The 115,074-nt window shown below is 63.1% G+C and carries 102 protein-coding genes and 1 tRNA gene (2 of these 103 running past the window's edge); 64 read left to right on the forward strand and 39 right to left on the reverse strand.

The window, feature by feature from the left end; all coding sequences use genetic code 11:
* Nucleotides 1-2,853, forward strand: the 3' portion of a protein-coding gene (gene ileS / locus NP503_RS07990) for an isoleucine--tRNA ligase (RefSeq protein ID WP_127271507.1). Its footprint begins 108 nt before the window's first position; 2,853 of the gene's 2,961 nt are visible here — the last part of the coding sequence; the start codon falls outside the window, past its left edge; it ends in the stop codon at nt 2,851-2,853.
* A gap of 205 nt (nt 2,854-3,058) precedes the next feature.
* A complete protein-coding gene (locus NP503_RS07995) occupies nt 3,059-3,739 on the forward strand; it encodes a hypothetical protein (protein ID WP_127271160.1) in 681 nt (226 codons plus the stop codon).
* 36 nt (nt 3,740-3,775) lie between these two features.
* On the opposite strand, the gene NP503_RS08000 is transcribed toward NP503_RS07995, so the two are convergent.
* Entirely contained in the window at nt 3,776-4,225 is a 450-nt protein-coding gene (locus NP503_RS08000; RefSeq protein ID WP_127271509.1) for a nucleoside deaminase, read from the reverse strand.
* Between the two features lie 281 nt (nt 4,226-4,506).
* Here NP503_RS08000 and NP503_RS08005 point away from each other — a divergent pair, with 281 nt between their 5' ends.
* The 5 genes from NP503_RS08005 (at nt 4,507) to NP503_RS08025 (ending at nt 11,578) form a co-directional block, all read left to right on the forward strand.
* The gene (locus tag NP503_RS08005) at nt 4,507-6,786 is read left to right on the forward strand and encodes a pseudouridine synthase (RefSeq protein ID WP_236383411.1); all 2,280 of its coding nucleotides are present in this window, start codon (nt 4,507-4,509) and stop codon (nt 6,784-6,786) included.
* Nucleotides 6,783-7,337, forward strand: a complete 555-nt coding sequence (gene rsmD / locus NP503_RS08010; RefSeq protein WP_127266868.1) for a 16S rRNA (guanine(966)-N(2))-methyltransferase RsmD — start codon at nt 6,783-6,785, stop codon at nt 7,335-7,337. The genes NP503_RS08005 and rsmD overlap by 4 nt, the downstream gene beginning before the upstream one ends.
* 139 nt (nt 7,338-7,476) lie before the next feature.
* On the forward strand, nt 7,477-8,865 hold the full coding sequence (locus NP503_RS08015; RefSeq protein WP_127266867.1) for a pitrilysin family protein: 1,389 nt from the start codon (nt 7,477-7,479) through the stop codon (nt 8,863-8,865).
* A gap of 190 nt (nt 8,866-9,055) precedes the next feature.
* Complete coding sequence (locus NP503_RS08020; RefSeq protein ID WP_245465226.1) at nt 9,056-10,435, forward strand: pitrilysin family protein; 1,380 nt, start codon at nt 9,056-9,058, stop codon at nt 10,433-10,435.
* A 273-nt stretch (nt 10,436-10,708) separates the two neighbouring features.
* Nucleotides 10,709-11,578 carry a patatin-like phospholipase family protein gene (locus NP503_RS08025; RefSeq protein WP_127271511.1) on the forward strand — a complete coding sequence of 290 codons (870 nt, stop codon included), beginning with the start codon at nt 10,709-10,711 and terminating at the stop codon, nt 11,576-11,578.
* Between the two features lie 42 nt (nt 11,579-11,620).
* Here the strand turns inward: NP503_RS08025 and NP503_RS08030 are convergent, their stop codons facing one another.
* On the reverse strand, nt 11,621-12,163 hold the full coding sequence (locus NP503_RS08030; protein WP_127266865.1) for a dihydrofolate reductase family protein: 543 nt from the start codon (nt 12,161-12,163) through the stop codon (nt 11,621-11,623).
* Between the two features lie 221 nt (nt 12,164-12,384).
* Between NP503_RS08030 and NP503_RS08035 the strand changes: the two genes are divergently transcribed.
* Nucleotides 12,385-13,284 (forward strand): HNH endonuclease, encoded by a 900-nt coding sequence (locus tag NP503_RS08035; RefSeq protein ID WP_127266864.1) that lies wholly within the window; start codon nt 12,385-12,387, stop codon nt 13,282-13,284.
* A gap of 77 nt (nt 13,285-13,361) precedes the next feature.
* Here the strand turns inward: NP503_RS08035 and efp are convergent, their stop codons facing one another.
* Nucleotides 13,362-13,931: an elongation factor P gene (gene efp, locus NP503_RS08040; protein WP_027038615.1), complete on the reverse strand. Its 570-nt coding sequence runs from the start codon at nt 13,929-13,931 to the stop codon at nt 13,362-13,364.
* 117 nt (nt 13,932-14,048) lie between these two features.
* Between efp and epmA the strand changes: the two genes are divergently transcribed.
* Nucleotides 14,049-15,089: an EF-P lysine aminoacylase EpmA gene (gene epmA / locus NP503_RS08045; protein WP_127266863.1), complete on the forward strand. Its 1,041-nt coding sequence runs from the start codon at nt 14,049-14,051 to the stop codon at nt 15,087-15,089.
* 112 nt (nt 15,090-15,201) lie between these two features.
* Nucleotides 15,202-16,452, forward strand: coding sequence for an FAD-binding oxidoreductase (locus NP503_RS08050; RefSeq protein WP_127266862.1), 1,251 nt, complete (start codon nt 15,202-15,204; stop codon nt 16,450-16,452).
* A gap of 23 nt (nt 16,453-16,475) precedes the next feature.
* Here NP503_RS08050 and NP503_RS08055 read toward each other — a convergent pair whose 3' ends face one another.
* Complete coding sequence (locus tag NP503_RS08055; RefSeq protein WP_127266861.1) at nt 16,476-16,892, reverse strand: VOC family protein; 417 nt, start codon at nt 16,890-16,892, stop codon at nt 16,476-16,478.
* 167 nt (nt 16,893-17,059) lie between these two features.
* Here NP503_RS08055 and NP503_RS08060 point away from each other — a divergent pair, with 167 nt between their 5' ends.
* The 6 genes from NP503_RS08060 (at nt 17,060) to lpxK (ending at nt 22,679) form a co-directional block, all read left to right on the forward strand.
* Nucleotides 17,060-18,403, forward strand: coding sequence for a TldD/PmbA family protein (locus NP503_RS08060; RefSeq protein ID WP_127266860.1), 1,344 nt, complete (start codon nt 17,060-17,062; stop codon nt 18,401-18,403).
* A complete protein-coding gene (locus tag NP503_RS08065) occupies nt 18,390-19,193 on the forward strand; it encodes a 3'(2'),5'-bisphosphate nucleotidase CysQ (RefSeq protein WP_127266859.1) in 804 nt (267 codons plus the stop codon). Before NP503_RS08060 ends, NP503_RS08065 begins: the two co-directional genes overlap by 14 nt.
* A 103-nt stretch (nt 19,194-19,296) precedes the next feature.
* On the forward strand, nt 19,297-19,542 hold the full coding sequence (locus NP503_RS08070) for a DUF4170 domain-containing protein (protein WP_027038609.1): 246 nt from the start codon (nt 19,297-19,299) through the stop codon (nt 19,540-19,542).
* 5 nt (nt 19,543-19,547) lie between these two features.
* The gene (locus NP503_RS08075) at nt 19,548-20,339 is read left to right on the forward strand and encodes a lysophospholipid acyltransferase family protein (RefSeq protein ID WP_127266858.1); all 792 of its coding nucleotides are present in this window, start codon (nt 19,548-19,550) and stop codon (nt 20,337-20,339) included.
* A complete protein-coding gene (gene waaA, locus NP503_RS08080; RefSeq protein ID WP_027038607.1) occupies nt 20,336-21,652 on the forward strand; it encodes a lipid IV(A) 3-deoxy-D-manno-octulosonic acid transferase in 1,317 nt (438 codons plus the stop codon). Before NP503_RS08075 ends, waaA begins: the two co-directional genes overlap by 4 nt.
* Before the next feature lies 1 nt (nt 21,653).
* Nucleotides 21,654-22,679, forward strand: coding sequence for a tetraacyldisaccharide 4'-kinase (gene lpxK, locus NP503_RS08085; RefSeq protein WP_127271512.1), 1,026 nt, complete (start codon nt 21,654-21,656; stop codon nt 22,677-22,679).
* Here lpxK and NP503_RS08090 read toward each other — a convergent pair.
* Nucleotides 22,676-22,909: a DUF2093 domain-containing protein gene (locus tag NP503_RS08090; protein ID WP_031213688.1), complete on the reverse strand. Its 234-nt coding sequence runs from the start codon at nt 22,907-22,909 to the stop codon at nt 22,676-22,678. The genes lpxK and NP503_RS08090 overlap by 4 nt on opposite strands.
* Before the next feature lie 77 nt (nt 22,910-22,986).
* Between NP503_RS08090 and NP503_RS08095 the strand changes: the two genes are divergently transcribed.
* A complete protein-coding gene (locus NP503_RS08095) occupies nt 22,987-23,622 on the forward strand; it encodes a hypothetical protein (RefSeq protein WP_236383407.1) in 636 nt (211 codons plus the stop codon).
* A 42-nt stretch (nt 23,623-23,664) separates the two neighbouring features.
* Here NP503_RS08095 and NP503_RS08100 read toward each other — a convergent pair whose 3' ends face one another.
* Nucleotides 23,665-24,591, reverse strand: coding sequence for a LysR family transcriptional regulator (locus NP503_RS08100; protein WP_127271514.1), 927 nt, complete (start codon nt 24,589-24,591; stop codon nt 23,665-23,667).
* 91 nt (nt 24,592-24,682) lie between these two features.
* Between NP503_RS08100 and NP503_RS08105 the strand changes: the two genes are divergently transcribed.
* From NP503_RS08105 to NP503_RS08120, 4 genes are all read left to right on the forward strand, one after another.
* Nucleotides 24,683-25,576, forward strand: a complete 894-nt coding sequence (locus NP503_RS08105) for a DMT family transporter (RefSeq protein WP_127273280.1) — start codon at nt 24,683-24,685, stop codon at nt 25,574-25,576.
* 85 nt (nt 25,577-25,661) lie between these two features.
* Nucleotides 25,662-26,537 carry an alpha/beta fold hydrolase gene (locus tag NP503_RS08110; protein ID WP_127271241.1) on the forward strand — a complete coding sequence of 292 codons (876 nt, stop codon included), beginning with the start codon at nt 25,662-25,664 and terminating at the stop codon, nt 26,535-26,537.
* 56 nt (nt 26,538-26,593) lie between these two features.
* On the forward strand, nt 26,594-26,920 hold the full coding sequence (locus tag NP503_RS08115) for an antibiotic biosynthesis monooxygenase (protein ID WP_127271242.1): 327 nt from the start codon (nt 26,594-26,596) through the stop codon (nt 26,918-26,920).
* Nucleotides 26,921-26,932: 12 nt separating this feature from the next.
* Complete coding sequence (locus NP503_RS08120; protein WP_256748382.1) at nt 26,933-27,055, forward strand: hypothetical protein; 123 nt, start codon at nt 26,933-26,935, stop codon at nt 27,053-27,055.
* Between the two features lie 133 nt (nt 27,056-27,188).
* Here NP503_RS08120 and mutL read toward each other — a convergent pair whose 3' ends face one another.
* Nucleotides 27,189-29,063, reverse strand: a complete 1,875-nt coding sequence (gene mutL, locus NP503_RS08125; protein ID WP_127272144.1) for a DNA mismatch repair endonuclease MutL — start codon at nt 29,061-29,063, stop codon at nt 27,189-27,191.
* A 147-nt stretch (nt 29,064-29,210) separates the two neighbouring features.
* Nucleotides 29,211-30,113, reverse strand: coding sequence for a LysR substrate-binding domain-containing protein (locus NP503_RS08130; RefSeq protein ID WP_127269035.1), 903 nt, complete (start codon nt 30,111-30,113; stop codon nt 29,211-29,213).
* 90 nt (nt 30,114-30,203) lie between these two features.
* Here NP503_RS08130 and NP503_RS08135 point away from each other — a divergent pair, with 90 nt between their 5' ends.
* From NP503_RS08135 to NP503_RS08155, 5 genes are all read left to right on the forward strand, one after another.
* Nucleotides 30,204-31,754: a trimethylamine methyltransferase family protein gene (locus tag NP503_RS08135; protein ID WP_127269036.1), complete on the forward strand. Its 1,551-nt coding sequence runs from the start codon at nt 30,204-30,206 to the stop codon at nt 31,752-31,754.
* 42 nt (nt 31,755-31,796) lie between these two features.
* Nucleotides 31,797-33,446 (forward strand): ABC transporter substrate-binding protein, encoded by a 1,650-nt coding sequence (locus NP503_RS08140; protein ID WP_127269037.1) that lies wholly within the window; start codon nt 31,797-31,799, stop codon nt 33,444-33,446.
* A 96-nt stretch (nt 33,447-33,542) separates the two neighbouring features.
* Nucleotides 33,543-34,022, forward strand: coding sequence for a DUF3828 domain-containing protein (locus tag NP503_RS08145; RefSeq protein WP_127269038.1), 480 nt, complete (start codon nt 33,543-33,545; stop codon nt 34,020-34,022).
* Nucleotides 34,023-34,026: 4 nt separating this feature from the next.
* Nucleotides 34,027-34,638 carry a hypothetical protein gene (locus tag NP503_RS08150; protein ID WP_127272150.1) on the forward strand — a complete coding sequence of 204 codons (612 nt, stop codon included), beginning with the start codon at nt 34,027-34,029 and terminating at the stop codon, nt 34,636-34,638.
* Between the two features lie 7 nt (nt 34,639-34,645).
* Entirely contained in the window at nt 34,646-35,521 is an 876-nt protein-coding gene (locus tag NP503_RS08155; protein ID WP_127272152.1) for an alpha/beta hydrolase, read from the forward strand.
* Nucleotides 35,522-35,528: 7 nt separating this feature from the next.
* Here NP503_RS08155 and queF read toward each other — a convergent pair whose 3' ends face one another.
* Complete coding sequence (gene queF / locus NP503_RS08160; RefSeq protein ID WP_027042220.1) at nt 35,529-35,990, reverse strand: preQ(1) synthase; 462 nt, start codon at nt 35,988-35,990, stop codon at nt 35,529-35,531.
* A gap of 101 nt (nt 35,991-36,091) precedes the next feature.
* Between queF and NP503_RS08165 the strand changes: the two genes are divergently transcribed.
* Nucleotides 36,092-38,137, forward strand: coding sequence for an NADH:flavin oxidoreductase (locus NP503_RS08165; protein ID WP_127272154.1), 2,046 nt, complete (start codon nt 36,092-36,094; stop codon nt 38,135-38,137).
* Between the two features lie 211 nt (nt 38,138-38,348).
* Nucleotides 38,349-39,086 carry a hypothetical protein gene (locus NP503_RS08170; protein ID WP_127270107.1) on the forward strand — a complete coding sequence of 246 codons (738 nt, stop codon included), beginning with the start codon at nt 38,349-38,351 and terminating at the stop codon, nt 39,084-39,086.
* A gap of 71 nt (nt 39,087-39,157) precedes the next feature.
* Here NP503_RS08170 and NP503_RS08175 read toward each other — a convergent pair whose 3' ends face one another.
* The gene (locus NP503_RS08175; protein ID WP_127270105.1) at nt 39,158-39,898 is read right to left on the reverse strand and encodes a polysaccharide deacetylase family protein; all 741 of its coding nucleotides are present in this window, start codon (nt 39,896-39,898) and stop codon (nt 39,158-39,160) included.
* A 133-nt stretch (nt 39,899-40,031) separates the two neighbouring features.
* Nucleotides 40,032-42,098, reverse strand: a complete 2,067-nt coding sequence (locus NP503_RS08180) for a bifunctional diguanylate cyclase/phosphodiesterase (RefSeq protein ID WP_127272156.1) — start codon at nt 42,096-42,098, stop codon at nt 40,032-40,034.
* Nucleotides 42,099-42,429: 331 nt separating this feature from the next.
* Between NP503_RS08180 and NP503_RS08185 the strand changes: the two genes are divergently transcribed.
* Together NP503_RS08185 and tdh are read left to right on the forward strand one after the other, a co-directional pair.
* Nucleotides 42,430-43,617, forward strand: a complete 1,188-nt coding sequence (locus NP503_RS08185) for a glycine C-acetyltransferase (RefSeq protein ID WP_127268536.1) — start codon at nt 42,430-42,432, stop codon at nt 43,615-43,617.
* A gap of 52 nt (nt 43,618-43,669) precedes the next feature.
* Entirely contained in the window at nt 43,670-44,704 is a 1,035-nt protein-coding gene (gene tdh, locus NP503_RS08190) for an L-threonine 3-dehydrogenase (protein ID WP_127276777.1), read from the forward strand.
* Between the two features lie 7 nt (nt 44,705-44,711).
* Here tdh and NP503_RS08195 read toward each other — a convergent pair whose 3' ends face one another.
* Nucleotides 44,712-45,218, reverse strand: coding sequence for a DUF2380 domain-containing protein (locus tag NP503_RS08195; RefSeq protein ID WP_127269415.1), 507 nt, complete (start codon nt 45,216-45,218; stop codon nt 44,712-44,714).
* A gap of 154 nt (nt 45,219-45,372) precedes the next feature.
* Nucleotides 45,373-45,846 carry a MarR family winged helix-turn-helix transcriptional regulator gene (locus NP503_RS08200; RefSeq protein ID WP_127269414.1) on the reverse strand — a complete coding sequence of 158 codons (474 nt, stop codon included), beginning with the start codon at nt 45,844-45,846 and terminating at the stop codon, nt 45,373-45,375.
* Between the two features lie 88 nt (nt 45,847-45,934).
* Between NP503_RS08200 and hmgA the strand changes: the two genes are divergently transcribed.
* From hmgA to NP503_RS08225, 5 genes are read left to right on the forward strand one after another with little or no spacing between them, the layout of a single operon-like run.
* A complete protein-coding gene (gene hmgA / locus NP503_RS08205; RefSeq protein ID WP_127269413.1) occupies nt 45,935-47,248 on the forward strand; it encodes a homogentisate 1,2-dioxygenase in 1,314 nt (437 codons plus the stop codon).
* 11 nt (nt 47,249-47,259) lie between these two features.
* Nucleotides 47,260-48,147, forward strand: coding sequence for an MBL fold metallo-hydrolase (locus NP503_RS08210; protein ID WP_164749630.1), 888 nt, complete (start codon nt 47,260-47,262; stop codon nt 48,145-48,147).
* A complete protein-coding gene (locus tag NP503_RS08215) occupies nt 48,144-49,157 on the forward strand; it encodes a fumarylacetoacetate hydrolase family protein (protein WP_127272475.1) in 1,014 nt (337 codons plus the stop codon). The genes NP503_RS08210 and NP503_RS08215 overlap by 4 nt, the downstream gene beginning before the upstream one ends.
* A gap of 4 nt (nt 49,158-49,161) precedes the next feature.
* Nucleotides 49,162-49,449, forward strand: a complete 288-nt coding sequence (locus NP503_RS08220) for a hypothetical protein (protein WP_127270135.1) — start codon at nt 49,162-49,164, stop codon at nt 49,447-49,449.
* A gap of 4 nt (nt 49,450-49,453) precedes the next feature.
* Entirely contained in the window at nt 49,454-49,990 is a 537-nt protein-coding gene (locus tag NP503_RS08225; RefSeq protein WP_127270134.1) for a DinB family protein, read from the forward strand.
* Here NP503_RS08225 and NP503_RS08230 read toward each other — a convergent pair.
* On the reverse strand, nt 49,987-50,175 hold the full coding sequence (locus tag NP503_RS08230; protein ID WP_127270132.1) for a type II toxin-antitoxin system Phd/YefM family antitoxin: 189 nt from the start codon (nt 50,173-50,175) through the stop codon (nt 49,987-49,989). The genes NP503_RS08225 and NP503_RS08230 overlap by 4 nt on opposite strands.
* 57 nt (nt 50,176-50,232) lie before the next feature.
* Nucleotides 50,233-51,348, reverse strand: a complete 1,116-nt coding sequence (gene hppD, locus NP503_RS08235; RefSeq protein WP_127270130.1) for a 4-hydroxyphenylpyruvate dioxygenase — start codon at nt 51,346-51,348, stop codon at nt 50,233-50,235.
* Between the two features lie 138 nt (nt 51,349-51,486).
* On the opposite strand from hppD, the gene NP503_RS08240 reads away from it, so the two are divergent.
* On the forward strand, nt 51,487-51,954 hold the full coding sequence (locus NP503_RS08240) for an Lrp/AsnC family transcriptional regulator (protein ID WP_127270128.1): 468 nt from the start codon (nt 51,487-51,489) through the stop codon (nt 51,952-51,954).
* A gap of 11 nt (nt 51,955-51,965) precedes the next feature.
* Here NP503_RS08240 and NP503_RS08245 read toward each other — a convergent pair whose 3' ends face one another.
* The 4 genes from NP503_RS08245 to aztA all read right to left on the reverse strand — a co-directional run bounded on the left by NP503_RS08245 (nt 51,966) and on the right by aztA (nt 55,105).
* On the reverse strand, nt 51,966-52,304 hold the full coding sequence (locus tag NP503_RS08245) for a TIGR01244 family sulfur transferase (protein ID WP_127270126.1): 339 nt from the start codon (nt 52,302-52,304) through the stop codon (nt 51,966-51,968).
* Nucleotides 52,305-52,454: 150 nt separating this feature from the next.
* Complete coding sequence (gene aztC, locus NP503_RS08250; RefSeq protein ID WP_127272476.1) at nt 52,455-53,396, reverse strand: zinc ABC transporter substrate-binding protein AztC; 942 nt, start codon at nt 53,394-53,396, stop codon at nt 52,455-52,457.
* Between the two features lie 27 nt (nt 53,397-53,423).
* Nucleotides 53,424-54,299 (reverse strand): zinc ABC transporter permease AztB, encoded by an 876-nt coding sequence (gene aztB / locus NP503_RS08255; RefSeq protein WP_031212890.1) that lies wholly within the window; start codon nt 54,297-54,299, stop codon nt 53,424-53,426.
* A complete protein-coding gene (aztA, locus tag NP503_RS08260) occupies nt 54,299-55,105 on the reverse strand; it encodes a zinc ABC transporter ATP-binding protein AztA (RefSeq protein WP_127273264.1) in 807 nt (268 codons plus the stop codon). The genes aztB and aztA overlap by 1 nt, the downstream gene beginning before the upstream one ends.
* Before the next feature lie 226 nt (nt 55,106-55,331).
* On the opposite strand from aztA, the gene NP503_RS08265 reads away from it, so the two are divergent.
* Complete coding sequence (locus tag NP503_RS08265; protein ID WP_127271894.1) at nt 55,332-55,676, forward strand: RidA family protein; 345 nt, start codon at nt 55,332-55,334, stop codon at nt 55,674-55,676.
* Between the two features lie 170 nt (nt 55,677-55,846).
* Here NP503_RS08265 and hutC read toward each other — a convergent pair whose 3' ends face one another.
* A complete protein-coding gene (gene hutC, locus NP503_RS08270; RefSeq protein WP_127272059.1) occupies nt 55,847-56,584 on the reverse strand; it encodes a histidine utilization repressor in 738 nt (245 codons plus the stop codon).
* Nucleotides 56,581-57,933 carry a formimidoylglutamate deiminase gene (locus NP503_RS08275; protein WP_127270704.1) on the reverse strand — a complete coding sequence of 451 codons (1,353 nt, stop codon included), beginning with the start codon at nt 57,931-57,933 and terminating at the stop codon, nt 56,581-56,583. Before NP503_RS08275 ends, hutC begins: the two co-directional genes overlap by 4 nt.
* A 98-nt stretch (nt 57,934-58,031) precedes the next feature.
* Between NP503_RS08275 and hutI the strand changes: the two genes are divergently transcribed.
* The 10 genes from hutI (at nt 58,032) to NP503_RS08325 (ending at nt 78,508) form a co-directional block, all read left to right on the forward strand.
* Nucleotides 58,032-59,267, forward strand: coding sequence for an imidazolonepropionase (gene hutI / locus NP503_RS08280; protein ID WP_127270706.1), 1,236 nt, complete (start codon nt 58,032-58,034; stop codon nt 59,265-59,267).
* Nucleotides 59,264-60,805, forward strand: a complete 1,542-nt coding sequence (hutH, locus tag NP503_RS08285) for a histidine ammonia-lyase (protein ID WP_127272589.1) — start codon at nt 59,264-59,266, stop codon at nt 60,803-60,805. The genes hutI and hutH overlap by 4 nt, the downstream gene beginning before the upstream one ends.
* The gene (hutG, locus tag NP503_RS08290) at nt 60,805-61,623 is read left to right on the forward strand and encodes an N-formylglutamate deformylase (RefSeq protein WP_127270281.1); all 819 of its coding nucleotides are present in this window, start codon (nt 60,805-60,807) and stop codon (nt 61,621-61,623) included. The genes hutH and hutG overlap by 1 nt, the downstream gene beginning before the upstream one ends.
* A 26-nt stretch (nt 61,624-61,649) precedes the next feature.
* A complete protein-coding gene (hutU, locus tag NP503_RS08295) occupies nt 61,650-63,320 on the forward strand; it encodes a urocanate hydratase (RefSeq protein WP_127270282.1) in 1,671 nt (556 codons plus the stop codon).
* A 12-nt stretch (nt 63,321-63,332) separates the two neighbouring features.
* The gene (locus tag NP503_RS08300) at nt 63,333-63,920 is read left to right on the forward strand and encodes a HutD family protein (RefSeq protein WP_127270284.1); all 588 of its coding nucleotides are present in this window, start codon (nt 63,333-63,335) and stop codon (nt 63,918-63,920) included.
* Nucleotides 63,921-64,187: 267 nt separating this feature from the next.
* Nucleotides 64,188-72,770, forward strand: a complete 8,583-nt coding sequence (locus NP503_RS08305; RefSeq protein WP_127273139.1) for a GH36-type glycosyl hydrolase domain-containing protein — start codon at nt 64,188-64,190, stop codon at nt 72,768-72,770.
* A 511-nt stretch (nt 72,771-73,281) separates the two neighbouring features.
* Nucleotides 73,282-75,063, forward strand: coding sequence for a glucan ABC transporter ATP-binding protein/ permease (locus NP503_RS08310; protein WP_127267279.1), 1,782 nt, complete (start codon nt 73,282-73,284; stop codon nt 75,061-75,063).
* Between the two features lie 138 nt (nt 75,064-75,201).
* Entirely contained in the window at nt 75,202-75,963 is a 762-nt protein-coding gene (locus NP503_RS08315; RefSeq protein ID WP_127267278.1) for a heme ABC transporter permease, read from the forward strand.
* A 189-nt stretch (nt 75,964-76,152) separates the two neighbouring features.
* A complete protein-coding gene (locus NP503_RS08320) occupies nt 76,153-76,836 on the forward strand; it encodes an outer membrane protein (RefSeq protein WP_127267277.1) in 684 nt (227 codons plus the stop codon).
* An 85-nt stretch (nt 76,837-76,921) separates the two neighbouring features.
* Nucleotides 76,922-78,508 (forward strand): sulfotransferase, encoded by a 1,587-nt coding sequence (locus NP503_RS08325; RefSeq protein WP_236383329.1) that lies wholly within the window; start codon nt 76,922-76,924, stop codon nt 78,506-78,508.
* Nucleotides 78,509-78,535: 27 nt separating this feature from the next.
* On the opposite strand, the gene NP503_RS08330 is transcribed toward NP503_RS08325, so the two are convergent.
* On the reverse strand, nt 78,536-79,594 hold the full coding sequence (locus NP503_RS08330; protein WP_164749018.1) for a D-TA family PLP-dependent enzyme: 1,059 nt from the start codon (nt 79,592-79,594) through the stop codon (nt 78,536-78,538).
* A 190-nt stretch (nt 79,595-79,784) separates the two neighbouring features.
* On the opposite strand from NP503_RS08330, the gene NP503_RS08335 reads away from it, so the two are divergent.
* The gene (locus tag NP503_RS08335) at nt 79,785-80,471 is read left to right on the forward strand and encodes a D-lyxose/D-mannose family sugar isomerase (RefSeq protein ID WP_127258087.1); all 687 of its coding nucleotides are present in this window, start codon (nt 79,785-79,787) and stop codon (nt 80,469-80,471) included.
* Between the two features lie 64 nt (nt 80,472-80,535).
* Here NP503_RS08335 and NP503_RS08340 read toward each other — a convergent pair whose 3' ends face one another.
* Nucleotides 80,536-81,540: a L,D-transpeptidase gene (locus NP503_RS08340; RefSeq protein ID WP_127271881.1), complete on the reverse strand. Its 1,005-nt coding sequence runs from the start codon at nt 81,538-81,540 to the stop codon at nt 80,536-80,538.
* Nucleotides 81,541-81,786: 246 nt separating this feature from the next.
* On the opposite strand from NP503_RS08340, the gene NP503_RS08345 reads away from it, so the two are divergent.
* Nucleotides 81,787-81,993: a hypothetical protein gene (locus tag NP503_RS08345; RefSeq protein WP_164749017.1), complete on the forward strand. Its 207-nt coding sequence runs from the start codon at nt 81,787-81,789 to the stop codon at nt 81,991-81,993.
* 110 nt (nt 81,994-82,103) lie between these two features.
* On the opposite strand, the gene NP503_RS08350 is transcribed toward NP503_RS08345, so the two are convergent.
* Complete coding sequence (locus NP503_RS08350) at nt 82,104-83,783, reverse strand: tetratricopeptide repeat protein (protein ID WP_127270689.1); 1,680 nt, start codon at nt 83,781-83,783, stop codon at nt 82,104-82,106.
* A gap of 138 nt (nt 83,784-83,921) precedes the next feature.
* Nucleotides 83,922-84,554 (reverse strand): hypothetical protein, encoded by a 633-nt coding sequence (locus tag NP503_RS08355; protein ID WP_127271884.1) that lies wholly within the window; start codon nt 84,552-84,554, stop codon nt 83,922-83,924.
* A gap of 488 nt (nt 84,555-85,042) precedes the next feature.
* Here NP503_RS08355 and NP503_RS08360 point away from each other — a divergent pair, with 488 nt between their 5' ends.
* A complete protein-coding gene (locus NP503_RS08360; RefSeq protein ID WP_127271886.1) occupies nt 85,043-86,707 on the forward strand; it encodes a hypothetical protein in 1,665 nt (554 codons plus the stop codon).
* 385 nt (nt 86,708-87,092) lie between these two features.
* On the opposite strand, the gene NP503_RS08365 is transcribed toward NP503_RS08360, so the two are convergent.
* Nucleotides 87,093-87,166, reverse strand: a tRNA-Gln gene (locus NP503_RS08365).
* A gap of 177 nt (nt 87,167-87,343) precedes the next feature.
* Nucleotides 87,344-88,276 carry a lysylphosphatidylglycerol synthase domain-containing protein gene (locus NP503_RS08370; RefSeq protein WP_127269916.1) on the reverse strand — a complete coding sequence of 311 codons (933 nt, stop codon included), beginning with the start codon at nt 88,274-88,276 and terminating at the stop codon, nt 87,344-87,346.
* A 376-nt stretch (nt 88,277-88,652) separates the two neighbouring features.
* Here NP503_RS08370 and NP503_RS08375 point away from each other — a divergent pair, with 376 nt between their 5' ends.
* Together NP503_RS08375 and NP503_RS08380 are read left to right on the forward strand one after the other, a co-directional pair.
* Entirely contained in the window at nt 88,653-90,011 is a 1,359-nt protein-coding gene (locus NP503_RS08375) for a Ppx/GppA phosphatase family protein (RefSeq protein ID WP_127272689.1), read from the forward strand.
* Nucleotides 90,012-90,033: 22 nt separating this feature from the next.
* A complete protein-coding gene (locus NP503_RS08380) occupies nt 90,034-90,831 on the forward strand; it encodes an RlmE family RNA methyltransferase (RefSeq protein WP_127272688.1) in 798 nt (265 codons plus the stop codon).
* Between the two features lie 69 nt (nt 90,832-90,900).
* Here the strand turns inward: NP503_RS08380 and NP503_RS08385 are convergent, their stop codons facing one another.
* A complete protein-coding gene (locus NP503_RS08385) occupies nt 90,901-92,322 on the reverse strand; it encodes an MFS transporter (RefSeq protein ID WP_127272687.1) in 1,422 nt (473 codons plus the stop codon).
* Nucleotides 92,323-92,609: 287 nt separating this feature from the next.
* Between NP503_RS08385 and NP503_RS08390 the strand changes: the two genes are divergently transcribed.
* The 5 genes from NP503_RS08390 (at nt 92,610) to NP503_RS08410 (ending at nt 95,997) form a co-directional block, all read left to right on the forward strand.
* The gene (locus tag NP503_RS08390) at nt 92,610-92,855 is read left to right on the forward strand and encodes a type II toxin-antitoxin system prevent-host-death family antitoxin (RefSeq protein WP_127269485.1); all 246 of its coding nucleotides are present in this window, start codon (nt 92,610-92,612) and stop codon (nt 92,853-92,855) included.
* On the forward strand, nt 92,852-93,307 hold the full coding sequence (locus NP503_RS08395) for a PIN domain-containing protein (RefSeq protein ID WP_127269486.1): 456 nt from the start codon (nt 92,852-92,854) through the stop codon (nt 93,305-93,307). The genes NP503_RS08390 and NP503_RS08395 overlap by 4 nt, the downstream gene beginning before the upstream one ends.
* 156 nt (nt 93,308-93,463) lie before the next feature.
* Complete coding sequence (guaB, locus tag NP503_RS08400; RefSeq protein ID WP_127269487.1) at nt 93,464-94,966, forward strand: IMP dehydrogenase; 1,503 nt, start codon at nt 93,464-93,466, stop codon at nt 94,964-94,966.
* The gene (locus NP503_RS08405) at nt 94,917-95,540 is read left to right on the forward strand and encodes a hypothetical protein (RefSeq protein WP_127269488.1); all 624 of its coding nucleotides are present in this window, start codon (nt 94,917-94,919) and stop codon (nt 95,538-95,540) included. The genes guaB and NP503_RS08405 overlap by 50 nt, the downstream gene beginning before the upstream one ends.
* A gap of 37 nt (nt 95,541-95,577) precedes the next feature.
* Nucleotides 95,578-95,997 carry an MAPEG family protein gene (locus NP503_RS08410; RefSeq protein WP_127269489.1) on the forward strand — a complete coding sequence of 140 codons (420 nt, stop codon included), beginning with the start codon at nt 95,578-95,580 and terminating at the stop codon, nt 95,995-95,997.
* A 49-nt stretch (nt 95,998-96,046) separates the two neighbouring features.
* Here NP503_RS08410 and rnd read toward each other — a convergent pair whose 3' ends face one another.
* The 3 genes from rnd to NP503_RS08425 form a co-directional block, all read right to left on the reverse strand.
* Entirely contained in the window at nt 96,047-97,198 is a 1,152-nt protein-coding gene (gene rnd / locus NP503_RS08415) for a ribonuclease D (protein WP_127272735.1), read from the reverse strand.
* A 78-nt stretch (nt 97,199-97,276) separates the two neighbouring features.
* Nucleotides 97,277-98,518 (reverse strand): MFS transporter, encoded by a 1,242-nt coding sequence (locus NP503_RS08420; protein WP_127273376.1) that lies wholly within the window; start codon nt 98,516-98,518, stop codon nt 97,277-97,279.
* Between the two features lie 134 nt (nt 98,519-98,652).
* Nucleotides 98,653-99,570: a DMT family transporter gene (locus tag NP503_RS08425; protein WP_127272769.1), complete on the reverse strand. Its 918-nt coding sequence runs from the start codon at nt 99,568-99,570 to the stop codon at nt 98,653-98,655.
* Nucleotides 99,571-99,662: 92 nt separating this feature from the next.
* On the opposite strand from NP503_RS08425, the gene NP503_RS08430 reads away from it, so the two are divergent.
* Nucleotides 99,663-100,529, forward strand: coding sequence for a LysR substrate-binding domain-containing protein (locus tag NP503_RS08430; RefSeq protein WP_127272768.1), 867 nt, complete (start codon nt 99,663-99,665; stop codon nt 100,527-100,529).
* On the opposite strand, the gene NP503_RS33380 is transcribed toward NP503_RS08430, so the two are convergent.
* Together NP503_RS33380 and NP503_RS08440 are read right to left on the reverse strand one after the other, a co-directional pair.
* The gene (locus tag NP503_RS33380) at nt 100,524-100,757 is read right to left on the reverse strand and encodes a hypothetical protein (RefSeq protein WP_372958877.1); all 234 of its coding nucleotides are present in this window, start codon (nt 100,755-100,757) and stop codon (nt 100,524-100,526) included. The two genes, NP503_RS08430 and NP503_RS33380, sit on opposite strands and share 6 nt — an antisense overlap.
* 285 nt (nt 100,758-101,042) lie before the next feature.
* Entirely contained in the window at nt 101,043-101,411 is a 369-nt protein-coding gene (locus tag NP503_RS08440; RefSeq protein ID WP_127271415.1) for an antibiotic biosynthesis monooxygenase, read from the reverse strand.
* A 95-nt stretch (nt 101,412-101,506) separates the two neighbouring features.
* Here NP503_RS08440 and NP503_RS08445 point away from each other — a divergent pair, with 95 nt between their 5' ends.
* Both NP503_RS08445 and aspS read left to right on the forward strand, forming a co-directional pair.
* Nucleotides 101,507-101,983, forward strand: a complete 477-nt coding sequence (locus NP503_RS08445) for a MarR family winged helix-turn-helix transcriptional regulator (RefSeq protein ID WP_127271416.1) — start codon at nt 101,507-101,509, stop codon at nt 101,981-101,983.
* A gap of 214 nt (nt 101,984-102,197) precedes the next feature.
* On the forward strand, nt 102,198-103,985 hold the full coding sequence (gene aspS / locus NP503_RS08450; protein WP_164748989.1) for an aspartate--tRNA ligase: 1,788 nt from the start codon (nt 102,198-102,200) through the stop codon (nt 103,983-103,985).
* 232 nt (nt 103,986-104,217) lie between these two features.
* On the opposite strand, the gene NP503_RS08455 is transcribed toward aspS, so the two are convergent.
* Both NP503_RS08455 and NP503_RS08460 read right to left on the reverse strand, forming a co-directional pair.
* Complete coding sequence (locus NP503_RS08455) at nt 104,218-105,408, reverse strand: hypothetical protein (RefSeq protein WP_127267503.1); 1,191 nt, start codon at nt 105,406-105,408, stop codon at nt 104,218-104,220.
* Nucleotides 105,409-105,511: 103 nt separating this feature from the next.
* Nucleotides 105,512-105,781 (reverse strand): hypothetical protein, encoded by a 270-nt coding sequence (locus NP503_RS08460; RefSeq protein WP_127258120.1) that lies wholly within the window; start codon nt 105,779-105,781, stop codon nt 105,512-105,514.
* On the opposite strand from NP503_RS08460, the gene parC reads away from it, so the two are divergent.
* On the forward strand, nt 105,737-107,989 hold the full coding sequence (gene parC / locus NP503_RS08465) for a DNA topoisomerase IV subunit A (protein WP_127267504.1): 2,253 nt from the start codon (nt 105,737-105,739) through the stop codon (nt 107,987-107,989). The two genes, NP503_RS08460 and parC, sit on opposite strands and share 45 nt — an antisense overlap.
* 238 nt (nt 107,990-108,227) lie before the next feature.
* Complete coding sequence (locus tag NP503_RS08470; RefSeq protein ID WP_127267505.1) at nt 108,228-109,442, forward strand: AI-2E family transporter; 1,215 nt, start codon at nt 108,228-108,230, stop codon at nt 109,440-109,442.
* A gap of 12 nt (nt 109,443-109,454) precedes the next feature.
* Here the strand turns inward: NP503_RS08470 and NP503_RS08475 are convergent, their stop codons facing one another.
* From NP503_RS08475 to NP503_RS08485, 3 genes are all read right to left on the reverse strand, one after another.
* Nucleotides 109,455-110,351, reverse strand: coding sequence for a DMT family transporter (locus NP503_RS08475; protein ID WP_127267506.1), 897 nt, complete (start codon nt 110,349-110,351; stop codon nt 109,455-109,457).
* Between the two features lie 129 nt (nt 110,352-110,480).
* Complete coding sequence (locus NP503_RS08480; RefSeq protein ID WP_023810205.1) at nt 110,481-111,245, reverse strand: arginyltransferase; 765 nt, start codon at nt 111,243-111,245, stop codon at nt 110,481-110,483.
* A gap of 140 nt (nt 111,246-111,385) precedes the next feature.
* Nucleotides 111,386-111,856 carry an RDD family protein gene (locus NP503_RS08485; protein ID WP_127267507.1) on the reverse strand — a complete coding sequence of 157 codons (471 nt, stop codon included), beginning with the start codon at nt 111,854-111,856 and terminating at the stop codon, nt 111,386-111,388.
* Between the two features lie 208 nt (nt 111,857-112,064).
* Here NP503_RS08485 and sthA point away from each other — a divergent pair, with 208 nt between their 5' ends.
* Nucleotides 112,065-113,453: a Si-specific NAD(P)(+) transhydrogenase gene (sthA, locus tag NP503_RS08490; RefSeq protein WP_127267508.1), complete on the forward strand. Its 1,389-nt coding sequence runs from the start codon at nt 112,065-112,067 to the stop codon at nt 113,451-113,453.
* A 26-nt stretch (nt 113,454-113,479) separates the two neighbouring features.
* Here sthA and NP503_RS08495 read toward each other — a convergent pair whose 3' ends face one another.
* Nucleotides 113,480-114,148 (reverse strand): alpha/beta hydrolase, encoded by a 669-nt coding sequence (locus NP503_RS08495; RefSeq protein WP_127267509.1) that lies wholly within the window; start codon nt 114,146-114,148, stop codon nt 113,480-113,482.
* Between the two features lie 202 nt (nt 114,149-114,350).
* On the opposite strand from NP503_RS08495, the gene NP503_RS08500 reads away from it, so the two are divergent.
* Nucleotides 114,351-115,074: the 5' portion of an OpgC family protein gene (locus NP503_RS08500; protein WP_127273590.1), read on the forward strand. It continues 512 nt past the right edge of the window; 724 of the gene's 1,236 nt are visible here — the first part of the coding sequence; its start codon is at nt 114,351-114,353; its stop codon lies off the right edge, out of view.

The raw sequence follows: 115,074 nt of genomic DNA on the forward strand, positions 1-115,074 counted from the left end.
CGCTGGCAGGACATGGATCTCTACCGCAAGCTGCGCGAGAGCGCTGCCGGCCGCACGAAATACGTGCTGCATGACGGGCCGCCCTACGCCAACGGCAACATCCATATCGGCCACGCGCTGAACAAGATCCTCAAGGATGTCATCACCCGCTCGTTCCAGATGCGCGGCTACGACTCGAACTATGTGCCCGGCTGGGACTGCCACGGCCTGCCGATCGAGTGGAAGATCGAGGAGCAGTACCGCGCCAAGGGCAAGAACAAGGACGAGGTGCCGGTCAACGAATTCCGCAAGGAATGCCGTGAGTTCGCCGCGGGTTGGATCGCTGTGCAGGGGGCCGAGTTCCAGCGCCTCGGCGTCATCGGCGATTTCAAGAACCCCTATACGACGATGGCTTTCCATGCCGAGGCGCGCATCGCCGGCGAGCTCTTGAAATTCGCCATGTCGGGCCAGCTCTATCGCGGCTCCAAGCCGGTGATGTGGAGCGTGGTCGAGCGCACGGCGCTGGCCGAGGCCGAGATCGAGTACCACGACTATGAGAGCGACACGATCTGGGCGAAGTTTCCGGTCGCCAGCTTGGCCCGCCCTGTCGATGGCGAGACCAAGCTGACGGAGGGCGCACTCGATCTGCTGCAGGCACATGTCGTCATCTGGACGACGACGCCATGGACGATCCCCGGCAACCGTGCCGTCAACTATTCGCCGCGCATCAACTATGGCCTCTATGAGGTCACGGCAGCCGAGAACGCATTCGGCCCGCAGTCGGGTGAAAAACTGATCTTTGCCGATGCGCTGGCCGAAGACTCCTCGGTCAAGGCCAAGGTCACCTTGAATCGTCTCCGCAGCGTTTCGGCGCAAGAGCTTGGAAGCCTTACGCTTTCGCATCCGCTCAAGGGTTTTTGCGGCGGCTACGACTTTGCCGTTCCGATGCTCGCCGGCGACCACGTCACCGACGATGCCGGCACCGGCTTCGTCCACACCGCGCCCGGCCACGGCCGCGAGGACTTTGACGCCTGGATGGATGCGGCGGTGGATCTGCGCGCACGCGGCATCGATCCCGCCATCCCGTTCACCGTCGACGACGGCGGTTTCTTCACCAAGGACGCGCCGGGTTTCGGCCCCGACCGGGAGGGTGGACCGGCGCGTGTCATCGACGACAACGGCAAGAAGGGCAACGCCAACCAGGCCGTCATCGACGAGCTGATCAAGCGCAACGCGCTGTTCGCGCGCGGCCGGCTGAAGCACAGCTACCCTCACTCCTGGCGGTCCAAGAAACCGATCATCTTTCGCAACACGCCGCAGTGGTTCGTCTACATGGACAAGGACCTCGGCGACGGCTCGACACTGCGCAGCCGGGCGCTCAAGGCCATTGACGACACCCGCTTCGTGCCCGCCGCCGGCCAGAACCGCATCCGCGCCATGATCGAGGAGCGGCCGGACTGGGTGCTGTCGCGCCAACGCGCCTGGGGCGTGCCGATCGCTGTCTTCGCCGATGCCGACGGCAATGTGCTGAAGGACGAAGCGGTCAACCAGCGCATCATGGACGCCTTCGAGCAGGAGGGCGCCGACGCCTGGTTCGCTGCTGATGCCAAGGAGCGTTTCCTTGGCAATCACGACGCTTCGAAGTGGAAGCAGGTGATGGACATCCTCGACGTCTGGTTCGATTCGGGCTCGACGCACGCCTTCACGCTGGAAGATCGTCCTGACCTGAAATGGCCGGCCGACGTCTATCTCGAAGGCTCCGACCAGCATCGCGGCTGGTTCCATTCGTCGCTGCTGGAAAGCTGCGGCACCAGGGGCAGGGCGCCTTACGACACCGTCGTCACCCATGGTTTCACCATGGACGAGGATGGCCGCAAGATGTCGAAGTCGCTGGGCAACACCGTGGTGCCGCAGGACGTCATCAAGCAGTCGGGCGCCGATATACTGCGTCTGTGGGTGGTGACGACCGACTACTGGGAGGACCAGCGGCTCGGCAAGAACGTGCTGCAGACCAACATCGACGCCTACCGCAAGCTGCGCAACACCATCCGCTGGATGCTGGGTACGCTTGCCCATGACGATGGCGAAGAGGTGCCGCTGGAGAAAATGCCGGAGCTGGAGCGGCTGATGCTGCACCGGCTGGCCGAGCTCGATGAGGTCGTGCGCTCGGGCTACGACGCCTTCGAATTCAAGCGCATCACCCGCATGCTGCTCGATTTCATGGTGGTCGAGCTGTCGGCGTTCTATTTCGACATCCGCAAGGACGCGCTCTACTGCGACGCGCCGTCGAGCCTGAAGCGCAAGGCTTCGGTGCAGGTGGTGCGCCATCTCTTCGATTGCCTGGTGAAATGGCTGGCGCCGATGCTGCCTTTCACCATGGAGGAGGCCTGGCTTGACCGTCATCCCGACGCCGTCTCGGTGCATCTCGACCAGTTCCCGCAAATCCCGGCGGACTGGAAGAACGAGGCGCTGGCGGAAAAGTGGCGCCAGGTGCGGCAGGTGCGGCGCGTCGTTACCGGCGCGCTGGAGATCGCGCGCGCCCAGAAGGTGATCGGATCGTCGCTGGAAGCGGTGCCGGTCGTCACAATCAACGACGCAGCGCTCGAAGCGGCGATTTCAGATGTCGACATGGCCGAGATGGCGATCACCAGCGATCTGGTCATCGCTCATGGCGAGGCACCGGCTGGTGCCTTCGCGATCGACGACGTCAAGGGTGTCGCCGTGGTGGTCGAGAAGGCCGAGGATCGTGGCCTGTTAAAATGTGCACGCTCCTGGCGCTACACCGCCGATGTTGGCCAGGATCCGGAATTCCCGGATGTTTCGGCCAGGGATGCGGCGGTGCTGCATGAATTGAAAGCGCTTGGCCGACTTTAACGGTTAGTCGGCTGGATCGGTGCACAAATGCCACGCCGGGCGGGCGAAAACCGCCCGCGCGTTGCCCTTAACGAGTGGTTGAGGTAAACACGCGAAACTCCGGAAGACAAATTGTCGCCGGATTTCCGTCGCAAGTGCTTGGACGATGGGGACCGGCCACAAGCTGGTGGCAATCGAGAGGCTGTCTAGAGTGGGACTTTTTGGCATGACCGAGAGATATAATGCGCGCTTGGCGCTGCTGGCGCCGCTTGTCGCGTCGGGCCTCGCTTTGTCGGGCTGCATGGGCTCTCCGACCTACGGCACCGACAAGACCGCCGGCGAACAACTGGCCGGCGATATTTCGGGCGCTTTTTCATTCGCGCCGAAGCGCAAGGAACAGATCGACTACAAGCCGCGTCCGACGCTCGTGAAGCCGGCGCCAGGCCAGAAGGAAGCGCTGCCGGCCCCGCAGGACAGCATCGAGACGGCGAGCGCCGAATGGCCCGAATCGCCCGAGCAGCGCCGCGCCCGCTTGCGCGCCGACGCCACCGCCCATCAGAACGACCCGGCCTATCAGTCGGAGATCATCGACGACGTGCAGACGGACCCGGCCTCGGTCAAGAGGGCGATGGCGGAGTCAGGGTCGAGCCACCCGCCGGCATGGACACCGGCCGATTCCGACAAGGGCCGTGCCGCCGAGATCCAGCGCCGCCTTGCCGACAGCAAGCAGGGCGATCCGAACACCCGCAAATATCTGAGCGAGCCTCCAGTGCAGTATCGTGTCGCGGCCGGCACGGCGCCGCAAGATCAGCTTGGCGAGGACGAGTACAAGAAGGAACGCCGCCTCAAGAAAGAGGCGGAAGGCAAGAAGGGCAGCGGCTGGTTCGACTGGATGCCGTCTCTGTAAGAACACCACGTTGTGTCGCCGGGCGTTGCGCCCGGTTCAGCCGCGCCGTTCCCGGAAAAATTCCTTGAGCAATAGACCCGCTTCGGTCTCGCCCATGCCCGGATAGATGTCGGGCGCGTGGTGGCAGGTCGGCGAGGCGAAAAAACGTACGCCATTGACCACGGCACCACCCTTGTCGTCGGCGGCGCCGAAATAAAGCCGGCGCAGCCGGGCAAAGGAAATGGCGCCGGCGCACATGGCGCAAGGTTCCAGCGTCACATAGAGATCATGGCCGGTCAGCCGCTCGGCCGACAGTTTGCGGCAAGCTTCGCGGATGACCAGCATCTCGGCATGCGCGGTCGGGTCGGCAAGTTCGCGTGTGCGGTTGCCGGCGCTGGCGACAACACCAGCGCCATTGGCGATGACGGCGCCGACCGGCACTTCGCCTCGCAAGGCGGCAGCCTCGGCCTCCTTCAGTGCCAGCGCCATGAAATCGGGCCGCTTCACGCGATTTCCACTCCGATTATCTCCTCGCCACCTGACGGAGCAAGTTCGTTTCGAATGAACCGCACTTGCTCCAGGCTTTTGATTTTCGTTTGTCTTTTTGGAAAAACCGGTCTCCACTTTTCCCTGACAAACTCCAGTGATCCTGTTATTGAGCGCAGGACCTCGAAAATCGGGACTCGGTTTTCGAAAATGATCATGCGCCACATCAAAAGTGCTACAGCGTTCGTTGCGCGCCCGAAAGGATGCGCCACGCTGTAGCAGCGCAAACGGATAAAGGCCACATGGACGACAACGACAAGAAATTCCGACCCAGGAACGGTCCGGCCAAGAGTGGGCCGAAAGCCGCGGGACCGCGCAGCCGTGATGGCGCCGCGGGCAAGGGCGGCAAGCCGTCCTTTGGCGCCAAGAAACCTTACGCACCGCGTGGCGATCGGCCGATGGCTGCCGATGGCGAGCGGCCGAAGCGCGATTTCAAGGGCGGGGACAAGCCTTTCAGCAAAGGCCCGCGTCCCGAAGGCAAGCCTTTTGAGAAGCGCGAAGGGCCGCGCAAGCCCTACGCACCGCGCGGCGACCGCCCGATGGCCGCCGAGGGTGAGCGCAAACCGTATGAGAAGCGCGAAGGACCACGCAAGCCCTACGCACCGCGCGGCGATCGCCCGGTGGCCGCCGAAGGCGAGCGCAAGCCTTTTGAAAAGCGCGAGGGGCCGCGCAAGCCTTATGCACCGCGCGGCGATCGCCCGGTGGCCGCCGAAGGCGAGCGCAAGCCCTATGAAAAGCGCGAGGGGCCGCGCAAGCCTTATGCACCGCGCGGCGACCGGCTGATGGCCGCCGAAGGCGAGCGCAAGCCCTATGAAAAGCGCGAGGGGCCGCGCAAGCCTTATGCGCCCCGTGGCGATCGCCCGGTGGCCGCCGAAGGCGAGCGCAAGCCCTATGAAAAGCGCGAGGGGCCGCGCAAGCCCTATGCACCGCGGGGCGACCGGCCGGCTGCGGCGGCAGCGGGCGGCGAAAAGCGTTTCGACCGTCCTAAGCGTGATTTCAGTGACCGCGCGCCGCGCGACGCCAGCGATCGGCCGAAGCGTGACTTCGTCGACCGCCCCAAGCGCGATTTCGGCGATCGCCCGAAGCGGGATTTCAACGATCGGCCGCAAGGCGCGTCAGGCGGCAGCTTCAAGCCGCGCCCGCGTCCCGCCGAGGGCGCGGAAGAGGCAGGCGAGCGCATCGCCAAGCGGCTGGCCCGCGCCGGCCTGGCCTCGCGCCGCGATGCCGAGGAGCTGATCGCCGCCGGCCGCGTCAAGGTCAATGGCCGCGCCCTGACTTCGCCGGCCTTCAACGTCATGCCTGATGACATCATCCATCTCGACGGCATGGAAATCCCGCCGATCGAGCGCACCCGGCTGTTCCTGTTCCACAAGCCGGCCGGCGTCGTCACCACCAACCGCGATCCCGAGGGCCGCAAGACCGTCTTCGACGTGCTGCCGGCTGAATTGCCGCGGCTGATGACCATCGGCCGGCTCGACATCAACACCGAAGGCCTGCTGCTGCTCACCAATGATGGCGGCCTCTCGCGCGTGCTCGAACTGCCGGCCACCGGCTGGCTGCGCCGCTATCGCGTGCGCGTCCACGGCAAGGTCGAGGAAAGCGCGCTTGCCGGCCTGCGTGAAGGCATTGCCGTCGACGGCGTGTTCTACGGTGCCATCGAAGCGACGCTCGACCGTGAGCAAGGCACCAATGCCTGGCTGACGATCGGCCTGCGCGAGGGCAAGAACCGCGAAGTCAGAAACATTCTTGGCTCGCTCGGCCTCGACGTGACGCGGCTGATCCGCATCTCCTACGGGCCGTTCCAGCTCGATGACCTCGCCGAGGGCCATGTGCTCGAGATCAAGGGCAGGGTTCTGCGTGACCAACTCGGCGAGCGCCTGGTCGAGGAATCCGGCGCCAATTTCGACGCCGATGTCACCAAGCCGTTTTCCAACAAGCCGGTGCGGCGCACCGAAGTTCGCGAGCCGGAGCCGGAGCGGCCGAAATTCACCCGCGACGGTGAGCGCCGCCCGATCGGCGAGGGCGGTTTGATCAAGAACCGCAAGCGCCGCGAAGGCAGCCGCGACGAGGCGCTGGGCAAACTGTCGACAAGTCCCGACAGAAGCGCGGAGAAGAGTTTTGGCGAACGCGGCCCGCGCCCCGAACGCAGCTTTGGCGACAAGCCGCGCGGCAATTTTGGCGACAAACCGCGCGGTGGCTTCGGCGACAAGCCGCGTGGTGCTTTTGGCGGCAAGCCGGGCGGTGGCAAAAAGTCCGAGCGCGAGCAGCGGCCGATCGAGCCGCCCGGCCAGCGCAAGGCCAATGTCTGGATGGCACCGGGCGCGCGGCCGATCGGCAAGGGCAGGGCCGACGCCGATGCCGCCAAGGCGGCTGAAGCCAAGGCGCGCAAGGCATCGTTCAAGCCGTCTTATGGCAAACCCGCCGGTGCAAGACCGTTCGGCAAGCCGAGAGGCGAACGTCCGGGCGGGGCTGGCGGCGGTGAGCGTCCGCGCAATGGTCCCCGAGGCCCCAAAGCGAGATGAGAATCGTCGGTGGTGAGTTTCGCGGGCGTCCGCTGGCGACGCCGCGCTCGAGCGCCATTCGTCCGACGACCGATCGCACCCGCGAGGCGGTCTTCAACGTGCTGGCGCATCGCTTTGCCGCGCAATTGGACGGCGCGCGCGTGCTCGACCTGTTCGCCGGCACCGGTGCGCTGGGGCTCGAGGCGCTGTCGCGCGGTGCCTCCTACGGCGTCTTCATCGAGGAATCGGCCGAAGGCCGTGGCCTGATCCGCGACAATGTCGAAGCCTTCGGCCTGACCGGCCGCACCAAGATCTTCCGCCGCGATGCCACCGGCCTTGGCGAAGCGGGCACGCTGGCGCCGTTCGGCCTCGTCTTTGCCGACCCGCCCTATGGCAAGGGCCTTGGCGAGCGCGCCTTGCAGTCGGCGAAAGCCGGCGGCTGGCTTCGCCCTGGCGCGCTGTGCGTGGTCGAAGAGGCGGCAGTGGCGCCCTTCGAGCCGGGCCCCGGCTTTTCCGTGCTGGACGAGCGCAACTATGGCGAGACCGTCATCCGCTTTATCGAGGCGGCCTGATACGCCTTCGCGATTGGCGGTTCCTCTCCCCCGCTTCACGGGGGCGAGGAACCGAGCTCCGCCTCTAAAATGACCAACAATTAACTTTGCTTGTCGCCAGTACCTTGCCTATCGTCTGCAGACAGAACCGGAGCCGTTGATGACATCCACGATTGAATGGCTGCGCGGAACGCTGTTGGCGTCCTCTTTGGCTTTTGTCATGACCAGCCCGGTGCTGGCCGAGAGCCCCGTCTTGCCCAACACGGTTCCGGCCGAGTTCAAGGTCACGGATTTCCTGCTCGACAACGGCATGGAGGTGGTCGTCATTCCCGACCACCGTGCGCCGATCGTCACCCATATGGTCTGGTACAAGATCGGCAGCGCCGACGAGCCGCCCGGCAAATCCGGCATTGCGCATTTCTTCGAACATCTGATGTTCAAGGCGACGACCAACCATGCGGCGGGCGAGTTCGACCGCGCCATCTCCGATATCGGCGGCTCCAACAACGCCTTCACCTCTTACGACTACACCGCCTTCCACGAGACGGTGGCGCCGTCGGCGCTCGAGCTGATGATGAGCTTCGAGGCCGATCGCATGCGCAACCTCATCCTCACCGACGATGTCATCAAGACCGAGCGCGATGTCATCCTCGAGGAGCGCCGCTCGCGCATCGACAACAGCCCCGAGGCCGTGCTGGACGAGGAGGTCGATGCGACGCTGTGGCAGAACCAGCCCTATCGCATCCCGGTCATCGGCTGGATGCAGGAGATGCAGCAGCTGAACCGCGCCGACGCTGTCGCCTTCTATGACAAATATTACCGGCCCAACAACGCGGTGCTGATCGTTGCCGGCGATGTCGACCCGGACACGGTGCGGGCGCTGGCCGAAAAGACCTATGGCAAGGTGGCGCGCGGCCCCGATCTGCCGCCGCGCATCCGTCCGGTCGAGCCGGAGCAGAACACCAAGCGCACGGTGACGCTCGCCGATGCCCGCGTCAGCGTGCCGAGCTTTTCCACCCAATGGGTGGTGCCGTCCTATCACACAGGCAAGCCGGGCGAGGCGGAAGCGCTCGACCTCTTGGCGGAGATCCTCGGCGGCGGCAATCGCAGCCGGCTCTACCAGGCGCTCGTCGTCCAGCAAGGTATCGCATCCAGCGCCGGCGCCTTTTTCCAGGGCACCATGCTCGACGACACCAACTTCACCGTCTATGGCGCGCCGCGCGGCGATGCTAAAATCTCCGACGTCGAAGCGGCGGTCGATGCCGAAGTGGTGCGCATCGTCAAGGATGGCGTCACGCCATCGGAGCTGGAAAAGGCCAAGGACCGCTATGTCAGGTCGATGACCTTTGCCCGCGACAAGCAGGATTCCATGGCCAACATCTACGGCTCGACGCTGGCCACCGGCGGCAATGTGCAGGACGTCCAGCAGTGGACGGACCGCATCCGCAAGGTCACGACAGACGAGGTCAAGGCCGTCGCCGCGCACTATCTCGTGCTCGCCCGGTCGACCACCGGCTATCTCTTGCCGCAGCAACAGGCGGGGAATTGATTTGATGAAGAGATCGAGCGTTGGCGCTGCCCCCCACCTGCCTGCCGGCATCCTCTCCCCGTACAGTGACGGGGAGAGGGGCGCCGTCATCGCCGGTTTCGCCAATCACCATGGTTGCAAGACGGACGCCGAGGTTGCGGCCAGCCTCCTTCTCCCCGTCACTATACGGGGAGAAGTGCCCGGCAGGGCGATGAGGGGCGGCGCCGACTTCGACAATTGTTCGTTTGGAACGACCACCCCGAGCCGCGCCATCGCCCCGCTGATCACTTTACTTCTCTCCATCCTCTTCCTCATCCTGCCGGCACTCACCGCGCGGGCCATGGACATCCAGTCCGTCACCTCGCCAAAGGGCATCACCGCCTGGCTGGTCGAGGACTATTCCGTGCCGGTTGTCGCCATCCGCTTCGTCTTCGGCGGCGGCTCGACGCAGGATCCGGTCGGCAAGGAAGGGCTGGCCAATCTGATGACCGGCCTGTTCGACGAAGGCGCCGGCCCGCTCGACAGTGAAGACTTCCAGATCAAGCTCGACGATGCCGGCGCCGAAATGAGCTTCGACGAGAGCCGCGACGGCATCTACGGCTCGATGCGCATGCTGGCCGAGCAGCGCGACCAGGCATTCGACCTGTTGCGGCTGGCGGTCAACGAGCCGCGCTTCGACCAGCTGCCGATTGACCGCATCCGCTCCCAGATCCTGTCCGGCATCATCGCCGGCGAAAACGATCCCGACACGGTGGCGCAGAACAAATGGGCGCGAGCGCTTTATGGCGATCATCCCTATTCCCGCTCCGACCAGGGCACCAAGGAAAGCATCGCCACCATCACGCGCGATGATCTCAATGCCTCGCACAAAGCGGTGTTCGCGCGCGGCGGGCTGCGGGTCGCCGTTGTCGGCGCCATCGACGCGGAGACGCTGAAGAAGAAGCTCGACATGGTGTTCGGCGACCTGCCGCAAAACCAGGCGCTGAGGCCAGTGGCCGATATCGACCCGAAGCTGGCGCAGCATATCGAGGTCGACTACGACCTGCCGCAGACCTCCCTGCAGCTCGCTTTTCCCGGCGTGAAGCGCAAGGCGGCGGATTTCTTCCCCGCCGTGCTGATGAACGAGATTCTTGGCGGCGGCACCTTCACCTCGCGCCTGTTCCAGGAGGTGCGCGAGAAGCGCGGGCTGGCCTACAGCGTCAACTCCTCGCTCATCAACCAGGACCACGCCAGCGCGCTGATCGTCAGCACCGGCACCCGCTCCGACCGCGCGTCCGAAACGCTGGGCATCATCCGCGATGTGGTCAAGCGACTGGCCGAAGAAGGCCCGACCGAAGCGGAACTGGCGGCCACCAAGAAATACATGATCGGCGCCTACGCCATCAACAATCTGGACTCGTCCAGCGCCATCGCCGCGACACTGGTCGAACTGCAGCTCGACGATCTCGGCATCGACTACATGCAGCGCCGCGCCGGCTACATCAACGCGGTGACGCTCGACCAGGTCAAGGCGGCGGCGAAGAAGCTGCTGTCGACCGAGCCGACCATCATGGTCATCGGACCGAAACTGGCCGGGGCCGGCAAGGGATGAGCCCCGGCGCGCATTTCTCTTTTCCGAACGCCGGCGCTGCCTCTCATCGCCCTGCCGGGCACTTCTCCCCGTATAGTGACGGGGAGAAGGGGGCTGGCCGCAATCTCGGCGCCCATCTTGCAACGTTTGTGATTGGCGAAATCGGCGATGGCAGCACCCTTCTCCCCGTCACTATACGGGGAGAGGATGCCGGCAGGCAGGTGAGGGGCGGCGCCAACTTCAACAATTGGCGGTCTCCGTCGCCGGCCAGAAACGAGGCAGGAGCCGCGCACCATGGCGCCTAGCTTCGGTATAGCCTTCGGCGGCGGTGGCGCGCGCGGGCTGGCGCATATTCATGTCATCGAGGCGCTGGACGAGTTGGGCATCAAGCCGGTGGCGATTGCCGGCTCGTCGATCGGTGCCATCATGGGCGCCGGCATGGCATCGGGCATGACCGGCAAGGACATCCACGACTATGCCCGCTCGATCCTCGGCCGCCGCGCCCAAGTGGCGAGCCGCATGTGGCGGGCGCGGCCGGGCACCATCGCCGAAGCCATGCAGGGCGGCATCCGCGTCAGCCAGTTCAACGTCGAGCGCATCCTGAAAGCCTTTCTGCCCGAAGCCATTCCCGAGACCTTCGCCGAGCTGCAAATCCCGCTGAAGGTGACGGCGACCGACTATTTCGGCCACAAGCTGGCTGTCTTCGAAGACGGCGACCTGCACTCGGCGCTGGCGGCCTCGGCGGCCATCCCCGCCGTGTTCCGGCCGGTGACGCGCGACGGCAGGCTGCTGATCGACGGCGGCATTTACAACCCCGTGCCGTTCGACCTGATCGAAAACGACGCCGACATCATCATCGGCGTCGACGTGGTCGGCGCGCCGGAAGAGGCCGACCGCAAACAGCCGACCTCCGTCGACCTGATGTTCGGCGCCACCCAACTGATGATGCAGTCGATCACCGCCAACAAGCTGAAACAATGCCGCCCCGACATCCTGGTCCGCCCGGCAGTGTCGAGATACCGCGTCCTCGATTTCCTGAAGATCGACGCTTTGATGAACGAGACGGTCGATATCAAGGATGAGCTGAAGCGGCAGGTTGAGAAGGTGGTTGAGGCGAGGAATAGCGCCGCCATCAAGGGGAGGCGGGGGAAGCAGGTCGGGTGAAGTGCATCTTTCCTTCACCTGAGAGGAGAGAGCCCAACCGTCTTATGACTTAGCCGTCATCGGCGCATACTCTAGCGCCACCACGCCGTTGCTAAACGGCTTTGCGGAAATCAGGTCGAGCGCCACCGGCTCACCGATTGGGAATAGCGGCTTGCCCTGGCCGACGGTGCCTGGATAGCTGAGCAGCCTGACGCGGTCGACCAGGCCGTGGCGCAGCAATTCCTGCGCGACGCTGAGGCTGCCATGCACGTAGATGTTGCCGCCGCTGCCTTGCTTCAGCGTCCTGACCGCTTCCGGCAGAGGCCCTTTCAGCAATTCGGCCGGCTTCCAGTCGAGCGCCTTCAGGCTGTTTGAGGCGACATATTTCGGCAGCGCGTTGAACCGGTCGGCAAAATCTCCGGTTTCCGTTGGCCAGGAGCCGGCAAAGATCTCATAGGTCGTGCGCCCCAAAAGCATGGCGCCGCTGTCGGCAAGCTCGTCCTCCTTGAACCTGTTCATCTCGTCGTTCCAGGTCACGCTGGGCAGCTTCTCGACCTCGGCAATGCCATCGACGCTGATGAATTCGGTGACGATAAGTTTTGGCATAGCGCTCTCCTTCTTCTGTCAAAGGACGAACCGGGTGGGCGCTTTGTGACAGGCTTCGCGAAATATATTGCTGCGCTTCGTTGTAGTGTGGCGCTTCAGCGCGAGGCTGCGAAGGACCGATGCCATGGGGAAGTGCGACCGCGCCTGGACTAAACCCCAAAGTTCGGATTTTGATGCCACATCTGAGTAGTTATTCCCAAGAACGCATTGCAGGAAGATTCATGGGATTCGGGGTTTTCATTCATCGCTCGGATTCGCGATACAACGATCGCCCCGCAGAGCAATACCAGTTTCCTCGCCCGTATCTGCGCCGCGTTGAAGCGTGTGTCGGCAAGTGGATTATCTACTACGAGCCCAGCAAGGTAAACGATACACGGGGCTATTACGCTGTAGCGAAAGTCCAGCAGATCATCCCCGATCCGGTAACGCCTGACATGTATCTCGCGCTGATTGAGCCCGGAAGCTACCTCGATTTCGTCAATCCTGTTCCATTTAGCGGATCTGATGGTCCCGTCGAACGAGGCCTGCTCAATGATGAGGGACGGATTTCTGGCCGCGCCCAATCTGCCGTCCGCGCACTCAGCCCAAGTGACTTCAACCGGATCATCGATCTGGGCCTGGATACGAATGAGTTGTTGCTGCCGCGCGTTGATGAGGTCGGCATATCTGCCGGCTTTCAGGATGAGCAGGCGCCATTCGAATTCGAGCAGAGTCGTGATCGCGTAAGCTACATCGGATCGCGAATCGTGCGGGACCGCATTTTTCGTCGAGTCGTCTTACGTGCCTATGACGAGCGCTGCGCGATCACAGGTCTCAAGCTGATAAATGGCGGAGGCCGAGCAGAGGTTTCTGCCGCACATATTCGACCGGTTGAGGCGGACGGGCCTGATGTCGTCAACAATGGGATCGCACTGTCCGGCACTGCGCATTGGATGTTCGACCGTGGATTGATCAGCCTGTCGGACGATTTGGAAATCCTGATCTCCAGACAGGTCAATGACTTCGACAGCGTGCAGGGCTTCATAAACAGGACGCGCCGCGCGCTTCCGCCTCGCCGACAGCTCGAACGCCCGCATCCTCATTTCTTGCAATGGCATCGCGAGCACTGTTTCAAGCAATAGGCGGTGTCTCGAAGCTGCCCCGCCTGTCCATGGGAAGGCTTTGCTTACGGGCCTCCTTTAAGCGGGAAGAGCCCCCCTCAGTCCTTCGCCCGCTCCACATAAGCGCCATCGGCCGTCATCACCACCACGCGGGTGCCCGGCGCGATGTGCGGCGGCACCAGGGTGCGCACGCCGTTGGACAGCACGGCCGGCTTGTAGGATGACGAGGCCGTCTGGCCCTTGGTCGTCGGCTCGGTTTCCACCACTTCGAAGGTGGCGCGCTGCGGCAGCACCAGGGAAATGGCAATGCCGTTGAACTGCGACACCTGCACGGCCATGCCTTCCAGCAGGTAAGGCGCCATGTCGCCGACCACGGCTTCCGACACCGCGACCTGGTCGTAGCTTTCCGGGTTCATGAAATGAAAGCCTTCGCCGTCGCGATAGAGGAAGGTATGCTCGCGCTCTTCCACATAGGCGCGCTCCACCTGTTCGGTGGTGCGGTAGCGCTCCGAAACTTTCACCCCGTCGCCGATGCGGCGCATGTCGAGCTGCGTTACAGGCGTGCCCTTGCCTGGGTGGATGTTTTCGGCAAAGAGGATCACATAAAGCTTGCCGTCCTTGTCGACGACGTTGCCTTTGCGGAGCGAACTGGCGATGACTTTCACCACGGTTTTAAATCCTGCAAGAAGAGTTGACTGGCGTTTGCCGGCTTGTGCGGCGCTGGATGGGGGCCTACCGCATCTTGGCCGCCGCCGCCAGCCCCCTTCCACCATGATCCGAGCCGCATGACCGAAGCTTCGCCCTGGTGGACGCCTGACGTTCATGCCGACCGCCGCCCGCGGCTGATGCTGCGCAACGGCATCGCCGCCAGCTTGCGCGACTGGTTCGCCGCCCATGATTTCGTCGAGGTGCAGACGGCGGCCCTGCAGATTTCGCCCGGCAACGAGGCGCATCTGGCGGCTTTCGCCACCGAAGCGGTCGGGCCGGACGGCGCAAGGGCGCCGCTCTATCTCCACACCTCGCCGGAATTCGCCTGCAAGAAGCTGCTCGCCGCCGGTGAAGTCAGGATTTTCAGCTTCGGTCCGGTCTACCGCAACCGCGAGCGCGGCGCCTTGCACCATCCCGAATTCACCATGCTCGAATGGTATCGGGTGGGCGAAGCCTATGAGAGCCTGATGCTGGATTGCGCGGCCTTCCTGGCGCTGGCCGCTACAAGGGCAGGGGCGACTCTTTTCTCTTTCCGGGGCCGCGACTGCGATCCGTTCGCCGAGCCGGAACGGCTGACGGTGGCGGACGCCTTCACCCACTATTCCGGCATCGATCTGCTGGCCACGGTCGCCGCCGACGGGAGCACCGATCGCGACGCGCTATACGCCGCCTTGATCCGGGCCGGCATGCGTACCGCGCCCGACGACAGCTGGGCCGACCTGTTCAGCCGGGTGATGGTGGAAAAAATCGAGCCATTCCTCGGGCAGGGACGAACGACCATCCTGTGCGAATATCCGGTGGCCGAGGCGGCACTGGCACGGCCGAGCCCACGCGACCCGCGCGTGGCGGAGCGTTTCGAGCTCTATTGCTGCGGCGTCGAACTCGCCAACGGCTTTGGCGAACTGACCGACGCCGACGAGCAGCGCCGGCGCTTCGTCATCGAGATGGACGAGAAGCAGCGCATCTATGGCGAGCGCTATCCGCTGGACGAGGATTTCCTCGCCGCCCTTGCCATCATGCCGCCGGCCAGCGGCATCGCGCTCGGCTTCGACCGGCTGGCGATGCTGGCCACCGGCGCGCAAAAAATCGAGGACGTGATCTGGACGCCTGTTGCCTGAGGCGCGGAAAGATCTGGCCTATTCGATTCCAGGGATCAAGACTGGACCGTGACCCCGAACCAAGAGACCACATGATCGGTACTGGATTCACGGTCAATCGGGAAGATCTACAGTGGCTGCTTCTGAAACGGTCGAAATCGCCATTGTCGGCGCCGGAGTTGTCGGGCTGGCGACGGCACTTCGCCTTGTCGCGGACGGCCGCGAAGTCCTGCTCATCGATCCCCATGAGCCGGGCTCCGGCGCCTCATCAGGCAATGCCGGAACGATCGCCGAATACGCCTGTATGCCGGTCGGCAGTCCAGCCGTGCTGCGCGCGCTGCCAAAGTTGCTGCTTGATCCCGACAGTCCGTTTTCGCTGCGCTGGCCGGCACTGCTGCAACTGGCGCCCTGGCTGGTTCAATTCGTGCGGCAATCGCTGCCGGCGGCGACCCAGGCCAATGCGCTGGCGCTCGCCGGACTGCTGGCCGACGCCCTTCCGGCCTGGGAAGACATGATCGGGGAGGCCGGGCTGGAGGACCAGCTGCGCCGCAATGGCTGTCTTTACCTCTATCGCCGCGAGAGCGATTTTGCCGCTGGCGCCGGCGGCCGGGCAATGCGCGCTGGGTTTGGCATCCACCAAGAGGTGCTGACTCCCGAAGAGGTGGCGGCGCTTGAGCCGGGCCTGCCGGCGACAGCAGCGCATGGCGTGTATTTTCCCGACTCGATCAATGTCACCGATCCGGCAATGGTGATGCGGCGGTTGCTGGGCGCGGTGAGTGCCCGTGGTGCATCGGTGAAGCAGGCTGAGATCACCGGACTGCAGGTCGAGGCTGACGGTGTCCAGCTCAGCGGACCCGGCGTTCGCATCAAGGCTGGCACGGTGGTGATCGCCGCCGGTGCACGGTCGCGCGCACTGGCCGCGCAGGCCGGCGACAGGATTCCGCTCGAGACCGAGCGCGGCTATCATCTGGAATTCCAGACCGACGCGCCGCTGCTCAACCGACCTGTCTGTCCCGTCGATCTTGGTTTCTACCTGACGCCGATGGCTGGCCGCTTGCGGGTCGCCGGCACCGTCGAACTCGGCGGCCTGGTCGCGCCGCCAAATCCGCGCCGGCTGGCGCTGCTTGACCGTGGCGCCAGGCAAATTTTTCCCAGGCTCGGCTCGCCTGCCTCGCAATGGCTCGGCTTCCGGCCGTCCCTGCCGGATTCCAGGCCGGTCATCGGCGCTTCGCGCGGCAGCTCCCGCGTAATTCATGCTTTCGGGCACGGCCATCTCGGCCTGACGCTGGCTCCGATCACCGCGCGGCTGGTCGCCGACTTGATCGGCGGACGCGGCGATCCGGCTCGGCTCGCACCTTTCGCGGCGGGCCGTTTCGGCCGTTGATCGACCGATGCCCTCGATCTGAGTTAGTGCGCGAAAACCTGCTCCAGCGAGCGAAAACCCTTGAATTCCAGGGCATTGCCCGAGGGGTCGCGGATGAACAGCGTTGCCTGTTCGCCGGGTTCGCCCTTGAAACGCACCATCGGCCGTTCCAGCCAGTCGATGTCGTCGCGCGCCTCCAGCCGCGTCGCCAGGCGCTGCCAGTCGTCCATCAGCAGCACCGCGCCGAAATGCGGAATCGGCACGACAATGCCGTCGACCCTGCCGTCACTGGGGGCCTGTGCGGCCTGCGGACGCAGATGCGCCGACATCTGGTGGCCGTAGAGGTCGAAATCGACCCAGGTCGCCGATGAACGGCCGATCGCACAGCCCAGCACCTCGCCATAGAAAACGCGGGTTTCATCGAGATCACGGACCGGGAAGGCGAGATGGAAAGGCGTCATCGAAATGCTCCGTGCAAGCTGCGAACCCATTTTGCGTCACAGGGTTCGCGGTTTTGAACCGCCCACCCTGCATTTTGATTGAAGCCTATGCCATTGCACAAGCCGGACCGGAACAATAGATGGGTGGGCAACGGCCGCACACCGGCCGCACCAGCAGGATTTCAGGCATGACCGATATATCAGACGCAGCAAAATTGACCGACCGCGTCGCGGCTCTGGTCGAGGCTGCCAAAAAGGCCGGCGCCGATGCCGCCGACGCGGTGGCCGTGCGCGGCCGCTCGACCGGCGTGTCGGTGCGTCTCGGCAAGGTCGAGGCTACGGAAGCCTCCGAGAGCGAGGATGTGGCGCTGCGTGTTTTCGTCGGCGGCCGCGTGGCGAGTGTCTCGGCGACAGCGGCGTCCGACCCGAAAACGCTGGCCGAACGCGCTGTTTCCATGGCGAGAGTCTCGCCTGAGGATCCCTATCAGGGGTTGGCCGACCCGGCATTGCTGGCCAAACAGACACGCGATCTCGATCTGTTCGACGCCACCGAGGTGTCCGCCGACCAGTTGAAGGAAGCCGCATTGGCGGCGGAGGCGGCAGCGCTTGGCGTCAAGGGCGTGACCAATTCGGCCGGCGCCAGCGCCGGTGCCGGCCTCGGCGGCCTGGTGCTGGCCACCTCGCACGGCTTCCTCGGCCACTATGTCGGCTCGCGGTTCTCGCGCTCGGCCAGCGTCATCGCCGGCGAGGGCACCGGCATGGAGCGCGACTATGAATTCTCATCGCGCCAGCACTTTGCCGATCTCGATGCGCCCGAGGACATCGGCCGCAAGGCCGGAGAACGCGCGGTGCGCCGCATCGGCGCGCGCAAGGCAGCGACCGGGCCGGTCGACGTGGTGTTGGACCCACGCGTCGCGCGCGGCATCGCCGGCCATCTGGCCGGCGCCATCAACGGCGCCTCGGTCGCGCGCAAGACCTCGTTCCTGCGTGACATGATGGGCAAGCAGGTGGCCGCCTCCGCCATCACCGTCACCGACGAGCCGCTCCGGTTGCGTGGCCAGGCCTCACGGCCGTTCGACGGCGAAGGCGTCGAAGGCGAAAAGCTGTTGATGGTCGAGAAGGGCGTGCTCAACCATTGGTTCCTGTCGACCTCGGCCGCAAGGGAACTGGGCCTCGTCACCAACGGCCGCGGCGCCCGCGGCGGCTCTTCCGTGACGCCATCCTCCACCAATCTCGCCATCGAGCCGGGCGAGCGGTCGCCGGAAGAGCTGATCAGATCGCTCAAGACCGGCTTCTATGTCACCGAGGTGTTCGGCCAGGGCGTCGACATGGTCACCGGCGAATACAGCCGTGGCGCCTCGGGTTTCTGGATCGAGAACGGCGAGCTGGCCTATCCGGTCGCCGAGGTCACCATCGCCTCGAACCTGAAAACCATGTTCCTCAACATGGTGCCGGCTGATGACCTCGACCGTAATTTCGGCACCGCCGCCCCAACGCTCCTGATCGAAGGCATGACCCTTGCCGGAGCATGACCTCACCATAGCCGGGGCCACCGAAGATTTGCCGCTGCTGCGCGATGCCGCCCGCGAGGCGGGGCTCATCGCCATGCGCTACTTCGGCAACAGCCCGCAAGTCTGGATGAAGGGCGGCACATCGCCGGTCAGCGAGGCCGACCATGCCGCCGACGCCTACCTGCGCGAAACGCTGCTGGCGGCGCGACCGGATTATGGCTGGCTGTCGGAAGAGACCGTCGACGATCCGGTCCGGCTTTCGGCACGCCGCACCTTCGTCGTCGACCCGATCGACGGCACGCGCGGTTTTCTGGAAGGCCAGCGCACCTGGTGCGTCAGCGTCGCCGTCGTCGAGCGTGGCCGTACGCTGGCCGGCGTGCTGGAATGCCCGGCGATGGAGGAAACCTATTGGGCGCTGCCGGGCCAGGGCGCCTTCCGCAACGGCAAGCGCATTGCGGTTCGCAAGCTGGCGGAAACAGCCGAGATTTCCGGGCTGAAGCAGTTGACCGACCTGATGCCGGCCGAATGGCAGGCGCGGCTGAAGCGAGCGCCCTACAGCCCTTCGCTGGCTTATCGGCTGGCGATGATCGCCAATGGCGCGCTGGATGCCACTTTCGTCAAGCCGAATGCGCATGACTGGGATATTGCGGCGGCCGACCTCATCCTGCGCGAGGCCGGCGGCCAGCTGCTCGACCAGCACGGTCGCGCTCCACTATATGCCGGCGAGGTGACCCGCCACGGCGCCCTTGCTGCCGGCAGCGGTGAATTGCTGGCCGTGCTCGCCGGCGTCATCGCCGGCCTGGACGCGTGAAGGCGTTTTCCCCGGCGAGATGAATTCATCTCGCCCTAAAGGTTCCAAAGTTGGCGGCTTTGGTCTAGACCTGTGACAAACTCACGATATGTGAAGGACCGACATGGCCGCGGAAGACGGAAAGAAACAGCTTTTGCATCTGGTGTTCGGTGGCGAACTCAAGAAGCTTGGCGGCACCGAATTCCGCGATCTCGAGGGCCTCGATATCGTCGGCATCTATCCGGACTATCAATCCGCGCACACGGCGTGGAAAGCCAAGGCGCAAGCCAGCGTGGACAACGCCCACATGCGTTACTTCGTCGTTCATCTGCACCGGCTGCTGGACCCCGACAACAAGGTTGCCGGTTGACTTCGATGGAGCATGACCTGGCGAAAGGGCCAGCAAGCGATGCCGCGCCCACGGGCAGGGGACGCAGCCGCACGACCAAGGCCTTCTGGCGCAAGATTCGCCAACCGCTGGCGCAGTCGCGATTCGTCAAGAACGCCATCGCCAGCCTGTTCGCCCAGTTCGTGCGCTTCGTGCGCCTCACCAATCGCGTCGTCGAGGGATCGGCACGGTTTTCGGGCGGTGCCTATACCGAATTCGAGCCTGGCATCATCGCCTTGTGGCATGGCCAGCATCTGCTGACGCCAGCCTATTACCCCAAGCGCAAGCCGCTGGTCGCCATGGTTTCGCGCAGCGCTGATGCCGAGCTCAACGCCTTGATGCTGGAAAAATTCGGCATCGAGGCGGTGCGCGGCTCCGGCGGGCGCGAAAATGCCAGGCATCTCGACAAGGGCGGGGCAAAAGCGCTTATCGCCCTGAAAAAGTCGCTCGCCGTCGGCAAGAACGTCGCCATGATCGCAGATATTCCGCACGGCACGCCACGAGACGCAGGGCTTGGTATCGTTCTCCTGGCTCGCCTCTCGGGCCGGCCGCTTGTGCCTGTCGCCATCACCACCAGCCGCCGCAAGGTACTGGAGAAGAGCTGGGACAAGACCACCATCAACCTGCCGTTCGGCCGTTCGTCGATCGTCATCGGTCAGCCGATCTTCGTGGCGGCCGGCGCCGATGAGGCCGAAATGGAGCGCAAGCGCCAGGAAGTGACGACCGCGCTCAATGCCGCGACCGCCGAGGCCTACCGTCTCGTGGATGCTCCGCGATGAGCGGCCGCTGGGCGCGAGCCATGCTGTCGGCATACCGTTTCGCGGGTGCGGCCGCCTATCCGCTGGTCGGGCCCTATGTTGCCTGGCGCACCTCGCGCGGCAAGGAAGACCGCTACCGCCGCCGCGAGCGCTATGGCGTCGCCGGACGCGCGCGCCCCGACGGGCCGGTGATCTGGATCCACGCCGCGAGCGTCGGCGAGACCATCGCCGTCGTGCCGCTGGTCGAAAGCATTCTCGACTACGGCGTCAACATCGTGCTGACGACCGGCACGGTCACCTCGGCGCAGGTCGCCGATGAGCGTCTCGGTGACCGGATCATCCACCAATACGTACCGCTCGATCTCAAGCCGGCGGTCAGCCGGTTCCTCGATCACTGGCAGCCGGATCTGGCGATCATCGCCGAATCCGAAATCTGGCCGATGACCATCCTCGAGCTTGGCGCGCGCCGCGTGCCGCAGGTGCTGGTCAATGGCAGGCTCTCCGACCGCTCGTTCAAGTCGTGGAAGAAACGGGCCAACATCGCCGAGGCGTTGTTCGAGAACCTGGCTCACGTCGTGGCGCAGTCGGATGTCGATGGCGAGCGGTTTCTGGCGCTCGGCGCCCGGCCGGTCACCGTGTCGGGCAATCTCAAGGTCGATACCTCGCCGCCGCCCGTCGACGAACGGGCGCTGGCGACGCTGCGGCGGCAGATAGGCACGCGCCCGACCTGGGCGGCGATCTCGACCCATGACGGCGAGGAAGTGGTCGCGGCTGAAGTCCACGCGACGCTGCACAAACGCCACCATGGTCTTCTGACGATCGTCGTTCCGCGTCATCCCGATCGCGGCGAGGCGCTTGCGGCGCAGATTTCCGGCATGGGCCTGAAGGTCGCGCGGCGAAGCAAGGGCGACAGGATAGCCGCCGACACGGATATATTGCTCGGCGACACGATCGGCGAGATGGGACTCTATCTCCGGCTGACCGAAATCGCCTTCGTCGGCCGCTCGCTGACCTCCGAGGGTGGCCAGAACCCGCTGGAACCGGCCATGCTCGACACCGCGGTTCTCGCCGGGCGCAATGTTCAGAATTTTCGCGAGGCCTACCAGCGTCTCCTCGACAGCGGCGGCGCCAAGCTGGTGCGCGATCGCGACATGCTGGCCGGCGCCGTCAATTTCCTCCTGACCAACGAAGTGGCGCGCCACGAGATGATGGCGGCGGGTGTGGCGACCGTCGACGAGATGCGTGGCGCGCTGGCGCGCACGCTGAAATCGCTTGAGCCCTATATCCAGCCGCTGGTCGTCAAGTCGCGCCTGAAGGGCGCGAACGGTCGCTAGCGTGGCCTCTGAAGCACCACCATTCTGGTGGGAAGAGCCGGACTGGCGGGTCCTGGCACTGTCGCCGCTATCGGCCATCTATGCCGCCGCCGCCGGCCGCGGCATGCGGCGGGCCAAGCGCGAGAAGATCGAAGCACCCGTTCTGTGCATCGGCAATTTCACGGTTGGCGGCACCGGCAAGACACCGGTGGCCATCGCGCTCGCCGAGCAGGCGAAGCGAATGCATCTGAAACCCGGCTTCCTGTCGCGCGGCCATGGCGGCTCGTTCGCCGAGCCTCACGTGGTCGATATCGACCATGACAGTGCCAGGCATGTCGGTGACGAACCGCTGCTGCTCGCCGAACACGCGCCGGTGGCGGTGACGCCGAACCGCGCCGCCGGCGCCCGGCTGCTGTTGGAACGGCATGGCTGCGAATTCCTGATCATGGACGATGGGTTTCAGAGCGCCCGCATCCACATCGATTATGCGCTGGTCGTCGTCGATGCGCGCTACGGAATTGGCAATGGCCGCGTCATTCCGGGCGGGCCGCTCAGGGCCAAAATCGTCGACCAGTTGGTCTTCACCAGCGGGCTGTTGAAAATGGGCGAGGGCACTGCCGCCGACAGCGTGGTCCGCCAGGCGGCACGCGCCGGCCGGCCGATCTTCGAGGCCCATACAGAGCCAAGCGGCAAGGCAGGGCTTGCCGGCAAGCGGTTCCTCGCCTTCGCCGGTATCGGCCATCCCGAGAAATTCTTCGACACGGTGCGCGAAGCCGGCGGCGAACTGGCGTTGACGCGGCCGTTTCCGGACCACCATTTCTTTGCCGAGGACGAACTTGCCGAGTTGGCGGCGACCGCACGCACTGAGGGGCTGGTGCTCATCACCACCGCCAAGGACGCGGCCCGGCTGCGCCACGGCGCCCCACAGGACTTTCTCGACCGGCTCGAGGTGCTGGAGATCGACACTGTCTTCGAACTCGATCACGTTCCCGAGCGCATCATCGACGAGACGCTCGATGCCTGGCGCCAGCGCAAGCTGAAGGGTTAACCGCGTTTACGCAGCTCCGGATGCATCTCGATTTCGCGGCGCAGCGAGGCGGTGGCGCTGATGTACGGCTCCTGCCTGGCGACGCTCCAGTATTTCAACTCGTCGAGCGGAATGCTTTCGCCTGTCACCGCGCAACGCACGAACGCGCCGGGACTGGTAACCTGGAAGTCGCCATCCAGATAGCGGATGCGGGCTTCCTTGCCGCCGGGGCCTTCGAAACGGTTCATCATGCGGGGACGCCAGGGTTCATGAGGATTTCATCGCCATAAATTCCCGGCGAGGTCAAGCATGCGACAAGCCTGAGACAATGCTGAACGCTTATTGTGAGGCGGAAAAATGGTGTTGGTGGGCCGCAATGGACATTTCCTCCACTCGTCTTCCCGCCTTGCTCAGGGAAGTGATGACGCCGCAGGCCGTGCCCTCGGGGCAGGCCGATCCAGTCATGACGGCACTGGTCAAGGCGCTGGTCCAACCGCCGGCGCCGTCTCTGCTCGCACAACAGACAGCGCCAGCGCTGTTGACTTTGCCGGCCGCGCCAATGGCCGTCAAATCGCAGCAGATCGCATCGGCTGGCATCGTCGATGCCTATCTTGCCCAACTTGAGACGGGCGAAGAGGCGGCGTTGGCAACGATCGCGGCGAGAAAGGCAAAACCCGAAGCCGAAACGCCGCGAGCCTTCTTGCCGCCTCCGACAACGGCCAATGATAATGCTCCTGCCAGGGTTGCGGGGCTGTCATTGCTGTCGCTTATCCCGCCGCAGGCTCCAGTCCCGCGCAACGCTGCCGCTTTGGGTGCATTGGCGGGCAGGCACAGGCCGGCCAATCAATCCCATGGTGCGGCGCCGAACCCTGAGCACTTGCTGGTGAAGGTCGGCTTTGTTTCGATAGTGGCCGGTTTGCTGGGAACCGTGATCCTTGGGTTCGTTCTGTTGTTGCTTCGCTGAGCTTCGAATCGGCTGGTTCTCGATATATGCCCGGCGGAAGGCCTATCGCTCGGCTTCGATGAACGCCTCGATCTTTTCCGGCGCCAGCCCGGCCTCCGCCGCGATGCGGCGGGCGAGGTCGGCGGCTGCGGCGCGCGGCCGGCCGATCGGCCGGTCGAGCCAGTAGGACACCGGATTGAGCGCGGTGCGCTCATCGACGGGGGTGATGCGGCCCGATTGCAATTGATGTCCGGTCAGGGGTGGGCGTGCCAGCGCGATGCCAAGCCCATAGGCGGCGGCGTCGAGCACCAGATTGTAGTCCTCGAAGCGACGGTCCTGCGGGCGCGGGCGATAATCCATGCCTTGCGCGGCAAACCAGGCGCGCCAGGCAGACGCGTCGGAATCGTTGATCAGCGGATATTTGAGCAGCCGGGCAGGGTCGCCGCGGCCGATCTCGCGGGCAAGCTCGGGTGACGCGACGGGGAAGACATGTTCCTCGAAAAGCTGCACCGAGACGCGGCCCGGAATGCCGCCGCGTCCACAGCGGATGGAGAGATCGATGCCCTCATCGGCAAGGTCGGCCTGGCGGATATCGACATCGAGCACGATGCGCAGCTTCGAGGGATTGTTCTCCAGAGCCGCCATGCGAGGCATCAGCCACAGCCCGCTGACCGAGGGGATCGAGGTCAGCCGCACCACCGCCGTGCCACGCGGCTCGACCCAGCGGTCGGAATGGGTCGATATCAGCGCAAAGGCTTCCGCCGTGCGCAGATGCAGCCGGTTGCCCTCGATCGTCAGCGAGACGCCGCGCGCCCCACGGTCGAAGACTTTCAATCCCAGCCAGTCCTCGAGCTTGGCGATCTGCCGGCTGACGGCGCCATGGGTGATGTTGAGCTTTTCGGCGGCCGCCGAAAAGCTGCCTGTCCGCGCCGCCGCATCGAAGGCGCGCAGTGTTTCGAGCGGTACCATTGTGTCCGAGTTGTGATCCATAGTCACAGGTGATCCTCGATTTGGTCGTTTGTCAACTGGCCTGGAATGGCGTTTTCTGCCTTTCAGGACCGAAGAATGCGAGGGCAGTGAGATGAATGCAATGACGGGCACGTTGAATTCGACACAGCGGATGGACACCACGGCAGCCATTGCTGTCGCGCTGACGGTGGTTGGTTGGGCCTCCGCCTTTCCGGCGATCCGCGCCGGTCTCGCTGCCTTCGGACCGCTGGAACTCGGCGCGTTGCGCTTTGCCATCGCCGCGGTGCCGGCGGCGATCTTCCTGGCCATCAAGCGCCCGGCGCTGCCAAGGCTCGACGAAGTGTGGCGCCTGGTCTTTGGCGGCGCCATCTTCGTCGCGCTCTACACCGTCATGCTCAATTTCGGCGAACTGACCGTCTCTGCCGGTGCCGCCGGCTTCATCATCAATGTCAGCCCGATCTTCACCGCCATCATGGCGATGGTCCTGCTGGGCGAGCGCTTTTCGGGCATGGCCTGGGCCGGTACGGTGATTTCCTTCGCCGGCATTGGCGTCATCGCCATGGCCGACGAGAATGGACTGTCTTTTAACACCGGTGCTCTTCTGGTGCTTGGTTCGGCCTTGTGCTCGGCCGTCAACACCATCGTCCAGAAGCCGCTGTTTGCCCGCCATCATCCGTTGACCATCTCCGCTTCGAACATGGTGCTCGGCGCACTATGCCTGGCACCCTTCCTGCCGTCGGCCTTTTCGCAGGCGGCGGTTGCCGACGCAGCAGGCCTCGGCGCCGTCATCTTTCTTGGCATCGTGCCCAGCCTGATCGCCTATGCCGCCTGGGCGACCGCGCTGTCGCGTCTGCCCGCCGCACGTGCCTCCAACTTCCTCTATCTGGTCTCGCCGATGTCCGCGCTGATCGGCTTCTTCTGGCTGGGCGAAGTTCCGACGCTGCTCGGCATAATCGGCGGCGCGCTGGCGCTGGGCGGTGTCATCGTGGTGAATTTGAAGAGATGAATATTGCCGGCCGTCCGCTTCCCTCATTCGGGAACGATGCCTCGGTCAAACGCGTTTAGCCGGTGTTTATTCGACGGAGGTCCGAATGCCGGGTGCAACGACGCACCGACGCATGCAACTGGGTGATCTATCCATTTTCTATCGCGAGGCAGGGCCGCCAGAAGCACCTGTCTTGCTGTTGCCGCACGGCTATCCCTGCTCTTCGTTCCAATTCCGCCGACTGATGCCGGCGCTCGCCGACCGCTGGCGAACGATTGCATTCGACTGGCCGGGCTTCGGATACAGTGGCACACCAGATCCGGCCGCCTTTGGCTATGATTTCGACGCCTATTGCGACGTGCTTTCCAAACTTGCCGATGAATTCGGTCTCGAGCGCTACGCCTTGTGGCTGCATGATTACGGCTCGCAGATAGGACTCCGGCATTCGATCTCGCACCCCGAGCGGATCAGTGCCCTGATCATCCAGAACGGCGACATCTACGAGGACGTGCTTGGCCCCAAATACGCCACGATCAAGGCTTGGTGGGCCGACAAGACGCCCGACAAGCACCGTCCGCTCGAGGCCGCGGTAAGTGAGGACGGGTTCCGGGCCGAGTTCATCGGAGAAGTGGCTGACGACATCGCCACGCGCGTGGCGCCCGATCTCTGGAGCCTTCACTGGCCACTGATGAACACGCCGGTTCGTCGGCAGATCGCCGTCGGTCTGATGGAGAAGCTGGAAGCCAATCTCACCTGGTTTCCGCGCTACCAGGCTTATTTGCGTGAACACCATCCGCCCACGCTGATCGTTTGGGGGCCAGAGGACGGCTATATGCCCGCGGCGTCGGCACGGGCCTATCATCGCGATCTGCCCGATGCGGAACTGCATCTGATCGAGGGGGCGGGTCACTGGCTGCTCGAGACACATTTCGACGACGCGCTGCCGCTGGTCCATGATTTCCTGGGTCGTGTTCACGGCTGATCACAGCCGGTGTCCGCTACGCTCAGTTGCTGTCCGCCTGACTGAAGGAGAACCTCATGCCGACCAAACCGACCATCGCGCGCATCTGGCGCGGCCGCACCCGCCGCGACATCGCCGACGCCTATGAGCCATACCTGCGTGCCGAGGGTATTCCGCCCCTCGAGAAGACAGCGCTTGGCGTCCAATTGCTGCGCGCGGACCGCGATGCCGAGACGTGGTTCACAACCATCTCGTATTGGGCCGACATGCAGGCGATGACCGCCTTTACCAAAGGCGAACCGACCAAAGTCCATCATCTGGACCGCGATCCCGAGTTCCTGATCGAACTGCCGGAGCGGATCGACATCCACCGGATATTCGTCGATCGCCAGGGATTGCGCTGAACGGCGAATCTGGTGGTTCGCAATCTCGCCTTCTTCGCGGTGATGTCGCTGATCTGGGGTCTGACCTGGGCGGCGATCAAGCTCGGTCTCGATGACGTGCCTCCGCTCCTGCTGGCGGCGGCGCGCTATTGCTGACCGCCGCGCTTCTGGCAACAGCGGTGCGTGGAGCCGGCGCGGCATTCGCCCACGGGCGAACGGTGGTCTCGGCATTGCTGGTCAACACCGGCACCTACGAGCGGTGAAGCGATGGCCCGCAATCCGTCCGCAGCTACCGCCGCCCGAAAAGCCGTTCGATGTCCGCCAGCTTGAGTTCGATATAGGTTGGGCGGCCGTGGTTGCAGGTGCCCGAACCGGGCGTCGCCTCCATCTGCCGCAGCAGCGCGTTCATCTCCTCGGCCTTGAGCAGGCGGCCGGAGCGCACAGAGCCGTGGCAGGCCATGGTCGCGGCTATTTTGTCCAGCCGCTCCTTCAGCGTGTCGACCGTGTCGTTGTCGGCGATCTCGTCGGCGAGGTCGCGCACCAATTGCCCGACATTGGTCTCGCCCAGCATCGACGGCGTCTCGCGCACCGCGACGGCGCCGGGGCCGAAGCGCTCGATGCCGAGACCGAAGCGGGCCAGCGTTTCCGAATGCAGCGCAAGCCGCTCGGCGTCCTCTTCCGGCAGGTCGATGATCTCGGGCAAAAGCAGCATCTGCGAGGGCACCGGGCGCGAGTGCAGCGCATTCTTCAGCGCCTCGTAGACCAGCCGTTCATGCGCCGCATGCTGGTCGACGATGATGAGCGAATCCCTGGTCTGGGCGACGATGTAGTTTTCATGCACCTGGGCGCGCGCCGCGCCCAGCACCGCGCCGAGCAGGGTCTCGGCCGCTTCATCCTGCCCTGCGCGTGCATCGGCGCTGGCAAGCGGACCGGCATCGAAAGCCGCTTGCTCGTTTTCACGCAAGCCGCGCTGCTCGAAGCCCGCACCCTCGAAACCCATATCGAGCGGCCGCTGCGACGACCGGACGGGATCGAAGCCGGACGGGCCCGACGCGCGGTAGGCCGCGTCGTAGCTGCGGTGGCCGTTTGCCGGTCCGCCGTGGCCGTAGGATGCGGCCCCTGGCCGGAACGCGGCCATCATGCCGGCGGCACCCGTGGTGGCGGCGCGGACGCCGGCATCGGCCAGTGCCTGTCGAATTGCACCGACGATCAATCCGCGCACAAGGCCGGGATCGCGGAAGCGCACATCGGCCTTGGCTGGATGGACATTGACGTCGACGATGGCCGGGTCGAGCGTCAGGAACAGCACCGTCACCGCATGGCGGTCACGCGGCAGGACGTCGGCATAGGCACCGCGTATGGCGCCGGCGATCAGCTTGTCGCGCACCGGGCGGCCGTTCACATACGCATATTGCTGCAGCGCGTTGGCGCGGGTGAAGGACGGGATCGACACGTGGCCGGTCAGATGCACGCCTTCGCGCATCGCATCGACGGCAATCGAATTGTCGGGAAAGTCGGTGCCCATCACCTGGGCGACACGGCGCAGGCTGCCTTCCGCGCTGTCATCCGCCGCCGGCAATTCCAGCGTCGAGCGGTCCGAGCCGGCCAGCGTGAAGCGCACGGCGGGGAAGGCGATGGCGATGCGCTTGACCACATCGCTGGTGGCCGAGCTTTCGGCGCGTTCGCCCTTCATGAACTTTAACCGGGCCGGCGTTGCGAAGAACAGGTCGCGCACCTCGATCGTGGTGCCGCGATTGGCCGCCGCCGGCCTGACAGGCAGAACGCGGCCACCCTCGATGCCGATCTCGGCGGCGCTGTCACTTGCTGCCGTGCGCGAGCGGATCGACAGTCGCGACACCGAGCCGATCGACGGCAGCGCTTCGCCGCGGAAGCCCAGCGAGCGGATGTCGTTGATATCCTCGGTGAGCTTGGAGGTGCAATGACGTGCGATCGCCAGCGCCAGCTCCCGTTCGGGAATGCCGGAGCCGTCATCGGTGACGCGGATCAGGTTCAGCCCGCCGCCGGCTGTGACGATCTCGACGCGCGAAGCGCCGGCATCGAGCGCATTCTCAACCAGTTCCTTGACGACGCTCGCCGGACGCTCGATGACTTCGCCGGCGGCGATCTGGTTGATCATCGTTTCGGAAAGCTGGCGGATGGGCATGGCAGCACTATAGGCGGATTCGAGACGGATGCGGAAGGATTCGGTGTTGCGGAACAGTGGATAGGCTGGCGAGACAGCACCTCCCTCTGGCAGGCCGCAGGGAGGTGCTGTCCCGCCGACTTCCAAGGGACTGGGAGGCGCTGCCCCTCACGCTTGCTCCGCCAGCCAGTCTCGCACCTTGCGGGCGTTGTCGCTGAGTTCCCGGTTCTTCGGCCAGACGACATAGAACGCCTTGCCGGTCTTCAGCACATGATCCGTCACCGGCACCAGCAAGCCCGACGCCAGCAGCCGCTCGGCGAGGTGCCGCCAGCCGAGCGCGATGCCCTGGCCTTCCATGACGCCCTGGATCACCAGGCCGTAGTCGTTGATGCGCAGGCCGCGCGCGGTATCGCTGAGATTGGCGCCCGCCGACTGGAACCATTCGTCCCAGCTGGCCGCCTCGCGATACGGCTCCTCCAGATGGATGAGGCGGTGCGTGGCCAGTTCGGCAGCGGATTGGGGCAGGCCGAACTTTGCCGCATAACTGGTGCCGGCGACGGGAAATATCTCCTCGTCGGCCAGCGGCAACGAGTGATAGTCCGGCCAGTCCAGCGGCGCGCCGCCGCGCACGCCGAGCGGAATGCCTTCCGCGATGATGTCGAGGTCGCGGTCGGCGGTCTGGATACGCAGGTCGATGCCCGGCAGTTCGTCGCGGAACTGCTGCAGGCGCGGCATCATCCAGAACGAGCCGAACGCGGTCGAGGCAGCCAGCGTGACATGACCGCCGGTTGCCTGCAGGCGCAGATCCTCCGCCGATTTGCGAATATGCGAAAGGCCGAGCGAGACATCGGCATGGAAGCGCTCGCCGGCCTCGGTCAGGAGAACCTGGCGGTGGCGGCGCTGGAACAGCTTGGCGCCAAGCCGTTCTTCCAGCCCGCGCACGGCATAGGAGACGGCGGCCTGCGTCATGCCGAGCTCGCGCCCGGCGGCGGTGAAGCTCGACAGCCGCCCGGCCGCCTCGAAGACGATCAGGCTGCCGGCCGAGGGCAGGAGGTGGCGCAGGCTTCGCATAAGCTGAGCTTATACAAGAGATCAGGATTTTCCAGCGTCACATCACCATTTTGTCGCGTTAGGCTCCTTCATGAGTGGAATGGAGTTGCCATGAACGCACCAGCCCCTGAAGTGACCGAACATGCCAACCGCCGCAGTGGCGGCCGCCTGGGACGCAAGGCCCTGCGCGGAGCTCCGGTAACGTCGTTTCCGACCCTGGTCCGCCAGATCCCCGTCTACCAGATGGTCCCCGATGAGGCGGTCGAGCTGATCCACGAGGAGTCGCTCTTGATCCTCGAAGAGGTGGGATGCGAATTCCGCGACGACGAGGCTATCGCACTGTGGAAGGCGGCGGGCGCGGATGTCTCGGAAACTCGTGTGCGGATCGACCGGGCCCTGCTGATGGAACTGGTATCGAAGGTCCCGCCGGAGTTCACGCTCAATGCGAGGAATCCGCAGCGTACGGTGCGGGTGGGCGGCAACAATACCATCTTCGTGCCGATGTATGGCGCGCCCTATGTGCGTGACCTCGACAACAACAGGCGCTACGGCACGCTCGCGGACCTCAACAATTTCCACAAGCTCGCCTACATGGCGCCGGCGCTGCATTCATCGAGTTCGGTCATTTGCGAGCCGATGGAAATCGCGGTACCGAAGCGTCACCTCCACATCATCCATTCCGCGCTTAAGCATTCCGACAAGCCGTTCATGGGCATCGTCACGTCCAAGGAGCGGGCGGAAGACACGATGGCGATGGCAGGCATCGTGTTCGGCGAGGATTACGTCCGCGACAATCCGGTCCTGGTGTCGATCACCAACTGCAATTCGCCGCTGGTGTGGGACGCCACCATGCTGGACGCGATGAAGGTCTATGCCCGAAGCAACCAGCCGCTGATCCTCGCACCCTTCGCACTGTGCGGCGCCTCGACTTCGGCGTCGGCCGTCGGGGCAGTCGCGCAGGTCAATGCGGAAGCGCTGGCGGGCGTCGCCTTCACGCAACTGCTGCGCCCAGGGTCGCCACAGATCTACGGACAGTTCATGGTCACCGTGGACATGAAGACCGGCGCTCCGATGGGCGGCACGCCGGAGGCGGCCCAGATGATGTACCTGATGGGCGCGCTGGCGCGGAAATACAAACTGCCGTGGCGCACCTCAGGCTTCCATGTCGGATCGAAGCTCAACGACGCCCAGGCGGGCTACGAGGCCAACATGCTGATGCATGCCGCCATCCTCGCCGGCGCCAACTACATCTGGCACTCCGCCGGGTGGCTGGAGGCCGGCCTGAGCTGCGGCTATTCGAAGTTCGCTACGGACTGCGAACAGCTGGTTGGCTGGTACAAATATGCAGGCGGCCTTCCGTTCGACGATTTCAAGGAAGCGATGGCAGCGGTCCGCGAAGTCGGGCCGCAGGGCCATTTCCTCGGCAGCAAACACACGCTCGAACATTTCGAGTCGGCCTTCTTCATACCCTCGATCATGGACTTCAATTCGTACGAACAGTGGAAGGCAGAAGGGGCGAAGGACCACGACACGCGCGGCCGCGAGAAGGCGCGCAACATGCTGGCGGATTACGAGGAGCCGAAGCTCGACGAAGGCATCGCCGATGGCCTGATGGATTTCATCGCGCGGCGCGAGGAGAGGCTGCCGGACAGCGTCAGTTGACGCGAAGAACCAAGATCAAAGGGAACCAGACGGGAGGAAAAAATGGCATTCTTCAGAAGCAGTGGCGATCGCGTGCCGAGCGCTATCGAGGCAATGGCGGTCGAAGCACGCGCGGGTCGTGTCGATCGGCGCGAGTTCCTGGCGCTGGCAAGCGCCTTCGGCGCATCGACGGCGCTTGCCTACGCCATGATCGGCCTTGCCGTGCCGGATCGGGCCTTGGCCGAAGAGCCGAAGAAAGGCGGAACGCTGCGCGTCTCGATGTCGGTGAAGGGGCAGAAGGATCCGCGCACCTACGACTGGGTTGAGCTGGCGAACATTTCGCGCTGCTGGCTGGAGCCGCTTGTCCGCTATACCAGGCAGTTCACCTTCGAGCCGGTCCTGCTCGAAAGCTGGGATATCAATGACGACGCCACCGAATACGTGCTGCATGTGCGCAAGGGCATCACATGGAACAACGGCGATGCCTTCAACGCCGATGACGTCGCTCACAATCTGACGCGCTGGTGCGAGAAGAATGTCGCCGGCAATTCCATGGCCGCCCGTGTCGGCGCGCTGATCGACGCAAAGACCGGCAAGGCCAGGGATGGCGCGATCACCAAGGTCGACGACAACACGGTCAAGCTGAAGCTAAGCGAACCAGACATTTCACTGATCCCGAATTTCACCGACTATCCGGCGCTCGTCGTGCATCGCAACTTCGATGCCGACGGTGCCGATCCGATCAAGAAGCCGATCGGCACGGGACCGTTCGAACTGGTCTCCTACGATGTCGGCCAGAAGGCGGTCGTCAAGCGTCGCGAGAATGGCAAATGGTGGGGTGGTGAAGCGCCGCTCGACAGCGTCGAGTTCATCGACTACGGCACCGATTTCAACGCCACCGTGAACGCGTTCGAATCCGGTGAGATCGACCTCAATTTCGAGTCGCCCGCCGACTTCATCGACATTCTCGACAAGATGGATCTGGTGAAATCGGAGGTGGCGACGGCGACGACGCTGGTTGCCCGCACCAACATCACCCACAAGCCCTATGATGACCAGCGGGTGCGCAACGCCCTGCAAATGGCCGTCGACAACAATGCGGTCCTCCAACTCGGCTATGCCGGGCGAGGCACCCCTGGCGAAAACCACCACGTTGCCCCGATCCATCCGGAATACTATCCGCTGCCCAAGAAGACACGCGACGCCGCCGGCGCCAAGAAGCTGATGGCGGAAGCCGGACAGGCTGACTTCGAGCATGAGCTGATCACCATCGAGGACGATTGGCAGAAGAATACCGGCGACGCCATTGCCGGCCAGCTGCGCGATGCCGGAATCAAGGTGAAGCGCACGGTGCTGCCGGGTTCGACCTTCTGGAACGACTGGACGAAATATCCCTATTCGATGACGATCTGGTACATGCGCCCGCTTGGCGTCCAGGTGCTGGCGCTCGGCTATCGCACCGGCGAGGCCTGGAATGAATCGGCATATTCCAACCCCGATTTCGACGCCAAGCTCAAGCAGGCGCTATCGCTCATCGACGTGGAGAAACGACGCGAGGTCATGAAGGATGTCGAGCAGATCCTGCAGGATTCGGGCGTCATTATTCAGCCGTTCTGGCAGAAGCTCTACAGCCACCAGAACAAGAAGGTGAAGAACTATGGTGTCCACCAGACATTCGAGATGGACCTTCAGAACGTCTGGCTGGACGGCTGAAACAAGGCGCGGCAGGACTTCATGAGCCGCAAAAAAGCCGATATGCAGGATGCGTGGTATTGATAGGCTCAAGCCATCAAAAGCCGGAGATTCTGCATGAGACTGACAGTGCTCGTTGCCGCCCTTTCGATAGCCCTGCCGGGCGCCGCCGTCGCCGGACCGGCTTCCGACGCGGTGAAGTTCTTCTATGTCCCGGCGGTCAAGTTCGAGGCCGACGAACAATATCGGGATCGGTTCACCGAACCGGTGACGAAACTGTTCGAGCTGAACGACCAGGCAACGAAGACGAACCCGGACCAGGTCGCCTGCATCGATTTCGATCCTGGTCTCGACGCCCAGGATTTCGATCAGAAAACCGTCTCGAAAACGCTGAAACTGTCTGAGAAGCTGGATGGCGATAACGCACAGGTCACGGCATCCTTCAGCCTGTTCTCCGAGGGCGATGATTCCAAACGTGAAATGCTCTGGTCGCTCAAGAAGATCGACGGCAAGTGGAAGATATCGGACATCGCTTCCAAGACCAGCGACTGGACGCTCAGCGCGCTGGAATGCATGGCCGGCCAGACGCCGGAGTGAAGCGATGGCCCATCGCCGGTTCCTGGCGCTGTCGGGTGTGTGCCTGCTGGCGGCTCTGAGCGGCGCCGCCGCGCAAGGCTTGTTGGGTGCGCCGCCGGCAAACGCCCCGGCCGGCACCCAGCCGGGCGACAGCGGGGCACCGCCCGCAAATGCGCCGGGCGGAGCGGCGGAACCGGCCACGCCGCCGGTGGGATGGTCGCCAGCCGAAGCCGCGCCCGCCGCACCGATCCAGCCGGGCTCGCCGACCGCCGTGGTGCGGCCGTTTTACGATCAGGTCGGACTGGAGATCGATCCGGCCGAGCGAAGCCATTTCATCGACCCGGCCAAAACCGTGCTCGACAAGAGCGACGCGTTGCGCAAATCCGGGCAGGGCGAGTGCCTCGACCCCAACATGGCGCTCGACAATGCCGATTACGACAAGGCCGAGATCGACAAGAGCCTGAAGACGCTCGAGGCGATCAACGGCGACCAGGCCAAGGTCATCGTCGCCTTCGTCATATCGGGCAACCCGCACCGGCTGGAATGGAAATTCAAGAGGGTCGACGGCGACTGGAAGATATCGGACCTATTGTCGGTGACCGGCGAATGGGCACTCAGCCAGTATCAGTGCGAATGAACCGGCGATGAAGCTTTGCTTTTCGCTAGCCATCGTGCTGGTCGGACTCGGCGTTGCCGGGGGCGTGTTCGACTGGCACATCGGCACGATACTAGTCGCTCGCCAGCCGCGGCAAGCTCTGGCAGCGCCTGGCGACTTCTCCGTCGAGCGCGTCGTACTCGACCAGGCCGATGCGCCCGAGCTTGTCGGCTGGGTAGCCGATCGAAAGGGCAGTTGCGGTGCGATTGTGCTGCTACATGGGCGCGGCGCCAACAGGCTGGCCTTGGTTCAAAGGGCGAAGCTCTTGTTCGACGCTGGCTATTCCGTTGTCTTGTTCGACCTCTCCGGTCATGGAGAGAGCGGTGGCGCCGTTCAGGGCTTCGGGTATTCGGAAGGCCCAGACGCCGCCCGTATTATTACCTTTGCTCGGCAACGCTTTCCAGGCCAGAAGCTTGGCGCCATCGGCTCGTCGCTTGGCGCCGCCGCACTTGTCTTTGCTGCGCCGCAAGCGCCTGCCGATGCCTATGTGCTGGAGCAGCTCTACGCAACCTTGCGCGAAACCACAGCGTGGCGAATGCCTTTCCACTTCTGGCGCGGTTTCCAAGCCGATGTCCTTTTGGCACAGATGCCGCTTCGTCTCGGGTTGAGCGCCGATGATGTCAAGCCGGTCGACCATCTTGCTGCTATCGGCAAGCCGCTGATGCTGCTTGCAGGCAGCAACGACCCTTTCATCGATCATGGACAGGTGCTGGCGCTGCAGAATGCTGCCGTTGGTTCACAACTCGTCTGGTTTGGAGGCGCAGGCCATGTCGATCTGCTGCGCTACGACCAACTGCGCTACAGCGATGCTATCTTTTCCTTTCTTGCAACAAAGCTCTGCCGGACGGGTGCCATCCATGGTTGACGTTCGCTCAACCCCGCCCGCGATAAGGCGCTACCCCGGTGTCGGGCAGCCAGGCGCCTTCGGGCGGAGCGCCGGTTTGCCAGAACACATCGATCGGAATGCCGCCGCGTGGATACCAATAGCCGCCTATGCGCAACCACAGCGGCTTGGTTGCCGCCACGATGCGGCGGCCGATCATGACGGTGCAGTCTTCATGGAAGGCGCCATGGTTGCGAAACGAGGTCATGAACAGCTTGAGCGACTTCGATTCCACCAGAGCCGCATCGGGTGCATAGTCGATGACGATATGGGCGAAGTCCGGCTGGCCGGTGACTGGGCACAGCGAGGTGAATTCCGGGCAGGTGAAGCGCACGATCGCCGGCGGTCCGTCACCGCGCGAAAACGGTACGGTCTCCAGGACCGCTGCTTCGGGGCTTCGTGGCGTCTCGACGTGCGCGCCGAGCTGGGTGAGGGTTTTGGTGTCGATCATGGCAGCAATCCTTGTCGCATGTGCCCGGAGTGCGTGCGGGACGACATGCTTGAAAACGAATTTTGCCGCTCATTAGCACAATTTGAAACCGCAGGAAGACGATGACCAGCAACGATCCGCTTCTCCAGCCCTACCAGCTCAAACACCTGACGCTGAAGAACCGGGTCATGTCGACCAGCCATGAGCCGGCCTATTCCGAGGACGGCATGCCGAAACAGCGATACCGGCTCTACCATGCCGAGAAGGCCAAGGGCGGCATGGCGCTGACCATGACCGCCGGCTCGGCGATCGTCTCGCGCGACAGCCCGGCCGCTTTCGGCAATCTGCATGTCTATGACGACAGGATCGTGCCATGGCTGGCCGAGCTCGCTGACGCCTGCCACGAGCACGACTGCAAGGTGATGATCCAGATCACCCATCTCGGCCGCCGTACCGGCTGGAACAAGGCCGACTGGCTGCCGGTGCTCTCGGCCTCGCCGGTGCGTGAGCCGGCGCATCGCGCATTCCCGAAGACGATCGAGGACTGGGACATGGAGCGCATCGTCGCCGACTATGCTTCAGCCGCCCAGCGCTGCGAGGCCGCCGGCCTCGACGGCATCGAGTTCGAATCCTACGGCCATCTGATGGACGGCTTCTGGTCGCCCGCCACCAATCATCGCGACGACGAATTCGGCGGCTCGCTGGACAATCGCCTGCGCTTCACCAATATGGTGCTCGATGCCGTGCGGTCAGCCGTTGGCGACAAATTCGTCGTCGGCATCCGCATGGTCGCCGACGAGGATTTCGAAAAAGGCCTGTCGAAGGCGGAGGGGATCGAAATCGCCAGGCGGCTGGCGGGCTCCGGCAAGGTCGATTTCCTCAACATCATTCGGGGCTCGATCGAGAGCGATGCGGCACTGACCAAGGTCATCCCGGTGACCGGCATGCGCTCTTCGCCGCATCTCGATTTCGCCGGAGAGGTGAGGGCGGCGACGAAATTCCCGACCTTCCACGCGGCGCGCATATCCGACGTGGCCACCGCACGCCACGCCATCGCCACCGGCAAGCTCGACATGGTCGGCATGACCCGCGCCCATATCGCCGATCCGCACATCATCAAAAAGGTGATGGAGGGGCGCGAGCATGAGATCCGCCCGTGCGTGGGCGCCACCTATTGTCTCGATCGCATCTATGAGGGCGGCGAAGCGCTTTGCGTCCACAATGCCGCGACCGGCCGCGAGGCCGAAATCCCGCATATCATCGTCAAGACCGAAGGACCGAAGCAGAAAATCGTGGTCGTCGGAGCCGGCGCCGGCGGACTGGAGATTGCGCGGGTCGCGGCTGAGCGCGGCCACAAGGTGATGGTGCTTGAAGCATCGAGCCAGGCCGGCGGCCAGGTGCGATTGGCGACGCAGAACCCGCGCCGCAAGGAGCTGATCGGCATCATCGACTGGCGGCTGGCCGAACTCGACCGGCTCGGCGTCGAGATCCGCTACGACACCTGGGCGGAAAAAGACGATGTCCTGGCGCTGTCGCCCGATGTGGTGGTGGTCGCTACCGGCGGCCTGCCGCAGAACCCGCCGCTGACATCAGGCGACAACCTTGTCACCTCGAGTTGGGACATCATGGCCGGCAGCGTCAAGCCGGCCGAAAATGTGCTGCTCTATGACGACAATGGCGGCCATCAGGGCATGGGCGCCGCCGAACTGATCGCCAATGCCGGCTCGAAACTCGAGCTTGTATCGCCGGAGCGTTTCTTTGCCCCGGAAATGGGCGGCATGAACCATGTGCCCTATATCAGGGCCTTCCAGGAAAAGGGCGTCACCATCACCATCAACACGCGGCTGCGTTCGGTGCGGCGTGAGGGCAACCAGCTGATCGCAGAGCTGGCTTCGGATTTCGCCGATGGCTGGCGCGGCGAGCGCAGGGTCGACCAGGTGGTGGTCGAGCACGGTACGCTACCGCTCGACGATCTATACCTCTTGCTGAAGCCGCTGTCGAAGAATGGCGGCGCGGTCGACTACGAGCGTCTGGTGAGCGGTGGCGACATCTTTCCCAAGCGCAATCCAGAAGGCGGCTTTGTTCTGTTCCGCATCGGCGACGCGGTCGCCTCGCGCAACATTCATGCCGCCATCTATGACGGCATCAGGTTCGGCTTGCGAATCTGAAATTAGCTATCGCCAGGATCGTAGCGCGCGGCCGAAGCTTCCTGCAAGAGCCCCTAGACTGGACTTTCCCTGTCGTACTTGTAACGATCTAGGGTGATCCAAACGCTTGGGATCAGTTTCATTCTACTGCAAGTCTGCAGGGAAATCGCGAAGCAGTGCGTCTTCTGCCGAGAAAAGTTGACGAAAACCTAACAAAGTCCGGGGGGACAAGTTGACCAAGAAAGATCCGTTCGTTCCGCGCCAGACCAATACGGCGCTCTACATGCAGCTATACGAGAATGGATATTCGGTTGCCGATATCGCCCGGGTGCAAAAGGCGTATCGTGTGTGTTGCGCGATGTTCAACGGCCGCTACCGCAAGACAGGACGGCCGTTCATCTGCCATGCGGTGGGAGCTGCGTCATCGGCCGCGCATTTCGATAAAAGCGTCGATCTTGTCCTGGCCGCGATGTTTCACGCTGCCTACGACAGCGGCCACTATCCGGACGGAAAGTCCAGCAGGCGCACCGATGCACACCGCAGATGGCTGGAGCAAACAATCGGTCCCCGGGTTGAAGGTCTTGTCGCCCGCCTGGTCGGACTGAAATTCGATACCGGAGACCCCGAGCGCCTTGTGGATGCCGGCGTGCCGGCCGGCGACGAGGACATCTTGTTCCTGGTGCTTGCCCATGAGGTGGATGACCTGGCGGACGGAGGATTGGCGTTTGCGCCCAAATACGGTCAGTCCATACGATCGAGGGTTGCTGCCTGTGCCACTCTGGCGAGGTATCTGGGCCGCGAAAATCTTGCCGTCACCATCGAAGGTTACGGTGCCCGCTACGAGACGATGGCGTGGGCTGCTCCCCTCCAGGAGACGAAGCTGATTGGCTTTCAGATTACGCCAAATTTACGCACATACATCAAATTGCGCCGCCACAAGTTACGCGGCGAATCAGTCGAGGTGCTTTGACACCTCGCTGATCCCGCGACAGATTGGCGTGTCGATGCGCAACCCGCTGAGAACTGGCCGTCCTTGTCGCCTCAGTCGTCGTAGCCCTGGATTGTCCCAAAGGTGTAGTGGCGCAGCTTCAATGCGGTGATCAAATTGGTCAGCTTCATCTTGCCGTCGAAACTGTCCTGGAACATCTCGTCATGCATCAGCAGGATCAGCTTGCCGGGCTTGACGAAGCGGCCATAGCCGAACAGGTGATCGATCTCGCTGACCAGATGGTCAACGCTCTGCACCGGCTCGCCGTTGTCCTTGTGCACCCATTCATGGTCCCAGCCGTAGAGATAGAAGCCTGAGGCAGCGACAAACTCGTAGTCGGGCTCTTCACGCCCCTCCTGGGCGAGCCCAAGCGAGGTGTCGTTCTTCGACATGGAGGGCAGCCTGAACACGTCGCGCCCCGGTAGCCTTGCATGCACCACGGGCTTCAACCCGAGCACCGCGTTTGCCCTTACCATGTCGGCGACGACACCTTCGGTGTCGCCGTAGAAATGCCGGTAGTGATTGTAGGCATGGCTGTAGCTGTGGTTGCCGAGCGTCACCAGAGGAAGCTGCCTGGCGCGCTGGACGAGCGCTCTGTTGGCGGCGCTAGCCTGTGCGTGCATGCCGACCATGAATAGGGTTGCAGGAACCTGCTCGGCTTCCAGCACATCGAGGATGTTGCTTGTGCCGTTCAGCGGCCCATCGTCGAAGGTAAGATATATTATGCGATCGGCCCCTTGGGCGGGAACCGCAAAAATCAAAACCGCCGCCAGCACAAACCGAAACGGTGTCATCAGCCCCGATATCCGGTTGCGATCACGACAAGGCCGCCATGTCCACAACGGCTTGTCAAGGCGAGCCGGTGCATGTCGCCCAAAAGTGCGCAGCGGTTTTGGGATAACGACATGCGCAAACAAAAAGGCAAACCTATGCCAGGCTTCCTTGCAGCACCGTCAGCTTGGCCTTCTTGGGCATGCGGGCGGTCAGCCATTCCAGCGCCTTGTCGTGCGGCATCGGGAAGGCGATGGAGTAGCCCTGCACCTGGTCGCAGCCGATCGCCATCAGCGAATTGAGCTCGGCCTCGGTTTCGGCGCCCTCTGCGACGATCGAGATGCCAAGGCCACGCGCCAGCTCGGTGATGGCGCGGACGATCTTCGAGTTGTCGCCATTCTCATGGATGTTCTGGACGAAGCGGCGATCGATCTTCAGCCGGTCGATCTCGTTCGGGTTGACATGGCTGAGCGAAGCATAGCCGGTGCCGAAATCATCGAGTTCGAGATGGACGCCGGCTGCCCGGATGTGCCGCAGCTTGGCCGCGATACCCGTCTTTTCGTCATCGAGGATGACGGATTCGACGATTTCCAGCGACAGTTTCTGCGGCGGCAGCCCGGCCTTTTCCAGCGTCTCGAACAAGAACGCATCGAAATCGTGTTCGCGCAGCTCGGTGCCGGAAACATTGACGGCAAGCCGTCCGAAGGCAATGCCGGCGCGGTTCCATTCGGCCGCCTCGTTGATCGCCTTGGTGATGACGATGCGGCCGATCTCGGGCATGAAGCCGCATTTCTCGGCGACCGGAATGAACTCGCCGGGCGGGATCATGCCGCGCTCCGCATGGTTCCAGCGCACCAGCGCCTCGATGCCGCTGATCGTGCCGTGGGTCAGTGAGACCTGCGGCTGGAAATAGACCTGGAACGCCCGCTCGGCGATGGCAACCTTGATGTCGTGCTCGAGCTGCTTGCGATAGTCGAGTTCGCGGCGCAGCTCCTCGGAGAAGAAGGAGAAGTTGCCGCCGCCAAGCCTCTTGGCGGAGTAAAGCGCCAGATCGGCGTGGACCAGCAAATCCCCGGCATTGTCGGCGTCGATCGGATAGACCGCGATGCCGGCGCTGGCGCCTGGGAGAATGGTCGTGCCCTGGAAGACGATCGGCTCGTTGATATGTGCCAGGATGCGTCGCGCCAGCATATTGATGTCTTCGGTGCCGCCGGCGCCGCCGAGGATCATGACGAACTCGTCGCCGCCCAGGCGCACGCACAGATCCGACGCCCGGCAGGAATCGCGCATGCGCTGTGCCGTCACGACCAGCACATAGTCGCCGGCGGCGTGGCCGAGCGTATCGTTGATCTGCTTGAATCGGTCGAGATCGAGCTGGACGACGGCAAGGCGTTCGCGACGCCGGTGCGTTCCCTTGATCAGCGTGTCGAAATGATCGGTCAGGAACGTGCGGTTGTGCAGGCCGGTAAGGCCGTCATGCACCGCGATGAAGGCCATGGAATTGCGCGCGTCGATCAATTCATGCGTCTTGCGCAGGATGGCGTTCGACATCGGCCTGAAGATGAAGAGCGCCACCAGTATGATGACGCCGATTGTGGCGTAGAACAGCGTGCGATGGAGAGCGAGCAGCTTCTCGGAGCGGTCGTCGGCGTCGGCAGTGATGCGCTGGCCAAGCGCGGCGTAGCCCGACAAGGTCGCATTGGCGACGGAGGCGTCGAGATTGACGCGTTCGTCGCCGCCCTTGTAACCGCCATTGCCGCTGAATTGCGATTCATAGGCCGAGATCAGGCGGTCGCCATTGGCGATCAGCCCGACCGAGAAATAGTCGAGGTGGAAGGGCTTGGCGAAAAGGACGCTTTCGATCGACTTCGGGTCAAGCTTGGCCGGCGATTGCGGATCGGCTCCCGTCTGATCGAGCAGCAGGTCGTAGTTCGTCTCGAACTCCGCCGTTGCCTGCTTGAGCGCGCTGACCAGCGCCGGTTGCTTGTCGCGTGAGCCGGCGCCCGTTGCACCGGCAAGGAAGACGATGCGCTGCGACAGCGTCTTTTGTGTGCTGACGATGTCGAGCAAGGTGTGATTGTGCTGTTGGGTGGCCATCATCTGCTGCAGCAGGATGAAGGAGGCGATCACCATGGCCGCAATGATCAGCAGGGCCAGCCAATAGCCGGCCTTGATCAGCAGTATGAGCTTGCCTGAAACGGTTTGCACCGGCTGCTGCGACATTTTCGGGGGCGGCCCTCTCGCCTACGGATTCTTGCCTAAAGATTCTTGTATGAGCACCATTGAACTGCAAACGTTAACAGGACCGGAAATCGACGGCTGCCCGGCGAGGGGCGGCTGTCGAAAGATCGCGAAATGGTTATCGGCTCGTTTAACGCCGTACCGGCATTTGAGCGGTCATCGGCCAGAACCCTTGTCGCGGCATCGTTTCCGCCGCCGCATGATGATCGACATCGGGGCGGCATCGTGCTGCTTGCCACCGATCCGGTCGTTTTTGCGATGGATTTTTCACGCGGACGAGACGACAGTCAGCCCACATCAAACGAGGCCGACCATGACCGCAGCATTCCTCTCCCACATCGACGGCGAGCTCGCGGGGCTCAAATCGGCAGGCCTCTACAAGTCGGAGCGGGTGATCACTTCGACGCAGTCGGCCGAGATCGAGGTCGGCGGCGACAAGGTGCTGAATTTCTGTGCCAACAACTATCTCGGCCTCGCCGATAGCGCCGATTTGCGCAATGCTGCCAAGCAGGCGCTCGACCGCTATGGCTACGGCATGGCATCGGTGCGCTTTATCTGCGGCACCCAGGAAGAGCACAAGCAGCTCGAATCCACGATTTCCTCTTTCCTCGGCATGGAAGACACCATCCTCTACGGCTCCTGTTTCGATGCCAATGGCGGCCTGTTCGAGACGCTGCTGGGCGAGGAAGACGCCATTATCTCGGATGCCTTGAATCATGCCTCGATCATCGATGGCGTGCGGCTGTCGAAGGCCAAACGTTTCCGCTACGCCAACAACGACATGGCCGATCTCGAGGCGCGACTGAAGGAAGCCCGGGACTGCCGCTTCCGGTTGATCGCCACCGACGGCGTGTTTTCGATGGATGGCATCATCGCCAATCTCACGGGTGTCTGCGACCTCGCCGAGAAATACGACGCCATGGTGATGGTCGACGACAGCCATGCCGTCGGCTTCGTCGGCCGAAACGGCCGCGGCTCGGCCGAACATTGCGGCGTCGAGGGCAGGGTCGACATCATCACCGGCACGCTCGGCAAGGCGCTTGGCGGGGCCTCCGGTGGCTACACCTCGGGCAAAGGCCAGGTGGTCGACTGGCTGCGCCAGCGCTCACGGCCGTATCTCTTCTCCAACACGCTCATGCCGGCGATCGCCGGCGCTTCGATCAAGGTGTTCGAACTGATCAAGGACGGCGATGGGCTGCGCAGCAAACTCTACGACAATGCGGCGCGCTTCCGGTCGCAGATGGGCAAGCTCGGCTTCACGCTGGCCGGAGCCGATCATCCGATCATACCGGTGATGCTGGGTGATGCCAGCCTGGCGCAGGAGATGGCCGCGCGCATGCTGAAGCGCGGCATTTACGTCATCGGCTTCTCCTTCCCGGTGGTGCCGAAAGGGCAGGCCCGCATCCGCACGCAAATGTCGGCGGCGCATTCCAGTGCGGATATTGACAGGGCGGTCGAGGCGTTTGCCGCCGTCGGGCGCGAACTCGGGGTCATTTCCTGAAAGGCTGGAATCGAAAAGCGATTCCGGATCAAGAGATTCAAGGGACAAAAGCATGTCGAACATGATGAAGGCGCTGGTGAAGGCCAAGGCCGAACCAGGCATCTGGATGGAAGAGGTGCCGGTGCCGGAGATCGGCCCCAACGACGTGCTGATCAAGATCAAGAAGACGGCGATCTGCGGCACCGACGTGCACATCTACAATTGGGACCAGTGGGCGCAGAAGACGGTGCCGGTGCCGATGGTGACCGGCCATGAATTCGTCGGCACGGTCGCAGATTTCGGCGCCGCGGTCACCGAATACAAGGTCGGCCAGCGCGTGTCGGGCGAAGGCCACATCGTCTGCGGCCATTGCCGCAACTGTCGCGCCGGGCGAGGGCATCTGTGCCGCAACACGCTCGGCGTCGGCGTCAACCGTCCTGGCGCCTTCGGCGAGTATCTGGCGATCCCGCAGCACAATGTCGTGCCGATCCCCGATGATGTGCCCGACGAGATCGCCGCGATCTTCGACCCGCTGGGCAATGCCGTCCACACCGCACTCTCCTTCGATCTGGTTGGCGAAGATGTGCTGGTGACCGGCGCCGGGCCGATCGGCATCATGGGCGCGCTCGTCGCGCAATGCGTCGGCGCGCGCAAAGTGGTCATCACCGACATCAACCCGCTGCGGCTGGCGCTGGCGAAAAAGCTCGGCGTCCAGCATGTCGTCGATGCCTCGAAGGAAAAGCTGCGCGACGTCATGCCAGTGCTCGGCATGACCGAGGGGTTCGACGTCGGCCTCGAAATGTCGGGCGCCGCCCCCGCTTTCCGCGACATGATCGACACCATGAACAATGGCGGCAAGATCGCCATTCTGGGCATCGCGCCGACCGGCTTCGAGATCGACTGGAACAAGGTCATCTTCAAGATGCTGCATCTCAAGGGCATCTACGGCCGCGAGATGTTCGAAACCTGGTACAAGATGATCGCGCTTGTGCAGGGCCCGCTGGATGTCTCCGGCCTGATCACCCACCGCATCGGCATCGACGATTTTCAGGCCGGCTTCGATGCGATGCGCAGCGGCAGTTCCGGCAAGGTGGTGATGGACTGGTAGATGCCGCCTAGCGCAGGATTCTGTTTTTCATCAGCCATTTCACGGAGCGGGGCCATGCGTGGTTCGCACCCATGCGAAGATCGGTAAACCCCTCCGAAACATGTCTCCCGGTTTCGGCGTCAAGGATGCGAATGAACATAGTATGTTCCGTTCGGTTGACGCGCGTTACGACGCCAAGCAAGGCAAGCGACGCGCCGTGCTCCTTGGCAATCGGTCCTTCACAACCAGCGCAGTTGCGCAATCCGTGCGGCGCAGCAGCCTGTGTATCCCTCGCCGGCACATCAATTACTGTAAAGCGCCCAGACTGGGAGAGCATGTCCTTTGCAACTTGTGCCGATTCCGACAGATAGCGCCTGTCATATTCATCTGGGGGAATTATTCCCGCCCCGGCGCTCTTGTCCTCCAATTCGAAAGGGAACACTTCGATCGACATCGGCTTTGTCTGCTGGGCCTGCGCAAATGTGCACGTGCCTACAAGTAGCGTCACCAGGACACTTAAGGCGCGAATGCTCATCGTAGTCCTCCCGTCGGTGTAATGGGCATTATACGCGGCCTGACAACGCAAATCACGATCAAATCGAAAGCAATGCTATGCTTTGGCTGCGGTGGGAGTTCCCACGCAGGTTCGCTCGAACTCCGTCGTTCAGAGTGATTGGCTTGATCTTGGACTAACCCATGCTCGGGACCAGACTGGTCTCCAATGCAGCCAGTCCGCTGGTGATCGCCGTGCGCTCTTCAGCGCTGAGCCTTGCCAGCAAATCCCGTTCGAACGCCTTGGCCAGCGCCACCATCTCGCGATAGGCGGCAAGTCCCGTTCCGGTCAGCGTCAGATGTTCGATACGGCGGTCTTTTTCGTCCGGTTTTCGCGTCAGCCAGCGCCGCCGTTCGAGCTCGGCGACAGCGCGCGAAACCTTTGTCTTGTGCATGGCCGATTGCTCACCGATTGCAGACGCCGTCATCGTTCCATGCTGCCCCAGCCCCGAAAGGGTGCGCCATTCCGGCCGCGTCAGGCCGTGGCTATCCTTGTAAATCCGCGAAAATTCGCGGCTGACGGCGTCGGCAAGCCGGTAGAGCCGGTAGGGCAGGAAATTTTCCAGATTGAGAATTTCAGGCGCGTCGGACGCTTCGCTCTTGATCGCCATTTTTCAAAGCCGCCATTGATGGTTACATTTTCAATGGTTACAAATGAAACCAGTTTGGTCAATTGAGATCCATTCCGGGGAGGAAGCAATGGCCTTTTCCTACATGCCGGGTTTCGGCAACGACTTCGAAACCGAGACGCTGCCCGGTTCGCTGCCACAAGGACGGAACTCCCCGCAGCGGCCGGCCTACGGCCTCTATGCCGAGCAGCTTTCGGGCTCGCCCTTCACCGCCCCGCGCGGCACCAATGAGCGCTCTTGGCTCTACCGGATCCGGCCGAGCGTCAAGCACACTGGCCGCTTCAAGCCTGCGAGCTATCCCTTGTGGAAGAGTGCGCCCAATGTCGGCGATCATGAGTTGGCGCTTGGCCAATACCGCTGGAATCCGGTGCCGATGCCGAAAGAGCCGACCGATTTTATCGCCGGCATGCGCAGCATCACCACATCAGGCGACGTGCTCGGCCAGACCGGCATGGCGGCACATGTCTATGTCGCCAACCGCTCGATGGTCGACGACCATTTCTTCAACTCCGACGGTGAATTGCTGGTCGTGCCGCAGGTCGGCGCATTGCGCTTCGTCACCGAGATGGGCGTCATTGAGCTGCGGCCCGGCGAGATCGCGGTGCTGCCACGCGGTCTGGTCTTCAAGGTCGAGCTGGTCGACAAGGAAGTGCGCGGCTACGTCTGCGAGAACTACGGCGCCAAGTTGACGCTGCCCGACCGCGGCCCGATCGGCGCCAACTGCCTGGCCAATCCGCGCGATTTCAAGACGCCTTGCGCCTGGTTCGAGGAGAAGGAAACGCCGTGCCGGCTGACGGTGAAATGGTGCGGCAATTTCCATGTCACCGAGATCGGCCATTCGCCGCTGGACGTCGTTGCCTGGCACGGCAATTACGCCCCCTACAAATATGATCTGGCTACCTTTTCGCCTGTCGGCGCGCTGCTGTTCGACCATCCCGACCCGTCCATCTTCACTGTGCTGACGGCACCCAGCGGCGAGGAGGGCACGGCCAATATCGACTTCGTCATCTTCCCGCCACGCTGGCTGGTGGCCGAAGACACGTTCCGGCCACCCTGGTACCACCGCAACATCATGAGCGAGTTCATGGGCCTGATCCATGGCCAGTACGATGCCAAGGAAGAGGGCTTTGTGCCCGGCGGCATCAGTCTGCACAATCTGATGCTGGCCCATGGACCGGATGCGCCTGGCTTCGAAAAGGCCTCGCGCGCGGACCTGAAACCGGTCAAGCTCGACAACACCATGGCGTTCATGTTCGAGACCCGATTTCCGCAAATGCTGACCCGCTACGGCGCCGAACTCGAAACCCGGCAGGACAATTATATCGACTGCTGGGCGGATCTGAAGAAGCGTTTCAATGGCACGCCCGAGGGCGACTGGTCTTGAGCACCGAGCCAATGCCGGATCGGTTGGTGATTTTGGGCTCGAAGGGCGGCCCTGCGCTGCGGCCAGGCGGTCCGTGGCCAAGCTCTTCGCTGCTGCAGATCGGCGGCCGCAGCATCGTCGTCGACTGCGGGCTTGGCGTCACGCGTGGCCTGGTCGATGCCGGCATCGGCCTGAAATCGCTCGATCTGATCTTCATCACGCATCTGCACTCCGACCATGTCCTGGAACTGGGCCCGCTGATCCACACCGCCTGGACGGCGGGTCTGGCGACCCCGGTCCACGTGTTCGGCCCGCCCGGCACGGATCATTACTGGCAGCGCTTTTGCCAGGCGATGGAGTTCGATATCGAGATCCGCATCGTCGATGAAGGCCGACCGGATATTCGCGACCTGGTTTCGATCGTCGAATTCGGCGAAGGCCAAGTGGTCGAACAGGGCGGCTTGACGGTTTCGGCGCTGCGCGTCGAGCATCCGCCGGTGACCGACTGTTTTGCCCTGCGCTTCGAACACAGCGGGAAAAGCGTGGTGTTTTCCGCTGACACGGCCTTCTTTCCGCCGCTCGCGGATTTTGCCCAAGGCGCCGATATCCTCGTCCACGAGGCGATGCTGGAAGAAGGCATCGAGCGGCTGGTGGCCAGGACCGGCAATGGCGCGCGGCTGAAAGACCACCTGCTCGCCAGCCACAGCTTTGCCGAAGAGGCCGGCAGCATCGCCAGCGATGCCGGCGTCAAGAGACTGGTGCTCAATCATCTCATTCCGGCCGACGATCCCGGGATCGGCGAGGCCGATTGGACTGCCGCTGTCAGGAAAACATGGGCTGGCGACTTGACGATCGCCCGCGACGGTCTTGTTGTGGGCTTAAGCAGCGCCAAAGCTGCAGCAGGAGAGGAAACCGCATGAAGCTTGCCACATTGAAGGACGGGACGCGCGACGGAAAACTCGTCGTTGTCTCGCGCGACCTGACACGCTTCACAGACGCCTCGTTCCTGGTGCGCACGCTGCAGGCGGCGCTCGACGACTGGCGCCGCATCGCCCCGCATCTCGCGACAATAGCGGAATCGCTTGAGAACAACGCGATGCCGGCGGAGCGCTTCCACGAGCATGACGCCCACTCGCCGCTGCCGCGCGCCTATCAATGGGCCGACGGCTCGGCTTATGTGAATCATGTCGAACTGGTGCGCAAAGCGCGTGGCGCCGAGATGCCTGCGAGCTTCTGGACCGACCCGCTGATCTACCAGGGCGGCTCGGACACTTTCATTCCGCCACGCGATCCGATCCGCATGGCTGACGAAGCCTTCGGCATCGACATGGAAGGCGAAGTCGCCGTCATTGTCGACGACGTGCCGATGGGCGCCAGTGTCGATGAGGCGCGCGCGGCGATCCGGCTGGTCATGCTGGTCAATGACGTCACGCTGCGCGCGCTCACCGGACCGGAACTGGCCAAAGGTTTCGGTTTTTTCCAGTCAAAACCGTCCTCGGCGTTTTCGCCTGTCGCGGTGACGCCGGACGAACTGGGTGATGCCTGGGACGGCGGCAAGGTCAGCCTGCCGCTGCTCGCCGATCTCAACGGCAAGCCGTTCGGCCGGGCCAATGCCGGTATCGACATGACCTTCGATTTTCCGGCGCTGATCGTTCACGCAGCAAGGACACGGCCATTGGCGGCCGGCACGATCATCGGCTCGGGGACTGTCTCCAACAAGCTCGACGGCGGGCCGGGCAAGCCTGTTTCGGCCGGTGGCGCCGGCTATTCCTGCATCGCCGAACTGCGCATGATCGAGACCATTGTGTCAGGCGAACCCAAAACGCCGTTCCTGCGCTTCGGCGACACGGTGCGCATCGAGATGAAGGACAAAACCGGGCATTCGATCTTCGGCGCCATTGAGCAGAAGGTCGAGAAATACGAAAGGTAAGGGCATGACGGGGGACTATCTTCTGGCCGGTGTCTGGGCACTCGCCATACTGGCGGTCTTCATCCAGGCGATCCGGCTGAGCTACCGCATTGAGGCGCGATCGCCCGGCCTGACCAACCGCAGCGGCTTTCCGCGCAAGGCGATGATGTTCCACACCATCACCAACATGAACGTCGCGCGCGACGAGGAAACGCAAGCCATGCGGCGGCGCATGAACCGGCTTCTGCTGATCGTTCTTGCCGGATTCGCGATCATGGGGGCAGGCTTGCATCTGATGCGGGCAGGGGGATGATCTCGTGAACCTGCTCGACCATCTGCGCCGTATGGCCGGCAACAATCTGTGGTCGAACGACCGGCTCTACCGCGCGGTGCTGTCGCTCCAGCCAGGTGAGTTCGAGGCCGAACGCACCAGCTTCTTTCCATCGATCAAGGCGACGCTCAACCACATCCTTGCGGTCGATCTTCTCTATCTCGATTTTCTCGAAGAGGGTGGTCTCGGTGCTGCCGCCCATGACGACTTCGTGCCCCTCGACGAGCCGGGGGCGTTGTTTGCGGCGCAGGTCGCAGCCGACCGGCGGCTGATCGCCTTTTGCGATAGACTGTCGGCCGACGACCTCGATCGGCAGGTTATCACCGACCGGCGCGAGGACGGCATGATCCCCGAGCGCATCGGCGATATCCTCGCCCATGTCTTCCTGCACGACATCCATCACCGCGGCCAGGTGCACGCCATGCTTTCGGGGACGTCGGTCAAGCCGCCGCAACTGGATGAGTTTCTGCTCTATTATGATGCGAAGCTGAGGGAGAGAGAGGTCGAGCGGTTGGGGCTCTAATTAATCGTCAAGCCGCTCGGCCCTTTCAGAGCAGCGGTGGCGCCGATAGGTCTTTCCTTGCCGGGGGGCGGCAAGAGACGCGCTACGACCCTGCCGCGCCGGGTGATTACGATCTCCTCGCCGGCATTTGCACGCCTGACGAGTTCCGACAGTTTGGCTCTGGCTTCCGTAATAGAGACGTGCACGGCTCGACCTCGCTAGGCCCAACCTTAAGCCAAAGCCGGGCCGCAGCGAGAGTAACCTTACGCCGCTTTGCCGTCCACCTTGATCACGCCGCGCTTGATCTGATCCTGCTCGATCGATTCGAACAGCGCGCGGAAGTTGCCCTCGCCAAAACCTTCGTCGCCCTTGCGCTGGATGAACTCGAAAAAGATCGGGCCGATCACGGTCTTCGAAAAGATCTGCAGCAGGATCTTGGTCATGCCGCCGTCGACGACGCCTTCGCCGTCGATCAGGATGCCGTGCTTCTTCATCCGCTCGATCGGTTCGTCATGGCCGTTCACGCGGTCATACGACATGTCGTAGTAGGTCTCCGGCGGGCCGGGCATGAACTTCAGCCCGTTCTCGGCCAGCCTGTCGGTGGCGGTATAGATCTCGTCGGTGCCGACAGCGATGTGCTGGATGCCCTCGCCATTGTACTTCTTCAGATATTCGGCGATCTGGCTGGTCTCGTCCTTGGACTCGTTGAGCGGAATGCGAATCTTGCCGCAGGGCGAGGTGATGGCGCGGCTCACCAGGCCGGTGATCTTGCCGTCGATGTCGAAGAAATGGATCTGCTTGAAGCCGAACAGATTGCGATAGAAATCCCACCACTTGTCCATCTGGCCGCGATAGACATTGTGGGTCAGGTGATCGAGATAGTAGAAGCCGACGCCTTCCGGCCGTGGGTCGCGAGCGCCCAGCCATTCGAACTCGGCATCATAGGCCGAACCCTTCTTGCCATAGGTCTCGATGAAGTAGAGCAGCGAGCCGCCAATGCCGATGATTGCTGGCACGTCGAGCGCTTTGTCGGCGCCTTCGTAAGGCATGGCGCCCTTGGCAACCGCATGATCGAAAGCGTGTTTGGCATCCACCACCCGCCAGGCCATCGAGGCAGCACAGGGGCCGTGCTTGTCGACGAACTTCATCGCATGCGAGCCGGGCTCGGCATTGACGACATAGTTGATGTCGCCCTGCCGCCAGATGGTGACGTCTTTCGTGCGGTGCTTGGCCACCGCGACATAGCCCATACGGGTGAACAGTTGAGCCAGTTTTTCCGGTTCCGGATGCGCGAATTCGACAAACTCGAAGCCGTCGGTGCCGGCCGGGTTGTCCTTGCCGATCCTGGCGGGCGGGGCGTCGTGCGGGAAGGGACCCATGATATTCCTCCGAAAGCTGGCCTGGCCTGAAAAGGCCATTTGACACGATCATAACGCGGAGGAGGCGCACGGTGCTTGCATTCAAACGCTTGAAATGATGATGTCATGCGTGAAGCGTGCATGATGTGAGGAAAAACCATGGATGAGGCGCGCATTGACCAGTTTGACCGCAAGATAATGGCGCTGTTGCAGGGTGATGCGCGGCTGACCAACAACGATCTTTCGGAGCGGGTGAACCTGTCGGCGTCGCAATGCTCGCGCCGCCGCCAGCGGCTGGAGGAGGACGGCTTTATCAAGGGCTATCGCGCCGTTCTCGACCGCGACAAGCTCGGTTTTTCCCTGGTCAATGTCATTTCGGTGACGCTCGCCACGCACAACCGCGACAATGCAAGGCGCTTCGGCGAGCTGGTGGCGCGGCTGCCCGAAGTGCAGGAAGCGCACGCGCTGACCGGTGAGATGGACTACATTTTGAAAGTGGTGACGCCCGACCTGAAGTCGCTGTCGGAATTCGTCAACGGCGTGCTCCTGCCACACGAATCCGTGCAGCACGTGAAGACGGCGATCGTGCTGGAGACGTTGAAGGAGACCGGCGCGCTGCCGATTTAAGCCCTGGCCGTTCAGCCCTTCGACTGCTGGATCAGCCCATAGAGATTGGTGCAGCGCGCGCCGGAGCGGCAATAGGCGAAGACCGGGCCGTCGAGTTCGTCGAGCGCTTCGGCCTGATCCTCGACATTCTCGGCGGTGATCTGGCCGCTGATCACCGGAATGTAGCGGAAGGCGAGCCCTGCGGCTTCCACCGCCGCCTTGACGGTGTCGGCAGAAGGCTGGCCGGGCTGTTCGTCATCGGGCCGGTTGCAGATGACGCTCTTGAAGCCGGCTTCCTTGATGGCGGCGACGTCCTCAGGCTGGATCTGGCCCGAAACCGAATAGTCCTCGCTGATTTCGCGGTATTCCATGGCAGCATCCTCGCAAACTGGTCAGGCGGCAGTCTTGCCACTCCCCGACATGGGCGGCAATCCGTACCGAAGGAATTCTCTGCCAAATAGACATTGCGTGGCGGAAAATCCAACCGGGCCGATGCGGCCCGGCTGGACGATCCTTCAAACTCAGCTGCCGAGAATGGCGCCTTTGATCTGACGGATGTTGTTGTGCATCATGTCGATGTAGGTCGCGGCCGGGCCGTCGGGCTGCGACAGCGCATCCGAATAGAGCGTGCCGCCGACCTTGATGCCGGTTTCGCTGGCGATCTGTTCGATCAGGCGCGGGTTGGTGATGTTCTCGACGAAGATCGCAGCCGCCTTGTCCTGCTTCACCTGATTGACCAGTTTGGCGACGTCTGCGGCGGATGGCTCGGAGTCGGTCGAGATGCCTTGCGGGGCGAGGAAGGTCAGGCCGTATGCGTGTTCGAAATAGCCGAAGGCGTCATGCGAGGTGATGACGACGCGCTTGCTCTCCGGGATTGAGGCGATCGCCGCTTTCACTTCGCCTTCGACCGCGTCGAGCTTCTTCGTGTAGGCGGCGGCATTGGTCTGGTAGCTGACGCAGCCTTCCGCATCCGCCGCGCAGAAAGCCTCGGCGATGTTCTTCACGTAGATCCTGGCATTGGCGATCGACTGGAAGGCGTGCGGATCGGTGACCGTCTTGCCGCCGTCGGTGCCGGCACCTTCGGCCGCGTCGGCATCGGCGAATTCAGGTTTGAAATCGATCGGCGTCACGCCCTTGGTCAAGGTGATGATAGACGCCTTGGTGGCGCTGGCATCGACCAGCCGCTGCAGGAAACCTTCGAAATGCAGGCCGTTGACCAGAACGATGTCGGCCTTGGCCATGGCCACAGCATCGGCCGGGCTCGGCTCGTAGACATGGGCGTCGCCATCCGGCCCGACAATGGTGGTGACGTCGATGCGGTCGCCGCCGACATTTTTGGCGAAATCGGCAATGACGGTGAAGCTGGCGACCACTTTCAGCGGTGCGGCCAAGGCCGACGATGCGCCAAAAGCGGTTAATGTTATAACGCTCATCGCCAGGGCGGCATGGATCGATTTCAGCATAGACGGGTCTCCTTCTAGGGGCGGGGATCAGGCCGTTCTGTGACGGTGATGGATGATGCGCGCGCGCAGAATGCCGCGCGTGCCAAACAGGATCGAGGCGAAATAGACGACGCCGGCCGACAGGATGATGGCCGGGCCGGATGGCAGCGACGCGTGATAGGACAGAAGCAGCCCGGCGACGCAGGACGCAAAGCCGATCAGCACCGCCAGCACGCACATCGGCTCGACGCGAACTGTCCAGAAGCGGGCGGCTGCGGCCGGCAGCATCATCAGCCCAACCGACAGAAGCGTGCCGAGTGCCTGGAAGCCGCCGACAAGGTTGAGCACGACAAGGCCGAGGAAGATGAAATGCACCGGACTGCCGAGCCGGCTGACCGAGCGCAGGAACAGCGGGTCGAGGCATTCGGCGACCAGCGCCCGCCAGAAGATGGCGAGGCTGACCAGCGTCACCGCGACGATGCCGCCGATCAGCGTCAGGGCCTCATCGTTGAGCGCCAGCACGGTGCCGAACAGCACATGCATGAGATCGACGCTGGACCCGCGGATCGACACCATCAGCACGCCGATGGCGAGCGAAATCAGATAGAACGCCGCCATCGAGGCGTCCTCGCGCTGTATGGTGAAGCGCGAGACGGCGCCGGCGCCGAGCGCGACGATGACGCCGGCGATCAGGCCGCCGATGGTCATCGGCAGGATCTCCAGCCCATAGAACAGGAAGCCGGCGGCCGCGCCGGGCAGGATGGCATGCGCCATGGCGTCGCCCGACAGGCTCATGCGCCGCAGCATCAGGAAGACGCCGATAGGGCAGGCGCCGAGCGACAGCATCAGCGAACCGATCAAAGCCCGCTGCATGAAGCCGAAATCGGCGAAGGGCGCGATGACAAGGCCGTAAAGCATGTCCATCAGGCAGCCCTCGGTCCGACGCCATGTTGGCGGTCGTGATCGTGGCCATGGTGATCGTCACCATGAGCGTCCTCGCCCGGCTCGCACCAGGGTGCATTTTCTTCCCAAGCTTCGTGGAAGCGGCGGGCGCGCAACAGGTTGTCAGGTTTCAGCGTTTCCCTGGTTTCGCCCCAGGCGATCGGCTGGCGGGCGAGAAGCAGCGTTTCGGGGAAATTCTGCCGCACCAGGTCCAGATCGTGCACGACAACCATGATGGTGCGTTCCTCGCCGTGCCAGTGCTTGATCAGGGCAATGAGGTCGCCGACCGTCTTGGCGTCGACGGCGTTGAAGGGTTCGTCGAGCAGGATGAGGTCGGCGTCCTGCAGCAGGACGCGCGCAAACAGCGTGCGCTGCAACTGGCCGCCCGACAGCGTGTCGATCGGGCGCTTTTCAAAGCCGCCGAGGCCGACCGCCATCAGCGCCTTGCTGACGTCATCGCGATCTTCCTTGGTGTAGCGGCCAAGCAGGCCGCGTCGTGGCCACAGGCCGAGCGAAACCAGATCGACCACGCGCGCTGGAAAAGAGCGGTCGAGCTCCGATTGCTGCGGCAGATAGGCGGCACGTACACCGGGTGCGCGGATAACCTCGCCGGCCATTGGCTTCAGGACGCCGACAATGCCTTTCATCAGCGTCGATTTGCCGGAGCCGTTGGCGCCGACCACAGCGGTCAGCGAGCCCTTGCGGATGGTGCCGTCGAGATGATGGATCGCCGGATGACTGCCGTAGCCAAGCGTCAGGTCGCGGAATGTCAGGCAGGTATTTGTCATTCTGCGATCCGTAGGCGGCGAAATCCGGCTGCTGGCAGCGGCCGATTGGATATGTGATGTTATTACATTAGTCAACAAGCCAATCCGGCGGAATTGCGGCCGCAGGGTCAACTTGCCGTGTGTGCATGCCATATGCCGTTGGCCCAAGGGGATTCGACCTGGCGACCTTGCCCCAAGCCGGCCGCGACTCTAAAGAAGCGCAACCGTCACAGGAAGGAACCATCCAATGAGCATTCGTCGCATCGATGTCGGCCCGCGCATGAGCCAGATCGTCATCCATGGCAATACCGTCTATCTGGCTGGTCAGGTCGGCCAGCCAACCGGCAACGTCGCTTCGCAGACCAGGGACATCCTGGCGGCTGTCGACGAATTGCTGGCCAAGGCTGGCTCCGACAAGACCAAGATCCTGCAGGCGATCATCTGGCTGGCCGACATGAGCACCTTTGCCGAGATGAACGCGGAATGGGACAAGTGGGTGCCGCAGGGCAACACGCCAGCCCGTGCCACCGGCGAAGCAAAGCTCGCCACCCCGGACTATCTGGTCGAGATTATTATTACCGCCGCGATCTAAAGCGTCGACTTTCACCTTCTCCCCTTGTGGGAGAAGGTGTCGCCGAAGGCGACGGATGAGGGGTGTTCCAGGGAACGCCAACGTCTCACTCCGCTGGAACACCCCTCATCCGTCTCGACGCTGTCGCGCCGATCCACCTTCTCCCACAAGGGGAGAAGGGAGCGTCGGCGCTACCCCTGCGGCCTGAACCTTGCCACCAGCGTGTGGCTCTCGGCCGCGTAGGTAAAGCGCACATGGGTGACCGGATGTTCGGCGCTCCATGTCCGCCGCTCTACCACCAGGCACGGCGCGCCGGCTTCGATGTCGAGTGCGGCCGCTATATGTCTGTCGGCGGCGACAGCGCGAATCCGGTGCTCGGCTTCGCTCCACGGCACGCGGCCGATCAGCCATGGTCCTGGTGCGATGGCCACGAATTCCACGTCTGCTGCCTCGGGTACGGCGGTGAGGTTGATCAGCCGCTGTTCATGCGCGAACGGCCGCTCGCCGGCGAAATGCCCGCATTCCAGCGCCAGAACCGGTCCGGCCAAGCCCAATTCCAGCAGGGCGCGATCCTCGGCGCTGCTGCGCCTTTTGTGCCGAGCGACGCGCTCGTAGCGGTAAGGCAAGCCGAGCGCTTCGACCTCGATGCGGATATCGTGGATTTCCAGCACCGCCGCTTGCGACTGCGGCCGGCGCACAAAGCTGCCTGAGCGGCGGCGACGTTCGATCAGCCCGGCCTTGGCAAGCTGTGACAGCGCCTTGTTCACCGTCATGCGCGAGCAATTGTATTGCACGCTCAGTTCGTGCTCGAACGGGATGCGATGGCCGGGCGCCCAGGCACCGGACGTGATCTTCTCACTGATGTCGGTCAGGATGCGCTGGTGCAGCGAGCCGCCACCGTCCGCTACCACTGTGCCGGCCATGCTCATGCCGAAAGCGCCGTCATCACGCTGCGAAACCGCTCGGCGATAGCCTCTCGCTTCACATGCGTGCCGCCGCTGACCTGCTTGAACCCATGCACCCAGACGCAGTCGACCTTGCCGCCATTGGCGAAGATCCAGGCGTCCAGGATCGCGTCGCCGCTCTTGCCGGCCAGCGAGGGATTTTTGGGATCGAGCGAGACGAGATCGGCGGATGCGCCGGCGGCGATCTGCGAGATGCCGGCGCCAAGGGCGACGCTGCCCCCGTCTAGCGCGGCATCGAACAGCGCCCGGCCGGTCGAGCCGCCCGCGACCGCCAGCACATTGCGGGCGCGGTGGGCGAGGCGCTGTGAATATTCGAGCTGGCGCAATTCGTCGGGCAGGCCGATGAGCACGTTGGAATCGGAGCCGACGCCATAGCGGCCGCCATGTTCCCTGAACAGCGGCGCGGCAAAAGTGCCGTCACCGAGATTGGCCTCGGTGATCGGGCAGAGGCCGGCGATGGCGCCGCTCCTGGCCATGGCAACGGTTTCCGTATCGGTCATATGGGTGGCGTGGATCAGGCACCAGCGCTTGTCGACCTTGGCATTGGCGAGCAAAAACTCCACGGGCCTCGCGCCGGACCAGGCAAGACAGTCCTCGACCTCTTTCACTTGCTCGGCGATATGGATGTGAATCGGCCCCTCCGGCGCCAGCGCGGCGACTTCGGCTAGCTCCTGCGGCGTCGCGGCACGCAAACTGTGCGGAGCGACGCCGACGACAGCCTGATTCAACGCGCGAACCAATTCGCGGCATTTCTCAACAAGCCGCGAGAACCGATTCACATCGTTGATGAATCGCCGCTGACCTTCGTTTGGCACGGCACCGCCGAAAGACGAGTGCGCATAAAACACTGGCAGCAGCGTCAGGCCGATACCTGTTTCGCCGGCCGCCGCCGCGATGCGCCCGGCCATCTCGGCAAGATTGGCGTAGGATTTTCCATCGCGGTCGTGATGCAGATAGTGAAATTCGCCGACGCGGGAAAAACCGGCCTCCAGCATCTCGACATAGAGTTGTGCGGCAACCGCCTCGACCTGATCGGGTGTCATCGACAGGGCGAAACGGTACATCACCTCGCGCCAGCTCCAGAAACTGTCGGCGGAGGGGCCGCGAAGTTCGGCAAGGCCGGCCATGCCGCGCTGGAAGGCGTGGCTGTGAAGGTTGGGCATGCCGGGCAACAGGATCGCGTGGCGTTCGTCGCCGGCTAGCGCGGTAGCTCCAGGTTCGACGGTCGTGATGCGTCCCTCGGCGAAGGTGAGCCGCACATTATCGCGCCAACCATCGGGAAGGAGCGCCTGTTCCGCAAAGATCGCTGCCACTTTTCTCTCCGGTCCTCTGTCTCTCATGCGATGATGGCACTTGCAGTGCGTTTCAATATGTATATACATAATCGTCATCGATTGAAACGGAAAAGATGATGGCTGGACAGAGCAAAAGCCGGGCAGGGGATCTTCGTCTGTGGCGCAATGCGCGGCTAGCGACAATGGTCGACGGGTCTGCCGGACTTGGCGTCGTCGAACATGGCGCGGTCGCTGCGCGTGACGGCCGCATTGTCTATGCCGGCCTCGAGTCGGAGCTGCCCCCAACACTTGCCCAGGGCGCCGAGACGGTCGATTGCGAGGGCCGCTGGATCACGCCTGGCCTGATCGACTGCCACACCCATCTGGTCCATGCCGGCAACCGCGCGAACGAATTCGAGATGCGGCTGGCCGGCGCCACCTATGAAGAGGTCGCCCGGGCCGGCGGCGGCATTGTTTCGTCGGTCAAATCCTTGCGCGCCGCCAGCGAAGATGAACTGGTCACTCAATCGCTGCCGCGCCTCGATGCGCTGATCGCCGAAGGCGTGACCACCGTCGAGATCAAGTCCGGCTATGGCCTCGACCTCGAAAACGAGAAGAAGTCGCTGCGTGCCGCACGGCAGTTGGGCAACCAGCGGCCGGTGACAATCCGCACCACCTTCCTCGGCGCTCACGCGCTGCCGCCGGAAGCCAAGGGCGACAAGGACGCCTTTATCGATCTGGTCGCCAATGAGATTCTTCCAAAGATTGCCGCCGAGGGGCTGGCCGATGCGGTCGACGGGTTTTGCGAGGGCATCGCCTTTTCGCCGGAACAGATGGCGCGCGTCTTCGCTGCGGCAAAGGCGGCCGGCCTGCCGGTCAAGCTTCATGCCGACCAGCTGTCCAACCTGCATGGCGCCGAACTCGCCGCCCGTTACGGTGCGCTGTCGGCCGACCATCTCGAATACACCGATGATGCCGGTGCAGCGGCGATGGCCAAGGCCGGAACCGTGGCGACGATCTTGCCCGGCGCCTACTATTTCATTCGCGAAACCAAGAAGCCGCCGATCGGCCTGTTTCGCCAGCACGGCGTCAGGATGGCTGTCGCCACCGACAACAATCCCGGCACTTCGCCGCTGACCTCACTGCTTCTGACCATGAACATGGCCGCGACCCTGTTCGGCCTGACCGTCGATGAATGCCTTGCCGGCGTCACCCGGGAGGCCGCCCGCGCGCTTGGTTTGCTGGGAGAAACCGGCACGCTTGAGGTCGGAAAATCCACCGACCTGGCGATCTGGAACATCGAGCGCCCCGCCGAACTCGTCTATCGCATGGGCTTCAACCCGCTGCATGCCCGCATCTGGAGAGGACAATGACCGAACTGACCCTGAAGCCCGGCAATGCGACGCTGGCCGACTGGCGCGCCATCTATCGTGGCGCCGTGCCCAAGCTGGACAATGCCTGCCGGCCAAAGATCAAGGCGAGCGCCGAGGCTGTCGCCAGGATCGTTGCCAAGGGCGAGCCGGTCTATGGCATCAACACCGGCTTCGGCAAACTGGCCAGCGTCCGCATCCCGGCCGAGGATCTCGAGACCTTGCAGCGCAACATCGTCCTGTCGCACGCCGCCGGCGTCGGAGAGCCGATGCCGGTTGCTGTCTGCAGGCTGATGATGGCGCTGAAGCTCGCCAGCCTGGCGCAGGGCGCGTCGGGTGTGCGGCCGCAGACCATCGAGCTGCTCGAAGCGATGCTGGCCAACGACGTCATCCCGGTGGTGCCGGCGCAAGGTTCGGTCGGCGCCTCCGGCGACCTCGCCCCGCTGTCGCACATGACGGCGGTGATGATCGGCGTCGGCGAATGCTTCACCCCGCATGGCCGTTTCCCGGCCAAGGTCGCCTTCGTCTCGCATGGATTGGAACCGGTGACGCTGGGCGCCAAGGAGGGCCTGGCGCTGCTCAACGGCACCCAGTTTTCGACCGCCTATGCGCTGGCCGCCTTGTTCGAGGCCGAAGTGCTCTACCAATCGGCGCTGGTCGCTGGTGCCCTGTCGACCGACGCGGCAAAAGGGTCCGACGCCCCCTTCGATCCGCGCATCCATGTGCTGAGAAAGCATCCCGGCCAGATCGAGACGGCCGACGCCCTGCGCAATCTGATGGCCGGCAGCGCCATCCGTGAATCGCATCGGGTTGGCGACGAACGCGTGCAGGATCCGTATTGCCTGCGCTGCCAGCCGCAGGTCATGGGCGCCGCACTCACCGTGCTGCGCCAGGCGGCCGACACGCTGGGCACCGAAGCCAATGGCGTCACCGACAATCCGCTGATCTTCGCCGAGGATGACACCGCGCTTTCCGGCGGCAATTTCCACGCCGAGCCGGTGGCCTTCGCCGCCGACATGATCGCGCTCGCCATCTGCGAGATCGGCTCGCTGTCGGAACGCCGCATCGCCATGCTCGTCGATCCGGCACTGTCCGGCATGCCGGCCTTCCTGACGCCGAAGCCCGGCCTGAACTCCGGCTTCATGATCCCGCAGGTGACGGCGGCGGCGCTCGTTTCGGAGAACAAGCAGAAAGCCTATCCGGCCAGCGTCGATTCGATCCCCACCTCGGCAAACCAGGAAGACCATGTTTCGATGGCCGCGCACGGTGCGCGCCGGCTGATCGGGATGGTCGAGAACGCCACCGCCGTGATCGGCATCGAATTGCTGGCCGCGGCCCAAGGCTGCGATTTCCATGCGCCGCTGGCCTCGAGCGACGCCCTGGAGGCAGTGCGTAAGCTGGTCCGGGCCGAAGTGCCGCATCTCGACAATGACCGCCATTTCCACCCCGATATGGAAAAAGCCATCGCCATGGTGCGCAGCGGTGCGACCATCGTGGCCGCCGGCGGCGTGGCTCTGCCGTCGATTTCCGGAGCGATGTGATGGCAAGCGCGCCCTGGCTGACGGTCACGCCCGGCACAGCCCCGTTGCTGGTGTCGATCCCGCACACCGGCATCGACCTCGCCGGCCTTGAGAATCGGCTGGTCTCGCCCTGGCTCGGCCGCCGCGACTGCGATTGGTGGATCGATAATCTCTATGACTTTGCTGCCGGCCTCGGGGCGACGGTGGTGCACACCGCGATCTCGCGCACCGTCATCGACGTCAACCGCGATCCCTCCGGCGCCTCGCTTTACCCCGGCCAGGCGACGACCGGCCTTTGCCCGACCGAGACTTTCGATGGCGATCCGCTCTATCGCGAGGGCGAAGAACCGGGGCCGTCGGAGATCGACGAGCGTCGCGAGAAATTCTTCGTGCCCTACCATGCCGCCTTGCAGGTCGAGATCGACCGGTTGCGTGGCCTGCACGAAAAGATCGTCCTCTATGACTGCCACTCGATCCGTTCAGTGATGCCGCGCCTGTTTGAAGGCACGCTGCCGGTTTTCAACCTCGGCACCAATGACGGCAGGAGCGCCGATCCGACGCTGCAGGCGATGGTCGGCCAGATCATGGCCGAAACCGGTGAAACCTTTGTCATCAACGGCCGCTTCAAGGGCGGCTGGATCACACGCCATTTCGGCCAGCCGCAACAAGGCGTGCATGCGCTGCAGATGGAACTCTCCAATCGCGGCTATATGCGCGAGCCCGATGGCAAGGGTACGCCGGACAACTGGCCGGTGCCTTACGATGCCGAGTTTGCCGCACCGATCCGCGCCACGCTGCGGAAAATCCTCGAGACTGCGACGTCCTGGGCGCGCGTCTGACATCAGGCCTTTTATGGAGTGACGCCATGAACAATCCTCGCCACAACATCCGCGAAGTCCGCAGCCCGCGCGGCACCGAAATCAGCGCGCGCTCCTGGCTGACGGAAGCGCCGCTGCGCATGCTGATGAACAATCTCGACCCGGATGTTGCCGAAAATCCCAACGAGCTGGTCGTCTATGGCGGCATCGGCCGGGCGGCGCGCACCTGGAACGACTTTGACCGCATCGTCGCCTCCTTGAGGACGCTGGCCGATGACGAGACTTTGCTGGTCCAGTCCGGCAAGCCGGTTGGCGTGTTCCGGACCCACCCGGACGCCCCGCGCGTGCTGATCGCCAACTCCAATTTGGTGCCGCACTGGGCGAATTGGGAAAAGTTCAACGAGCTCGATAAGAAGGGCCTGATGATGTACGGCCAGATGACGGCCGGCTCGTGGATCTACATCGGCACGCAAGGCATCGTGCAAGGCACCTACGAGACCTTCGTCGAGGCCGGCCGCCAGCACTATGGCGGCAATCTCAAGGGAAAATGGATACTGACCGGCGGTCTCGGCGGCATGGGTGGCGCCCAGCCGCTCGCCGCCGTCATGGCCGGCGCCTGCTGCCTGGCGATCGAATGCAACCCGGACTCGATCGATTTCCGCCTGCGCACCCGCTACGTCGACGAGCGCGCCGACACGCTCGACGAGGCGCTGGAAAAGATCGAACGCTGGACCAAGGCCGGGGAGGCGAAGTCGGTCGGCCTGCTTGGCAATACGGCCGACATCGTGCCGGAGATGTTCAGGCGTGGCATTCGCCCCGATATGGTCACCGATCAGACCTCGGCGCATGATCCCATCAACGGCTACCTGCCGAAGGGCTGGACGATGGCCGAGTGGCGCGAGAAGCGCGTCAGCGACCCCAAGGCGGTCGAGAAGGCGGCACGCGCCTCGATGCGCGAACATGTCGAGGCGATGGTGGCGTTCTGGAACGCCGGCGTGCCGACGCTCGACTACGGCAACAACATCCGCCAGGTGGCCAAGGAGGAGGGGTTCGAGAACGCCTTTGCCTTCCCCGGTTTCGTGCCGGCCTATATCCGTCCGCTGTTCTGCCGCGGCATCGGGCCGTTCCGCTGGGCAGCCCTTTCCGGCGATCCTGAGGATATCTACAAGACCGACGCCAAGGTGCGCGAACTGACGCCCGGCAACACCCATCTGCACAACTGGCTCGACATGGCGCGCGAGCGCATCGCCTTCCAGGGCCTGCCGGCGCGCATCTGCTGGGTCGGCCTTGGCGACCGCCACAGGCTCGGACTCGCTTTCAACGAGATGGTGGCCAAGGGTGAGCTGAAGGCGCCTGTCGTCATCGGCCGCGATCACCTCGATTCCGGCTCGGTCGCCTCGCCGAACCGCGAAACGGAATCCATGAAGGACGGCTCGGACGCTGTCTCCGATTGGCCGCTGCTCAACGCGTTGCTCAACACGGCGTCCGGCGCCACCTGGGTGTCGCTGCACCATGGCGGCGGCGTCGGCATGGGTTTCTCGCAGCACGCCGGCATGGTCATCGTCGCCGACGGCACGCCGGACGCCGCAAGGCGCCTGGAGCGGGTGTTGTGGAACGACCCGGCGACCGGTGTCATGCGCCACGCCGATGCCGGCTACGAAATCGCCGTCGAATGCGCCAAGGAGCACCAGCTCAATTTGCCCGGCATTCTCGGCTGATTGGCTGAGCCGATGCGTGTTCTGCGGGCAGCCGAATACCGGTCGATGCCGTGGAAGAACGGCGGCGGCGTGACGACGGAAATCGCCGTCTCGCCCACGGGTGCCGGGTTCGACGATTTCGACTGGCGCGTCTCGATGGCGCGTGTCGAATTGAGCGGGCCGTTCTCGCAATTCGCCGGCATCGATCGCACCCTTGCCGTGCTCGAAGGCGAGGGCATCGTCCTCGAGATTGCCGGCCACCCGCCGACATCCATAAACAGGACGACCGCCCTGTTTTCTTTCCCGGCCGACGTGCAGACCTCGGCTGCGCTGATCGGCGGGCCGATCACCGATCTCAATGTCATGACCCGCCGAAGCCGGGTGACGCATTCGGTCGAACGCCTGGTGATTTCGGCCCCCGTGGAAGTCCGGACTGAAGCCGGCACAACGCTCATCCTATGCTTGGACGGCGACGTCAGCGTGCCCGCCGCTGAACCGGTCCGCCTCGGTCCGCTCGACACGCTGCTGTCCGGTCCGGTCAGCACCGGCCTGCTCGTCCAACCCGCCCATGAGGCAACGCTGTTCGTGATCCGGATCGGCTCTGTCGCCGGCAACGATTAACGCTTGTTTCCAAACATGATCGCGGCACCGGCGAAATATAGCGTAAGCTGCTGGCGGCATCACGAAAAAGCCTGAATCCTCTCCGCCGATCTGGCCTGGCGGGAAGTGGGGTGCTTGTCTTTGAGTTTTGCTGAGAGACGACGCCCTGTCGTGGTGCGGAAACAAACTTTCGGCAAGTGGGGTTTATGCAACCAATTGCATTTGAACCGGTTTTAGGGCCATTGCCGTGGCGGTGACGCCGCTCAGTGCCCGCTTACGGAATTTTCAATGAATATTCAGACGAATCCTGCCCAAATCGAGAAGACAAGCGCGAGCTTCCCGGCCATCACGGAAGAGCCGATTCGATCCAACTTTCTGCCCGAAGAGCGTCTTCGTGTGCTTGGCGAAAGCCTGGCAAAAGGCGACCTCACGGATCTGTTCGGCCTGACGCCCTTCGATTTTCAGGCCCGTATCCGGGACAGCGCCAAGAAGATTTTGGAAGTCTATCGGTCGACCAATGCGGCGCAGGCGAGGGGCGAGACGATCACGCCGGCGGCACAATGGCTGCTCGACAACAATTACCTGGTCGAAGAGACCATTTTCCAGGTCAAGCGCGACCTGCCGCGCCGCTTCTATCGCCAGTTGCCGACCTTGAAACTGCCTGACGGCGGCAGCGTGCCGCGCGCGCTGGCGCTGGCGTGGACCTATGTCGCGCATTCGGACAGTTCCGTTTCGGCGACGATGTTCAAGTCCATCGTCCAGGGTTTTCAGTCGGTCGAGCCGCTGAAGATCGGCGAGCTCTGGGCGCTGCCTTCGCTGTTGCGCTTCGTCCTGATCGAAAATCTCCGCCGGCTGGCCGTCAGGGTCAATCGCACCCGCCAGATGCGCCAGATCGCCAACGATGTGGCCGACAAGGTCCTGGCGACCGACGACAGCGCCGACCGGCAGTCGATCCTGTCCAATTTCAGCGCGCATGCGCAGGACACCACCTTCGCCACCCAACTGCTCTACCGCCTGCGCGATGGATCGCAGAATGCCGGCAAGGCTCTGGAATGGCTGGAAGGCGAGCTCGAAAAGACCGGCTCCGATGCTGAGGAAATCATCATTTCCGAACATCACACGCTGTCCAGCGGCAATGTGACGACGGGCAACATCATCCGCGGCCTGCGCCTCATCAACGACGTCGACTGGACGGTGTGGTTCGAAGGCGTCAGCCGCATCGACACCGTGCTGCGCGAGCGCACCGATTTCGCCGCGCTCGACTTCTTCTCGCGTGACCAGTACCGGACCGCGATCGAGGAATTGGCGCGCCGTTCGAACCTTTCGGAATATCGCGTCGCCGAGAAGGCTATCGAGTTGGCCGGCCACGCCGCCAGCGATGGCGACGGAGACGTGGTTTTAACCGGGCCCGCCCACACCGATGTCGGCTTCTTTCTCGTCGGCCCACGCCGGCTCGAGCTGGAGAAGGCGATCGGCTATCGACCCACCATCAGCCAGACAGTCAAGCGTGCCTTCCGCAAGACCGGGTGGCTCGGCATCGTCGTACCGGTATTTGCGCTGACGGCGCTGCTTCTCGTTCTCTCCGGCAATGCCCTTGCCAATCTCGGCCTGTCGGTGCCCTCGATCGTCCTGATGCTGGCGCTTTTTGCCGTGCCGGCCAGCGAGGGCGCGCTTGCCTTCTTCAACACGGTCGTATCGCTGTTCCTGAAACCGACGCGTCTTGTCGGTTATGATTACCGGCACGGCGTGCCGCCCGAGGCGCGCACGCTGGTGGTGGTGCCGTCGCTGATCGGCTCGCGCGACGATGTCGAGGAAAACATCCGCAACATCGAGGTGCATCATCTCGCCAATACGGCCGATGAAATCCATTTCGCGCTGCTGTCGGACTGGCCGGACTCGAAGACCGAGATCGATGCGGCCGACACCGAAATCCTCGAATTCGCCCGTGCCGAGATCGCTCGTCTCAACGCCCGCTATCCGTCCGAAGGCGCGCCGCGTTTCTACATCCTGCACCGGCGCCGGCTCTTCAACGCGGCGCAAGGGGCCTGGATGGGCTGGGAGCGCAAGCGCGGCAAGCTGCACGAGCTCGATCTTCTGCTGCGCGGCGACAGCGACACCACGTTCCTGCCGCTCGACGTGCCGCTGCCGGAGAACGTCGTCCATGTGATGACGCTCGATGCCGACACGCGCACCACCCGTGACGCGGTCGCCACCCTCGTAGGCAAGCTCTGCCACCCGCTCAACCGGCCGCATTTCGATGCCAGCAAGCGCGTCGTCACCGCCGGCTACGCGATCCTGCAGCCGCGCATCACCGCGTCGCTGACATCAGGCGACGATGCGTCGTTCTTCCAGCGGGTGTTTTCGGCCAATCGCGGCCTCGACCCTTATGTCTTTGCCGTGTCCGATCTCTATCAGGACGTCTTCGGCGACGGCTCCTTCACCGGCAAGGGCCTTTATCACGTCGACGCCTTCGAGGCCGCCCTGCAGGGCCGCATCGAGGAAAACACCATCCTCAGCCATGATCTGCTGGAAGGCGCGCTGGCGCGCGCGGCGCTGGTCACCGACGTCGAACTGGTTGAGGACTATCCGACCCGCTACTCGGTCGACGCCTCGCGCCACCATCGCTGGGCGCGCGGCGACTGGCAGTTGCTTGGCTTCATGCTCGATCCGCGCTCCGGCGTGCCGGCGCTGTCGCGCTGGAAGATGATCGACAATCTGCGCCGCTCGCTGACGCCGATCTTCTGGGTGATGGCGGCGATCGCCGGCTGGACGCTGCTGCCCTTCACGCAGGCCGCGCAATGGCAGGCCCTGCTGATCCTCAGCCTGTTCATGGCGCCGACATTCGATATCGTCAACGCCATCCTGCCCAAGAGCGGCGACCAGACGCCACGCGGCCATTTCTCGGCTCTGGCGCGCGACGTCGCCTTCGGTACCGCCATGGTGGCGCTGAAGATCGTGCTGATGGCGCACAATGCCTGGATGATGGGCGATGCCATCGTGCGTACGCTCTACCGGCTGTTCGTCAGCCGCCAGAACCTTTTGGAATGGCGCACCGCCTCGCAGGCGCACAAGGCGGGCGACAACGATGTCGGATCGTATTACGGCATGATGTATGGCGCCGTGATCATCGGCTTCGTCGGCCTTGCCATTCCGGTGCTGGCCGATTCGACCGGCGCCTTCGTCGCCTTCTTCTTCGCCCTGTTCTGGATTGGCTCGCCGGCCATCGCCAGCTGGATCAGCCGTTCGGCCGAAACCGAGGATCGGCTGCGCATATCGCAGGCCGACATCCATACGTTGCGCACGGTGGCGCGGCGCACATGGCACTATTTCGAAAGCTTCGTAACGGCAGAGCATCACCATCTGCCGCCGGACAATTTCCAGGAAAGCCCGGCGCCGGTGGTGGCGCCGCGCACCTCACCGACCAACATCGGCGTCTACCTGCTGTCCGTCGTTTCCGCCCGCGACTTCGGCTGGATCAGCCTGTCCGACGCCATCACCCGCATCGACGCCACCATGGCGACGATCGAGGGCATGCCGCGTGAGCGCGGTCACCTCTTCAACTGGTACGACACGACGACACTGAAGCCGCTCTATCCGCTCTACATCTCGGCTGTCGACAGCGGCAATCTCGCTGGCCATCTGGTGGCGGTGGCTGCGGCCTGCGCCGAATGGGCCGAAGCACCTTCCGTCCATCTCCAGGGCGATTTCGAAGGCATTCTCGACACGGTCACCATCCTCAGCGAAAGCCTCGATGATCTGCCCGACGACCGCCGTCAGTTGCGCCCGCTGCGCCAGCGTCTCGCCGACCGCCTCGACGGCATGCGGCGCGCTGTCGACACGATCAAGGCGCAGCCCGAAATGGCGTCGATCCGCACCATCAACCTGGCTGTGCTGGCCGGCGAGATCCGCAAATTGGCCACCGCCATCCATACCGAGGCGGTGTCGCCCCAGAGCGACGTCATCGTCGACTGGGCGGCAAGGCTGGAAGCCACCTGCGAAGCGCACGTCCATGACGCGCACAGCGACGACAATGCCGTCGAGGCGCTGCGTGCCAAGCTGCTCACCTTGCGCGAGCGCACGCGCCGTTACGCCTTCGAGATGGATTTCTCCTTCCTGATGCGGCCGGAGCGCAAGCTGTTGTCGATCGGCTACCGGGTCGAGGAACACCAGCTCGACGAGAGCTGCTACGACCTTCTGGCTTCCGAAGCCCGGCTGACCAGCCTGTTCGCCATCGCCAAGGGCGACCTGCCGACCGAGCACTGGTTCCGGCTTGGCCGGCCGATCGTCGAAATCGGTTTCCAGGGCGCCCTGATGTCCTGGTCCGGCTCGATGTTCGAATATCTGATGCCGCCGCTGGTGATGAAGGAGCCGCAGGGCTCGATCCTCAACCAGACCAGCAAGCTGATCATCAAACGCCAGATCCAGTATGGCCGCCAGAAGAACGTGCCGTGGGGCATCTCGGAGGCCGCCTACAATGCGCGCGACCGCGAACTGACCTACCAATATACCAATTTCGGCGTTCCAGGCCTCGGGCTGAAGCGCGGCCTTGGCCAGAACACGGTGATCGCGCCTTACGCCACCATACTGGCGGCCCAGTTCAATCCGCGTGAAGCCGTGCTGAATCTCTCCCGTTTGCGGGAGATCGGGGCGCTCGGCCGCCACGGCTACTACGATGCCGTCGACTTCACGCCGCAGCGCGTGCCGGAAGGCACGGATCATGTCGTCGTCCAGAACTACATGGCCCACCATTCGGGCATGTCGATCGCGGCGGTTGCCGACGCCATCTTCGAAGGTCGCATGCGCGACCGCTTCCACAGCGATCCGGTCATCGAATCGGCCGAACTCTTGCTGCAGGAGAGGGCGCCGCGCGACATCCCGACCGCGACCGTCAGGACCGAGGCCGACGAACGCTCCAAGGACGAGACCGAGGTCGACAGCCCCGACACCCGCATCGTGCTCAATCCGCTGCAGTCGCTGCGGTCGACCAACGTCATGTCGAACGGCCGCTATTCGGTGATGGTCACCGCGACCGGCTCGGGCTACAGCCGCTGGGGCGATCTCTCCGTCACGCGCTGGCAGCCGGATCCGACCGAGGACCGGCTCGGCTCCTACATCTTCCTGCGTGACGCAGGCTCAGGCGACTGGTGGTCGGCTACAGCCGAACCGAAGCGCGCCGCCGAGGAAAAGGCGCAGACCTTGTTCTCCGACGACAAGGCGAGCTTCGTCAAATCCGTGGGCACGTTGCGCTCCGAGGTCGAATGCATTGTCATCTCGGAAGGCAATGGCGAGGGCCGTCGGGTCACGCTCTACAATGACGGTCCGTCCGACCGTCACATCGAAGTGACCTCCTTTGCCGAACTGGTGCTCGGCCTGGAGGCGTCCGACAACGCGCATCCGGCATTCTCGAAGATGTTCGTGGAAACCGAAATCTCTGCCAACAACGCGGCGATCTTCGCCACGCGGCGCAAGCGCGAGACCAGCGAGCCCGATATCGCCATGGTGCATTTCGTCACCGATCCGTCCGGATCGGCGCGCGATGCCGAGGCCGAGACCGACAGGCGCGCCTTCATCGGCCGTGGCCGTACCATCGTCGATGCGGCCGCTTTCGACCCGGGCGCCAGGCTGGGCGGCCATTCAGGCTTTACGCTTGATCCCGTCGCCTCGCTGCGCCGCCAGGTGCGCGTGCCGGCCAACAAGAAGATATCGCTGACCTTCTGGACCGTCGTCGGCGCTGGCCGCACCGAGCTGGACGAAGCCATCGCCCGCCTCGACCATCCGGAGAGCTTTGCCCGCCAGGCCATGCTTGCCTGGACGCGCAGCCAGGTGCAGACCCGCCATATGGGCCTCAGTCTGACCGATGCCGCCAATGTGCAGAAGCTGGCGCGCTATCTGATCTATCCGGATCCGTTCCTGCGTCTTCCCGCTGAATCCATCGCCTCGGGGCTGGGCAAGCAGTCGAGCCTGTGGCCGACAAGCATTTCCGGCGATTTCCCGATCTTCCTGGTCAGGATCGGCGACGTCGCCGATCTCGAAATCGTTGCCCAGGCGCTGCGTTTCCAGGAATATATGCGCACCCGCGGCATGATGATCGACTTCGTCGTCGTCAACGAGCAGGCGTCCTCCTATGTCCAGGACCTGCAGCGGGCGGTCGAGACGCTGTGCGAAAACAGCCGCCTGCGCGGCAAGGAGCTCGGACCTCGCCAGCACATATTCGCGGTGCGCCGCGATCTCATGGACGAAACCACCTACAAGACGCTGCTCGCTGTCGCCCGGGTGGTCCTGCACACGCGCAACGGCACCATCTTCGACCAGATCGAGCGCGCCGAGGCCGCGGCTCTGCAGGCGCGCGACGCTCTGGCAGCATTGCCAATTCCGCGTGAATTGCCGTCGCCGACACCCACGACGCATACTCCTGCCTCGCAGGCAGTGGCCAATGTCAGCGCTGATGGAAGCGGTCTCAGCCAGTGGAACGGCTTTGGCGGTTTCGACGGCGACGGGCGGCATTATGTCGTGCGCCTGGCCGGCCGGCGCACGACGCCGCAGCCGTGGATCAACGTCGTCTCCAACGCCTCGTTCGGCTTCCATACCTCCGCCGAGGGCGCTGCCTTCACCTGGAGCCGAAACAGCCGCGACTACCAGTTGACGCCGTGGTCGAATGATCCGGTCTCGAACCGGCCGGGCGAGGGCCTCTATATCTACGATCAGGCCAGCGGCAAGGCATTCTCGCCGCTCGCTGCCGTGGTGCGCGATCCCACGATGACCTACGAGGCTTGGCACGGCCAGGGTTTCTCGACCTTCCGCTCGAAGCGCGGACCATTGTCGATGGATCTCACCCATGTCGTCGATCCGGTCGATCCGCTGAAGATCTCGCGGCTGCGCATCCAGAATTCCGGCTCGGTGCCGGCGCGGCTGCGTGTCTATGCCTATGCCGAATGGGTGCTCGGCGGGCACCGGTCGCGCACTGCGGCAACCATCGTCCCGTCGCGGGATGCCGCCAGCGGGGCGCTGCTGGCACAAAACCCCTACGGGCTGGATTTCGGCGAGCGCGTTGCATTCCTCGCGGCTGACGGCGGCGTTCATTCGGTGACGACAGACCGGACGGAGTTCCTGGGCCGGCATGGCTCCAGCGAGCTGCCGCAGGCGGTGCTGAGTGGTGCAGCGCTGTCTGGCCGTGTCGAGGCCGGCGACGATCCATGCGCGGCGATTGCCCGCGACGTCGAGATCCCGGCTGGCGGCGACGTGACGCTGCTCTGGCTGCTCGGTGACGCCGAGTCCGCCGAGGAGGCGAGCGCGCTGGTGCAGGAGCATAAGGTCAAGGACTTCGACCAGCGGTTGGCCGACAATGAGCGCGAATGGCGCGGCTTCCTCGACACCATCCAGGTCGAGACGCCTGACAAGGCGCTCGACGCCATGGTCAATCACTGGCTGCCCTATCAGAGCCTGGCCTGCCGCATCCGTGCCCGCTCCGCCTTCTATCAGGCCAGCGGTGCCTTCGGCTTCCGCGACCAGTTGCAGGATACGCTGGCGCTGCTGGCGCATGACCCGCAACTGGCGCGCGACCAGATCCTCAATGCGGCACGGCGGCAGTTCCCCGAAGGCGACGTGCAGCACTGGTGGCTGCCGCGCACGGGTGCTGGCGTACGCACGCTGATCTCCGATGACGTGGTCTGGCTTGCCCACGCCACGGCGCGCTATTTGCTGGTCACCGGCGATGCCACCATCCTCAAGGAGCAATTGGCGTTCATCGATGGACAGCCGCTGGGCGAGGGCGAACACGATGCCTTCTTCACCCCGGAAATCTCGAAGAAGACGGCGTCGCTCTACGACCATTGCGCGCGTGCGCTCGATCTCGCCATCAAGCGCAGCAGCCCCGCGGGCCTGCCGCTGATCCTCGGCGGCGACTGGAACGACGGCATGAACCGCGTTGGCGAGCACGGCAAGGGCGAGAGCGTCTGGCTCGGCTGGTTCCTGCTGAAGACGCTGGGCGATTTCGCCCCCGTCGCCAAGGCCGAGGGCGATGCCAAGCGAGCACAGGCCTGGGCAAAGCATGCCGATGTGCTGAAGCGGGCGCTTGAGAGCACCGCATGGGACGGCGAATGGTACCGGCGCGGCAGTTTCGACGACGGCACCCCTTTGGGGTCTCGCAACTCGCAGGAGTGCAAGATCGACTCGATCGCCCAGTCCTGGAGCGTGCTTTCGGGAGAGGGCGATCCGGCACGGTCGACCACCGCGATGGAGCAAGCAACGAAGCTGCTTGTGGACGACAAGCTGAAGATCGTCAAACTGTTCACGCCGCCCTTCTCGAAGACGGAGAAGGACCCGGGTTACATCAAGAGCTATCCGCCCGGCGTGCGCGAGAATGGCGGCCAGTACACCCATGCCGCCACATGGTTCGTCATCGCGCTCGCCGAGATGGGGCAGGTCGACGAGGCCTATCGCTGTTTCTCGATGCTGAACCCCGTCAACCATGCGACCGACGAGGCCACGGCCGAGCACTATCGTGTCGAGCCCTATGTCGTGGCGGCCGATATCTATGCCGGGGACGACACTGCCGGCAACGGCAAGGGCGGCCGTGGCGGCTGGACCTGGTACACCGGCTCTGCCGGCTGGCTCTACAGGGCTGCTGTCGAAGGCATCCTGGGCATCGAGCGGCGCGGCAAGCGTGTCCAGTTCAAGCCGAAGCTGCCGAGCCACTGGGACGGCTACTCGGCAAATCTCAAAATGCTGGGGGCGGAACTCAAGGTTCGCGTCATCCGCGACAATAAGGCCAAGGCCGTGTCGCTGGAGGTGAATGGGACAAAGGCCAAGGGTTCGGCAGTCGAACTGAAGGACGGCGAAGTTGCCGAGGTGGTCATCCGGATCCCGGCTTGATGCATGTGCTCAAAAACTATGCGCTCGGGCCTGGGATCCGGGGCGCGACTTTTGCCGCCGCGGCGGGATGAGAGGCACCGTCCCGCCTGGCGTTGCCGCCTGCCGATTGAAGGACATGCCACCGAGGAGTGCATGAAATCAAAGGCTTGAGGCGTCCGATAGGGGGCGCCACGAGCAGTGAGAGTTGGCCCTTCCTTCGCATGGAGGGGCATCATGCAGCTTTGTTTCGTTCTATACTTCACTGAAGGCGATTTCGGCCTTAGTCATCCGTCCGACATTGTTGCTGACTAAAATTGTGGCAGCACGTGCCAACTGCCATGATTTCGCCGCATGCCTGACATTTTACCTGTCTTCTCAAACCGTTAGGTGATCACGGCAGATTTCGGAACGTCGCCATCTTTTGTTCGCTCTAAGGGAACTGAAGGGGTACACGGCCATTGTTTTGCGACGTATCAACCGGTACGAATAAAATGATGCAGTGCACAATAAACAGCGTGGCGGAGTAACTGGGGTGACCCTTCTGCAAATCTACTGGCGAGCTCTCGGTTATCTGGCCGCGGACAGGAAACGCGTTGCGTTGATCTGTTCGGCCAACGTGGCTCTCGCCATCGTAGCGCTTCTCGAGCCGATTATGTTCGGTCGCGTCATCGGCGCCATCTCCGAGCGTGGCTCTGTCTTCACCACGCTGGTCATGTGGGCCGGTCTCGGCGCCTTCAACATCGTTGCTTTCGTCATGGTGGCGCGCGGCGCTGACCGTTTTGCCCATGCCCGGCGCAGCGAAGTGCTTTGCGAGTCCTTCGAGCGCGTGATCACCATGCCGCTCGCCTGGCACCATCAGCACGGCACCTCCAATGCGCTGCATACGATGCTGCGCGCCGTCGAAACCCTGTTCAGCCTTTGGCTCGAATTCATGCGCCAGCATCTGTCCACGGCTGTCGCCCTCGTACTGCTGGTTCCGACCGCGATCAGCATGGACCTGCGCATGTCGCTGGTGCTGCTTGGCCTCGGGCTGCTCTATGTCGGCATCGGCCGGATGGTCATGCGCCGCACCAAGGCGGGCCAGGCCGCGGTCGAGCGCCACTACCACAAGGTGTTCGCGCATGTGACCGACTCGGTCAGCAACGTTGCGGTGCTGCAGAGCTACAATCGCCTCGGCCACGAGGCCGATACGCTGCGCCGCTACGTTAAGAACCTGCTCGACGCGCAGAACCCTGTTCTCGACTGGTGGGCGCTGGCCAATGCCTTGCACCGTCTGTCATCGGCAATCTCGATGCTGATCGTGTTGTCGATCGGCTCCTATCTCGTCACTCGTGGTCAGTTGGGTGTCGGCGACGTCATTGCCTTCACCGGTTTTGCCACGATGCTGATCGCTCGCCTCGACCAGATGTCGGCTTTCGCAAACCAGATTTCCGAGGCCCGTGCCAAGCTCGAGGATTTCTACCATCTCGAGGACTCCGCGGCTGATGCCGCCGAGCCGGACGGCCTGCGCGATCTTGCCAACGTCACCGGCCATGTCCGCTTCGAGAATGTCGGCTTCGAATTCGCCAATTCCGGCCAAGGCATCGACGACGTGTCCTTCGAGGTGCAGGCCGGCCAGACCGTCGCCATCGTGGGCCCGACGGGCGCCGGCAAGACCACGCTCATCAACCTGCTGCAGCGTGTCTTCTCGCCGTCCCATGGCCGTATCCTGATCGACGGCATCGACACCCGCACCGTGACCCGCAAGTCGGTGCGCCATTCGATTGCCACCGTGTTCCAGGATGCTGGGCTGCTCAACCGCTCGATCGAGGACAACATCCGTGTTGGCCGCGCCGATGCAAGCAATGACGAGATCCATGCCGCCGCCAATGCGGCTGCCGCACAGGACTTCATCCTGTCGAAGAGCAATGGTTACGACACGGTGGTTGGCGAACGTGGCGGGCAGCTCTCGGGCGGCGAACGTCAGCGCATCGCCATTGCCCGCGCCGTGCTGAAGGACGCACCGATCCTGGTGCTCGACGAGGCGACCAGCGCGCTCGACGTCGAGACCGAGGACCGCGTCAAGGAAGCGATCGACGAGCTGCGCCGCGACCGCACGACCTTCATCATCGCCCACCGCCTGACCACCGTTCGCGACGCCGATCTGGTCGTGTTCATGGACAAGGGCAGGGTGGTCGAGATGGGCGGCTTCACCGAGCTGTCGCTGCGCAATGGCCGCTTCGCCAGCCTGCTGCGCGCCGGCGGCCTGCTCAACGACGAGGAGGTTCGCCGCCTCAGCCGCACCGTGCAGCAACAGCAGGAAGCGGCTGCCTGAGCCTCTTTCTTTTACCTCCCCCTTGTGGGGAGGTCGGACCGTAGGTCCGGGTGAGAGTACAGGCACGGCCGCCCCAATTGCGTCTGCGACACCACCGCTCGATTGCCCCAAACGCGTTGGCGGTTTATGTAGAACCGCATGAGCGACACGACTTCACGCCTGACCGGCTGGATGGATCTCGCCAACCCGACGCGCTTCGTCGGGCTGGCGGACAAGGTCGTGCCATGGCTGGCCACGATCGCCACACTGATCCTCGCCGTGGGGCTCTATATGAGCTTCGCCGCGCCTGAGGATTTCCAGCAGGGCATCACCGTCCGCATCATGTATATCCACGTGCCTTTCGCCTGGCTCGCCATGATGTGCTACACGCTGATGGCGGTCTCGGCGCTCGGCACGCTCGTCTGGCGGCATCCGTTGGCCGATGTCGCGCTGAAATCCGCAGCGCCCATCGGCGCCGTCTTCACCGCGCTGGCGCTGATCACCGGTTCGATCTGGGGCAAGCCGATGTGGGGCACCTGGTGGGTCTGGGATGCTCGGCTGACTTCGGTGTTCGTGCTGCTCCTGATGTATCTCGGCATCATCGCGCTGACCCGCGCGCTCGACGATGCCAGCCGCGCCGCCTGGGCCGCGGCCATCATCACGCTGGTAGGCTTCATCAACATCCCGATCATCAAGTTCTCGGTCGACTGGTGGAACACGCTGCATCAGCCGGCCTCGGTGTTCCGCATGGGCGGCTCCACCATCGACCCCAGCCTGCTATGGCCGCTGCTGGTGATGGCGCTCGGCTTCACCGTGCTGTTCTTCGCGCTGCACCTGATGGCGATGCGCACCGAAATCCGCCGCCGCCGGGTGATTGCCATGAGACGGGTCGCGGCTAGGCAGGCAGAGAGACGCGATTAGGTTTCCCCCTCTCGCCGCTCGAATTGCGACCAGCAGCAACCTTACTCCTGCTTTCGCCTGAACAATGCTGCTGTGTTGCTGTATAGCAACGAGGTGTCCCAAAAGGTCGCCTCGACTTCGTCCGTCCGTTGACATCTTCCCCTGAGCCGAGCTGAGTGCCATTCAGTGTTATTGAGCGGGGAATCGACGATGAAACTGCGTTTGCTGGCTGGGGTATCGATACTCGCATTGGGGCTTGGCTGGAGTTCGGCGCACGCCGCCGATGCTGTCGTCGACGCCCCGAGGGCCGAGGATCTCTGGTATGTCACACTGTTTGGTGGCGCCAGTTTCCCCAATGATGTGAAGACGGACTACGATGGTTCTCGGTATTCAGTCGATCTTAATACTGGCTTCGTGATCGGCGGTGCTGTCGGTCGGCGCATCAACGATGTGTTTCGTGTCGAAGGCGAATTGTCCTACGCGCGCTACAAAGCAAGTTCTTTTAGCGGCAGTTACGACGGTGTTGTCTTCAACTCAGGCGATGCGGCCGGCAATTTGTCAGCGACCTATCTGCTCGCCAATGTCTGGGCCGACGTTGCGCATTTTGGCGATGCCAAGCTCTATGTCGGCGGCGGTATCGGCGCAGCTTATGTTACCGCCGATACCCATTTTGACGGTGACGACTTTGGATATGGGCCTGGCGGCTGGGGTTTCGCCGGCCAGTTGGGAACCGGTGTCACCTATGCGGTGACGCAGAATGTCGACCTCGATTTCGGCTATCGCTTCAAGGCCGTCTCCAACGTCGATCTGGACGACAATGACGGCAGCAATACCTACAAGGATGCCAAATTGTACTCCCACAATCTGCAGTTTGGCGTTATCTACAAGTTCTGATTTGACCGGCCTGTCACAAGCCGCGACCTGGATTTGACGGATGCCGCTTTTGCCCCGCCGGCAACCTCTGGGTCTGCCGGCAATAATGCCAGCCTCCCTTCCGACCGCCGGTGAACCGGCGGAAAAGACATTGCAGCGCGGCATCGACCTGCAACGGCGCAAGCGTTTTCGCGAGGCCGAGTTCTGCTACCAGACGGTGCTTCGCACGCAGCCGAAAAATGCCATGGCGCTGAACCTCATGGGCACTCTGGCCATCGAGGCCGAGCATCATGACGCCGCCATTGCCTATATGGAAAGGGCGGTCAAGCTCGAACCGGGCAACGCTATCTTCCGCAACAATCTCGGCAACGCCTATAATGTCACCGGTGACATCGAGCGCGCCCGCAAACATCTAAAGAAGGCGATCGCGCTCGACGGCCGGCTCATCGAAGCTTTGTGCAATCTCGGCCGGTCCTACCGCAGCCAGCTCGAGGGCGACGTCGCCGAAGGTTTCTATCGCCGGGCGCTGGCGGTCGACAGCCAGTCGCTGACGGCCCTTGCCGGTATGGGCGATCTGCTCACCGACATCGGCCGGCAGGCCGAGGCGGTCGAATGTTTTGGCCGCGCGCTTGCCATCGACCCGAGCCATGTCGAGGCGCTGGCCGGAATGGCGCTAGCGCGCCGGGCGGTCAAGGACGATCCAGCGTTGCCTTTAATACGGGCTCGCCTGGAATTGCCCATGACAACCGATCGCGAGCGGGTGGTGCTGCACCACGCCGCCGGCAAGATGCTCAACGATCAGCGCGAGTATCGCCTGGCCATCCGCCATTTCGCGCAGGCCAAGGCAATTTCCGGCAATGATTTCGACATTGACCGGCACACCCAGCTTTACGACAGTTTCATCGACACTTTCGATGCCGACTTCTTCGCGGCGCGGTCGAAATTGGGAAATCCGTCGAGACGCCCGGTCTTCATCGTCGGCATGCCACGGTCGGGAACAACGCTGACCGAGCAGATATGCGCCAGTCATCGCGAAATCTATGGCGCGGGCGAACTGCCGACCATTCGCTCATTGGCCGGTGAACTCGGGTTCGACAAGCTCGATCCTTCTGTCTTCACCAAGGCTATGGCGGCGCTCACTCCGGCCAAGGCGAAAGTGCTTGGCTCGAAATATCTTGACGATCTCAACAAGCGCAACAGCAAGGCGCGGCTGGTCGTCGACAAGATGCCGCACAATTTCGAACTGCTGGCCTTCATCAGCCTCATCTTGCCAAATGCCCGCATCATCCATTGCCGGCGCGACCCGATGGACAATTGCACGTCCTGTTTCATGCATAATTTTTCCGAAGCGCATGGCTACAATGCCGATCTGAACAAGCTGGGGCAGTATTACCGGCAATATGATCGCTTGATGCGCCATTGGGCCAAGGTCGTCCCGCTTGATATCCACGACATGCCCTACGAAGAAACGGTGGCCGATTTCGAAAACCGAGCGCGTGGATTGATCGGGTTCCTCGGGATCGAATGGGACGATGCCTGCCTCCGTTTCCACGAAACCGAGCGCACGGTGCGGACGCCGAGCCGCTGGCAGGTGCGCCAGCCGATCTATTCATCCTCAGTCGAGCGCTGGAAACTCTACGGCGACGCCCTCGATCCATTGAAAGCGGCGCTGGGTCCAGTTCTTCAACGCTGAGTGGCGTTCAGTTCGGGCGCGTCGGTCTCACCCCATCCTTCCCCGCGCGGCCACCGGCAGCGTTTCCAGCACCTTGTCGCCGTCGACCAGATTGACCTCGTTGAACAAATTGGTGACGACGCAGCAATGGTCGGGCACGACACGCACGCGCTCGCCGATGCGCAGCTTGCCGTCGCCCGAAAGCGTGACGGTGCCGTGCTCCTCGCTCAGGCCCGTCACCCGCGCTCCCGACACGCCGAGCAACTCGCCGAAATCGGCGAGACCCAGCGTGTCGCTGGACAGCGCCTTGCTGCCGGCATCGAGGATAGCGCGCGTCGCTGTGGGATGGCTGACCACCGTCGACAGCACCGTCAGCGCACAGTCGTCGAGGCCGCCGACGCCTTTGGCGACTTGATAGCGGTCGAGATAGATGTAGGTGCCTGGACGATACTCGGTGACAACGGATGTATCGCTGGAGCGCCACATATCCGGCGTGCCGCCGCTGGAGATGCGGTCGCAGGCGAGGCCCGACGCGGCAAGTGCCTGCTTGGCCCCGGCGAGCCAGGCTTCGGCCTCCGCTGCCCGCCCGGCGGCCGGGTAGGTCATCAGTCCGCCGAAGGCGAGGCCACCGGCTCTGTCGATCTGTCTTGCCAGCGCAACCGCTTCATCAGCCGACTGCACGCCGCAGCGTCCCATGCCGGTGTCGCATTCGACCAGCACCTGCAAACGATGGCCGGCATCGGTGAAGGTGGTTGCCAGCCCTTCGAGCGTCTCCATGCTGTCCGCTGTCACCGACAGGGTGACGCGCCCGTGCAGCGCCAGAAGGCGTTCCAGTTTGGCGCGCCCAAGGATGTTGTAGGGAAGAAAAATATCGTTCAGCCCGGCATCGGCCATCACCTCGGCCTCGCCGATCTTCTGGCAGGTGATGCCGACGGCGCCGGCCGCTATCTGCTTCTTCGCCCAGTAGGGCAATTTGTGCGTCTTGATATGCGGCCGGAGCTTCAGCCCGTTCTTGTCGGCATGCGCCTGGGCGCGGGCAATGTTGGCTTCCGCGCGCGCGGCGTCGATCAGGATGGATGGCGTATCGAGATCGTGAACGGTCGGCATCATCTTTCACCCCATGAGGAATCCGCGGGTTTTATGGCCCTGAAAATCCGTGATGTCACGCGGCCAGGCAAGCGGATCTGTGGTCCATACGCCCTGCGCAACGCCGGACAGGACGGCGAGATGGATCGACACCGCATCGGCGTTCGGCTATGCGATCTGCCAGACAAATCGATACGAAGGGATCATGATCATGAAGCGCTCCGCCATCAACGACATCATCCGCGAAGCCGACGCTTTCATCCGCTCGTTCGGCTACATCATGCCGCCCTTCGCCTATTGGTCGCCGCAGGAGGCCAAGGCGCGTCAGGTCGACTCGTCGGCCGTATTCACCTCGCGGCTCGGCTGGGACATCACCGATTACGGGCAAGAGAAATTCAGGGAACTCGGCCTGTTCCTGTTCACCGTTCGCAACGGCCGCTACGAGGACATGAAGAAGGGCATGGGTATGCTCTATGCCGAGAAGATCATGATCTCGCGCAAGGACCAGCTGTCGCCGATGCACCGCCACAACATCAAGGCCGAGGACATCATCAACCGTGGCGGCGGCAAGCTGGTGCTGGAACTGTTCATGCATGACCGCGACGGCGGCATCGATCCCAAGGCGGAGGTTTCGGTGCCGGTCGACGGAACCATCCACAGGCTGCCCGCGGGCGGGCTCCTGAAGCTCGACCCGGGCCAGAGCGTCACGCTGCTGCCCGGCGTCTGGCATGCCTTCTGGGCCGAGGGCAAGGACGTGCTGATCGGCGAGGTCTCGACCGTCAATGACGATCTCACCGACAATGTGTTTCGCGAACCGATCGGCCGTTTTTCCAACATCGACGAAGACGTTGCCCCGGTCCATCTGCTGGTGTCCGACTACGAGAAGTGGCTGGGGTAGGGGCGCCGCCCTACGCCTTCGGTGACGCCAGTCACACGGTCGAAAGTTAGCCCGTGGCGCCTGCCTACTGCGATCCTTGTTCGACCGATCCTGCCGCTTCTTCCTTGAAGACGACCTTTGTGCCTCTTTGCACTTCGGAGGCGAGGTCTTCGGCATCCCAGTTGGTCAGCCTGATGCAACCATGCGAGAAGGTCTTTCCGATCTTGCCTGGGTCCGGAGTCCCGTGAATGCCATAACTATCGATGGACAAATCGATCCAGACCGATCCCACCGGATTGTTCGGCCCGGCAGCGATCGTGAAGGGGCGCTTCGTCTTCACCCCCTTGAAGGCAAACTCGGGATCGTAGTGATAGGTTGGGTGGCGCACCACGCGTTTGACCTCTGCCTCGCCACTCGGCGCGGGCTTCTCCTGGCTCCCGATCGAGGCGGGGTACGTCGCAAGCGCTTTGCCGGAAGGGTCGAGCACGCGAACCTGGCGAGCGCTCTTGTCGACCTCGACGTTCCCAATGTCTTGCGGCGGATCACCTCGGGTTACAGCTGGCACCAGCAGCTTTTGCCCCGCCTTCCTGAAGCCGATGCCGGGATTGAGCCGTTCAAGCAGTTCCTCGCTGCTGTGGAAGCGCTCCGCCATCTTTTCCAGGGCATTGTGATAGGCGAGCCGGGGCAGGCGGGCCATCCTCTCCATGCGCGCCGGAATTCGCCTGGTGAACGGTCCACGCACATCCTTGCGCGTCAACTCGTAGGTCTCAAGCGCCGGGCGCGAGGAGCTCGCGACCAGCTTGTCCCATGTCTCGCGGTTAAGCTTGCCGTCGGCAGGCAGTCCGTTGGCCGCTTGAAACGCACCGACTGCCCGGCTGAAGTTCTCCGCTTGGCGGCCGTCGATCAGGCCTGGCGAGAAGCGTGCACGATCCAGGAGGATTTGCGCCTTCAGCACGGTCGCACTGACGCCTTTCGCTTCGCTGCCGTCAAATTGGGCGTTGTTGACAGTGGCCGCGTCCAGTTTTGCCGCCGCCGTTGCGTCCCATGCCATGACGAGCATGGCGGCAGCGGCAAGAACGAGCCTGATCATGGAGGTCACACTCCTGTATGAGCACCTGCTTCTATGACGTCGCACGGCCGATCTGGTTCCATTCCCCTGGCTGCGTCCGACTGCCGAGTGCCGATGCGCCGCAGCGAACCCGGACCAGGGAGCACCCGGCGGTGGCGCGGGTGCATTGTTGATAAGGGTCCGCCATCATCCAGATGGATGGCGACTCTCGCCAGCGCATGTGTTGGCTTCAATCGAAGCGCAGCTCGGTGACCGAGGAGAGCCAGCATGCAATTTCCTGCCCAGAAGGACAGAAGACCGGCAGCCGAGGATGAGCGCCAGGCCCGGCTTGAGAAAACAGCCAGGCTCAAGCAGCTTCGGTCCTATGCTTCCTGGCTTTTGTCCGACCCAAACGCCCAACTTCACGATGAGATAGACTGCTCGGTGCTGATCGAGGAAGGCGTGGTACGAGACAAAGCGTGGAGCCTGGGCTGATCGGCAGGTGACACGACCGGGCGGCGAGGTTTCCACCGCCAACGATGATCGGCCGACAATTTGTTTGGCGAGCCGATCGGCCGCAACAATGGCGGCAGGCTGACTTCGCGTCAGTGACAGCAGCCTTGCTGCGCGCTCGTCCTGCACAGGCAGGACGAGGTGATCGGCACATCCGCCCTGGCCAGCGCCGCGGCAAGGCTTGTCTGCAATATCGGCAATTCATCAGTCTCGCCGCGCCGATTCAGGCATTCCACCAGCCCGTGCAGTGCCCAGACATTGTTCGGGTGCTGGGCGCAGCGCTGCACCGTGCCGCTCAGGCCCAAATCGTCGCGATAGACCTGTTCTGCTTCCTGCGCGTGGCCCTGGTCGAGAAGCAGCGCCGCCAGCGCATGGCGCGGCGGGTGCATCCAGGCCCACGGTTCGGTGTAGGACAAATTGTCGTCAAGCTCGACCGCCTGCCGCAAATGGCCATAGGCCTCGTCATGCCGGCCCTGATGGTACGCCAGCTCGCCGTCGAGCAGGGCGACACCGACAGCCAGCGAAGCCTGCGCCGGGTTGCTGAGGAAGCGCCGCTCGGGCGCAATGCCTTTCAGATGCCGATGGAACACTTCGCGCTCGCGCTCGGCTTCAGCGAAATTCCCAAGCGTCGCATGCGCCACACCCTTGGCGTAGTGCTGCATGGCCGCCGTCAGCACATAGAGGCCTGGCTCCGCGGTCGCCGGTTCGTCGATGATCTCCTGCCAGCGGCCGAAGCGCACTTGCACATGCGATTTCATCGCATGGTAGCCTTCCACCGTCTGCGTGAGCTTGGGCCGGCCGGGGATGGCGACCACGTCGCGCGCGACCAGGCTGCGCACTCGATCGGCGGCCCACAGTGCAGGCTGGTACTGGCCCGACAACATGCAGGTGAACATCATCAGGTGCAGATCGTGGCAGCAGCCGAGCAAATAGTAGGTCGGCTCGTCCGCATAGGCGAGATAGAGGTCGTTGGCGCGTACCGCCTTTTCGCTGGCGCGTTTGGCTTTCTCATACTCGCCGCACAGCACATAGATGTGCCCCGGCATGTGGTTCATGTGCCCGGCATCGGGGCACATTTCGCCGAGCAGATCCGCTGACCGCATGCCGCGCTCCGGCATGGTGGACATTTCCAGCAGATGGATGTGCAGGTGGACGATCGCCGGATGCTGTGCTGCGCCGGCCTCATCGGCAAGCCGGACCGACCGTTCGCAGACGTCGAGCGCCTCGACGACATCGGAATTCGGCGCCGGCGCGCCGGTCTTGAGGTTCCACAGCCGCCGCACCGTGCGCATCATCAGCGCTTCGACCAGCAGTGCCATCACATCATGGTCGTCGGGACAGTCCCGATACACAAGCCGCATCGCGGCGGCATAGCTATCATCCCACCGTTCGAATTCCTCTGGGCTCACCCGGTATGGCTTCTGAAAGCGGGCGGCCAGCGCCTCGATCAGCCGCTTCTCGATCTCGTTGGCGGAAGCCGCATTGGCCCGGGCCAGCTGGACATGCTCGAAGCAGCGCTTGGTCGCGCTGTCGGCCTCGGCCTCGCCATGTTCTTTCCAGGTCAGATTGTAGAAAGGTCCGGCGGCATAGGCGATGCCCCAATGCACCATCGGACATTTAGGATCTGTTTCGAGCGCCTTCTCAAAACACTTGATGCCTTCCTCATGGTTGAAGCCGTAGCACCAGTTGAGGCCAACATCGAACCAACGCTGGGTTTCTGAAGAACGAGTGGAGATGGGACGGCGGTAGGTGCCGAGGTCGAAGCGGTCCATGTGGTCTCATTTCAATTCTGATTGCCAGCGAGCCAGCTCTGGTCAGACTACCTTCGCCATCAATGTGTGCCGAAACTGGCAGGCATGGCAAACGCAACGAGTGCCATCGCTGCTTGCATTTGGATACTGTCGCCGCTCTTAGCTGGTCTCTGGAGGCGGTGTTTCATTTTGCCAGCCGGCCAGCTCAGGCAGGTCGTCAAGCCAGCTTTTCTCGCTCACCAAGGCATCGCCGGTCTGCGGGTCGGCCTCGGCGGCGTTTTGAATGAGCCAGTCCATCCACTTGCGATAGGCAGCCGGGTCCAACTGAGGCGGCAACACCTTGGCCTTGGCCAGCATGCGTTTGCGGAAACTCACCTGCCTGCGGAGTTTTGTCGTCGTGAATTTGATGGCCTTGCCCTGGTATTCGACCGTCCAGCGCCCGTCGCCGTGGCTGGCGAGCCTGTCGATGGCGAAGCCGACGTCCACCGGCCTGTCCCGCCACGGAAGCTCGATGGCATTCTTCCTCAAATCGAGTGCCCATCGCCTGTAGTCGGTCCCGGCACGCTGGGGCGGCAGCACCCCAGCCTGTTCGAGTATCTTCCTGCGGAAGGTCGGCTGCTTCTTGAGCTGGCCTGTCGTCAGCTCGATGCGATGCCCACGGAATTCGACATGCCAGCGGATCCTCCCATTGCCGAAATACTTAACCAGCCTGTCGATGACGAACTCGCCATCGGAGAGCGTCACGCAGCCTTGGCTGATGCGTTCGAGAATGTACTGGCTATCAGTGAGCATGACGCGGCCTCGTGCAGGAACCCTTCATGAAGCTTCGCTAAGGCGCACGCAACGACCGGGCAATCTCGCCTTTCATGATTCCGTCGCATAGACACCGATGACGCGTCATATCGCTCGCGCGCTCATCCTGACAGCGGCTTAGGAGCAGCGGCCCGGCGTCGGGGGGTATCGAGGGGGGACTGGCGCCGAGCCTAACCGGCTTGGGGGGGAATGCCGGCTGTCCGAATTATAGGCCTTTTTATGCATTTCTGCTAATTTAATTAAAGGACCATGTTCCGCACCCAGGCGCCAGATCGATAATAGCGTCTATCGGCGGAGTACCGAATTGGCCCGCTGAGCCGTCGTTATCGGATCGGCGTGACGATGCACGATCTTCCAGAGACCATCTTCTGGGCGAAAGACGCTCGTCACGCGTAACGCCGTCGTCCGGCCCTGGCATCTTGGCGCAGGACAGCTACATTTGTCCGCTACTTGCGGAGGGGGGTATTATGTCAGTGCAGCGGGTGCGTGAAGCCATCGGTCAGTTTCTAGCGTCAAATAAGGAGCAGGTTCTGTGTATCCGCGGTGATTGGGGCACGGGCAAGACATATACCTGGGACGATGTTCTCTCGAAGGCGGTCCTCAGTAAAAAACTCAAGCTGAAACGTTACGCAAAAGTCTCATTGTTCGGCCTGAACTCGATTCAAGACATCAAGCGCGACATTTTTCAGTCCACGGTGGCGATTGAGAAAATCGGAAAGCCGTTCGATTTTAACGACTACACCGACTACATAAACGAGGCGAAATCCTCCAACGTCGTATGGAAGGTTTTCGCATCTCTTACCGGTAGTGCCAGTGAAGCAGCCGTTGAAGCAGCAGCACTCAGCATCCGCAATCAGATCGTCCTGGTCGATGATCTGGAACGCAAGGGCGATGGGCTCAGAAGCGTCGATGTGTTGGGCTACATCTCCCAGCTCAGAGACGATCGGAAGTGCAAGGTTGTGCTGATCCTCAATGACGAGCAACTAGAGGACAAGGGTGAATTCGAGTCCTACTTAGAGAAGGTGGTGGACTTGTACTTGCGGTTCGACCCTTCTTGCGCCGAGATTGCCGACATCGCTATTCCGGGGGACGGTGACAACATCGCCGCCATGGTCCGTCAGCATGCTATCCTGCTGGGCATCAAGAACGTCCGAGTGATCTGGAAAATTCTAGCTCTGGCTAAGCAGGTCGCGCCTATGCTCGCCGGATATTCCTTTAGCGTGACAATGGATGCTGTTCGGACAATCACCCTACTCGCCTGGAGTTACCTTCAGCCAAAGGGCGCACCACCGCTCGACTACCTGAAGCGAGTCAACGCTTATAACCCGATCAAGGAGGACGCCGACCTCGACCTGAAATGGCGCGACCTGCTTGTCCAATACCGGTACACAGGCACCAGCGCGTTCGACCTGACCCTCCTTGAGGCTGTCCAGAATGGATACTTCGATCAATCGCGGCTGAACGCGCACGCGAAGGAGCTGAATGAGGCTGATATGTACCGCAAGGCAAAAGAAGCCATGCGGGAGCTTTGGGATGACCTACATCTGTCCTTCACGAAGCCGATCAAGCCCATACTCGACAGGTTCGTCGAGGTTTTTGCAAGCGAGCTTAAGTACTTGGACCTCGGCGACTTAGTGAGCGTCGAGCGCACGTTCCGTGAGTTGGGAGATCCGCGCGCAGAAGAGCTGGTCACACTATACATCCGGGAAAAGAAGGATGAGCCCGCCGCCTTCGATACCGATAGATTGTACGAGTTCGGCCGGGAGTTGTCCCCTGAACTGCTCAAGCGGATCAAGGAAGCTGAAAACGCCACGAAACCGAAGCGCACAACCGACGAGACTGTGATGGCGCTCGCCAAGAATATCACCGATCCGGAACTGCTGGCTGAAGCGGCTACGATTGATGTGGAAAGTTATGTCCAGATTCTCAAGGGGCATGAGGGTGAGGAACTGAGGGACATGCTCGCCGGCCTACGCCGTTACATGAACCTGATCGACGCCACGCCCGAGATGATCGAAATACTGACGCGATTCGCCAAGGCGGTCAAAGAAATTGGCAGGGAAAGCGCTATCAACCAGTACCGCACTCGAAATCTCGGCTTCATCCAATGGCTCGAAAAAAAAGAAGCTTAGGCGTAGGATTGCGTCTTGGTCCGGCGACCACCTCCCGGTGCAAGCGCTCAACGCGCGCCGCCCTCCCGGCCATGTGGTCGCGATTTGTTGCCATGGATGCAGCGCCGAATCGTCGTTCTGCGAAACCCCGGCTCTGCTAGCGATATCGGCGCGACTCAAGCCGCCGCCTAAAGCCCGGCTATCATCGCGGCGAAAGCATCGGATGGCGGCATGGCCGAAAATGGTGTGGCCAGCGCGAAAGGAAAAGCCTGCGGCAAGATGGCCAAGCGGCTGGAAAATAAGCGGCAGCTAAAATTCGCTTATTTTTCGCTTATTTTGTCACAGCGGCATGCACCACCAAGTTTCGGTTGGCGGCAAGAATTCAGTGTTTTCAGTGGGTTTATCTTGGCTGGGGAACCTGGATTCGAACCAGGACTAACGGAGTCAGAGTCCGTGGGTCTACCGTTAACCTATTCCCCAGCAGGCGCGGTCATGAACCGTGCGGGCCGAGCGGGCAAGCCGCTGTGAGCGCTGCCTTGTAGCCGCCAGCGGAAAATAGTCAAGCCTGCTCTGTGGTTCAATGGCACGTTTCGTCAGGTGATTTCAGGCGCCGCACTTCAGATGCCGGCGCGCGGCCTCCAGATCCAATCCCGCTCCTCAAGGCTCCGTCCGGCTGAACTGCGAGCGTTCGAAGAACAGCACCACACCCAGGCCAAGAATCAGCGGGATGATCAGGTAGAACAGCCGGAACACCAGCAGCGCCGCCAGCACGCCGACCGGATCCATGTCCGACAGGCCGGCGAGAAACACCACCTCGAACACGCCGAGCCCGCCCGGCGCGTGCGAGATCTGCGCGATCGAGAAGGAGACGAGGAAGACGCCCAGTATGACGAAGTAGCCGGGATTGTGGGCTGCGGGCAGGGCAAAGAAGATGATCGCGGCGGCGGCCAGCAACTCGATCGGGCCGATCAGCAACTGCCGCGCGACGATCGGCAGCGCCGGATAATGCAGCTGAAAGCTGGCGATCTTCAGCGGGCGCAGATGCAGCCAGCTGCCGAAGACATAGGCGGCGACGAGCAGCAGCATCGCGATGCCGGCCGCTTCCGACAGGCCATGATGGGCGATGCCGGAAAACCGGTCGAGTATCTCAGGCTCGAACACCAGAACCAGGCCCGAGGCCAAAATCGTCGACAGCACGAAGGTGATCCAGCAGACCGCCACCAGCACGCCGACATCCTGTCCGGTCAGGCCTCTGGTACCATAGGCGCGGTAGCGGATGACGGCGCCGGAAAACACCGAGCCGCCAATGTTGTGCGACAGCGCATAGGTGGTGAAGGAGCACAGCGTGACGAACAGCCACGACACGCGCTTGCCGATATGCAGGAGCGCGATGTGGTCGTAGCCGGCAAGCGAGGCATAGGCGATGATCGAACTCAGCGCGGCAAGGATCCAGCCCCGGGTCGGAATGGCGGTGATACCGTCCCAGACGTCGTCGAGCGAAACGCCGCGCAATTCGTGCCAGAGCAGCAGCAGCGAGAAGATCACGGCGGCGATGCCCACAACCGGCCAGAAATAGCGTCTCCAGTTCATTGCCTGACTGCCATGCGTTGCGGGTCCGCTTCCTTTTCGTGGCTGGTGGGAGGCCGGCTTTGCCGGATTCTTCCGCTCATTTCAGAAATGCCTCATCGAAGCCGGCTATTCAACCGCGAACCCTTGTCGCAGCGTCGGCCGGCTAGATTTGCCGCAGTGAGCGGCCGAAAGAGGTGCCGGCAGGCGTAGCGCCGGCAACTGCGGCGTGCGGGTTCATTACGCGGCCGCCCCGGAACGGCGGTTTGCGGCCTGCCGGCAAAATTCGGCACGCGGCTCTTGGTGATCGGGCGCGGCGCTGTTAGTCTGGCGGCAACTTAAAACACTGAAGCGCCTGCTGCGTCCATCATAGGTTCGCGCGGCGCCGGAAGGAACGACAGTGGAAGACCACGACACCGGCGCCGGCGCGCCGGAGGTGGGCGTGTCCAGCGCTTCCCGGCGGTCGGCTGGCCCGGGGAATGCAAGCTGGCAGCAACGCCGCCCGACGGAGCTCCGCTCCGCGGACGGGCAGGCGGGCGACGCACCCCACAAAGGCAAGCCCAAGAAGCGGCGCAAGCGAAGGCGCGGGCGCAAGGTTTTTGCGCGCGACGAGACACGTCCCACGGAGAATCGATCGCCGGCGCCGGGCGAGACCGGTGTCCCGGCGGCGGAGGCCCACAGACCGTCGGAATCGGTGGCCTCGCCCGTCGCTGTGGTGCCACGGCCGGAACAGAGCGCCCGTCGGCCGCCGGTCCAGGAGCTTCCGGTGTTTGCGGCGCTTGACCTTGGCACCAACAATTGCCGGCTGCTGGTGGCCGTGCCGACGCGGCATGGCCAGTTCCGCGTCATCGACGCTTTTTCGCGCATCGTCCGGCTGGGCGAGGGGCTCACCGCCAATGGCCGGCTCGGCCAGCCGGCGATGGACCGCGCGGTCGAGGCGCTGAAAATCTGCGGCGACAAATTGCGCAACCGCAAGATCAGAAAAGCCCGGCTGATCGCCACCGAGGCCTGCCGCACGGCCGAAAACGGCGTCGAGTTCATCGACCGCGTGGAACGCGAGGCGGGCCTGAAGCTTGAGATCATCGACCGCCAGACCGAAGCGCGGCTGGCGGTGTCCGGCTGCGGCTCGCTGGTCGAGCGCGACACCCAAGGCGTCGTCCTGTTCGATATTGGCGGTGGTTCGTCGGAAATCGCGCTCATCGATCTCGCTGGCCGCCGTTCGCCAAGGCTGGCCAATCATATCGTGTCGTGGACGTCGCTGCCGGTCGGCGTCGTCTCGCTGGCCGAGCGCTTTGGCGGCCGCACGGTGACGCGCGAGATCTTCGCCGCCATGGTCGACGACGTTGCCGGCCGGCTGGCCAGCTTCGACGGTCGCGATCGGCTGAGCCATCTCAAGGCCAGTCCGAATTTCCATCTGCTGGGCACGTCCGGAACCGTGACGACGCTGGCCGGTGTCCACCTTGAGCTCGAGCGCTACGATCGCCGCCGTGTCGATGGGCTGTGGATGGACCGCGACAGCGTCGATCGCATGGTCGAAAGACTGGTTGGCTGGGATTTCCAGCAGCGCTGCGCCAACCCTTGCATCGGTGCCGATCGCGCCGATCTGGTGCTGGCCGGCTGTGCTATCCTCGAGGCGATCCGCGCCGTGTGGCCGTCCGAGCGGCTGCGAGTCGCCGATCGTGGCCTGCGCGAAGGTATTTTGAGCGAACTGATGGCCGATGATGGCGTCTGGCGCAACGATGGGCGTGGCAGAGCGTGAGCCCGAACCGAAGAAATAAGCAATGACCAAGAAACCGGAAAAACCAGGATCAGCCAGCATTCGTGTGCTGAAGACGCGGATCAAGAAGAAGAGCGGGCTGAAGGAATCGTCGCGCCGCTGGCTGCAGCGCCACATCAACGATCCCTATGTCCAGCGCTCCAAGGCTGACGGCTATCGCTCGCGCGCGGCCTACAAGCTGATCGAGATCGACGACAAGCATCATCTCCTGAAACCCGGCATGAAGGTGATCGATCTCGGCGCCGCCCCCGGCGGCTGGTGCCAGGTCGCCGCCGCGCGGACGAAATCGACGGCCGACAAGCCGCATGTCATCGGCATCGACTATCTGGAAATGGACGCCGTGCCAGGCGCCCCGGTGCTGCTGATGGATTTCCTCGATCCGCTGGCGCCGCAGAAGCTGGCCGAGGCGCTGGGTGGGGATCCGGACATCGTGTTGTCCGACATGGCGGCACCGACCACCGGCCACAAGCGGACCGACCATATCCGCACCATGCATCTGTGCGAGGTGGCGGCCGATTTTGCGCTGTCGGTGCTGAAGCCGGGTGGGCATTTCCTCGCCAAGACCTTCCAGGGCGGCGCCGAAAACGAGCTGCTCTCGATGCTCAAGAAGAACTTCCGCTCCGTCCATCACGTCAAGCCGCCGGCGTCGCGGGATGAATCGGTCGAGCTCTATTTGCTGGCCAAGGACTTCAAGGGGCGAGAGGCCGGTCCGCCGTCAGGCGGATCGGAACGTCCAGTGGACGTTCCGAAGGCCTCGAGCGCCCGGAGCCATAGCGAAGGGCCGGGGGACGCCGACGACTGACAGGGCACCGCCGGTCCGCCGTCGGGCGAATCGGGCCGTCCAGAAGGCGAGGCCGAAGCGTAGCTGCCATCAGTTGCCGGGTGGGCTCACCGTTTCCAGCGTCTTGGGTGTTGTCAGCCGGCCGTGACCGGAGATGGCGTTGCCGGCATCGGGTGCCAGCCGGACGAAGGATAGCGATGCCGCCGCCGAGACCGCTGCAACGATGAAGAAGGCAATGTGGAAGTCGTCCAGCGACAGCGGGCCGCCATGGATTGACGTCGATACTTCCAGGATTCCGCCGGCCAGCGCCACGCCGAGCGCGACCGACAACTGCTGGAACACCGCTGTAATCGGCGTCGCCTTGCTGGTGTCTTCAGCCGAAACCTCGGCATAGGCGAGCGCATTGACGCCAGTGAAGAACATCGATCGGATGAAGCCGCCGACGAGCAGCATGGCCAGCATCAAGAGATAAGGTGTGTCGGGTGTGAACAGGCCGTTGATGGCGATCGAGGCGGCGGCGACCAGCGAACCGACAACCAGCACGCGGCGGAAGCCGGCGACGCGGAAGATCAGCGCGGTGACGAATTTCATGCCGATGGCGCCGATTGCAGAGACGAAGGTGATCATGCCGGACTGGAACGGCGTCAGCCCAAAACCGATCTGGAACATCAGCGGCAGCAGGAACGGCACAGCACCAATGCCGATGCGGAACAGTCCGCCGCCAAGCACCGAGGAGCGGAACACCTGGTTGCGGAACAGTTCGAGCGCCAGCAGCGGGTTTTTGGCGCGCCGCGCGTGCAGCAGATAGAGCGCCCCCGACACGAGGCCGACCGTTACGGTGGTGACACCGACGATTGGCGGCAGATAGGGCAAGCTGACCACCGACAGGCCAAACACCACCCCGGATGCCGCCAGCCCGCTCAGCACGAAGCCGATGAAATCAAGTGGCGGGGTCTGCGCGGGTTCGGTCTCCGGCAGGAAACGTGTTGCCAGCCAGATGCCGACCACGCCGATCGGCACATTGATCAGGAAAATCCAATGCCAGGTGAAATAGGTGGTGATGAAGCCACCGACCGGCGGTCCGACCAGCGGCCCGACCAGCGCCGGAACGGTCAGCCAGGACATCGCCGCGACGAGTTCGCTTTTCGGTGTCGCGCGCACCAGCACCAGCCGCCCGACCGGCGTCATCATGGCGCCCCCAATGCCTTGCAGAAAGCGGGAGACCACAAAAGCTGGCAGCGAACCGGAGAGCGCACAGGCTATTGAGCCGACGATGAAGACCGCGATCGCGGCACGAAAGATATTCTTGGCGCCGAAACGGTCTGCCATCCAGCCGCTGATCGGAATAAAGATCGCCAGCGAGACGAGATAGGCGGTCAGCGCCAGCTTGAGCGCGATCGGACTGGTGTGGATGTCGACGGCGATCGCCGGCAGCGATGTCGCAATGACGGTCGAATCCATGTTTTCCATGAAAAGGGCGACCGCCAGGATGAGCGGGATGGTGCGGTTCACAAAACGCGTCCGACTTGATTCTTTTACGGTTGACCGGGAGGCAAGCCAACATGCAGGGCGGTTATCATGGGCCGGCTCTGATGTCGCATTAATTTGCTGTCACTTTTGTGCGACTGCGGGGAGACAGGCAGTTCGCTTGGCCTGCCGCCGTGCCTAAATCAGAACTGCCGGGACGGCCAAGGTCTTCTCGTTCCGTCTCCAGGCGCTGGCCAAGCAGCAAAGAATAGCTTGCGAATGGCGATGTGTCACATTATTGTAGTGTATATAACTACTATATGGACTTTGTCATGGAAGAAGCCGTTTCGGCAGCCGATGCCAACCGCAAGTTCTCTCTCATCCTGCGCGGTGTTCGCGAAGGACAGAGCTACGTCGTGACCAGTCACGGACGCCCGGTCGCGCGAATAGTGCCCGCCGATCGACAGCAGGGTGTGGCTTCCCGCTCGCGCGTAGCGTTGTTGTCGCGCCTCGAGCGCCAGCCTGTTTTGGATGTCGGGCGCTGGACCCGTGGCGAGCTCTACGAGGACGAGCGATGAAGGTTGCGCTCGACACCAATGTCCTTGCCTGCGCGGAAGGGGTCAACGGTGCCGAGAAGCGCGATATTGTTCTTGAACTGCTGCGCAACCTACCGCAAGAGGCTGCTGTTATTCCTGTTCAGGTCCTTGGTGAGCTGTACAACGTTCTCGTCCGCAAGGCCGGAAGACCGCCTGTAGAAGCCCGGGATGCCCTTCTGGGCTGGCGCGACGCGTTTCCAGTTGCCGCGACAGTGCAAGACGTAATGATGATGGCGGCTGATCTGGCTACGGACCACCACTTCAGCATTTGGGACGCGGTCATTCTGTCCACCGCTTCCCAAACCGGTTGTCGGATGCTCCTTTCGGAAGACCTGCAAGATGGCTTCACATGGGGTGGGGTAACTGTCGTCAGCCCTTTCGCATCGCCGCGTCACGTTCTGCTCAATGCTCTCTTGGGGGAGTCTTCTGGATAGAACGCGAAACACCGAGACGATCGGCTTTTCATTGGCGCTTGGACGTGGTACCAGCCAGCGCCAATCCTGAAAGGGAAGAAACGAGTCGGCGCTGTCCATTCCGGTCCAGCGCTTTTTTGTATTCCCCCACCGCGTTTTATATTCAAGGGACTGGCCATGGCAAAAATCATCGAAACGTCCACTGGCGCATTGGCGCTGACCTTTGACGACGTGCTGCTGCAGCCCGGCCATTCCGAGGTCATGCCCGGCGAGACCGATGTCCGCACCCGCATCGCCGGCGACATCGACCTCAACGTGCCGATCCTCTCGGCGGCGATGGACACCGTCACCGAGGCCAGGCTCGCCATCGCCATGGCCCAAGCCGGCGGCATTGGCGTCATCCACCGCAATTTCTCGCCGGCCGAACAGGCCGAGCAGGTGCGGCAGGTCAAGAAATTCGAATCCGGCATGGTGGTCAATCCTGTCACCATCGGCCCCGACGCGACGCTCGCCGACGCGCTGGGCCTGATGCGCAGCTATTCGATCTCGGGCATTCCGGTGGTCGAGAATGGTGGCACTGGCGGCCACAAGGTCGGGCGGCTGATCGGCATCCTGACCAATCGCGACGTGCGCTTTGCCTCCGATCCGGCGCAGAAGGTCCATGAGCTGATGACCCGTGACAACCTGATCACGGTCAAGGAGAACGTCGACCAGGACGAGGCCAAGCGGCTTCTGCATCAGCACCGCATCGAAAAGCTGGTTGTCGTCGACAGGCAGGGCAACTGCGTCGGATTGATCACCGTCAAGGACATCGAGAAGTCGCAGCTCAACCCGCACGCCAGCAAGGACGCACAGGGCCGCTTGCGCGCCGCCGCGGCCACCAGCGTCGGCGATGACGGCTATGAACGCGCCGAACGTCTCATCGATGCCGGCGTCGACCTTCTGGTGATCGACACCGCGCATGGCCACTCGCAACGCGTGCTCGACGCGGTGACGCGCGCCAAGAAACTCTCCAACTCGGTTCGCATCCTGGCCGGCAACGTCGCCACCGCCGCGGGCACGCAGGCGCTGATCGACGCCGGTGCCGACGCCGTCAAGGTCGGCATCGGTCCGGGCTCCATCTGCACCACCCGCATCGTCGCCGGCGTCGGCGTGCCGCAGCTCTCGGCGATCATGTCGGCGGTCGAGACGGCGCACAAATCCGGCGTCTCGGTGATCGCCGATGGCGGCATCAAATATTCCGGCGATCTGGCCAAGGCGCTCGCCGCCGGCGCAAGTGCGGCCATGATCGGCTCGCTGCTGGCCGGGACCGACGAAAGCCCGGGCGAGGTCTATCTGCACCAGGGCCGCTCCTTCAAGGCGTATCGCGGCATGGGCTCGGTCGGCGCCATGGCCCGCGGCTCCGCCGATCGCTACTTCCAGGCCGAGGTGCGCGACACGCTGAAATTGGTCCCTGAAGGCATCGAGGGGCAGGTTCCCTACAAGGGACCTGTGTCTGGCGTGCTGCACCAGCTTGCGGGCGGCTTGAAAGCCGCTATGGGTTATGTTGGTGGCCGCGACCTTGCCGATTTCCGCGAGCGCGCCACCTTTGTGCGCATATCCAATGCCGGACTTCGTGAAAGCCACGCCCATGACGTCACGATTACCCGCGAAAGCCCGAACTATCCCGGTGGAGCCTGACCAGTACGGGCTCGGGCGGAACCTGACGGCAACGATCCTGCGGCTGTCTCGCCACGCAGGCGCGCTCTGTTTCCTGTCGGCGGTGGTTTTCATCGCCATGACGGCTTTGGAATTCTTCTATTTCCGCCAGTTGAGCGGCGGCTTGCCGTCGCTCGACATGCGCATTTTAGGGTTTACGCCGGACGAAGGCATGGCCTGGCTGACAGCGCTCGGCCGGCGCGGCGGCGAGATCATTCTCGTCTGGCACTATCTGACCTTCGACCTGTTGTTCCCGGCGCTGCTGTCGGTCACGCTGGTCAGCCTCATCCTGGCCACCGGCCGGCGATTGAAGGCTTTCCGCGTGCTGCCGGCGCAGCTGCAGTCGATTTTCGCGTTGGTCCTGGTGCTTCCCTACACGCTTGCACATTACGTTCAGAACTTTGCGGTGGCGCGGCTTCTGTCCGATTTCCTGTCGGCCAACCCGGACTCGCTGTCTTTCGCCTCGGCGCTCACCGTCACCAAATTCGCGCTTTTCGCCATACCGGTGATCGTCATCGCGGCCTTCTGGCTGGCGGGCCAGAAACGCCAGGCCTGATGCCGCACGCGAAGCCCAACCGGGCAGGGGGCACTTGATGAACCAGACCACGATCTTCTGGCCCGTTCTCGCGCATGTGCTGCTGATCTACATCGTCTACTGCGTCCTGGGTCGTCGCAGATACGGCGCAATAAGGTCAGGCGAGGCGAAGGCCGGTCAGTTCAAGGTGCGTTCGGCCGAACCGGCCTCCAGCGTCACCGTTGCCGCCAATCTCACCAACCAGTTCGAACTGCCGGTGCTGTTTTACGTGCTGTGCCTGACGCTGCACCTGACCAACGGCGTCAACTATCTGACCTTGTCGCTGATGTGGATTTTCGTCGCGTCCCGCTATTTCCATGCCTGGATTCACCTGACCAGCAACAATCTGCTGCTGCGCAGCCGGTCATTCTTCGTCAGTGCGGTGATTCTCCTGCTGGGATGGATCTGGTTCGCGCTGCACCTGCTCGGCGCGGTCTGAGCAGAGCGCTTCTGCCTTCTCCCACAGGGGAGAAGGGAAGTCCGTTCGCCTAAAGGTCGAACACCGCGATCTTGCGCTTGTCGAACTTGATGCCGATCTCGCCGCGTACCAGCTTGAGCGCGGCCTCGCCGAACACCGCGCGCCGCCAGCCTTGCAGCGCCGGTACGTCGGCTTCCTCGCCCTCGGCGGCGATACGGTCGATGTCGTCGCTGGAGGCCAGCACCTTGGAAGCGACGCCCTCCTTTTCGGCAACGATCCGCAGCAGCACCTTCAACAGTTCCGCCGCGGCGCTCGAGCCCTCGGGCGGCTGGAAACTCTTTGGCAGTTTCGGCATCTCTTCCTTGGGCAAGGCAAGCGCGGTGTTGACCGCGCCAAGCAGCGCCGTTGCCGTCGACGAGCGCTCCCAGCCCTTCGGCGTCGTGCGCAGCTTGCCGAGGGCTGCCGCGTCGCGCGGCGCCTGCTGCGCCACCTCGTAGATCGCGTCGTCTTTCAGAACGCGGCCGCGCGGCACGTCACGTTCGCGCGCCTCGCGCTCGCGCCACGCCGCCACGCCCTGCACGATCGCCAGTTCCTGCGGTTTGCGCAGCCGCATCTTCAACCGCTTCCAGGCGTCCTCGGGGTGCGGATCATAGGTTTCGCGCGAGGTCAGGACCTCCATTTCCTCGTTGAGCCAATGGGCGCGGTTTTCCCGCTCCAGTTCGGCGCTGAGGTGTTGGTAGACCTCGATGAGATGCGTGACGTCGGCCAGCGCATAGTCGAGCTGCTTGTCGGAAAGCGGCCGGTGGCGCCAGTCGGTGAAACGCGATGACTTGTCGAGCCGCGCACCGGTGATGCGCTGCACGAGCTGATCGTAGGAAACACTGTCGCCGAAGCCGCAGACCATCGCCGCCACTTGCGTGTCGAACACCGGATGCGGAACCAGATCGCCGAGGTGGACGATGATTTCGATATCCTGCCGCGCGGCGTGGAAGACTTTGACCACCGCCTCGTTGGCCATCAGCCTGAAGAACGGCTTCAGGTCGATATCGGGAGCCAGCGGATCGATCAACGCCGTCACGCCGGGTGCGGCCATCTGTATGAGGCACAGGATCGGCCAAAACGTCGTTTCTCGTATGAATTCGGTGTCGACGGTGACGAAATCCGACTTTTCGAAAGCGGCGAGAACGGTCTCGAGTTCTTTCTGGGTGGTGATGACGTGCATCAAATCGCTTTTGACAGGAGTAAGGTCTTCCTAGATTTCAGCCGCCGGGGCTTTCGTCAAGCTTTGGCACCGCCATCGTCAGGTTCCCGGACCATCGGAATCGTCGTTTCTCCTGGCCAGCCGCGCGAAAACCGTCGAAGTGCGCAGAAGCGCGGTGAAGCGGCCGCGCCTGCCTGCCGGCACACCGGACCGGGCCTGCATGCGGTAAAGGATGACGGCGATGAAGATCGCATAGACCACCGCGCTGAATACAAACAGGGCGCCCGGTCCGAAATATTGCATCGCCGTCGAGGCGGCGAACGGGCCGCCAATGGCGCCGAAGGAATAGAACAGCATCAGCGCCGCGTTGATCAGCACGAACTCGCCCGTGTCGGCGCGATCGTTCGAATGCGCCGCCGACAGCGAATAGAGCGGCATGGCGAAACAGCCGAAGATGAAGATGAGGATGAAGTTGAGCGCCGGATTGCTGCCGGCGATGAACACCAGCGCCAGCGCCGAAAGCATCGCGCAGCAGGTCGTGATCAAGAGCACGCGGCGCCGATCCCAGCGGTCGGAGAGGTAGCCAAGCGGATACTGGATGATGGCGCCGCCAAAGATGCCGACGCTGACGAAGGTGACGACATCGGCGACCGACATGCCGATCTGCTCGGCATAGACCGGCGACAAGGTGCGAAAGGCGCTGTTGGTGACGCCGACGGCGATGCAGCCGAAGCAGCCCAGCGGCGAAATCCGCCAGACGCGCGCCAGGTCGAGCTTGACCTCTTCGGGTGGTGCCGGGTTGGAGCGGTCGCCGAGCGACACCGGCACCAGCGACAAGGTGATCATCATCGACATGATGGCGAAGATGGCGAAACCGCCGGCGCCGAAGACCGGGATCAGGAACTGGGCTGATGTCACCGAACCGATGTCGACCATCCGGTAGATCGCCAGCACGCGTGCCCGGTCGTGATTGCCGACGCCGGAATTCAGCCAGCTTTCGACGATGGTGAACAGCCCGGCGAAGCAGAAGCCGCCAGCAAGGCGCACCGCGCACCACATCACCGGATCGATGACCAGCACCAGGAGCAAGGTGCCTACCGAGGCGATTGCCGCCAGCGCCGAAAATGCCCTGATATGGCCGACCGCCTTCATGATGCGGGTGATGGCCAGGCAGCCGAGCAGGAAGCCGGCGAAGTAGAAGGTGCCCATCAGGCCGATGTCGGAAGCCGAAAACCCTTCCTGCGCGCCGCGCAGCGCGATCAGCGTGCTCTGCAGCCCATTGCCGCCGAGCAAGATGCCGGCGGCGAGAAGAAGCGGGATCATCGGGCGGATGGAGGACATGAAGAGGCGATCACGTGTCGGTGATCCCTTCTTGGACCATCGCCCTGGCCAACGCCAGCAGCAATTCCCTGCGCCAACAGGGATGATCGCTGTATTCGCCTGGATTCGTTTCCCCCGTTTTGCTTGGTCAGCGCTCAGGGCTGCCTTCGACGTGACTGCCGATCGTCGGGCCACAGGCCAAGCCGCTCGGCTGCTCCCGTTGCGACGCCTATTCCTGCGAGGACTGCCATCAGCCCGACAATCAGGTTCGCGCTCACTTGTTCGCCCAGGAAGACAACACCGAAGATCGATGCCGTCACCGGATTCACCGCAACGGAGACGGCAACCAGTGTCGGCGGCGCGCGCTCGAGCGCGAATGCCCAAAGGAAGAAAATGAAGGCGCCGCAAATTATGGCCAGATAAGCGCTCGCGATCCACTGAGGTGCACTGAGAGTGGCAAGTCGCGCGAAGCCTCCGCTCGAAACCACCAGGACCGATAGGCAGACCGCGCCCACGCCCATGCCAAACGCCACGAACGGGATTGGCGCGGTGCGGGATAGAAATGGTCTCGACCAGACGTTGTAGAGCGCCATGCAGAAAGCGGCCGCGACCATGAGAAGATCTCCGCGCCAGGCATCTGGGGGAGCAGTCGTCAGGCTCGTGCCGAGCGCTACGGCCACTCCTGCCATTGCGATCAGCACACCGACGATCTTGCGGATGGTCGGCGGCTCGATCTTCAGAACTGCCGCGGCAAGCATGGTGAGCAGAGGCAGTGTCGAAAGCGCAAGCGCACCTCGCGCGGCCGTCGTGTAGACAAGGGCTCCATTGAAGAGCACCGGAAACAGCCCGAAGAACAGAAGACCCAATGCACCAGTGCCGAGCCAGTCGCTCTTCGGCGGCCACCTGTCTCGCCGCCAGAGAGCTACGGCGGCCAAAACCAGAAAGCCGCCGCCGAACCGGACCGCACCGATAGCGAGAGGATCGAGCGTGCCCGCGAGATATCGCGTTGCGCCAACGGCGGTGCCCCCGAAAGCGCTGGAGAGAATCGCGGCGAGCACTCCTGTGATTTCCATGGTTCCCGACCTTGCTGGCTCGGAACCGGGGATATCGGGAAGGCGGGCCATAAGGAATCGAATAAGCTCAATGAGTTTGATAACATTCCACTATGAGTATCCCGAATCTCGATCCGGACCTTCTGCGGGCCTTTGTCGTCGTTGCCGAGCGACTCTCGTTCACGCGAGCCGCCGAGCAGCTCAATAGAACGCAGGCGGCCGTCAGCTTGCAGGTGAAACGTCTTGAGGAGCGCATCGAGACCATCTTGTTCCGGCGCTCGACAGCCCGCGTTGAACTCACCGCCGCCGGGGAGGGCTTTCTGATCGATGCCCGCCGCATACTTGCTCTCAATGAGCAGGCGATTGCGCGTGTTTCCGGTCAGCAGGTGGCCGGACAGGTTCGAATCGGGGTCATGGAAGATTATGGCACCAAGATCCTGCCGCGCCTCCTTTCTGGCATCGCCGAGCGATTTCCGTTGGTGCAGGTCGAAATGGAGATTGGTCTTACCGCCCGGCTCCTGAAACGGCTTGGGTCCTCGTTCGACGCCGTCATCGCCATGCACCCGGAAGGTACGACCGAGGGAGATTTGATATGCCGCGAAAGGGCGATTTGGGCAGCGGCGGCGACGCGAGCCGTCGAGGAACTCGATCCGCTGCCCGTCGCTCTGTCGAGCCCCGATTGCCTGTTTCGTTCCTGGGCAATTGAGGCGCTCAACAAGGCAGGCCGGCCATGGCGATTGGCCTATGTCAGCCCGAGCCTCTCAGCCACGGAGGCAATTGTTGAACAGGGCCTGGCGGTCACCGTGGTCAAAGGCAGCATGCTTGCGCCTGGCCTGCGCGGCGTCCATCCAGGCCGCCATGTGCCGCCGCTGCCCGGGGCGGAGATTCGTCTTCACCGGGCGGAGACCTCTTCCGCCAACGCTTTACTGGTCGTCGATCACCTTGCCCATCGCCTCCGGCTGTCGGCGCTTGGCTCATAGAGGTGATGCTTTGACGGGCCGAGCGGGCCGACGGCGGAGCCGGCCCTTCATTTTGAACCCGTCGCGCATGTTGAGGCCGAGTAGCGTGATGTTCGTCGCGCCGGCGGCCAATTCGAGCGCCTGCACGGCGTAGAAGCTGGTGTCGAACTCGCTGGCTCTCGCCTTGGATGCGAGGAAGAGTGCGGAGGGGATGAGAACCAGGAGACCATTGGCGGCTATCCATGGCATGCGCTTGATCTTCCCATGGCATGCGCTTGATCTTCGCGCCGATCAGCCCGGCCTGCCGGCCCTTGGCCGCCGCAAAGCCCGAACCTCCCGCCGCCGCCAGCGCTGGAACGAGCAACAGGAAGCTCCACGGTATGGCCATCTTGACGGCGGCTATCGCCACCTGGGAGGCAAACATCTCACTGAGGACCGTCGACAGCCAGAGGCTTGCGATCGTCAGCATCGCGACCGTCCCGGCGACTGGGTGAATGACCTTGCTCATGGCTTTCCCACCATTCTTGCAACCGTTTAAGCCAGGCAGATGCCCGGCACCGCCACCTTTTGGAACAGATGCGGAGAGGCGACGGCCGAGGACGGATAGGCCGAGAGCTTCGCCCTGAACTCGGGATGCGAGAACGCGGCCCGGAAGTCAGCCATCGTTTCCCATATGGCATAATTGAAATAGGCCGGACTTTCGCCGATTGCGCGGTGAAGCTGGGTCGAGATGAAGCCGGGTTGCTGCTTCATGAAGACCGCATCATCCTGCCATGCATGGAGGAAGGTCTGCTCGTCGGCCTTGTCGAGCGTGAAGACGTTGACCAGCACGACGGAGGTAGCATCGATCGCGATCTGGCGGTCGATCGGGAAAGCGGGGTTCAGTGGGCGCATGAGCGACATCATAAGCTCCGTTAATTGGTGTTATGGTGCCAATCTGTTACCTTGATTACATATCTATTTGACAACATAATGTCAATAGCAATATAGGATGTCATATGCCTGATGCCAAGCGAACACCTGCCGGCAATGCCTTGACCGATCTCATTCTCGACCTGTTCAGGCTCAACAGCCGAATGCTCACATCGGGTGACAGGCTGGTCGCCGACCTCGGTTTGACGAGCGCCCGCTGGCAGGTTCTCGGCGCTGTCGTGACCGCCGAACGCCCTCAGCCGGTCGCGTGGCTGGCGCGCGATCTGGGAGCCAGCCGCCAGAATGTCCAACGGATCGTCAACGACCTGCATAGGGAAGGGCTCGTCGCCTTCGAGGCCAACCCGCATCATCAGCGTGCGCAGCTTGTCGTTTTGACTGACAAGGGAAGACAGACTTTCGATGCCGCGATGCATTTGCAGGCGCCCTGGATCGAAAACCTCGCGGATGGCCTGCTGGTCGAGGACATCAACACCACGCACAGGGTCATGACGGCGCTGCGGAAAAAACTGGAAGGCAACGATGAAGCTGAAGAGCAAGCCTGACGGTTGTGGCCCTGTGGCGGTTTCCTTCACAGGCTGAGCGCCGCGCTGATCCTCGCGCTGCCTCGCTCCGGCTACCGGGCGGCGAACACCATGGACACGGAAGTCCGCTTGCCTTGACAAATCCGGCCTCCCATGCGCTTTTCGCGCAAATTTTCAGGGCCGGGCCGCGATGCCTTGGCCGGCAACTAGAGCACCCCGGACTTTACCAATGACAATGCACCGTTACCGCAGCCATACCTGTGCCCAGTTGAGGAAGAGCGACGTCGGCTCGACCGTTCGCCTGTCGGGCTGGGTGCATCGCGTGCGCGATCATGGCGGTCTGCTCTTCATCGACCTGCGCGACAATTATGGCCTGACCCAGATCGTCGCTGATCCGGATTCTCCTGCCTTCAAGGTCGCCGAAACCGTGCGCGGCGAGTGGGTCATTCGGGTCGACGGCGAGGTCAAGGCGCGTTTGCCCGAGACCACGAACGCCAATCTGCCGACCGGCGAGATCGAGATCTTCGCCCGCGAGATCGAGGTGCTGTCGGCGGCCAAGGAATTGCCGCTGCCGGTGTTCGGCGAGCCCGACTATCCCGAGGATATAAGGCTGAAATACCGCTTCCTCGATCTGCGCCGCGAGACGCTGCACAAGAACATCATTGCGCGTACAAAAATCATCGCCGAAATGCGCAAGCGCATGGGCGAGGTCGGCTTCACCGAATTCTCGACGCCGATCCTCACCGCGTCGTCGCCCGAGGGCGCGCGCGACTTCCTGGTGCCGTCGCGCATCCATCCCGGCACCTTCTACGCGCTGCCGCAGGCGCCGCAGCAGTATAAGCAGCTGATCATGGTGTCGGGCTTCGACCGCTACTTCCAGATCGCGCCCTGCTTCCGCGACGAGGACCCGCGCGCCGATCGTCTCCCTGGTGAGTTCTACCAGCTCGACCTTGAAATGAGCTTCGTCGAGCAGGACGACGTGCTTTCGACCATGGAACCTGTCATGCGCGGGGTCTTCGAGACCTTCGCCAACGGCAAGCCGGTGACGCAGAATTTCCAACGCATCCCCTATAATGTGGCCATGCGCAAATACGGTTCCGACAAGCCGGACCTGCGCAACCCGATCGAAATGCAGGCCGTTTCCGACCATTTTCGCGATTCCGGCTTCAAGGTGTTCGCCAACATCCTGGCCAACGATCCGAAGGCCGAGGTGTGGGGCATTCCGGCAAAGACCGGCGGCAGCCGCGCCTTCTGCGACCGCATGAATTCCTGGGCGCAGGGCGAGGGCCAGCCGGGGCTGGGTTATATCTTCTGGCGCAAGGAGGGTGACAAGCTCGAAGGCGCCGGCCCACTCGCCAAGAACATCGGCGAGGAGCGCACAGAGGCGATCCGCCTTCAACTCGGCCTTGCCGACGGCGATGCGGCCTTTTTTGTCGCCGGGGATCCGAAGAAGTTCGTCTCCTTCGCGGGGGCTGCGCGCACCCGTGCCGGCGAGGAGCTGAACCTTGTCGACCGCGAGCGTTTCGAACTGTGCTGGATCGTCGACTTCCCGTTCTTCGAGTGGAACGAGGAAGAGAAGAAGATCGACTTCGCCCACAACCCGTTCTCGATGCCGCAAGGTGGCATCGATGCGCTGAATGGCGAGGACCTGCTCGGCATCAAGGCGTTCCAGTACGACATGGTCTGCAACGGGTTCGAGATCGCCAGCGGCGGTATCCGCAACCATCTGCCCGAAACCATGGTCAAGGCATTCGAGACGGTCGGGCTGGATCGCGCCACGGTCGAGGAGCGCTTCGGCGGCCTCTACCGCGCCTTCCAGTATGGCGCGCCGCCGCATGGCGGCATGGCCGCCGGTGTCGACCGCGTCGTCATGCTGCTGCTCGGCGCCAAGAACCTGCGTGAGATCACCATGTTCCCGATGAACCAGCAGGCCTACGATCTGTTGATGAACGCGCCTTCGGAAGCGAGCCCGCAGCAGCTTCGCGACCTGGCGCTGCGCGTTGCCGTGCCCAAGAAGGACTGACGGCGGCGTTGCAACTGCCCTTTCTCCCCGTCTCTATACGGGGAGAAATGTCCGGCAGGACAATGAGGGGCAGCGCGGATGCGGGCGATTGGCGAACGGCCGTTGCAGCTGACGCCTTCTGACAGGCAATCGGTTCGGCATGAATTGCAATTTGTAGGCGTCGGCGCTGCCCCTCATCCGCCTGCCGGCACCTTCTCCCCGTATAGTGACGGGGAGAAGGGAACTACTTCGATCAGTCTTCGTTGGCCTTGACGGTGACGCCGAGCGTCTTCGGCAGGTCGAGCGGGTTGGACATGGCGCCCGCCATGATCAGTGCGAACGGCACGGATGCCGGCGGCTCGGCCGAGATTTCGAGGCTCTTCGGATCATCGAGGAATTTGCTGACCGCGGCCGTAACCTGCGCCGTCAGTTCCGGATTGTTGAGCTGCGCCATGCCGAACGGCACGATCGCCTTGGCCTGGTTGGCGATGTCCTTGCCGGACATGCCTTGCTGCTTGCCGACATAGTCCAAAACCTTGTTGGTCAGCGAATCGTCGTCGAAGCGGATCGAGGCGCTGTTGAACGAAAGCTGCTGCAACAGGCCGAGCATGGCCATGCCTTGCGCCGAATTGTCGGCGCCTTCGGGCTGTGCAGCCATCTTCTTCTGCATTTCCTGCAGCGACTTGATAAAGTCCAGCGTGTAGCCGCCGAGATTGAAGGTCATGCCGAGCGTGCCGGCATTCTCGACCGAGATGTCGTATTTCGACAGTTCCATCTTGCCGTCCGTGGGCTGCCAGGTGCCGGCCATTTCGAGATTGCCCGCGATGTTCTGGTAGCCGAGCGCGTTGATGACTTCCTTGGACTTCGGATCGTCCACCAGCGTCAGGTCGGCGTTGAATTTCTCCGTGGTGGCGGTGAATTCCATCGCCTTGCCGTCCGCCGGCGGCGTGATCTCGATGGCAAGTCCATCCATCGAGAAGGCGGTCTTGTCGGCGACCTTGACGGTCATGTTCGAGAGTTCGGCTGACTTGTACATCATCAGCGAGCCGAGCGGGCCGGTGGCGCCGTCGGCCGGAACTGTCATGTCATGGATGACGAAGGGGCTGAGGTCGAGGGTGACGCCGTCCTTGCTGTGTGTGAAGGCAGCCGTCGATACGGTGGCGATGTCATAGCCGCCATTTGCCTCGGTCACACCTTCGAGTTTGACGTCGCCGATGGGAAGCGCTTCCTTCTCCGCCGCCGGTTTGATGGCAACGCCCTGCAGCACCATGCTGGTGTTGTCGCCGGTCACGCCAGTCCAGGTGATGTCGACACCTTGTGCGACAAGCGCGGCCTTCAGCCGGTCGGCCACTGCCGTATCCTGTGCGAGGGCCGCATTCAGCGGCAGCGTGAGCAAGAAGGTCGAAAGGGCTAATTTCCTAAGAGTTGAGCGTTTGATTGTCATCGCAAGGTCCCTGAGAGTGTCCTGAAATTGTTTTTTCAATTATTTGCGCCATCACCATTCCGTGACGAACTGGACCGGAAAAAGGCGTGTCCCGGCACATTGGTCAAAAATCGCGGTGAAAGGCAAACCCGATCCCACCGTCTTTGCGCAAACCGGTGAATTTGTCATGAAGAGCCGATAGCCGGATGTCGTCGCGCTTGGCCATAGAACCCGCATGTAACAGGCTGATGTTGGCCGACATCCCCCGGGGTGCGGTTTCGTGTTGCAGAAGGGCCGGTATCTCTGTCGGGCTCTTGCCGCGAATCACCCGCTCGGCTAGTCCGAGCCCATGGGAAAAAGGCTTTTGCCGCCTGAAAATGGCGGTGGCGATCATATCGAACCGGTCGATCTGAAGAAGGCGCTGGAAGAGCGCTATCTGGCCTATGCGCTGTCGACCATCATGCACCGGGCACTGCCCGATGTGCGCGACGGACTGAAGCCGGTCCATCGCCGCATCATGCACGCCATGCGCCTGCTGCGGCTCAACCCCGACCAGGGCTTTGCCAAATGCGCCCGCATCGTCGGCGAGGTGATGGGCAAGTTCCACCCGCATGGGGACCAGTCGATCTATGACGCGCTGGTGCGGTTGGCGCAGGATTTTTCGATGCGCTATCCCTTGGTCGACGGGCAGGGCAATTTCGGCAACATCGACGGTGATAACGCCGCCGCCATGCGCTACACCGAAGCGCGCATGACCGATGTGGCGACCGAACTCTTGTCCGGCATCACCGAGGATGCCGTCGATTATCGGCCGACCTACAATGAAGAAGACGAGGAGCCGGTGGTTTTGCCCGGCGCCTTTCCGAATCTGCTGGCCAACGGCTCGTCCGGCATCGCGGTGGGCATGGCGACATCGATCCCGCCCCACAACGCCGCCGAGCTTTGCGATGCCGCACTTCACCTGATCGAAAACCGGGACGCGCCGGTGGCGAAGCTGATGGAGTTTGTCCAGGGGCCGGATTTCCCGACCGGCGGCATCATCGTCGACAGCCGCGCCTCGATCCTCGAAGCCTATCAAACCGGCCGCGGTGGCTTTCGCGTGCGCTCGAAGTGGTTCCAGGAGGACCAGGGCAGGGGCACCTGGAGCATCGTCGTCACCGAAATACCCTACGGCGTGCAGAAGGCGCGGCTGATCGAGAAGATCGCCGAACTGCTGATGGCACGCAAGCTGCCGCTGCTCGAGGACATCAGGGACGAAAGCGCCGAGGACGTCCGCGTCGTGCTGGTGCCGAAGAGCCGTTCGGTCGATCCCGGCATCTTGATGGAATCGTTGTTCAAGCTGACCGAGCTCGAAAGCCGCTTCCCGCTCAACATGAACGTCCTGTCGCGCGGCAAGGTGCCCAACGTGCTGTCGCTGAAGGGCGTACTGCAGGAGTGGCTCGAGCATCGCCGCGAGGTTTTGATCCGCCGCTCGAAACATCGGCTTGGCGAGATCGAAAGACGGCTGGAGATACTTGCCGGCTATTTGATCGCCTACCTCAACATCGACGAGGTGATCAGGATCATCCGCGAGGAGGATGAGCCAAAGCAGGTGATGATGGCCCGCTGGTCGCTCACCGACACCCAGGCCGAAGCCATCCTCAATATGCGGTTGCGCGCTCTGCGCAAGCTTGAAGAATTCGAGATCCGCAAGGAATTCGACGGCCTGAGCGCGGAGAAGAAGCAGATCGAGGCACTGCTTGCTTCAAACGAGAAGCAGTGGGCGACGATCAAATGGGAAGTCACCAACATCCGCGACAAGTTCGGTCCGGAGACCGAACTCGGCAAGCGCCGCACCCAGTTCGCCGACGCGCCCGAGCATGATCTGGCCGACATCGCACACGCCATGATCGAGCGCGAGCCGGTCACGGTCGTCGTGTCGGAAAAGGGCTGGCTGCGGGCGATGAAGGGGCATCTGGCCGATCTCTCGACGCTGACCTTCAAGGAGGGCGACAGCCTCAAGCTCGCCTTCCATGCCCAGACCACCGACAAGGTGCTGGTCTTCACCACCGGCGGCAAATTCTACACCATCGGCGCCGACCGGCTGCCTGGCGGGCGCGGCCATGGCGAGCCGATCCGCATCATCGTCGATATGGACAATGACCAGGACATCGTCACCGCCTTCGTCCACGACCCGAAGCGCAAGCTGCTGCTGGCCTCGCACGACGCCAACGGTTTCATCGTGCCGGAGGAGGAAGTCGTCGCCAACACCCGCAAGGGCAAGCAGGTGATGAACGTCAAGGCGCCGGACGAAGCCAAGCGCTGCATCCCGGTCACCGGCGACCATCTCGCCATCGTCGGCGAGAATCGCAAGATGCTGGTGTTCGCGCTCGCCGAGATTCCGGAGATGGGCCGCGGCAAGGGCGTGCGGCTGCAGAAATACAAGGATGGCGGCCTTCTCGATCTCAAACCGTTCACGCTGGAGACCGGCCTCTCCTGGCAGGATTCGGCCGACCGCACCTTCACAAGGTCGCGCGAGGAACTGGCCGAGTGGATCGGTGCCCGTGCGTCGGCCGGACGGATGGTGCCGAAGGGATTCCCGAGGACGGGGAAATTTGGGTAGCGCTGCTAATCTCCCCTCGAGGGGGAGATGTCGCCAAAGGCGACAGAGGGGGTCGGCACGACTGGACGCGACCTCCTTCGCCGGCAGAGGAGGTTAGCGCTTCACGCGCGGCGACCCCCTCTGGCCTGCCGGCCATCTCCCCCTCGAGGGGGGAGATCCCCAATCATTTGGACTATCGTCACGATTGCTGCACTATATCAGTGCATAGACAGGAGGGGTGTTTGGGAGAGCCAGGCGTTTGAAGGAAGCAAAAATCCAGAAACCGGAACGGCAGCAACGCCTGTTCGGCCTGTCGACGCCGCTCAGGTCCGCCGTCATCCCGCCGCTGTCGGCGGCGCGCTGGCTGCTGGTGCTGATCGTCGCCGCCGGCGTTTATTTCTTCCACGGCTTCCTGTTTCCGGTGCTGGCGGCGCTCGTCATCGCTTTCGCAAGCTGGCCGCTTTACCGCCGCCTGCTTGTCGCGGTCAGTGGCAACCGCACCATCGCCGCGACCTTAGCCATCCTCTTTATCTTAGCCTTCCTGGTGATCCCGATCGCGCTCGCCGGCACCTATGCGATCAACGAGGTCCGCGAATGGGTCGCCTGGGCGATCGAGACCAACCGTCATGGCGCGGTGACACCGCACTGGATCGCCACCATGCCTGTCGTGGGCGAGTGGCTGAACCAGCAGTGGACGACCAATTTCGGCCATCCCGGCGGCATTGGTGAACTGATCCAGCTGGTCAGCGGCGCTAACATCGGCAGCATCTATCGCGGTGTGCTGGCCGCCGGCGGCAGCGCTTTCGGCTTGCTCCTGACATTGTTGTTCATGATGATCGCGTTGTTCTTCGCCTATCGCGACGGCGAGCATTTTGCCGGCCAGGTCGACCGTCTCGGCGAACGCATCCTGCCGACCAGATGGGAACGGATTTCGCGCGTCGTGCCCGCGACGATCTCGTCGACCGTGACCGGCATGACCGTGATCGCCATCGGCGAAGGCCTGGTGCTGGGCATCGCCTACTGGCTGGCCGGCGTGCCGTCGCCGGTCACGCTTGGCGCCTTGACCGGCGTCATGGCGCTGATCCCTGGCGGTGCGCCACTGTCGTTCACGCTGGTCTCGATCTATCTGGCCGCCAGCGGCTCGCCGATGGCCGGGCTGGCACTGTTCCTCTGGGGTGCGGTCGAACTGTTCATCGTCGACAAGACACTGCGCCCGAAGCTCGTCGGCGGGCCGATAAAACTGCCCTTCCTGCCGACGTTTTTCGGCCTGATCGGCGGCGTCAAGACCATGGGGTTTCTCGGTCTGTTCATCGGCCCGGTGCTGATGGCCCTGCTGGTCGCGATCTGGCGCGAATGGCTTCGCGAGGTGGAAATGGCCGATGAAGTCGTCCCGGGCTCGCCAGCCGAAATCGAAGCCGGTCCGCAAATCGAGGTCCTGCCGGAACCCGACGTGGCGAAGAAGGCCAGCGCCTGATCTCAACGCGCCTTAGACCGGATGTTGCACCGCAAGGTCGCCACGCCGCTTGCGTCCCTCGTGAAGCTGCCACAGCGAATGCGCGATCAGCGTGACGATCAGGATCGCGCCGCCGATCAGGCTGTTGCGCGTCGGTGTTTCGGCAAAGATCATCCACACCCAGACCGGCGCCAGCACGGTTTCGAGCAGGTAGAACATCGCCACTTCAGGGCCCGAAATGTATTTCGGCCCGGCGGCAAGGCAGAAGAACGCAATCGGCATGACGACGGCGCCGTTGAGGATGATCCACCAGGGCGCCTCCACCTGAAAGCCGGTGTTGGAGACCATGAACGCCGCCAGCCCGAAGGGCAGGACGACGCCGATCAGTGAGGTAAAGCCCATATCCTTGCCGCTGGCGCGCGAGATGGTGATGGCGCAGGCGATCAGGAAGGCCGAACACAACGCCATCAGGTCGCCGAACAGATGTCCGGTGCCAACGGAATCGCCGACGATGATGACGACGCCGACAATCATCATGGCCAATGCCGCAAGGGTCAGCGGCCGCGGCCGCTCCTTCAGGAACACCCATGAAAGCAGCGCGGCGAACATGGTTGTGAAGGCCAGGATGAACACCAGGTTGGCGGTCGAGGTGTTGTAGACGCCTGTGATGAACGCAATCGCGCCGAGCCCGTAGATCGCGGCAACGATCAGGCCCGACCAGCCAGGTATCAGCTGCGGCGCATTCTTGCTGAACGAGCGCCAGATGGTCCACATGATCAGTGCCGCGGCCAAGGTGCAGCCGGTGCGCAGCAGCAGGATTGTCCATGCCTCGCCGTGGGCGAGCCGGATCAGCGGGATGTCCACGGTCAGCGTCAGCCCGCCAAATGCGGTGAGCAGAAGTCCTTTGGTGTGAGTATCGTGAGACGACATGCAGCGACTTTCACAATGAATTCGGGAGAGGATGGCGGACCGGCGCAATCGCACGCTCTCCGCCAACCAGCGGAAAGACCAGCATCGTCTCGATTGAAAATGTTTAAGCCCGGACTTGGGAAAGAGTAATCAGCGCGCGACCGCTTCGTTGGTGTAGCGCTCCCAGCCCTTCGGGCCGAGATGCTCCTGCGGCATGAAGCGCATCTTATAATTCATCTTGCGCGAGCCGTTGACCCAGTAGCCGAGATAGACATGGGGCAGGCCCATCGCCCTGGCGCGGGCGATGTGGTCGAGGATCATGAACGTGCCGAGCGACCGTTCCTCGAAATCGGGATTGAAGTAGGAATAGACCATCGACAGGCCGTCGGCCATCTTGTCGGTGAGCGCCACCGCGATCAGCTCGCCCTGTCCCTTGCCGGTGATGAACGTGTCTGGTCCACGCCGCCGATACTCGATCACCTTGGTGTCGACATGGGTATCCTCGACCATCATCGCATAGTCGAGCACCGTCATGTCGGACATGCCGCCACGGCGGTGGCGGGCATCGAGATAGCTGCGGAACAGGGAATATTGTTCGGTCGAAGGCTCGGCATTGTGCATGTGGCCGACGAGATCGGAATTGTGCTGCAGCACGCGCTTCATGTTGCGGCTGGCGACGAATTCCTGGGCGAGGATGCGTACCGAAACGCAGGCGCGGCAGGTCTCGCAGGCCGGCCTGTAGGCGATGTTCTGCGAGCGCCGGAAGCCGCCTTGGGTCAAGAGGTCGTTCATCTCCGCCGCCTTGTCGCCAACCAGGTGCGTGAACACCTTGCGCTCGAACTGGCCGTCGAGATAGGGGCACGGCGACGGCGCGGTCAGGAAGAACTGCGGCGACTGGGTCGGATGCTGCGTCATCGAGCCTTGGAAACACTCCTTCGAATCGCTCTACCTTTGGCGCGGACGGCGAAAAATTCAACAGGATTATGTGGGCGTGGTCGACTCGACGCCTTCACATTTGTGCTCAATCGGTTGCGACTGCTCTTCAGAGGGCCGTTTCAGCGGTCCGTGCGGCTGACGACCGTGCCAAGCAAAAGATCGTGCAAGGTGCGCTTGCGGTCGGAAAACAGCGTCACCAGCAGGACGAGCGGCGACAGGATGACGTTGCCGGCCCAGAACAGCACCGAATGGACGACCGCGGTGAGGCCGTCGATCGGCCTGCCGTCGAGCCGGTCGAGCCGGATGCCCATCATCTTCATGCCCGTGGTGGCCTGGTCGGTGCTGCCCAGCGTGTTCCAGATGTAGAGGATGGCCACAGTCGGCAACAGGATACCGAACAGCATCCAGCCAAGCCCGAGGGTCAAAAGCCCGAGGAAGAACACCAGAATGGCAAACGGAATGGTAAGCAGCGCGACGATGACATAGTCGATCACGAAAGCCAGGATGCGCTTCGTGCGCACGCCGTCATAGGCCCTGACATCGTCGAGCCTGCTGGTGATGATTTCGCCGTCGAGAACGCGCGCGTTCATGTCATTTCCTCGTAACAAGGTCCGACATAGGGTGCGGACCGCTCAGCCATGAAATGGTGAAGGCCTGTGGCGGAATCAAGATCGGGCTTCTTGCGGTGCGCCGGCCTTCAAGGCGCCAGGCGCAATCTGAACCGGTTGAATTTGCGGCGCGGATAGCATTAGCTTGCTGCGGCGCAGCAAAAGCGCACATGGCAGGGGACGGGGCAATATGGACTACGACATGCTGGTCATCGGCAGCGGCCCTTCCGGTCGCCGGGCCGCGGTGCAGTCGGCCAAGCTCGGCAAATCGGTGCTGGTGGTCGATCGCGGCCGGCGTCTGGGCGGTGTCTCGGTGCATACCGGCACCATCCCGTCGAAAACGCTGCGCGAAACGGTGCTCAACCTTTCGGGTTGGCGTGAGCGCGGCTTCTACGGGCGCGGCTACCGGGTCAAGCAGGATATCTCGGTCGGCGATCTGGTCGAGCGCCTGCACAAGACGCTCGACCATGAGGTCGAGGTGCTGCAGCACCAGTTCATGCGCAACACGGTCAAGAGCGCCCGGGCTGCGGTGAAATTCCTTGGCCCCAACAAGGTCAGCCTGACCACCGACACCGGCGATTACAGCGAGGTCGGTTTTGCTAATGCGCTGATCGCGGTCGGCACCAGGCCGCACCGGCCGCGCGATGTGCCTTTCGACAAGACCCGAATCTTCGACAGCGACGAGATGCTGGAACTCGACCGCTTGCCGCGCACGCTGACGGTGATCGGCGCCGGCGTCATCGGGGTCGAATATGCAACGATCTTTTCCGCGCTCGACGTGCCGGTAACCTTGGTCGAGCCGCGCAACTCCATCCTCGATTTCGTCGACCGCGAGATCGTCGACGATTTCATCCACCAGATGCGCGATCGCGGCATGACCATCCGGCTGGGCAGCGCGGTGAAGGAAATCCGCTCCAAGCCTGATGCCGCCGAGGTGGAACTGGCCGATGGCCGCACCATTCGTTCAGAGGTCGTGCTCTACGCCGCCGGCCGCACCGGCAATGTCGGCAACCTGGGCCTCGATGTCGTGGGAATCGACGCCGACTCCAGAGGGCGCATCAAGGTCGATCCGCATACGTTCCAGACCAGCGTGCCGAACATCTACGCCGCCGGCGACGTCATCGGCTTTCCGAGCCTGGCCTCGACTTCGATGGAGCAGGGCAGGGTGGCGGCCTGCCATGCCTTCGGCGTGCCGTTGCCGCCGCCACCGGAAACATTCCCCTATGGCATCTATGCGGTGCCGGAAATCTCGACGGTCGGCCAGTCCGAGGAACAGGTGCGTGAAAGCGGTGCGGCCTATGAGATCGGCGTGGCGCGCTTTCGCGAGACCTCGCGCGGCCATATCATGGGCGTCAACACCGGCTTCCTGAAACTGTTGTTCTCGGTCGAAACGCGCCGTCTGCTCGGCGCGCACATCATCGGCGAGGGCGCCACCGAGCTCATCCACATCGGCCAGGCGGTGATCAATCTCGGCGGCACCGTCGACTTCTTCGTCAACAACACCTTCAACTATCCGACGCTCGCCGAAGCCTACAAGATTGCAGGGCTGGACGCCTGGAACAGGATGGGACGAGGGTAGGCCGGCTGGTCGTGGCGGCGAGCCTGTCAGCTTGCCTGCGCCACCGCCGCGGATCCCGACAGCCATTGTCTGACGATTGCGGCGTCGGCGCTGCCGAATTCATGACCTGATGGGACAATCCGGGCGTCGATCTCGGCGCCATGCTGGCTGAGCAATGTCACCAGAGCAGGGGCGAAGGGCGAATAGGTGAGATCCGCGGCGCCGGCGATCATCAGGACGCGCACCTTTGACAAATCCGTCGCCGGCACGTGATCGAGCACCGGCATCGGCCGCAGCAGCGCGGCGCGCTCGACGAGCTCCGGATGCAGCAGCATCAGGCTTGAAACCAGATTGGCGCCGTTCGAATAGCCGAGGAACGTCGCGCGTGAGAGATCGAGATGGTGGCGTGTGGCCGCGTCGGCGACGAAGCCCGCAAAGGCATCGGTCTCGGTGCGGATGCTGTGCTGTTCGAAGCGCGTCGGCGTGATGCGCGCGAACCAGCGGAAACCATCCTCCTGGACAATGCGGCCACGCACCGCGATCAGCTTGGCCCGCGGTGCGATCTCTCGTGCCAGCGGCACCAATGTCGTCTCGTCGACACCCGATCCATGCAGCAGGAAGAGACATTCGCCGGTTGAATCCGCCGGGCTGTAAAGCCGGTAGCTGAAGGCCAGATCACGCCGCTGCGCACCATCTTGTGAGGTCTCTTCGATCATCGCGCATCCTCTTGATTATATGAGGTTTCGCTCAATTTGCCGGCTTCAAAACGCAATATTTTCAAGCTCCGCGAAAGTTGATTGAACCGGGCGCATTACAGTCCGTTTCTCCGCCGATAACATTCCTTCGGGAGGAATCGAAGCGGTGCGCCGGGGGTCGCATTGCTCGGCATGAACAACCAGCTTTGAGGCCTTTTTGTCGATGACCACCCAGATTTCCCCGGACCGCGATTCGCGTGTCTCGGACCGCGATGCGCGTGTCCCCGATCGCACTGAGCGCGACACGCGCATAGACGTGCTCCGTGCTCTCGCTTTGCTGACCATCTATGTCGACCATGTGCCAGGTACCGCCTTCGAGTATCTGACCTACAAGAATTTCGGCTTTTCCGATGCGGCGGAAGTCTTCGTGCTGATCTCCGGCATCTCGGTCGCACTTGCCTATGGCAGGAAATTCCAACCTGGAAACCGGCTGCTGGCAACCCTGAAGATGTTGCGCCGCGCCGGTGTGCTTTATGCCACCCACATCGTCACCACCATGGTGGTGATGGCCATGTTCTGCGCTGCGGCGGTGTTTGCCAGGCGGCCGGAGCTTTTGACGATGATCAACATCGAGCCGTTGATCAAGAATACGCCGCAGGTGCTGATCGGCATCGTGACGCTCGGCCACCAACTCGGCTACAACAACATACTGCCCGTCTATGCGGTGCTGCTCTTGCTGACGCCGGTGTTCCTGCTCATTGTCAGCTATCGGCCGGTCTTGGCACTGGTCGCCTCCGGCGCCCTGTGGCTGGTCGCGGGGGTTTATCAAATTGCTCCGCCCAACTATCCCGAGCCCGGCTTCTGGTTTCTCAACCCGCTGTCGTGGCAGTTCCTTTTCAACATCGGCCTGGCAGGTGCATTGCATGTGCGTCGCGGCGGTACCATCC

This window comes from Mesorhizobium sp. SEMIA396, from assembly GCF_024518615.1.
Lineage (GTDB): Bacteria > Pseudomonadota > Alphaproteobacteria > Rhizobiales > Rhizobiaceae > Mesorhizobium.

What these genes read in the sequence shown, in the direction of transcription:
- NP503_RS07995 (WP_127271160.1), top strand. Translation starts at nt 3,059, where the DNA reads ATGACCGAGAGATATAATGCGCGCTTGGCGCTGCTGGCGCCGCTTGTC.
- NP503_RS08005 (WP_236383411.1), top strand. Translation starts at nt 4,507, where the DNA reads ATGGACGACAACGACAAGAAATTCCGACCCAGGAACGGTCCGGCCAAG.
- rsmD (WP_127266868.1), top strand. Translation starts at nt 6,783, where the DNA reads ATGAGAATCGTCGGTGGTGAGTTTCGCGGGCGTCCGCTGGCGACGCCG.
- NP503_RS08015 (WP_127266867.1), top strand. Translation starts at nt 7,477, where the DNA reads ATGACATCCACGATTGAATGGCTGCGCGGAACGCTGTTGGCGTCCTCT.
- NP503_RS08020 (WP_245465226.1), top strand. Translation starts at nt 9,056, where the DNA reads ATGAGGGGCGGCGCCGACTTCGACAATTGTTCGTTTGGAACGACCACC.
- NP503_RS08025 (WP_127271511.1), top strand. Translation starts at nt 10,709, where the DNA reads ATGGCGCCTAGCTTCGGTATAGCCTTCGGCGGCGGTGGCGCGCGCGGG.
- NP503_RS08030 (WP_127266865.1), bottom strand. Translation starts at nt 12,163, where the DNA reads ATGCCAAAACTTATCGTCACCGAATTCATCAGCGTCGATGGCATTGCC.
- NP503_RS08035 (WP_127266864.1), top strand. Translation starts at nt 12,385, where the DNA reads ATGGGATTCGGGGTTTTCATTCATCGCTCGGATTCGCGATACAACGAT.
- epmA (WP_127266863.1), top strand. Translation starts at nt 14,049, where the DNA reads ATGACCGAAGCTTCGCCCTGGTGGACGCCTGACGTTCATGCCGACCGC.
- NP503_RS08055 (WP_127266861.1), bottom strand. Translation starts at nt 16,892, where the DNA reads ATGACGCCTTTCCATCTCGCCTTCCCGGTCCGTGATCTCGATGAAACC.
- NP503_RS08060 (WP_127266860.1), top strand. Translation starts at nt 17,060, where the DNA reads ATGACCGATATATCAGACGCAGCAAAATTGACCGACCGCGTCGCGGCT.
- NP503_RS08070 (WP_027038609.1), top strand. Translation starts at nt 19,297, where the DNA reads ATGGCCGCGGAAGACGGAAAGAAACAGCTTTTGCATCTGGTGTTCGGT.
- NP503_RS08075 (WP_127266858.1), top strand. Translation starts at nt 19,548, where the DNA reads ATGGAGCATGACCTGGCGAAAGGGCCAGCAAGCGATGCCGCGCCCACG.
- waaA (WP_027038607.1), top strand. Translation starts at nt 20,336, where the DNA reads ATGAGCGGCCGCTGGGCGCGAGCCATGCTGTCGGCATACCGTTTCGCG.
- NP503_RS08090 (WP_031213688.1), bottom strand. Translation starts at nt 22,909, where the DNA reads ATGATGAACCGTTTCGAAGGCCCCGGCGGCAAGGAAGCCCGCATCCGC.
- NP503_RS08095 (WP_236383407.1), top strand. Translation starts at nt 22,987, where the DNA reads ATGCTGAACGCTTATTGTGAGGCGGAAAAATGGTGTTGGTGGGCCGCA.
- NP503_RS08100 (WP_127271514.1), bottom strand. Translation starts at nt 24,591, where the DNA reads ATGGATCACAACTCGGACACAATGGTACCGCTCGAAACACTGCGCGCC.
- NP503_RS08105 (WP_127273280.1), top strand. Translation starts at nt 24,683, where the DNA reads ATGAATGCAATGACGGGCACGTTGAATTCGACACAGCGGATGGACACC.
- NP503_RS08110 (WP_127271241.1), top strand. Translation starts at nt 25,662, where the DNA reads ATGCCGGGTGCAACGACGCACCGACGCATGCAACTGGGTGATCTATCC.
- NP503_RS08115 (WP_127271242.1), top strand. Translation starts at nt 26,594, where the DNA reads ATGCCGACCAAACCGACCATCGCGCGCATCTGGCGCGGCCGCACCCGC.
- mutL (WP_127272144.1), bottom strand. Translation starts at nt 29,063, where the DNA reads ATGCCCATCCGCCAGCTTTCCGAAACGATGATCAACCAGATCGCCGCC.
- NP503_RS08130 (WP_127269035.1), bottom strand. Translation starts at nt 30,113, where the DNA reads ATGCGAAGCCTGCGCCACCTCCTGCCCTCGGCCGGCAGCCTGATCGTC.
- NP503_RS08135 (WP_127269036.1), top strand. Translation starts at nt 30,204, where the DNA reads ATGAACGCACCAGCCCCTGAAGTGACCGAACATGCCAACCGCCGCAGT.
- NP503_RS08140 (WP_127269037.1), top strand. Translation starts at nt 31,797, where the DNA reads ATGGCATTCTTCAGAAGCAGTGGCGATCGCGTGCCGAGCGCTATCGAG.
- NP503_RS08145 (WP_127269038.1), top strand. Translation starts at nt 33,543, where the DNA reads ATGAGACTGACAGTGCTCGTTGCCGCCCTTTCGATAGCCCTGCCGGGC.
- NP503_RS08150 (WP_127272150.1), top strand. Translation starts at nt 34,027, where the DNA reads ATGGCCCATCGCCGGTTCCTGGCGCTGTCGGGTGTGTGCCTGCTGGCG.
- NP503_RS08155 (WP_127272152.1), top strand. Translation starts at nt 34,646, where the DNA reads ATGAAGCTTTGCTTTTCGCTAGCCATCGTGCTGGTCGGACTCGGCGTT.
- queF (WP_027042220.1), bottom strand. Translation starts at nt 35,990, where the DNA reads ATGATCGACACCAAAACCCTCACCCAGCTCGGCGCGCACGTCGAGACG.
- NP503_RS08165 (WP_127272154.1), top strand. Translation starts at nt 36,092, where the DNA reads ATGACCAGCAACGATCCGCTTCTCCAGCCCTACCAGCTCAAACACCTG.
- NP503_RS08175 (WP_127270105.1), bottom strand. Translation starts at nt 39,898, where the DNA reads ATGACACCGTTTCGGTTTGTGCTGGCGGCGGTTTTGATTTTTGCGGTT.
- NP503_RS08180 (WP_127272156.1), bottom strand. Translation starts at nt 42,098, where the DNA reads ATGTCGCAGCAGCCGGTGCAAACCGTTTCAGGCAAGCTCATACTGCTG.
- NP503_RS08185 (WP_127268536.1), top strand. Translation starts at nt 42,430, where the DNA reads ATGACCGCAGCATTCCTCTCCCACATCGACGGCGAGCTCGCGGGGCTC.
- tdh (WP_127276777.1), top strand. Translation starts at nt 43,670, where the DNA reads ATGTCGAACATGATGAAGGCGCTGGTGAAGGCCAAGGCCGAACCAGGC.
- NP503_RS08195 (WP_127269415.1), bottom strand. Translation starts at nt 45,218, where the DNA reads ATGAGCATTCGCGCCTTAAGTGTCCTGGTGACGCTACTTGTAGGCACG.
- NP503_RS08200 (WP_127269414.1), bottom strand. Translation starts at nt 45,846, where the DNA reads ATGGCGATCAAGAGCGAAGCGTCCGACGCGCCTGAAATTCTCAATCTG.
- hmgA (WP_127269413.1), top strand. Translation starts at nt 45,935, where the DNA reads ATGGCCTTTTCCTACATGCCGGGTTTCGGCAACGACTTCGAAACCGAG.
- NP503_RS08210 (WP_164749630.1), top strand. Translation starts at nt 47,260, where the DNA reads ATGCCGGATCGGTTGGTGATTTTGGGCTCGAAGGGCGGCCCTGCGCTG.
- NP503_RS08215 (WP_127272475.1), top strand. Translation starts at nt 48,144, where the DNA reads ATGAAGCTTGCCACATTGAAGGACGGGACGCGCGACGGAAAACTCGTC.
- NP503_RS08220 (WP_127270135.1), top strand. Translation starts at nt 49,162, where the DNA reads ATGACGGGGGACTATCTTCTGGCCGGTGTCTGGGCACTCGCCATACTG.
- hppD (WP_127270130.1), bottom strand. Translation starts at nt 51,348, where the DNA reads ATGGGTCCCTTCCCGCACGACGCCCCGCCCGCCAGGATCGGCAAGGAC.
- NP503_RS08240 (WP_127270128.1), top strand. Translation starts at nt 51,487, where the DNA reads ATGGATGAGGCGCGCATTGACCAGTTTGACCGCAAGATAATGGCGCTG.
- NP503_RS08245 (WP_127270126.1), bottom strand. Translation starts at nt 52,304, where the DNA reads ATGGAATACCGCGAAATCAGCGAGGACTATTCGGTTTCGGGCCAGATC.
- aztC (WP_127272476.1), bottom strand. Translation starts at nt 53,396, where the DNA reads ATGCTGAAATCGATCCATGCCGCCCTGGCGATGAGCGTTATAACATTA.
- aztB (WP_031212890.1), bottom strand. Translation starts at nt 54,299, where the DNA reads ATGGACATGCTTTACGGCCTTGTCATCGCGCCCTTCGCCGATTTCGGC.
- aztA (WP_127273264.1), bottom strand. Translation starts at nt 55,105, where the DNA reads ATGACAAATACCTGCCTGACATTCCGCGACCTGACGCTTGGCTACGGC.
- NP503_RS08265 (WP_127271894.1), top strand. Translation starts at nt 55,332, where the DNA reads ATGAGCATTCGTCGCATCGATGTCGGCCCGCGCATGAGCCAGATCGTC.
- hutC (WP_127272059.1), bottom strand. Translation starts at nt 56,584, where the DNA reads ATGAGCATGGCCGGCACAGTGGTAGCGGACGGTGGCGGCTCGCTGCAC.
- hutI (WP_127270706.1), top strand. Translation starts at nt 58,032, where the DNA reads ATGGCTGGACAGAGCAAAAGCCGGGCAGGGGATCTTCGTCTGTGGCGC.
- hutH (WP_127272589.1), top strand. Translation starts at nt 59,264, where the DNA reads ATGACCGAACTGACCCTGAAGCCCGGCAATGCGACGCTGGCCGACTGG.
- hutG (WP_127270281.1), top strand. Translation starts at nt 60,805, where the DNA reads ATGGCAAGCGCGCCCTGGCTGACGGTCACGCCCGGCACAGCCCCGTTG.
- hutU (WP_127270282.1), top strand. Translation starts at nt 61,650, where the DNA reads ATGAACAATCCTCGCCACAACATCCGCGAAGTCCGCAGCCCGCGCGGC.
- NP503_RS08300 (WP_127270284.1), top strand. Translation starts at nt 63,333, where the DNA reads ATGCGTGTTCTGCGGGCAGCCGAATACCGGTCGATGCCGTGGAAGAAC.
- NP503_RS08305 (WP_127273139.1), top strand. Translation starts at nt 64,188, where the DNA reads ATGAATATTCAGACGAATCCTGCCCAAATCGAGAAGACAAGCGCGAGC.
- NP503_RS08315 (WP_127267278.1), top strand. Translation starts at nt 75,202, where the DNA reads ATGAGCGACACGACTTCACGCCTGACCGGCTGGATGGATCTCGCCAAC.
- NP503_RS08320 (WP_127267277.1), top strand. Translation starts at nt 76,153, where the DNA reads ATGAAACTGCGTTTGCTGGCTGGGGTATCGATACTCGCATTGGGGCTT.
- NP503_RS08325 (WP_236383329.1), top strand. Translation starts at nt 76,922, where the DNA reads ATGCCAGCCTCCCTTCCGACCGCCGGTGAACCGGCGGAAAAGACATTG.
- NP503_RS08330 (WP_164749018.1), bottom strand. Translation starts at nt 79,594, where the DNA reads ATGCCGACCGTTCACGATCTCGATACGCCATCCATCCTGATCGACGCC.
- NP503_RS08335 (WP_127258087.1), top strand. Translation starts at nt 79,785, where the DNA reads ATGAAGCGCTCCGCCATCAACGACATCATCCGCGAAGCCGACGCTTTC.
- NP503_RS08340 (WP_127271881.1), bottom strand. Translation starts at nt 81,540, where the DNA reads ATGATCAGGCTCGTTCTTGCCGCTGCCGCCATGCTCGTCATGGCATGG.
- NP503_RS08345 (WP_164749017.1), top strand. Translation starts at nt 81,787, where the DNA reads ATGCAATTTCCTGCCCAGAAGGACAGAAGACCGGCAGCCGAGGATGAG.
- NP503_RS08350 (WP_127270689.1), bottom strand. Translation starts at nt 83,783, where the DNA reads ATGGACCGCTTCGACCTCGGCACCTACCGCCGTCCCATCTCCACTCGT.
- NP503_RS08355 (WP_127271884.1), bottom strand. Translation starts at nt 84,554, where the DNA reads ATGCTCACTGATAGCCAGTACATTCTCGAACGCATCAGCCAAGGCTGC.
- NP503_RS08360 (WP_127271886.1), top strand. Translation starts at nt 85,043, where the DNA reads ATGTCAGTGCAGCGGGTGCGTGAAGCCATCGGTCAGTTTCTAGCGTCA.
- NP503_RS08370 (WP_127269916.1), bottom strand. Translation starts at nt 88,276, where the DNA reads ATGAACTGGAGACGCTATTTCTGGCCGGTTGTGGGCATCGCCGCCGTG.
- NP503_RS08380 (WP_127272688.1), top strand. Translation starts at nt 90,034, where the DNA reads ATGACCAAGAAACCGGAAAAACCAGGATCAGCCAGCATTCGTGTGCTG.
- NP503_RS08390 (WP_127269485.1), top strand. Translation starts at nt 92,610, where the DNA reads ATGGAAGAAGCCGTTTCGGCAGCCGATGCCAACCGCAAGTTCTCTCTC.
- NP503_RS08395 (WP_127269486.1), top strand. Translation starts at nt 92,852, where the DNA reads ATGAAGGTTGCGCTCGACACCAATGTCCTTGCCTGCGCGGAAGGGGTC.
- guaB (WP_127269487.1), top strand. Translation starts at nt 93,464, where the DNA reads ATGGCAAAAATCATCGAAACGTCCACTGGCGCATTGGCGCTGACCTTT.
- NP503_RS08405 (WP_127269488.1), top strand. Translation starts at nt 94,917, where the DNA reads ATGACGTCACGATTACCCGCGAAAGCCCGAACTATCCCGGTGGAGCCT.
- NP503_RS08410 (WP_127269489.1), top strand. Translation starts at nt 95,578, where the DNA reads ATGAACCAGACCACGATCTTCTGGCCCGTTCTCGCGCATGTGCTGCTG.
- rnd (WP_127272735.1), bottom strand. Translation starts at nt 97,198, where the DNA reads ATGCACGTCATCACCACCCAGAAAGAACTCGAGACCGTTCTCGCCGCT.
- NP503_RS08420 (WP_127273376.1), bottom strand. Translation starts at nt 98,518, where the DNA reads ATGTCCTCCATCCGCCCGATGATCCCGCTTCTTCTCGCCGCCGGCATC.
- NP503_RS08425 (WP_127272769.1), bottom strand. Translation starts at nt 99,570, where the DNA reads ATGGAAATCACAGGAGTGCTCGCCGCGATTCTCTCCAGCGCTTTCGGG.
- NP503_RS08430 (WP_127272768.1), top strand. Translation starts at nt 99,663, where the DNA reads ATGAGTATCCCGAATCTCGATCCGGACCTTCTGCGGGCCTTTGTCGTC.
- NP503_RS33380 (WP_372958877.1), bottom strand. Translation starts at nt 100,757, where the DNA reads ATGCCATGGATAGCCGCCAATGGTCTCCTGGTTCTCATCCCCTCCGCA.
- NP503_RS08440 (WP_127271415.1), bottom strand. Translation starts at nt 101,411, where the DNA reads ATGTCGCTCATGCGCCCACTGAACCCCGCTTTCCCGATCGACCGCCAG.
- NP503_RS08445 (WP_127271416.1), top strand. Translation starts at nt 101,507, where the DNA reads ATGCCTGATGCCAAGCGAACACCTGCCGGCAATGCCTTGACCGATCTC.
- aspS (WP_164748989.1), top strand. Translation starts at nt 102,198, where the DNA reads ATGCACCGTTACCGCAGCCATACCTGTGCCCAGTTGAGGAAGAGCGAC.
- NP503_RS08455 (WP_127267503.1), bottom strand. Translation starts at nt 105,408, where the DNA reads ATGACAATCAAACGCTCAACTCTTAGGAAATTAGCCCTTTCGACCTTC.
- parC (WP_127267504.1), top strand. Translation starts at nt 105,737, where the DNA reads ATGGGAAAAAGGCTTTTGCCGCCTGAAAATGGCGGTGGCGATCATATC.
- NP503_RS08460 (WP_127258120.1), bottom strand. Translation starts at nt 105,781, where the DNA reads ATGATCGCCACCGCCATTTTCAGGCGGCAAAAGCCTTTTTCCCATGGG.
- NP503_RS08475 (WP_127267506.1), bottom strand. Translation starts at nt 110,351, where the DNA reads ATGTCGTCTCACGATACTCACACCAAAGGACTTCTGCTCACCGCATTT.
- NP503_RS08480 (WP_023810205.1), bottom strand. Translation starts at nt 111,245, where the DNA reads ATGACGCAGCATCCGACCCAGTCGCCGCAGTTCTTCCTGACCGCGCCG.
- NP503_RS08485 (WP_127267507.1), bottom strand. Translation starts at nt 111,856, where the DNA reads ATGAACGCGCGCGTTCTCGACGGCGAAATCATCACCAGCAGGCTCGAC.
- sthA (WP_127267508.1), top strand. Translation starts at nt 112,065, where the DNA reads ATGGACTACGACATGCTGGTCATCGGCAGCGGCCCTTCCGGTCGCCGG.
- NP503_RS08495 (WP_127267509.1), bottom strand. Translation starts at nt 114,148, where the DNA reads ATGATCGAAGAGACCTCACAAGATGGTGCGCAGCGGCGTGATCTGGCC.